This window comes from Pedobacter indicus (assembly GCF_003449035.1).
In the GTDB taxonomy this organism is placed as follows: Bacteria; Bacteroidota; Bacteroidia; order Sphingobacteriales; family Sphingobacteriaceae; genus Albibacterium; species Albibacterium indicum.
The window spans coordinates 2,190,672-2,306,014 of the sequence record NZ_QRGB01000001.1 but is presented as its reverse complement, the minus strand read 5'-3'; the positions used below and the strand labels follow the sequence as shown (position 1 = coordinate 2,306,014).

General features: G+C 40.9%; 90 protein-coding genes and 2 tRNA genes (2 of these 92 cut by a window edge). 43 read left to right on the top strand and 49 right to left on the bottom strand.

Annotated elements, in window-relative coordinates; translation table 11 throughout:
- Together D3P12_RS10225 and D3P12_RS10220 are read right to left on the bottom strand one after the other, a co-directional pair.
- A protein-coding gene (locus tag D3P12_RS10225; RefSeq protein ID WP_205941093.1) for a Tex family protein crosses the window boundary here: on the bottom strand, nucleotides 1–1,266 show its 5' portion. The gene continues 1,035 nt to the left of window position 1, outside the view; only the first 1,266 of its 2,301 coding nucleotides appear in the window; the start codon lies at nucleotides 1,264–1,266; the stop codon falls past the left edge of the window.
- Entirely contained in the window at nucleotides 1,250–1,720 is a 471-nt protein-coding gene (locus D3P12_RS10220) for a Sec-independent protein translocase subunit TatA/TatB (RefSeq protein ID WP_118195185.1), read from the bottom strand. Before D3P12_RS10220 ends, D3P12_RS10225 begins: the two co-directional genes overlap by 17 nt.
- 184 nt (nucleotides 1,721–1,904) lie before the next feature.
- On the opposite strand from D3P12_RS10220, the gene D3P12_RS10215 reads away from it, so the two are divergent.
- The 4 genes from D3P12_RS10215 to ku are packed head-to-tail and all read left to right on the top strand — an operon-like array spanning nucleotide 1,905 to nucleotide 6,301.
- Nucleotides 1,905–3,206 carry an MATE family efflux transporter gene (locus D3P12_RS10215; protein WP_118195183.1) on the top strand — a complete coding sequence of 434 codons (1,302 nt, stop codon included), beginning with the start codon at nucleotides 1,905–1,907 and terminating at the stop codon, nucleotides 3,204–3,206.
- Complete coding sequence (locus D3P12_RS10210; RefSeq protein ID WP_118195181.1) at nucleotides 3,203–4,669, top strand: ATP-binding cassette domain-containing protein; 1,467 nt, start codon at nucleotides 3,203–3,205, stop codon at nucleotides 4,667–4,669. The genes D3P12_RS10215 and D3P12_RS10210 overlap by 4 nt, the downstream gene beginning before the upstream one ends.
- Nucleotides 4,670–4,692: 23 nt before the next feature.
- Complete coding sequence (locus tag D3P12_RS10205; RefSeq protein ID WP_118195180.1) at nucleotides 4,693–5,472, top strand: enoyl-CoA hydratase/isomerase family protein; 780 nt, start codon at nucleotides 4,693–4,695, stop codon at nucleotides 5,470–5,472.
- A 58-nt stretch (nucleotides 5,473–5,530) separates the two neighbouring features.
- On the top strand, nucleotides 5,531–6,301 hold the full coding sequence (ku, locus tag D3P12_RS10200) for a non-homologous end joining protein Ku (RefSeq protein ID WP_118197071.1): 771 nt from the start codon (nucleotides 5,531–5,533) through the stop codon (nucleotides 6,299–6,301).
- Here the strand turns inward: ku and ligD are convergent.
- Complete coding sequence (gene ligD / locus D3P12_RS10195; RefSeq protein WP_118195178.1) at nucleotides 6,298–8,958, bottom strand: DNA ligase D; 2,661 nt, start codon at nucleotides 8,956–8,958, stop codon at nucleotides 6,298–6,300. The two genes, ku and ligD, sit on opposite strands and share 4 nt — an antisense overlap.
- Nucleotides 8,959–9,090: 132 nt before the next feature.
- Here ligD and D3P12_RS10190 point away from each other — a divergent pair.
- A tRNA-Arg gene (locus D3P12_RS10190) sits at nucleotides 9,091–9,164 on the top strand.
- 147 nt (nucleotides 9,165–9,311) lie between these two features.
- On the opposite strand, the gene D3P12_RS10185 is transcribed toward D3P12_RS10190, so the two are convergent.
- Together D3P12_RS10185 and D3P12_RS10180 are read right to left on the bottom strand one after the other, a co-directional pair.
- The gene (locus tag D3P12_RS10185; RefSeq protein ID WP_118195176.1) at nucleotides 9,312–9,794 is read right to left on the bottom strand and encodes a thermonuclease family protein; all 483 of its coding nucleotides are present in this window, start codon (nucleotides 9,792–9,794) and stop codon (nucleotides 9,312–9,314) included.
- A gap of 109 nt (nucleotides 9,795–9,903) precedes the next feature.
- Nucleotides 9,904–10,611: a class I SAM-dependent methyltransferase gene (locus tag D3P12_RS10180; RefSeq protein ID WP_118195174.1), complete on the bottom strand. Its 708-nt coding sequence runs from the start codon at nucleotides 10,609–10,611 to the stop codon at nucleotides 9,904–9,906.
- A gap of 307 nt (nucleotides 10,612–10,918) precedes the next feature.
- Here D3P12_RS10180 and D3P12_RS10175 point away from each other — a divergent pair, with 307 nt between their 5' ends.
- Nucleotides 10,919–11,335: an HYC_CC_PP family protein gene (locus tag D3P12_RS10175; protein WP_118195172.1), complete on the top strand. Its 417-nt coding sequence runs from the start codon at nucleotides 10,919–10,921 to the stop codon at nucleotides 11,333–11,335.
- Nucleotides 11,336–11,387: 52 nt separating this feature from the next.
- Nucleotides 11,388–11,834, top strand: a complete 447-nt coding sequence (locus tag D3P12_RS10170) for a hypothetical protein (protein WP_118195170.1) — start codon at nucleotides 11,388–11,390, stop codon at nucleotides 11,832–11,834.
- Nucleotides 11,835–11,918: 84 nt separating this feature from the next.
- Here D3P12_RS10170 and D3P12_RS10165 read toward each other — a convergent pair whose 3' ends face one another.
- From D3P12_RS10165 to D3P12_RS10115, 10 genes are all read right to left on the bottom strand, one after another.
- On the bottom strand, nucleotides 11,919–12,794 hold the full coding sequence (locus D3P12_RS10165) for a carbohydrate kinase family protein (RefSeq protein ID WP_118195168.1): 876 nt from the start codon (nucleotides 12,792–12,794) through the stop codon (nucleotides 11,919–11,921).
- A 187-nt stretch (nucleotides 12,795–12,981) separates the two neighbouring features.
- Nucleotides 12,982–13,980, bottom strand: a complete 999-nt coding sequence (locus D3P12_RS10160; RefSeq protein WP_118195166.1) for a GntR family transcriptional regulator — start codon at nucleotides 13,978–13,980, stop codon at nucleotides 12,982–12,984.
- Between the two features lie 62 nt (nucleotides 13,981–14,042).
- Nucleotides 14,043–14,849, bottom strand: coding sequence for an alpha/beta hydrolase family protein (locus D3P12_RS10155; protein WP_118195164.1), 807 nt, complete (start codon nucleotides 14,847–14,849; stop codon nucleotides 14,043–14,045).
- Nucleotides 14,850–14,855: 6 nt separating this feature from the next.
- Nucleotides 14,856–17,282 (bottom strand): sodium:solute symporter, encoded by a 2,427-nt coding sequence (locus tag D3P12_RS10150; protein ID WP_118195162.1) that lies wholly within the window; start codon nucleotides 17,280–17,282, stop codon nucleotides 14,856–14,858.
- A gap of 17 nt (nucleotides 17,283–17,299) precedes the next feature.
- Nucleotides 17,300–18,208 (bottom strand): dihydrodipicolinate synthase family protein, encoded by a 909-nt coding sequence (locus D3P12_RS10145; RefSeq protein WP_118195160.1) that lies wholly within the window; start codon nucleotides 18,206–18,208, stop codon nucleotides 17,300–17,302.
- A gap of 34 nt (nucleotides 18,209–18,242) precedes the next feature.
- Entirely contained in the window at nucleotides 18,243–20,012 is a 1,770-nt protein-coding gene (locus D3P12_RS10140) for an FAD-dependent oxidoreductase (RefSeq protein WP_118195159.1), read from the bottom strand.
- 22 nt (nucleotides 20,013–20,034) lie between these two features.
- Entirely contained in the window at nucleotides 20,035–21,090 is a 1,056-nt protein-coding gene (locus D3P12_RS10135; protein WP_118195157.1) for a hypothetical protein, read from the bottom strand.
- Nucleotides 21,091–21,102: 12 nt separating this feature from the next.
- On the bottom strand, nucleotides 21,103–22,596 hold the full coding sequence (locus tag D3P12_RS10130; RefSeq protein ID WP_118195156.1) for a RagB/SusD family nutrient uptake outer membrane protein: 1,494 nt from the start codon (nucleotides 22,594–22,596) through the stop codon (nucleotides 21,103–21,105).
- An 18-nt stretch (nucleotides 22,597–22,614) separates the two neighbouring features.
- Nucleotides 22,615–25,671 carry a SusC/RagA family TonB-linked outer membrane protein gene (locus D3P12_RS10125; RefSeq protein WP_118195154.1) on the bottom strand — a complete coding sequence of 1,019 codons (3,057 nt, stop codon included), beginning with the start codon at nucleotides 25,669–25,671 and terminating at the stop codon, nucleotides 22,615–22,617.
- An 881-nt stretch (nucleotides 25,672–26,552) separates the two neighbouring features.
- Nucleotides 26,553–26,999 (bottom strand): ASCH domain-containing protein, encoded by a 447-nt coding sequence (locus D3P12_RS10115; protein ID WP_118195149.1) that lies wholly within the window; start codon nucleotides 26,997–26,999, stop codon nucleotides 26,553–26,555.
- Between the two features lie 311 nt (nucleotides 27,000–27,310).
- On the opposite strand from D3P12_RS10115, the gene D3P12_RS10110 reads away from it, so the two are divergent.
- A complete protein-coding gene (locus D3P12_RS10110) occupies nucleotides 27,311–27,562 on the top strand; it encodes a hypothetical protein (RefSeq protein ID WP_118195147.1) in 252 nt (83 codons plus the stop codon).
- Between the two features lie 8 nt (nucleotides 27,563–27,570).
- On the opposite strand, the gene D3P12_RS10105 is transcribed toward D3P12_RS10110, so the two are convergent.
- The gene (locus D3P12_RS10105; RefSeq protein ID WP_205941092.1) at nucleotides 27,571–28,833 is read right to left on the bottom strand and encodes a DEAD/DEAH box helicase; all 1,263 of its coding nucleotides are present in this window, start codon (nucleotides 28,831–28,833) and stop codon (nucleotides 27,571–27,573) included.
- 171 nt (nucleotides 28,834–29,004) lie between these two features.
- Here D3P12_RS10105 and D3P12_RS10100 point away from each other — a divergent pair, with 171 nt between their 5' ends.
- Genes D3P12_RS10100 through D3P12_RS10090 form a run of 3 tightly spaced genes read left to right on the top strand, consistent with a single transcriptional unit; the run spans nucleotide 29,005 to nucleotide 32,991 of the window.
- Complete coding sequence (locus tag D3P12_RS10100) at nucleotides 29,005–30,645, top strand: CTP synthase (protein WP_118195145.1); 1,641 nt, start codon at nucleotides 29,005–29,007, stop codon at nucleotides 30,643–30,645.
- Nucleotides 30,646–30,666: 21 nt separating this feature from the next.
- A complete protein-coding gene (yidC, locus tag D3P12_RS10095; protein ID WP_118195143.1) occupies nucleotides 30,667–32,532 on the top strand; it encodes a membrane protein insertase YidC in 1,866 nt (621 codons plus the stop codon).
- A gap of 6 nt (nucleotides 32,533–32,538) precedes the next feature.
- Nucleotides 32,539–32,991: a Fur family transcriptional regulator gene (locus D3P12_RS10090; RefSeq protein WP_118195141.1), complete on the top strand. Its 453-nt coding sequence runs from the start codon at nucleotides 32,539–32,541 to the stop codon at nucleotides 32,989–32,991.
- A 75-nt stretch (nucleotides 32,992–33,066) separates the two neighbouring features.
- On the opposite strand, the gene D3P12_RS10085 is transcribed toward D3P12_RS10090, so the two are convergent.
- The 8 genes from D3P12_RS10085 to D3P12_RS10050 all read right to left on the bottom strand — a co-directional run bounded on the left by D3P12_RS10085 (nucleotide 33,067) and on the right by D3P12_RS10050 (nucleotide 40,790).
- Nucleotides 33,067–33,288, bottom strand: coding sequence for a DUF2795 domain-containing protein (locus tag D3P12_RS10085; RefSeq protein WP_017258669.1), 222 nt, complete (start codon nucleotides 33,286–33,288; stop codon nucleotides 33,067–33,069).
- A gap of 80 nt (nucleotides 33,289–33,368) precedes the next feature.
- Nucleotides 33,369–33,917 carry a cob(I)yrinic acid a,c-diamide adenosyltransferase gene (locus D3P12_RS10080; RefSeq protein WP_118195139.1) on the bottom strand — a complete coding sequence of 183 codons (549 nt, stop codon included), beginning with the start codon at nucleotides 33,915–33,917 and terminating at the stop codon, nucleotides 33,369–33,371.
- 9 nt (nucleotides 33,918–33,926) lie between these two features.
- Nucleotides 33,927–35,306 carry a putative oxidoreductase C-terminal domain-containing protein gene (locus D3P12_RS10075; protein ID WP_118195136.1) on the bottom strand — a complete coding sequence of 460 codons (1,380 nt, stop codon included), beginning with the start codon at nucleotides 35,304–35,306 and terminating at the stop codon, nucleotides 33,927–33,929.
- Between the two features lie 89 nt (nucleotides 35,307–35,395).
- A complete protein-coding gene (locus D3P12_RS10070) occupies nucleotides 35,396–36,808 on the bottom strand; it encodes a Gfo/Idh/MocA family protein (protein ID WP_118195134.1) in 1,413 nt (470 codons plus the stop codon).
- Nucleotides 36,809–36,842: 34 nt separating this feature from the next.
- Nucleotides 36,843–37,697: a ThuA domain-containing protein gene (locus D3P12_RS10065; protein ID WP_245977429.1), complete on the bottom strand. Its 855-nt coding sequence runs from the start codon at nucleotides 37,695–37,697 to the stop codon at nucleotides 36,843–36,845.
- Nucleotides 37,698–37,744: 47 nt separating this feature from the next.
- Nucleotides 37,745–38,989 (bottom strand): DUF6807 domain-containing protein, encoded by a 1,245-nt coding sequence (locus D3P12_RS10060; protein ID WP_118195132.1) that lies wholly within the window; start codon nucleotides 38,987–38,989, stop codon nucleotides 37,745–37,747.
- Between the two features lie 138 nt (nucleotides 38,990–39,127).
- Nucleotides 39,128–40,222 carry a S1 family peptidase gene (locus D3P12_RS10055; protein WP_118195130.1) on the bottom strand — a complete coding sequence of 365 codons (1,095 nt, stop codon included), beginning with the start codon at nucleotides 40,220–40,222 and terminating at the stop codon, nucleotides 39,128–39,130.
- A gap of 7 nt (nucleotides 40,223–40,229) precedes the next feature.
- A complete protein-coding gene (locus D3P12_RS10050; protein ID WP_245977428.1) occupies nucleotides 40,230–40,790 on the bottom strand; it encodes an RNA polymerase sigma factor in 561 nt (186 codons plus the stop codon).
- Nucleotides 40,791–40,989: 199 nt separating this feature from the next.
- On the opposite strand from D3P12_RS10050, the gene D3P12_RS10045 reads away from it, so the two are divergent.
- Nucleotides 40,990–41,184, top strand: coding sequence for a hypothetical protein (locus D3P12_RS10045; RefSeq protein WP_118195128.1), 195 nt, complete (start codon nucleotides 40,990–40,992; stop codon nucleotides 41,182–41,184).
- 99 nt (nucleotides 41,185–41,283) lie between these two features.
- Nucleotides 41,284–42,627 (top strand): adenylosuccinate lyase, encoded by a 1,344-nt coding sequence (gene purB / locus D3P12_RS10040; RefSeq protein ID WP_118197067.1) that lies wholly within the window; start codon nucleotides 41,284–41,286, stop codon nucleotides 42,625–42,627.
- 16 nt (nucleotides 42,628–42,643) lie between these two features.
- On the opposite strand, the gene D3P12_RS10035 is transcribed toward purB, so the two are convergent.
- Nucleotides 42,644–44,038: a nucleotide sugar dehydrogenase gene (locus tag D3P12_RS10035; protein ID WP_118195126.1), complete on the bottom strand. Its 1,395-nt coding sequence runs from the start codon at nucleotides 44,036–44,038 to the stop codon at nucleotides 42,644–42,646.
- A 90-nt stretch (nucleotides 44,039–44,128) separates the two neighbouring features.
- On the opposite strand from D3P12_RS10035, the gene D3P12_RS10030 reads away from it, so the two are divergent.
- Nucleotides 44,129–44,211 (top strand) — tRNA-Leu (locus D3P12_RS10030).
- 391 nt (nucleotides 44,212–44,602) lie between these two features.
- Here D3P12_RS10030 and D3P12_RS10025 read toward each other — a convergent pair.
- From D3P12_RS10025 to D3P12_RS10015, 3 genes are read right to left on the bottom strand one after another with little or no spacing between them, the layout of a single operon-like run.
- Nucleotides 44,603–46,156, bottom strand: a complete 1,554-nt coding sequence (locus tag D3P12_RS10025) for a sulfatase family protein (protein WP_118195124.1) — start codon at nucleotides 46,154–46,156, stop codon at nucleotides 44,603–44,605.
- Between the two features lie 33 nt (nucleotides 46,157–46,189).
- Nucleotides 46,190–47,467, bottom strand: a complete 1,278-nt coding sequence (locus tag D3P12_RS10020) for a M16 family metallopeptidase (RefSeq protein WP_118195122.1) — start codon at nucleotides 47,465–47,467, stop codon at nucleotides 46,190–46,192.
- Nucleotides 47,460–48,704 (bottom strand): M16 family metallopeptidase, encoded by a 1,245-nt coding sequence (locus tag D3P12_RS10015; RefSeq protein WP_118195120.1) that lies wholly within the window; start codon nucleotides 48,702–48,704, stop codon nucleotides 47,460–47,462. Before D3P12_RS10015 ends, D3P12_RS10020 begins: the two co-directional genes overlap by 8 nt.
- Nucleotides 48,705–48,804: 100 nt before the next feature.
- Between D3P12_RS10015 and D3P12_RS10010 the strand changes: the two genes are divergently transcribed.
- Nucleotides 48,805–50,787 (top strand): alpha-ketoacid dehydrogenase subunit alpha/beta, encoded by a 1,983-nt coding sequence (locus D3P12_RS10010; RefSeq protein ID WP_245977427.1) that lies wholly within the window; start codon nucleotides 48,805–48,807, stop codon nucleotides 50,785–50,787.
- A gap of 13 nt (nucleotides 50,788–50,800) precedes the next feature.
- Here the strand turns inward: D3P12_RS10010 and D3P12_RS10005 are convergent, their stop codons facing one another.
- On the bottom strand, nucleotides 50,801–52,222 hold the full coding sequence (locus D3P12_RS10005; protein WP_118197065.1) for an ATP-dependent DNA helicase: 1,422 nt from the start codon (nucleotides 52,220–52,222) through the stop codon (nucleotides 50,801–50,803).
- A 56-nt stretch (nucleotides 52,223–52,278) separates the two neighbouring features.
- Here D3P12_RS10005 and D3P12_RS10000 point away from each other — a divergent pair, with 56 nt between their 5' ends.
- The 3 genes from D3P12_RS10000 to coaD are packed head-to-tail and all read left to right on the top strand — an operon-like array spanning nucleotide 52,279 to nucleotide 54,088.
- Entirely contained in the window at nucleotides 52,279–53,091 is an 813-nt protein-coding gene (locus D3P12_RS10000) for a DUF3822 family protein (RefSeq protein WP_118195118.1), read from the top strand.
- Entirely contained in the window at nucleotides 53,067–53,603 is a 537-nt protein-coding gene (gene rsmD / locus D3P12_RS09995) for a 16S rRNA (guanine(966)-N(2))-methyltransferase RsmD (protein ID WP_118195116.1), read from the top strand. Before D3P12_RS10000 ends, rsmD begins: the two co-directional genes overlap by 25 nt.
- Before the next feature lie 14 nt (nucleotides 53,604–53,617).
- On the top strand, nucleotides 53,618–54,088 hold the full coding sequence (gene coaD, locus D3P12_RS09990) for a pantetheine-phosphate adenylyltransferase (RefSeq protein WP_118195114.1): 471 nt from the start codon (nucleotides 53,618–53,620) through the stop codon (nucleotides 54,086–54,088).
- Here the strand turns inward: coaD and D3P12_RS09985 are convergent.
- Nucleotides 54,069–54,677, bottom strand: a complete 609-nt coding sequence (locus tag D3P12_RS09985; protein ID WP_245977426.1) for an NUDIX hydrolase — start codon at nucleotides 54,675–54,677, stop codon at nucleotides 54,069–54,071. The two genes, coaD and D3P12_RS09985, sit on opposite strands and share 20 nt — an antisense overlap.
- 22 nt (nucleotides 54,678–54,699) lie before the next feature.
- On the opposite strand from D3P12_RS09985, the gene pyrE reads away from it, so the two are divergent.
- Together pyrE and D3P12_RS09975 are read left to right on the top strand one after the other, a co-directional pair.
- On the top strand, nucleotides 54,700–55,362 hold the full coding sequence (pyrE, locus tag D3P12_RS09980; protein ID WP_118195110.1) for an orotate phosphoribosyltransferase: 663 nt from the start codon (nucleotides 54,700–54,702) through the stop codon (nucleotides 55,360–55,362).
- Nucleotides 55,363–55,389: 27 nt separating this feature from the next.
- Nucleotides 55,390–55,782 (top strand): SRPBCC family protein, encoded by a 393-nt coding sequence (locus D3P12_RS09975; protein ID WP_118195109.1) that lies wholly within the window; start codon nucleotides 55,390–55,392, stop codon nucleotides 55,780–55,782.
- On the opposite strand, the gene D3P12_RS09970 is transcribed toward D3P12_RS09975, so the two are convergent.
- The 6 genes from D3P12_RS09970 to arfB form a co-directional block, all read right to left on the bottom strand.
- On the bottom strand, nucleotides 55,765–56,361 hold the full coding sequence (locus D3P12_RS09970) for a Maf family protein (protein ID WP_118195107.1): 597 nt from the start codon (nucleotides 56,359–56,361) through the stop codon (nucleotides 55,765–55,767). The genes D3P12_RS09975 and D3P12_RS09970 overlap by 18 nt on opposite strands.
- A gap of 3 nt (nucleotides 56,362–56,364) precedes the next feature.
- Nucleotides 56,365–56,886 carry a KdsC family phosphatase gene (locus D3P12_RS09965; RefSeq protein WP_118195105.1) on the bottom strand — a complete coding sequence of 174 codons (522 nt, stop codon included), beginning with the start codon at nucleotides 56,884–56,886 and terminating at the stop codon, nucleotides 56,365–56,367.
- 1 nt (nucleotide 56,887) lies between these two features.
- Nucleotides 56,888–57,670: a Rossmann-like and DUF2520 domain-containing protein gene (locus tag D3P12_RS09960; protein ID WP_118195103.1), complete on the bottom strand. Its 783-nt coding sequence runs from the start codon at nucleotides 57,668–57,670 to the stop codon at nucleotides 56,888–56,890.
- 9 nt (nucleotides 57,671–57,679) lie between these two features.
- Nucleotides 57,680–60,130 carry a heme lyase CcmF/NrfE family subunit gene (locus D3P12_RS09955; protein ID WP_118195101.1) on the bottom strand — a complete coding sequence of 817 codons (2,451 nt, stop codon included), beginning with the start codon at nucleotides 60,128–60,130 and terminating at the stop codon, nucleotides 57,680–57,682.
- A gap of 50 nt (nucleotides 60,131–60,180) precedes the next feature.
- On the bottom strand, nucleotides 60,181–60,582 hold the full coding sequence (locus D3P12_RS09950; protein WP_118195099.1) for a cytochrome c maturation protein CcmE domain-containing protein: 402 nt from the start codon (nucleotides 60,580–60,582) through the stop codon (nucleotides 60,181–60,183).
- A gap of 104 nt (nucleotides 60,583–60,686) precedes the next feature.
- The gene (arfB, locus tag D3P12_RS09945; RefSeq protein ID WP_118195097.1) at nucleotides 60,687–61,094 is read right to left on the bottom strand and encodes an alternative ribosome rescue aminoacyl-tRNA hydrolase ArfB; all 408 of its coding nucleotides are present in this window, start codon (nucleotides 61,092–61,094) and stop codon (nucleotides 60,687–60,689) included.
- A 324-nt stretch (nucleotides 61,095–61,418) separates the two neighbouring features.
- Between arfB and cmk the strand changes: the two genes are divergently transcribed.
- Together cmk and rpsA are read left to right on the top strand one after the other, a co-directional pair.
- Complete coding sequence (cmk, locus tag D3P12_RS09940; RefSeq protein ID WP_118195095.1) at nucleotides 61,419–62,105, top strand: (d)CMP kinase; 687 nt, start codon at nucleotides 61,419–61,421, stop codon at nucleotides 62,103–62,105.
- Between the two features lie 123 nt (nucleotides 62,106–62,228).
- Complete coding sequence (gene rpsA, locus D3P12_RS09935) at nucleotides 62,229–64,163, top strand: 30S ribosomal protein S1 (protein WP_118195093.1); 1,935 nt, start codon at nucleotides 62,229–62,231, stop codon at nucleotides 64,161–64,163.
- A 117-nt stretch (nucleotides 64,164–64,280) separates the two neighbouring features.
- Here rpsA and D3P12_RS09930 read toward each other — a convergent pair whose 3' ends face one another.
- Nucleotides 64,281–64,580 carry a YgaP family membrane protein gene (locus D3P12_RS09930; RefSeq protein WP_157970314.1) on the bottom strand — a complete coding sequence of 100 codons (300 nt, stop codon included), beginning with the start codon at nucleotides 64,578–64,580 and terminating at the stop codon, nucleotides 64,281–64,283.
- A gap of 150 nt (nucleotides 64,581–64,730) precedes the next feature.
- Here D3P12_RS09930 and D3P12_RS09925 point away from each other — a divergent pair, with 150 nt between their 5' ends.
- Nucleotides 64,731–65,225, top strand: a complete 495-nt coding sequence (locus D3P12_RS09925; protein ID WP_157970313.1) for a hypothetical protein — start codon at nucleotides 64,731–64,733, stop codon at nucleotides 65,223–65,225.
- Between the two features lie 4 nt (nucleotides 65,226–65,229).
- Here the strand turns inward: D3P12_RS09925 and D3P12_RS09920 are convergent, their stop codons facing one another.
- Nucleotides 65,230–65,901 carry an MgtC/SapB family protein gene (locus D3P12_RS09920; protein ID WP_118195088.1) on the bottom strand — a complete coding sequence of 224 codons (672 nt, stop codon included), beginning with the start codon at nucleotides 65,899–65,901 and terminating at the stop codon, nucleotides 65,230–65,232.
- An 85-nt stretch (nucleotides 65,902–65,986) separates the two neighbouring features.
- On the opposite strand from D3P12_RS09920, the gene pnuC reads away from it, so the two are divergent.
- Nucleotides 65,987–66,592 carry a nicotinamide riboside transporter PnuC gene (pnuC, locus tag D3P12_RS09915; RefSeq protein ID WP_118195086.1) on the top strand — a complete coding sequence of 202 codons (606 nt, stop codon included), beginning with the start codon at nucleotides 65,987–65,989 and terminating at the stop codon, nucleotides 66,590–66,592.
- Between the two features lie 125 nt (nucleotides 66,593–66,717).
- Nucleotides 66,718–68,397 carry an arylsulfatase gene (locus tag D3P12_RS09910; RefSeq protein ID WP_118195084.1) on the top strand — a complete coding sequence of 560 codons (1,680 nt, stop codon included), beginning with the start codon at nucleotides 66,718–66,720 and terminating at the stop codon, nucleotides 68,395–68,397.
- Nucleotides 68,398–68,447: 50 nt separating this feature from the next.
- Here the strand turns inward: D3P12_RS09910 and D3P12_RS09905 are convergent, their stop codons facing one another.
- Nucleotides 68,448–69,047: a CpsB/CapC family capsule biosynthesis tyrosine phosphatase gene (locus tag D3P12_RS09905; RefSeq protein ID WP_165438733.1), complete on the bottom strand. Its 600-nt coding sequence runs from the start codon at nucleotides 69,045–69,047 to the stop codon at nucleotides 68,448–68,450.
- A gap of 321 nt (nucleotides 69,048–69,368) precedes the next feature.
- Here D3P12_RS09905 and D3P12_RS09900 point away from each other — a divergent pair, with 321 nt between their 5' ends.
- From D3P12_RS09900 to D3P12_RS09860, 9 genes are all read left to right on the top strand, one after another.
- Nucleotides 69,369–70,301, top strand: coding sequence for a ring-cleaving dioxygenase (locus D3P12_RS09900; RefSeq protein WP_118195080.1), 933 nt, complete (start codon nucleotides 69,369–69,371; stop codon nucleotides 70,299–70,301).
- Between the two features lie 2 nt (nucleotides 70,302–70,303).
- Entirely contained in the window at nucleotides 70,304–70,924 is a 621-nt protein-coding gene (locus D3P12_RS09895; protein WP_118195078.1) for an alpha/beta hydrolase, read from the top strand.
- Between the two features lie 81 nt (nucleotides 70,925–71,005).
- Nucleotides 71,006–73,504, top strand: a complete 2,499-nt coding sequence (locus D3P12_RS09890; RefSeq protein WP_118195076.1) for a family 20 glycosylhydrolase — start codon at nucleotides 71,006–71,008, stop codon at nucleotides 73,502–73,504.
- A 17-nt stretch (nucleotides 73,505–73,521) separates the two neighbouring features.
- Entirely contained in the window at nucleotides 73,522–74,418 is an 897-nt protein-coding gene (locus D3P12_RS09885) for a phosphatase PAP2 family protein (RefSeq protein WP_118195074.1), read from the top strand.
- Nucleotides 74,419–74,432: 14 nt separating this feature from the next.
- Nucleotides 74,433–75,599, top strand: coding sequence for a Pycsar system effector family protein (locus D3P12_RS09880; protein ID WP_118195072.1), 1,167 nt, complete (start codon nucleotides 74,433–74,435; stop codon nucleotides 75,597–75,599).
- A gap of 6 nt (nucleotides 75,600–75,605) precedes the next feature.
- A complete protein-coding gene (ppk1, locus tag D3P12_RS09875) occupies nucleotides 75,606–77,675 on the top strand; it encodes a polyphosphate kinase 1 (protein ID WP_118195070.1) in 2,070 nt (689 codons plus the stop codon).
- Nucleotides 77,668–78,528 carry an SdiA-regulated domain-containing protein gene (locus tag D3P12_RS09870; RefSeq protein ID WP_118195068.1) on the top strand — a complete coding sequence of 287 codons (861 nt, stop codon included), beginning with the start codon at nucleotides 77,668–77,670 and terminating at the stop codon, nucleotides 78,526–78,528. Before ppk1 ends, D3P12_RS09870 begins: the two co-directional genes overlap by 8 nt.
- A complete protein-coding gene (locus D3P12_RS09865; protein ID WP_118195067.1) occupies nucleotides 78,525–82,136 on the top strand; it encodes a BamA/TamA family outer membrane protein in 3,612 nt (1,203 codons plus the stop codon). Before D3P12_RS09870 ends, D3P12_RS09865 begins: the two co-directional genes overlap by 4 nt.
- A 23-nt stretch (nucleotides 82,137–82,159) precedes the next feature.
- A complete protein-coding gene (locus tag D3P12_RS09860) occupies nucleotides 82,160–84,532 on the top strand; it encodes a GAF domain-containing protein (protein WP_118195065.1) in 2,373 nt (790 codons plus the stop codon).
- A 13-nt stretch (nucleotides 84,533–84,545) separates the two neighbouring features.
- On the opposite strand, the gene D3P12_RS09855 is transcribed toward D3P12_RS09860, so the two are convergent.
- Nucleotides 84,546–85,208 carry a hypothetical protein gene (locus tag D3P12_RS09855; RefSeq protein WP_118195063.1) on the bottom strand — a complete coding sequence of 221 codons (663 nt, stop codon included), beginning with the start codon at nucleotides 85,206–85,208 and terminating at the stop codon, nucleotides 84,546–84,548.
- A 226-nt stretch (nucleotides 85,209–85,434) separates the two neighbouring features.
- Here D3P12_RS09855 and D3P12_RS09850 point away from each other — a divergent pair, with 226 nt between their 5' ends.
- Complete coding sequence (locus D3P12_RS09850; protein ID WP_118195061.1) at nucleotides 85,435–86,595, top strand: serine hydrolase domain-containing protein; 1,161 nt, start codon at nucleotides 85,435–85,437, stop codon at nucleotides 86,593–86,595.
- Here D3P12_RS09850 and D3P12_RS09845 read toward each other — a convergent pair.
- Together D3P12_RS09845 and D3P12_RS09840 are read right to left on the bottom strand one after the other, a co-directional pair.
- Complete coding sequence (locus D3P12_RS09845; RefSeq protein WP_118195059.1) at nucleotides 86,579–87,469, bottom strand: glycerophosphodiester phosphodiesterase family protein; 891 nt, start codon at nucleotides 87,467–87,469, stop codon at nucleotides 86,579–86,581. The genes D3P12_RS09850 and D3P12_RS09845 overlap by 17 nt on opposite strands.
- Nucleotides 87,470–87,491: 22 nt before the next feature.
- On the bottom strand, nucleotides 87,492–89,459 hold the full coding sequence (locus tag D3P12_RS09840) for a polysaccharide biosynthesis protein (protein ID WP_205941091.1): 1,968 nt from the start codon (nucleotides 89,457–89,459) through the stop codon (nucleotides 87,492–87,494).
- A 226-nt stretch (nucleotides 89,460–89,685) separates the two neighbouring features.
- Between D3P12_RS09840 and D3P12_RS15680 the strand changes: the two genes are divergently transcribed.
- The 3 genes from D3P12_RS15680 to D3P12_RS09825 all read left to right on the top strand — a co-directional run bounded on the left by D3P12_RS15680 (nucleotide 89,686) and on the right by D3P12_RS09825 (nucleotide 95,009).
- Complete coding sequence (locus D3P12_RS15680; protein ID WP_118195057.1) at nucleotides 89,686–90,021, top strand: four-helix bundle copper-binding protein; 336 nt, start codon at nucleotides 89,686–89,688, stop codon at nucleotides 90,019–90,021.
- A gap of 332 nt (nucleotides 90,022–90,353) precedes the next feature.
- Complete coding sequence (locus tag D3P12_RS09830) at nucleotides 90,354–93,503, top strand: SusC/RagA family TonB-linked outer membrane protein (RefSeq protein ID WP_205941090.1); 3,150 nt, start codon at nucleotides 90,354–90,356, stop codon at nucleotides 93,501–93,503.
- A 21-nt stretch (nucleotides 93,504–93,524) separates the two neighbouring features.
- On the top strand, nucleotides 93,525–95,009 hold the full coding sequence (locus D3P12_RS09825) for a RagB/SusD family nutrient uptake outer membrane protein (RefSeq protein ID WP_118195055.1): 1,485 nt from the start codon (nucleotides 93,525–93,527) through the stop codon (nucleotides 95,007–95,009).
- 82 nt (nucleotides 95,010–95,091) lie between these two features.
- Here D3P12_RS09825 and D3P12_RS09820 read toward each other — a convergent pair whose 3' ends face one another.
- Both D3P12_RS09820 and D3P12_RS09815 read right to left on the bottom strand, forming a co-directional pair.
- On the bottom strand, nucleotides 95,092–95,781 hold the full coding sequence (locus D3P12_RS09820) for a DUF421 domain-containing protein (RefSeq protein WP_118195053.1): 690 nt from the start codon (nucleotides 95,779–95,781) through the stop codon (nucleotides 95,092–95,094).
- A 10-nt stretch (nucleotides 95,782–95,791) separates the two neighbouring features.
- The gene (locus D3P12_RS09815; protein ID WP_118195051.1) at nucleotides 95,792–96,778 is read right to left on the bottom strand and encodes an aldo/keto reductase; all 987 of its coding nucleotides are present in this window, start codon (nucleotides 96,776–96,778) and stop codon (nucleotides 95,792–95,794) included.
- A 417-nt stretch (nucleotides 96,779–97,195) separates the two neighbouring features.
- Between D3P12_RS09815 and D3P12_RS09810 the strand changes: the two genes are divergently transcribed.
- From D3P12_RS09810 to D3P12_RS09790, 5 genes are all read left to right on the top strand, one after another.
- On the top strand, nucleotides 97,196–98,404 hold the full coding sequence (locus D3P12_RS09810; RefSeq protein ID WP_118195049.1) for a PepSY-associated TM helix domain-containing protein: 1,209 nt from the start codon (nucleotides 97,196–97,198) through the stop codon (nucleotides 98,402–98,404).
- Between the two features lie 31 nt (nucleotides 98,405–98,435).
- Nucleotides 98,436–98,579, top strand: coding sequence for a hypothetical protein (locus tag D3P12_RS09805; RefSeq protein ID WP_205941146.1), 144 nt, complete (start codon nucleotides 98,436–98,438; stop codon nucleotides 98,577–98,579).
- A 117-nt stretch (nucleotides 98,580–98,696) separates the two neighbouring features.
- Entirely contained in the window at nucleotides 98,697–101,216 is a 2,520-nt protein-coding gene (locus tag D3P12_RS09800; protein WP_118195045.1) for a TonB-dependent receptor, read from the top strand.
- 377 nt (nucleotides 101,217–101,593) lie between these two features.
- Nucleotides 101,594–104,728 (top strand): SusC/RagA family TonB-linked outer membrane protein, encoded by a 3,135-nt coding sequence (locus D3P12_RS09795; RefSeq protein WP_118195043.1) that lies wholly within the window; start codon nucleotides 101,594–101,596, stop codon nucleotides 104,726–104,728.
- 11 nt (nucleotides 104,729–104,739) lie between these two features.
- Nucleotides 104,740–106,497, top strand: a complete 1,758-nt coding sequence (locus D3P12_RS09790; RefSeq protein WP_118195041.1) for a RagB/SusD family nutrient uptake outer membrane protein — start codon at nucleotides 104,740–104,742, stop codon at nucleotides 106,495–106,497.
- A 138-nt stretch (nucleotides 106,498–106,635) separates the two neighbouring features.
- On the opposite strand, the gene D3P12_RS09785 is transcribed toward D3P12_RS09790, so the two are convergent.
- The 5 genes from D3P12_RS09785 to D3P12_RS09765 all read right to left on the bottom strand — a co-directional run.
- Nucleotides 106,636–108,603, bottom strand: a complete 1,968-nt coding sequence (locus D3P12_RS09785) for a c-type cytochrome (RefSeq protein ID WP_205941089.1) — start codon at nucleotides 108,601–108,603, stop codon at nucleotides 106,636–106,638.
- 25 nt (nucleotides 108,604–108,628) lie between these two features.
- A complete protein-coding gene (locus D3P12_RS09780) occupies nucleotides 108,629–110,023 on the bottom strand; it encodes a 3-keto-disaccharide hydrolase (RefSeq protein WP_118195039.1) in 1,395 nt (464 codons plus the stop codon).
- Between the two features lie 113 nt (nucleotides 110,024–110,136).
- Nucleotides 110,137–112,872 carry a TonB-dependent receptor plug domain-containing protein gene (locus D3P12_RS09775; RefSeq protein ID WP_118195037.1) on the bottom strand — a complete coding sequence of 912 codons (2,736 nt, stop codon included), beginning with the start codon at nucleotides 112,870–112,872 and terminating at the stop codon, nucleotides 110,137–110,139.
- A gap of 45 nt (nucleotides 112,873–112,917) precedes the next feature.
- A complete protein-coding gene (locus tag D3P12_RS09770) occupies nucleotides 112,918–113,958 on the bottom strand; it encodes a PKD domain-containing protein (protein ID WP_157970311.1) in 1,041 nt (346 codons plus the stop codon).
- 26 nt (nucleotides 113,959–113,984) lie between these two features.
- Nucleotides 113,985–115,343, bottom strand: partial view of a PA14 domain-containing protein gene (locus D3P12_RS09765; RefSeq protein ID WP_118195033.1) — the 3' portion only. It continues 72 nt past the right edge of the window; the window shows 1,359 of its 1,431 coding nt (coding positions 73–1,431); its start codon lies off the right edge, out of view; its stop codon occupies nucleotides 113,985–113,987.

Here is a 115,343-nt window from a genome sequence, read left to right as displayed (position 1 = left end):
ATCATAATCGGGGAACTCTTCTCTTGCAACAGCTGATGCAGAATAAATTGATGCGCCATTTTCATTCACCATAACCACCGTCACGGTTGATGGCGCCAAATTACGGATAAACAGTTCCGTTTCACGTCCAGCCGTTCCGTTTCCGATAGCAATTGCCTCTATATTATATTGTTCAATAACATTTTGAACAATCCGACTGGAATCTTTTAATTTATCTTCTCCGTTATGTGGATATATCGTGCTATTATAAAGCAACTTACCTTGCTCATCTAAACAAACCATTTTACATCCTGTCCGAAAGCCCGGATCAATTGCCAACAACCGCTTTTGACCAAGGGGGGCAGCTAATAATAGCTGACGAGCGTTCTCAGCAAAAACAGCAATCGCCTCCTCATCTGCTTTTTGCCTTGAAAGAACGCGAACCTCTGTTTCAATCGATGGCTTAATCAGGCGTTTATAACTATCCTGAATCGCCATATCCACTTGTTCCGAAGCTTCATTTTTCGCCTTTACAAACTCCTTCCTCAGAACACCCAATGCATCCACCTCTTCAACCGACAAGTCCAAACGCAAAAATTCCTCACGCTCGCCCCGGCGCATAGCCAAGAGTCGATGCGAAGCAATGGTTTTAACCGGCTCCTGCCAATCGAAGTAGTCTTTATATTTTTGAGCCTGCTCCTCCTTGCCTTCAACAAGCGTAGACTTATAAGCCCCATTATTTAAGAATAAATTACGGATCGCTGCGCGTACAACCGCACTTTCTGAAAATAGTTCCGCCAATATATCCCGGGCACCTGCCAGTGCCTCTTCGGTATCGGTCACCGCTAACTCCGTATTAATATATCCTTCGGCTAGCTCCTTAACCGATCCTGCCTTCTGCTCGAGCAGCCGATCAGCCAAACCTTGTAGCTTTTTCTCGCGAGCAATCGTAGCCCGAGTTCTCCGTTTAGGTTTATAGGGCAAATAAACATCTTCTAATATTGAAAGAGAATCAGCATTGTTCAAACGCTCTAACAAATCAGGCGTCATCTTTTGCTGCTCCTCGATTGATTTGATAATGGCATCCCGCCTTTTATCTATATCTTGAAGTCGTTTTTGAAGATCACGTATTGCAGTGATTTGAACTTCATCAAGTCCTTTGGTTAGTTCTTTCCGATAGCGTGCAATAAAAGGAATTGTGGCACTATCCTCCAATAAACCGATGGTGTTTTTAACCTGTGAAAGAGCTAACCCTAGCTCTTTCGAGATCCTAACTTCGTACGTCATCCTTATCAGCAGCAGTTCCTGAGGAAGAATCTACATATTCTCCTGATTCGTTATAATCGTAGTTGTGTTTATAAAAGCTGTCTGAATGCGAGACGTCATCTGGGTTCTCTCCAGGATTTTCAAATTCGCCCGCATAATCGTCCGGTCGCTCAGGGATGTCAACGGCTTGATCCAACTTAGGTACCTCAGTTGCAGCACTTTCAGGGGTCTCCGTTTCAGTCGTTGTGTTTTTCTTTGAAGGTTGCCGGTCTATATCCTTCTCAAAATCATTGATCTGATCGTTTATATCACGTTTGATATTTTCTGAAGCATCTTTAAACTCCCTAATACCCTTACCTAATCCACGTGCCAATTCAGGAAGCTTCTTCCCTCCGAAAAACAAAAGCGCAATCACGAAAATGAAAATCATTTCCTGACTACCTATGTTCAAAAACAGAAAAACAGTACTAAACATTTATTATAATTAATGATTAACAAACCAAAGATATTACTTTTTGAATAGAACAAGGAATCTCTGGTTAAAAATGCTGTATTTTTTTGCTGTATCTTTGCCAACTTAATATTTCTCATGAGTGAAAAATTTCTTTCAAAAATACAAACCGTACTATTGCTCAAATTTTCACTTGGCTGGCCCTATTATGATCTCTCAGCTCGGGCACACCCTTGTACATACGGCCGATAGCATAATCGTTGGTCATTTTGCCGGGACCATACCCCTAGCGGCTGTATCTTTAGTAAACAGCGTTTTTATGATTGTCATGGTAATTGGTCTTGGTATTGCTTTTGGTCTCACTCCACTTATTGCGCAGGAAAACGGGCGCCGGAACTACGCGCGGTGCGCTCACCTATTTTCAAATAGCATTTTCCTCAATATTCTAACAGGAGTCGTTCTCTTCATCGCCGTCTATTTTGGTTCGATGGCCTTGGTTGATCACCTTGATCAAGATCCCGCAGTAGTAGAAACGGCCAAACCTTATCTATTCATCCTCAGCCTCTCCATCATACCAATTATGATATTCAGTGCATTTAAACAGTTTGCTGAGGGTCTAGGCTTTACCAAGCAGGCTATGCGGATCACTATTTGGGGGAATGTAGTGAATATAATTTTAGCAATTATCTTCGTTAAAGGGATGTTCGGTATCGAGCCCATGGGCGTCAGAGGCGTAGGCTACGCAACGTTGATCGATCGCTGCGCTATGGCGGCAGTAATGGGGATCTATATATTCCGTTCAAAAGACTTCAAACGTTATATCGAACACTTTTCACTCAATCGGATTGATCTTCCAAGCTCTTTCGCAATCCTTAAAATCGGTTCACCGGTCGCCATGCAATATGTTTTTGAGATTGGTGCTTTTGCTGCTGCCGCCATCCTTGCTGGTGTTTTGGGAGCCACTGAGCAAGCTTCACATCAAGTAGCTATTAACCTAGCCTCTATCACCTTCATGATGGCCAGTGGGATAGCATCTGCAGCAACTATTCAAGTCGGAAACGCCTTCGGTAAAAAGAACTTCCCCCGGATGCTGAAATTTGCTAATGCAAGCTATCATGTCATTTTAATATTCATGTCGTTTGCAGCACTGATTTTCGCCGTTTTTAATCAATACCTCCCATGGATCTTCACGAGCGATGGCGTTGTTATTTCCATGGCCGCACAGCTCTTAATTATCGCCGGTTTATTTCAATTGTTCGATGGAACACAGGTTGTCGGTCTTGGTATTCTTCGGGGCATGACGGACGTTAACAAACCAACTTTTATTGTGTTCATCGCATACTGGATCGTCGGGTTACCAATCAGTTATCTATTAGGCATCCACTTGAATATGGGCTTGGAAGGAATATGGTATGGACTAACATTCGGACTCATGACATCTTCCTTACTCCTTTTTATACGTTATAAATACAAAAGCAAATCAATCACACTTTCGTTAACAAAACAATGAATACTCTAATCGAACTCAATACAACATTTAATTTTACATGGAAAGAAGGACAGACATGGGTTGTTTTGGGTGATGACGAACCGGCAAAAAAAGACTTTTTTGATACATTATCGGGTAAAAAAATTATTCACAGCGGAACCATCAAGTATCCTTTTGCAGAATCCTATCTTAATAATACCCCTATCGGCGAATATCGAAGGGTGTCTGATCTAATTTCCTATATCTCTTTCAGACATCATTTTCGCAATAAATCGAATACTAATCAATTCTATTACCAGCAACGTTTTAATAGTTTTGAAATAGAAGACTCTATTAAAGTATTAGATTATATGAAGTCAATAACTGGTAAACTATCAGGACAATGGACTATAGATCGGGTTATCGACCGACTCTTCTTGACAGATCTGGTGGACAAACCCATGATCTCCTTGTCGAATGGTGAAACACGCCGACTTATGTTTGCAGCAGCACTTCTTAAAAACCCAAAAATTGCACTGATTGAACATCCATTCGTTGGCTTGGATCAATCTACCCGCAAAGCATTTGACCTACTTTTCACAGAGATAGTTGATTCGGGGATTCATTTGATTGTATCAAGCGATCGCAGAGAAATACCATCAGTCGTCAACAATGCTATCGTTTTTGATAAAGACTCCATGCCGATTCAGACTAGCATTGATAAACTGAACTTAAATAAAATAAAATCAGAACACACTGATAAAAAGAAAATTAATAACGATAATATCAACCTTCTATTAAAGGATAAGGAAGCAATAAACTACAACACGATTGTTGTCATGAACAATGTCAATATCCGTTATGGTTCGAAGCAAATATTAGAAGGCATCAATTGGGAAATTAAACCAGGTGAACGATGGAATTTACGTGGTTCTAATGGAGCTGGTAAGTCCACCCTCCTCAGTCTCATCAATGGAGACAACCCCCAAGCTTACGCAAACGACATTGTGCTTTTCGACCGTAAACGAGGTAGTGGAGAGAGTATATGGGATATCAAAAAGAAAATCGGCTATGTTTCTCCAGAGTTCTTCCAATTCTTTCCTACACAGCAAAGCTGTCTCGATATCGTCTGTTCCGGATTTTTTGACACACTGGGATTATTCAGAAAATGCAATAAAAAACAAACAGAAACTGCCATGCGATGGCTAGAGGCAACCGGACTCGCTGCAGAAGTTAACACGAAATTCAACAAATTGACCGTCAGCCAACAACGCATTTGTCTAATCACCCGGGCGCTCGTTAAGAACCCACCCTTGCTCATATTGGACGAACCTTGCCAAGGACTCAGTACAGACCAAAAAGACAATCTCAAGCAATTGGTCAATCAGATATGCGCATCAGGTGATATCACGTTGATCTATGTTAGTCATTATCCGGACGATATACCCGATTGTGTCAATAAAAGCTTATCTTTAGAAAATGGCAAAGTGGTAGCCAGTGATTAAAAAAACCTAAATTAAAATAGTCTATGTACACTTCAACGGAAAACGAAGGTTATATAAAAAAAGAAGTGGATTCCTACGGGGTTGCCAGAATTGAGTTTGGGCACCCTTCTCACAATGCTTTCCCAGCCATATTATTAAAGAACCTAGCGGCCACGATTACTGAAGCAGGTAAAGACTCCGAGGTAAAAGTGTTGTTGTTAAAGAGCGATGGCGACCGTAGTTTTTGTGCCGGAGCCAGTTTTGACGAACTCATTGACATCAAAAGTGAAAGCGCCGGTAAAACATTCTTTTCCGGATTTGCTTACGTTTTTAATGCAATACGTTTATGCAAAAAAATGGTTATCGTACAAGTTCAAGGCAAAGCCATTGGCGGAGGAGTCGGATTAGTTGCCGCATGTGACTATGTTTTCGCTACTCAAAAAGCCCAGATCAGGTTAAGTGAATTAGGCATCAATATTGGTCCATTCGTTATCGCCCCGGTGGTAAAACGCAAAATTGGTCTGGTTCCATTTGTAGAACTTACACTCAATCCCGATCAGTGGAGAGACGCAACGTGGGCACAACAACATGGACTCTTTCAAGAAGTGTATGACAGTATAGAAGAAATGGAAGAAGCAAGCCAAGCCTTTAGCAAGCGTCTTGCATCCTACAACATCGATGCGCTACGGGCATTGAAAAAAGTATTTTGGGAAGGAACCGAAGGCTGGGACACCCTTCTTTACGAGAACGCAGCCATCAGCGGCAAGCTTGTTCTGAGCGAAGATGCCAAGGAAAGCCTTAAAAAGATCAAAAGGCGTAAATAAAAGAATCAAACAATCCCCTTCCATTGCTTGTTGGCTAAATAAGCAAAAAAAGAATACTATGAGAGCTATTTGGAACGGGTCGATCGGCTTTGGTCTCGTCAACATCCCTATCAAACTTTATTCAGGCGTGCAGAACAGTAACTTAGATCTTGATATGCTGGATGAGCGTGATCACGCCAATATTAAATACCAACGCATAAACGAAAATACTCGTAAGGAAGTGCCTTATGACAAGATCGTTAAAGGGTATTTCCTAAAGGATCGCTATATCATTCTTGACGATCACGATTTCGAAGAAGCAGCACCCGAAAAAAGCAAAACCATCGAACTTGAAAACTTTGTAGATATTCACGAAATCAATCCCATTTACTACGAAACATCCTATTACGCTAGCCCTGAAAAACAAGGGGTAAAAGCCTATGCCCTTTTGCTCAAGGCACTCATCAAATCAAAAAAGGCGGCTATTGGCCGCTTTGTACTACGCACTACGGAAAATCTATGTGTAATACATCCATTGGATGACCTCATTGTAATATCCAAGATTCGGTTTCAGGAGGAGATACGTAAACGGGATGATCTAAAAAAAGCTGACGACGTTAAAGTTAGTAAGAAAGAACTCGATATGGGCTTGGCGCTGATTAAACAATATAGTTCTGATTTTGATATCACCGGTTTCAAAGATGAATACAGCAAAGAACTTCTCCGTATTATCAAAGCAAAAGCAAAAGGCAAACAAGCCACTGTTAAAAAACTCAAACCCAAGAAGGCAAAGAGCGATGACCTCTACGATCAATTAATGGAAAGTCTTAATTCAAAAAAAGGAGCTTAAGTCTTACTTTTATAGCCTGTTATCACTTTCTTTATATCAATACCTTTTTTTAGAACAGGCTTAAAAATATCCCCTTTATCCTTAAGTCGTTCCAGCGCATTAAAGATCGTAAAATCTTGCATTTTCAGACCTTTTTCTACTTCGTTCCATTCCAAAGGCATGGACACGGTTGCACCTGGTTTCGGTCGCGCCGAATAAGGGGCGGCAACCGTAGCTTGTGATCTGTTTTGTAGAAAGTCCAAATAAATCTTACCCTTCCGGTCTTTTAATGTTCTTTCGATGCTCGTCGTTTTCGGCAATTCCCGAGTTGCCAGCGTCACAATAATCCTGGCAAACTCTTTTGACTGCTCGTAAGTATATTTTGCCCCTAACGGAATATAAATATGCAAACCGGTTGAACCGCTCGTCTTACAGTAAGCCGGGACGTCCATATCATCCAGAATTTGCTTAATCACCTGCGCCGCTTCAATCACCTCATCAAAAGAATTTCCCTTATCGGGGTCCAGGTCAAGTATGCACCACGTCGGATGATCCGGTTTTTTCGTCGTACTGCTCCAAGGATTGATCTCAATACATCCCAAATTCGCCATATATAGCAAAGTCGCTTTGTTATTCCCAACCATAAAATGCTTATCCTCGTCGCTATCGTCGGTATGATACTGATATTTATCGATCCAATCAGGCACCTTATCGGTCACATCCTTTTGATAAAAACTTTCCCCATCAATCCCATTCGGAAATCGGTTTAGCGACAGCGGACGGTCCTTTAAATAGGGCAGTATAAAAGACGAAATCTGTTCATAGTACACAATCAACTCCCCTTTTGTTATTTTTTCCTTTGGCCAATACACTTTATCCAGATTCGTGAACGTCAAAAGTTGTCCATTTACCTTCAATTCGGACTTTATTTCTTTTGCCCCTTTCTTTGCCCCTTGTTTATTTGAAGTTTTTTCCTCATCCACGACTTTCTCAATCGTCTTTTCCTTTTCCATAACCACCTCTTTTGCGTTTTTATCCTCTCGCATCCCTTTAAAGGAAGGGTGCCTCATCAGTCCCTCCTCTGTAAATTCCGTAAAATTAACTTCACACACCAGTTCTGGTTTTAACCAGGTGATTGCCGCCTTCACCGGACCGCGGTACCGTGTAGGCTTGTTTACATCTGGTATATCGTTGAAAGGTGCATCTTTAATTTCCAACAGATTAAATTCCTTCAACATATCCTTCTGTCTCTGAATGGAAAAGCCCGTACCGATTTTTCCTTTATAAACCAGCTTCCCATTTTCATGCACTCCCGAAAGTAGCGCACTAAAAGGCCTGGACGTACCCTCATTTTTTGTATAGCCGCATATAATCACCTCCTGACGTTTATTTACTTTTATTTTTAGCCAATTAGAAGATCTGCGATTGGTCTCGTAGGTACTATCCTTTCGTTTTGCGACAATCCCTTCTAAGCCCATTTTTTCCGCAGCTGCGAGAAATTCGTTGCCATCCACCATAAAATCTTTGCTGATCTTGATGATGTCATCTTCAACAACCACCTCTTTTAGTAGTTTCCTTCGATCCGTAAGCTCTAAAGCTTTCAAATCGCGCCCATTATACCACAATATATCAAAGATGTAATAAAGCAGCTCTCCATCCTCTTCATCTTTCCAATTTTGCAATGAACCAAATTTGGCAATACCCTTTTCATCAGCTACCACAATCTCGCCATCGATCACTGCATTGATATTCTGATTTTTAAGAGCATTAGTGACTGGGGAATATTTTTCTGTAAAAGACTTGTCGTTGCGCGATTTGATGTCAACCTGATCACCGTTTACAAATCCCAACGCACGATATCCATCCCATTTGATTTCGTAAAGCCAATCATCGCTCTCTACAGGCTTGTCGACTAAGGTAGCAAGCATGGGCTTTAGCTTGGTATAAAACTGCTGTTCTGGTGCATCTTTGAGCACTTTGCTAACAGCTTCCGAGTCTTCATTTGTCTTTTTTGTTGAAGATTTTACTTTTTTTTTAGACGAAGCTGGTTTGGACTTACTTTCCGACGAACCTTCCTGAGCATCCTCTTTCGCTATCTGTTCCATCGATCTCTTGGAGACGACCGACTTGTCCTTAGCTAAAATATCCTTTTCAAAAGCGAACTTGTCTTTGTGCTTAATCAATAGCCACGAGTTTTCTCCCATCCCCTTGGTCTTCACCAAAGCATATTCACCCTTCAGCTTCTGTCCGTGTAAATTCACCTTAAGGGAGCCCTCTTTCAATTGTTTCAAAAGTTCCTTCTCCTGTGTTTTCACATCAAGACCTTTGCTAACATCCAGTCGCTCGCTCTCCGCAAGTTCATAGGTGCCTTCATCCCAGAGCATCACGGTTCCGCCTCCATATTCCCCTTTGGGAATCGTTCCCTCAAAATTACGATAATCATAGGGATGATCCTCCACCATCATGGCCAAGCGCTTTATCGCTGGGTTCGTAGAAGGACCTTTCGGTACTGCCCAACTTTTCAGTACTCCATCCATTTCCAACCTAAAATCGTAATGCAAATTAGTCGCGTCATGTTTGTGGATCACAAACCTCAACTCCTTTCCGGCTGACTTTCCCCCCTTTGGTTCAGGTGTCTTCGAAAATTCACGCTTTTTATTGTATTCAGATAAACCCATGTTAATCAATCGAATGCTGTTACAGTAGAACTAACAACATGACTTAACAAATGTTTCCAAGCACTTTGTTCGAAATTATTGTTTGAATATTAAAGATTTTGTTAATTTTGCAACGCTTTAGCGATGCTAGAGGCCTCCATAGCTCAGCTGGATAGAGCAACGGTTTTCTAAACCGTCGGTCACAGGTTCGAATCCTGTTGGGGGTACTTAAAGCTCTGAAACTCAACGTTTTAGAGCTTTTTTATTTACTTCATTCCCGAATAGCTCCCGAAAAACCGGATCAAGCAAAAAGTTAGGGGGGGGCTGAAGATTAAGTTTTAATTTTGGTATTAAATCTCGAAATCAGGGTGCATCTACTTCCACAATCCTCGTCGCTTACGTTGCGCTTGCTTTTGAAGTTCCACTAAAAAGTCGACATGCTTCACGTTTGGTTGATAAGTTACTACCTTGGCGTAGCCATCCCTAACCAGCTCACCGTTCACAAAGGTACCATCTACAAGGTAAGCGTATGCAAGCACCCGCCGGTATTGATCGTAGCGCTGCACGTCGTATTCAAGCTTGATGAATTGATCCCCTATCAGCTCTTTTAGAAATTCAGAAGCCTCTTCAGCATAAGCGCCTTTCTCTTTGTAGCGGGATGCGCGCAACTCTGGCGCATCGACACATAGCAACCGGATTTTCATACCCTTTTCACTACCGTCATCCACCCAGAATGTATCGCCATCCACAACACGCATCACCTTGTAGGTTTCAAGTTTAGATAAATCCGGTCTTTGCGTGTTTTGGTAGTTGGCACAACCGGTCAGCAATAGCAGGAAGAAGATAAGTGATCTCATAGGCTGGCAAAACTAAGGATAATTTCGCTGCCTCAATTGACTTTTTGAAATCGCTTTGACTTAATGCCTGTGGCAGACCAAACTCGAAGAGGAAAATTACACACCCGTGTCATTTAAACCCAACAAAGGACGCAAAGCACAGGTTTTTATGCAAAACATCAACTCTCCTAAAACCTACTTTCTCCAACAAATTCAACTGGTACATCAGACTTCGAGGAGAGTCCTCTTTTTCGATATAAGCAAAGACATGATCCCGATAGCTTTTATCTTTCAAGCTTGTTAGATAATTCCCATACAAATCATGATAAAAATACGCTTGCAAATCCGGATCGGATTGTTGTACTAGGTCAAATACCCATAAGCTGCCACCCTCGTTCAATAATCCATATAATCTGCTGAAAGCTGCTTCCCAGTCACCATCATCACGTAAGTGATGTAAAACAGCGGTCGCGATAATCACATCAAACTTTCGAGCACCTAAATCCACAGACCTAAAATCACCTTTGTGTACATCTACCCTTCCGTTCGTTTCTGCCCCTACTCTCTGTAATGCTCTGTCCAACATCGGCTTACTCAAATCAACCAAAGTATAACTGGCGTTTGGTCGCTTTTGAGCCAACCTCACCGAATAATTGCCTGCACCACATCCGATATCAAGCACCGATTGCAGCTTGGGATAGCGACGAGCGATGCCTTCTGTAATTAATTCCATGTTAATCGACGCATCGACCGTCGACTGCTGACCGGTTTCTAGATTGGAAAACCGCTCAACATCATGATTAAACCGTTCCTCGATTTCTTTGATAGTAGATTTCATGTCTTCGTTTTTCCTAAATTAAAATTTATTATTTATATGAGAGAATTACGAACTGGTTAACTATAGGCAGACCAATAAGTAATTACGAAGCGGCATTGTTTTAACCTATCAGAGGTAAACCTAAAATTCAAAGCTATATTAGGAGATCTGCACTACCCTCGTAAAGGGTGTCCTCGTGGTGGCCGGTCTGTGGCTGGTCGGTGGACATACTCAAACGGCCATTCCACTATGTCCATACCGAAGCCACCGCTTGGTCAGCTAATAAAGAAACTGGAGAAATTACTATCTTTGTCCCGTCAAGGTTTTTATGAAACAGCTATTTGTTATTTTCCTTTCTTCTCTGTACTTGGTATTAACCACTGGTTTTACCCAGACTGTGCATGTTTGCAAGGAAATGATGACGAAGCCCTTGAGCGTAATGACGGAACAATGGGAAGTCAATAAAGCCTGTCCGTTTTGTTCTTCTGTTGACATAGCTACCAACGGGAAAAAAGATGGTTGTTGTGAAGAAGCATCAAAAACCATCAAAATAGACGAAAGCCTTAAAAAGGAGACCAACTACAGTTTTTCAATAAAGTCTTCCGATCATGCGGCTCCGACGATATTAGGAACCATCTTTGATTTCACTTTTGTCAATGATAAAGAAGACATCACTTTTCTCAGAGTAAAATCTCCCATCGGGGATAATCCCCTCTACATTCTCCACTGTGTTTATCGGATTTGATAGCAAGCCAACTCCGCTATTCACAAATTCACATTTAAAAAATTAATAAAACATGAAAATTCATATAAGATTATTCAGCATAGTTGCCGTGGCAGCTGTGTTATTCAGCGCTTGCAACTCAACGGACAACAAAGAAACCACAACAACTACACAAACAGAACAAAGTACAGCTACAACAATGCCGCAACCCATGGCCGCAACCGGTGCTAACATGCCGGCTTTGGGAGACCAGGTTCCTAACGATTATGTATGCATGGTTAATGACGCATATATGGGAAGGTTACAATTCGAAGTACCATTTGAAGGAAAGACATATTATGGCTGCTGCGATATGTGTAAAGAGCGCATCCCGAAAGACGAAAGCGTTCGTTATGCTATTGACCCGTTCTCTAAAAACAAAGTCGATAAAGCTGAAGCCTACATCGTACTTATCGGAAAAAATGGTGAAGTAGTTTATTTTGAAAATGAAGAAAACTACAAAAAGCTTATTGAGAGCTAGTTATTGAAATATCAAATTATAATCGATCAAAGAATGGCTGGGATAAACATCTAGGATATCCCAGCTATTTTTATTTCGCCTAATTTATTTAAAATTAACATAATCAGGACAAGCCCCCTGCTGTGTAGCGACAAAAGCACTGATTGCAATCGCATGTTCTAATGCTCCCTGAACTTCTGATCCTAGTATTTTCTTAGCTAAAAATGCAGCTAAAAACGAGTCTCCGCTGCCGACTGTATCTTTTACAACTATTTCTTTAGCTGGTAAAATAATTTCTTCAGTTCGGGATCTGTAGAGTGCACCGTTCTCCCCCATTGTCAGTAATATTTCTTGAATCTTTGGGTACCGATCAAATAACAAACCCAACGCCTCATCTCTCGAATCCCCCACTTTACCCAACCACTCAGCAATAATCTCCAGCTCTTCCTCATTAACTTTCAAAGTTTGACATTGACCCATAAGTGTAAGTATCAATTCTTTATCATAAAAAGGAGGTCGAAGGTTCACATCAAAAACCGACCATTTTGCATGTTCTAGATATCTGAATAAAGTGTCTCGGGTTTGCTTATTCCTTGCCGCAAGACTACCAAATATAAAAGCCGTTGCGGTACTTATCTCATAAGCAACCTCGGGATCATATTCCAGACTATCCCAGGCGACGGGTTCTACAATGTCATAGGAAACATGACCACGGTCATCTACATGAACCTCTACCGTTGAAGTGGGGTATTGGCTTGATCTGTCAATATAAGCAATATTTACGCCTAGCTCTTTTATTCGATTCAGCAGTTCTTCGCTCAAATCATCCGTGCCTACCTGACTGACCATCTGGCTGCATATTCCATTCTTATTAAGGTGATAGCAAACATTTAATGGTGCCCCTCCAATCCGTTTTCCATCAGGAAAATTGTCTATTAAAACCTCTCCAAAGCAGATAACGTTTAGGTGGTTACTATTCATGGTATAATATTACAAAAAAACATCACTAATCTACCATTATACCTCAAACAAATCCCAGTCTCACCAAACCGTCATTCCATATTCGTCAATCGGATCGGATGCGTCTCCTTTACCGAGTCCATGTTTGCTGAGTTGCCCAACACACGTTCGAATCATTGGATAGAAACTCGGTTTTAAAATCCGTTTATTACAATGAATTACGAACTTTGATAATACTTCGATTTCTAATCTTTTCAGTTTTATTTTCGATAATTAAATCAGCAGCGTCCTCTCCCATTTTCGCAAAATCCGTACTTATTACTGTTATCCCCCCCTCCAATACTTCTTTTACGTAAAAATCATTGTATGATATAAGACCAATCTCTTTACCAAGTTTATAGCTCTTTTCATGTATCTTTTTGATCAAGTCCACATCATCCGTATCGTAGCGATTCAATGTTATATAGCAGTCACCTTTAACAATTTCACTGTCTTTAATAGTGGAAATAAAGTCATAAGAAACATTAAAGCCTTTACAAAACCTAGTGAAACCTTTTTTTACCAAGGAACTATAAAATGTCTTGTTTGTAGAAACCAAAATTAAACGCTCATATCGTTTTATTTTTGATTTCATCGATTTTAAAGCCTCATATATATCTGCTTCAAAATCCTGATAAATCACGCTGTAATCACCCTTTAAATTTCCATGATCATAATCAAGTATCAATCTCTTTTTTGGGGGTATCTTATTTAGAGTTTTTGCCACATTCCCTTTCAAATTAGGTATGATAACGAAGTGTGTGTAATTATTTAGATTTCCGACAATAAGTTGCTCAAAATGATCTGGTTTATAATTGTGAAAATAAACGTCTACTTCAGCTTTATTATTCAGCTTTTTATAAAAGGCGCTATATAGCTCCTCTTTAAAAATCGTGAGCTGATCCATCAAAAAAAAGATGCGAATATCCTGCTGTAATTTATTCTTTTTGACGTAATATCCTTTTCTATAAACAGACTCAATAATGCCCTTCTCACTCAAATGTACCAACCCAGCCATCACGGTACTTTTACTAATATTAAGCGAATCCGCTAATTGGTTAACAGAGGGAATTTTATCGCCTATTTTAAGTTTATTAACATGAATCTCACTAATAATGAAATTCGCTAACTGCAGGTATTTATGCTTGCTTAAATTTTTATTATCCATTCTTATCGACAAACTTATCTTTTATTGATATCGAAACAAAGTAAAATCAAGATAACAAAAAATTATAAATCCTGTTGTACAAGAAACGCACGAATTAAACTATCATTATAAACATTCCAATTACCGGTACTATGGCCACCGGGAACCTTATATAATTTTATCTTACCACCATGGTGTTCATTGACCACACGTTTTAGTCTTTCTGAATGTTGCTTAATGGGTACTGCAGAATCTTCTAGACCATGAAAAATTAAATAGGGTATATTGATCAACACTTCGGGATAATTGACAGGGTTATACTTTTTTACGACATCCAAACTTTTCCATGCTTCTTTGGCACTCTCCAAACGGGTGAAGGATTCTTCCAGATCATAGACTGGGAAAGTCCCGACAGCACAACTTATCAACTCTGAACTTTCTTTTGCCAACCGGATAAAAAGTACTCCCCCAGCGGATGTCGTCCAAAACATCCACTTTTTTTCTACAGAATATTGATCGCCTACGTAATAATAAGCTTCCAATACCCTTTCTAAACCACGGTTCGTACCCCAAGTATCCGGCCCATTCGACACAGCGACAAACATGAAGCCATTATCTACTGCTAAATCACGTTGATGAATATAAAACTCAGAACTTTTCGCATCGCCAGGTTTATAGCTGCGCGCTTCCCGCCCGCTACCATGAATTGCCATCAAAACCGGGTATACCTTTCTTTTCACCTTTGGCAGGGCAATATAAAGTTCTGTGTCACCAAGCGTGATGATTGTGTCCTTTACAAACTCTTTTTCTCTCGCCTCCTGAGCGTTGACCTGAATCGTCCAAACCAGAATAAAAAGCAGCAATATTACACGACCAACCTGCGAAACCATTGACTTCTAGTTAATTTTTGAAGGTGGATTAAAAACACTTAGAAATAAGCCGATAATTACACCGACAATCATCGACATCGGCAATATCCATAAGACGGTAATTCCTAATAAACCAAAAAAAGCAATAGCCATTCCAGTAGCTATTGAAACCAGACCAGCAATAAACGTGGAATTCGAGTTGGCTCTTTTGACAAAGAACGCCATAAAGAATAACACGAATAAAGGTGCTACAAACAAATTCACAACCTTGTTGATCACATCAATAAGATTCCCTTCGACATTACCTACGAACAAACTTAACACCATTACAATAGCACCAATTACATAAGAAAGAACTTTAATCTTTTGCAATTCATTAAGTCTACTAAAAAAATTAAAGTTAAAGCGCTTGATTATATCTTCCGATACAACTGTTGATACCGAATTTAGACCTGAAGAGAGGCTGGACATCGCCGCTGCAAATAATGCTGCAATCATCAATCCCGACAACCCTTTAGGCAAGCCAACCAAAATAAATCTTGGGAATAATATGTCGGCCTGCTCGTCGACTGTTTTCCCATATTCTTGAAGGTGGACATTTTTCATAAAGAATGCTAATACTGCTAATCCAACCAGCGCTAATAAAATCTTCGCTAATAGGTTTGTATAAAGTGAAACTCGCAATGTCTTTCTCGCGGCTTGTACGTCACGTGTAGACAGGTAACGTTGAATAGCTGTTTGATCACCTCCTGCTGTACAGATATACCAAAGAAATAAGGTCAAAACAGCATTTCCTACCGTTAAACGCTCCGTCAGATCGAAACGAATTTCAGGTGCGCTCCAATGCGTGAGCCAGTGATCCGGTAACCATCCTAATAGCGACTCATACTCAATTGCAGCCACGATAATGCATAGGAAAGCACCGGACAAAAATATAAGCGATTGGATAACATCCGTCACCACAACCGCTTTCAAGCCTCCCATACTCGTATAAATGATCGTCACCGAAAGAAGAAATAAGCCGATAAATGGAGCGAAACTCTTGTCAATCGGCACAACCGATAGCAACGCAACATCAATCGTTACGTACATGATACTTGCCATCCAAAGCAACCGTAAACAAAGGAAAAACACAACGGCTAACATCCGAACTTTCAGGCCAAACCTACGTTCCAAAATTTCGTAGGCACTGGTTACATTCACCTTCATTATTTTAGGAATGATCCACCAGCCCACCGCATAGTACACAAAAGGAAAAGCCAGCATCCCCGTAAAAATTACTGGACCATAATTGATCATCTCGCCCGGATAAGACAGATAGCTCAATGTACTTAACAAGGTAGCAAAAAGCGATATACCTACAGCGACCGGATTCATCTTACGCCCGCCCAATAGATAATCCTCAGCCGTTTTATTTTTACTGGAATAATACCAACCGATCCACAACATTCCACCCAAATAAAAAGCGATGACCAACCAATCAAACAGTGCCAATGAGCGCTCTTGATTTTTTTCAATCTTTAACAAAGCATAACCGACTGCCATCTGCACTCCTAGGTCGCCTTCTGAAGTTTCGAGTTCTGAAAATCGCCTTTGCTGTACCTTCTTCAATTCTCCGTAATATTCAGGGTTTTGTGAATAGGACATTGCCAGAATAACCTCTTTCGTCAAAGGTTCACCTGACATCCTTGCCGACAGACTTTCTTCCAATTTTCGGTAAGTTTCAGTTTCCAATGAGTCGGCTGGCGTATTCACATAAGCAGCACTTAAGCTATAAAGCAATACCTCACGCTCGTCTCTTTGCTCAGAAACACGATTACTTAAGACACTCCATTGCTGAGGTGTTAAATTATTTAAATGACGTAATGCATAAGCTGCTAATTTGCTCGATCTCGTTTGCAAGTCGTTCGATATTGCTATTTCTAAGAGCGCTTCGCTATACCGGGTGTTCTCCGTTGCTAGGCTCCAAAGGGTAAAAACTACTAACCCATTCTTTTCACCAGATAAAACATCGTCGATCGTCTGCTCATCTATGTCCAGTTTTTCTACTGATATACCCAGTTTAGCAAGCGCTTCAGCCGCATGCTCACGATCCTCTGCCATCGGCTCCTCAAAAACAGCTGCTATTTTATCGATCCACTCCTTCCTTTCTTCTTCGGTAGATAACCTAGCAAGCACCCGCCATATGCCTATCCGATATTCAGACAACTGATTATATAACTCGTCTTCTCGTTCAAAGATCTGATAAAGACCATCACGATATCCCAAATCAATCAAGTATTCAGCAGCGTGAACTTTTGTCCATTGAGATTGCTCTCCAACAGCACCTTGCATTTGGCCAACAAGGGCATTCCGTTCAGTTTCTGTCAGTTGATATTTCCTTTCGTCATCAGACCGACATGAACTTAGCACAAATGAACCAACGGCAACTAGTAAAAACAGTATTTTTTTCATTAAGGGGAAGTAGGATATTAATCGTTAAAGAAACCGATTCCGTCAAGTTCTTTTGCTAGTTGATCCATCCTTTTCTCATCTAATGAATGTAAAGGGCTCCGGCACGGGCCACAATCTAGACCACGTAATTTCATGATAGCTTTTCCAGCAACAATACCTCCTCCATAGCGCCCTAAAATATCATTTAGTTTTACCACTTGGTGTTGTAGGCTTCTGGCTTTTTCTAGATCAAGGTTGTCAAATGCAGCTATCAAATTTTTGTATAAACCGCTTGCAAAATTATACGTCGTACCAATTGCTCCCTTTACGCCAAGTGTTAAGCCGCACAGTAACGTCACGTCCGACCCATGAATGATATCAAAATAACCATCATCCAACATCATGCACTGCTGCATCTCCATCAGGTTAGAATGCGTAAATTTAATTCCAGCTAAATTCGGAATACGCTCCTTACCTAATTTCAAAAAGTCAACCATACTGATGTCAAGACCGGTCCTTAACGGAATATGATAATAATAAAAAGGCAGGTCAGGAGTTGCTGAAGCAATCTTAGCACAATAATCAACTAAATCTTCTACTGTTTTCGATTGCAGAAAAACAGGCCCCATACTCGATGTCGCATACGCATTCCAATCCTCCGCATGTATTGCCAACTCCTGTGCTTCCTTATAGCTCGTGTGTCCTACATGGACAATTAACTTAAACTCCTCGCTATCAAAAGGCGACCATTCTTCAACTATAGCTTTTCTTTCTTTGGAAGAAAGCAGCATTCCTTCTCCCGAAGAACCACAAATAAACACCCCGTCCATTTCATTTTCAACAATCAGTTCGCCATAATCTGCAATTCTTTCCAAAGCGACTTCGCCATTATCCCGTAAAGGCGTAAATACTGGTACAATTAGACCCTCAATTTTTTCTCGTAACATGTAATAATATAAATTTCAAGTTTATTTTCAACCCCTATTTCTCTGCTGCTTCTGAATTATCGAACTTGGGCGGCACACCTGCCTCAAGAATTGTTTTCAATTCATTTAAATGATCTTTCACAATTTCTTTTGGCAGAGTTTTCTTTCGCGTACATAAATCAGCAGCCAACCCTACTACTTCTCCCATCATCCCTGTTGTTTTCATCACGCGCACGGTTCCTAAAGCTACATGCGTGACGCTGATATTCCTGCCTGCCATAAACATATTTTCTATATTTCTTGAATACAGCGCCCGAAACGGAATCGTAAAAGGTTCAATTCTCGCCTTCTTCGCTCGTGCTCGGAAAGGTTCTAAATCAAAACCTTCAATATGCTTTGGTTGATGCAGGTCGATCGACCAGCTCGTCGTTACACAGCCGTCTGGGAAAATCCGTTTAGAATCTATATCCTGTTGATGGATAATCACATCACCCATTAACCTTCTCGACTCACGCTTTCCTCCAATATAAGCCACCCATTCCAATCGTCTGTTTTTATACTCATCCTGCAGTGAGCTGTGATTTTTAAGAAAGGACCAATTTCCGTACACGGCCATCAATGCGTAGTCTCGTATATATTCAAAATCATCGATATGATTTCGACCCATACCAGTTTCCCAATCCCAATCGCCTTTTTTTGCTTTTTGACAGGTGTCTTCGGTGAATTGCAACGCCCAAGGTGTTTCTGGAAAACTTTCAGGATAATCTGATTCCTCCGAATACCACATTACTGAAGTGCCCAATGTCATTTGGTCTTCCTCTTCTGGTGCCAAGGACTCACCTGTTTCAGCAGACGATTCACGCCCAATCCTAAAATCAGCCCCTGCCAAGAAGCCCAAGTTAGCATCACCCGAGCAATCCGAAAATAGTGGGGCCCTGATTTTATGCTTCACGCCCGTACGAATCTCCAGACCAATTACCGATTGAATTTTTGCACCTCCCACTTCTACATCGGTGACATGTGTATCCAGGAAAGCCGTAATATTCTTTTCATTTTCGATAATATTTTTCTTCAAATCATCACGGTACTCCTCCGCTGGACGAGCATTTCGGTTTGTCTTATGGTCAATTTCATTCACCACATTCCCAATCGCTTCATAAGGAGGCAAATTAACTTTACCACCCAATTGAACTCTTACCTCAGAACTATTATTTCCTCCCAATATCTGCCGATTGTGAATCAAAGCAACCTTTAATCCTTGTCTAGCTGCAGCCACCGAAGCACATATCCCAGCGACACCGCCACCAACAACAACAAAATCAAAATGATGCTCCTCAAGAGGGGCTTCTCCTTTATATCGATTACGAAACTCCTCGAATTCCGGTTTCGTATCGGGCAGCACTATATCTTGGTTTTTGCTAAACACGATGGAATCGCATCTTCCGTCAAAACCCGTCAGATCGTGTAGGCTCAACTTATGAGCACCTTTCTCGATATGGAGGCTACCACCATATTGCCAATGCCATTTCGCCTTTTCCGTACCAAAAGTAGTATCAATAGCCGTTCCGTCGATAAGCAACTTAAATCTTCCCGGCGTCTCGATATCCGTATCGTTCCAAGTCGCAGTCCAGTTTCTAGTTCTTACCCATACATGATACTCACCCGAATTCAAAACTTCAATCACCGTTGTTGCATCCTCCACGGGGTTTCCAAAACCATGAGCTAATAAAAACGGAGCATGCATCTGATCCATAAATTGATGGTCTATCACCCATCCTCCAATTCTATCAAATTGGGTCGCTTCCACCAAAATTGTTTCTTTCATCTTGTTGTTATATATATACTATTTATTTTAACTCTAAGTAATTAAGAGGTATTTCTGCTAAATAAATATTTGATTTCCCTTCGTGTGACGAATAGTATGATACCCATAGTTTACCATCGTGCTCCACCATTCCCGGATAACTTGTATCGCCACCGCTTGGGAGTGTCAGCAGCAGCTCCATTTTGCCGTTCTCATCAGATAGGTAAAGCGAAGTTTTTGGATTTTCCCTCATGTTGTCAGAAAAACTTCTTGTTCCTACCACAATCTTTCCATTACTTGTCTGAACCATATCTGGCCCACCCAGGCGATAACCCATATCCGTCCATTCCCATCTTGTATATGGCGGGTTACTTTTCCCCCAATAACCGTATTGCCCTTCACCGTCTCTCCGCATTAAAATAACCATCTTATCATTGATGAAATCAACAGTAGATTCACCTGGTAATCCGAATACATCTAAAGCATAGATTAAAGAATAGTTTATCCCATCTTTCGTCGACACTAAATAAGCCATACTCCCACTTTTGTCCATCTTCCGGTATACTACACCGTAACCCGTATCCCCTTCCCAAGTTACCCGCCACAGCCAGTCTCCCGGCGACTTAATTGTTGCATCCATGTTTACAGGTTGCAATTCTGAAAACTCATTTTTTTCGCTGTCGAAAAATGACACATGGTTCAGCCTACTAATAAACTTCCCATGCTCATATACCGACCCGCCCATTAACACCATAAGCCTGCCTTCCGGTGTAACTGATAGTTTCGAGTCACGTAAATCGTACTTATCTTTTTCAAGCAAACCCACCGATTTCCATTTTTTCCCGTCCTTAGATTCTAATACTCGAATTTTTCCATCTTCAGCGTTAGACTTCGGTACGTGTCCAGCAGCCTCTCGGAACGTGCAATAAAAGCGATCGTTGAAGTATACCAAATCTGTAAACGCATTGTGTTCGCCAGCTTCCCAAATCTTGGCAACTTTCACATCTTTCGTTTGCGCGAAAGACGTCTCGGTAGTAAAAAGTGAGAAAACAAACACAATTAAAGCGATATGCGTCACATTATTTCTGTAAAAATTCATAGTTAAGTTTATTTAATTGTAACCTTCGTTTTGTGTTATTTCCGGTGTAATATCCCTGACAGTTTGTGGTATCGGATAAATATACTGGTTCTTACTCTTCAAGTTAGCTGAAAGATTATACTCACCTAAGAATTCTTTCATAACGTTCAATGCTCTGTCCGTTCGCACCAGATCAAACCATCTCAGATTTTCAAAGCAAAACTCCCATCTTCTTTCGTTCTCCATCCAAAGTCGGTAGCTCTCTTGGTTAGGCACTTCTGCTGCAGTTTTAGGATTTAGTCCTGCACGCTCCCGCACCCGATTCAAGATGTTAAAAGCTTCCCCGTTTGGACTATATCCTAACTCGTTAAGTGTTTCAGCATACATCATCAGGACATCGGTGTAAGACAACAAAATCCAGTCAATATCCCAGCTATTGCTACCCGGTTGTACAGGTCCATTCTGATATTTTTGTGAAAAAGGGTCGTTTGTAATCCACGAATTACCATTATTGAGCCACCTTGTCCTGATAGCGACTTCTTTTCTGATATCTCCTTCTTCAAAACTATTAACCAATTCTTTAGAAACGAACAATTGATAAGGTGAACCTACAAAAGGAAAGCCGCCCTGATTAATCGGTAATTTTGAAATTGTGTTCGGCGCATTCCTACCCGGGAACTGATTACCAGCCTGATCATATTTGAATTGGACAGAAAACAACTGCTGTCTTCCACCTTCATTCTCATGATTATAAATGGCAGCATAATTATCGAAAAACTCAAAATTACCGGAGTTGATAATGCTCTCGAATTGTGTTTTAGCTAAGTCCCACTCATTCAACTTCAATGGATAGCCACTGCGAAAAACATATACTTTTCCTAAGAAACCTTTAGCTGCCCAACTCGTCGCCCGCCCACTCTGCGAAGCCTCATAGCTATCAGGTAAATTATTCGCAGCAAAGCTTAAATCTTCTACAATCAGATCATAAATCTCTTTATCTGAAGCTTTAACAGCCTCATAACCCTCTTCAACTGTCAATACAGATGTTACCTTTGGTACTCCGCCAAATAAACGCACGAGATCGAAATAGCACAAAGCCCTAATAAACTTCGCTTCCGCTTCGTATCGATTTCTCTTCGATTCATCCAGTTCTATATTTTCCAAAGATTCAAGAACACGGTTAGCCCGCATAATTTCATTATAGAAGCCGTTCCACGCTGAAGAAAGTAATGAATTCAATGGCGAGACGTTAAACTGAGAAACTTCACCATCCGGATACGCCAAGGTGATTTGCCAAGCATTGTCGCTCCTCGACTCATATAGACCATATGATTGTGAGCTATTTACAAATAGACTTTGAAAACCTGAGTAGGCACCGATCAAAGCCTGGTTGATGTGTGTTTCGTTCTGATAAAACCCATCAACGCTTTTCTCCGAAACAGGGAGAAGGTCTATCTTTGTACAACCACTCACACTGAATGTAGTTATTAAGATAGCCATGTAAAAGTATTTAGAATATTTTTTCATCGTCTTCGTTTTAATTGGTTAAAATCTTGCACTTATATTGAGCGTAAATGTCCTTGCCAATGGATAAGACGCACCATAATCGATACCAGGAACAGCGTTCGAATTTGATTTTACAGCCGTTTGTGGGTTCCCGTTATTATGATCATGCAAGAACACATTATCAGCGTTAGCCGATATGCGAATTGATTTAAATGCATTTGTTCTCTCAACAAATTTCATTGGCACGTTATACCCTAGCGCTACTGTTCTTATTCTAAAATAAGAAGCATCTCTTAACCAAAATGTAGAAGGCGTCGTCATGTTGGGAGTGATAGCAGCTCTTGGAATTTTTCCATTTCCTGGCTGTTCCGGTGAACGCCACCGATCTCTCCAATAGCCTTCATCATTCGCACGCGACTGCCCGTCACTCGAGCCCGATACGGTAAGTAATTTGTTTCCCCATTGTCCATCCATTGACACATACAGATCAAAATTTTTATAAGAGAAATTATTATGAAAACCCCAGAAGAATTTGGGACTGTTGTGACCTGCAAGGGTACGATCATCCTCGTCAATAACCCCATCATTGTTAATATCTTTATATTTGATATCACCAACAGATTGTGTTTTGTAATGAGGAGAATTATCAAATTCCTCCTGAGTTTCAAATATGCCGTCCTGAATAAAAAGGAAATAACTACCAATAGGTTCACCAATTTTCGTTATCGTAATATTCGAAATTACTGAACTGCCATAAATTGGAGCGCCAGATGGCCCTAACTTGACTACCTCATTTTTATTATGTGAAATATTGAAACCAGAACTCCACTTAAATTCTCCAACCAGGTTATTCGTATTCAACTCCAACTCGACTCCCGTGTTTCGTACCTGTCCTATATTTCTAAGCGATGTAGAGAAGCCGACAACCGATGGAATAGGGACATTCAACAATAAGTCCTTTGTATCAGCTTGATACACGTCGAACCCGATGTTCACTCGGTTCCTGATCAAGCCCAAATCCAAGCCGAGGTTAACCGTATAGGTTTTTTCCCAACCTAAAGTTCTATTGCTAAAGCTACTTGGCACATAACCAATCAATGTGTTTTGATTACCTCCTACACCAAGGGTATAATCAGCGTTCGATAATGTACTAATCGATGCGTAGTTGCTGATATTATTACTTCCCGTCACACCATAACTACCCCTGATTTTTAGATTGCTGATCGTAGAAGAACTACGAAGAAATTCCTCTTCACTCAATAACCATCCTAGTGAAACTGCGGGGAACCATCCCCATTGATTATCTGCCCCAAAACGTGAACTACCATCTCGTCTCAAGCTCATTGACAAAAACTGTTTTTCTTTCCTTGCAAAGTTTGCACGGCCGATGAATGACATCAAATTCCATTCAGAGACAGAAGAACCGCCCGAATTCAATACATTACCAGCGTTCAAAGTTGTTATATCATCATCGGGAAATCCCAGTTTACCTAGATTAGAGTTAAAAGCCTTGTCATACTGATAACTAAAGCCCCCAATCGCATCCAAAGTCCAATCATCTTTTGCAAGATTGTACGAAAGAATATGTTCGGTCAGATAATTATCTTGCGAAATTGTTGAAGTGGAGCCTTGAGCGCCACTACCTCGATTGATATTATTCGGTTTAAAAAATTGATTAACACTATTTAAATAATCAACACCAAAAGTAGATCTCAATTTTAAATTATCCAGAAAGCTAATTTCCGTGTACGCATTTGCTCGGATGTTTTTCGAATTCGTCTCATTCGTTAATTCACTCGCTAAAGCTACTGGATTCACAATAAAAGCAGCGTAGTAAGGATTGTATCCAAACTCTTCGGTTTGCGTGTTCAAGTCAAACAATGGCAACATATACTGCGATCGGCTAACAGGACCACCATCTCCATCGCTATCACCATCATTTCTATTTACGGCGTTAGCGGAAAGGTTAACACCGAATGTAAATCTATTTCCGATTTTTGTTTCTGCATTGGTTAAAAAAGAGTACCGTTGATAATCAGATCCAATGATGACCCCTTTTTGATCGTAAAAATTCCCCGAAATATAATATTTCAATTTGTCATTTGCACCAGAAGCAGACAGTTGATAGTTCTGTATCGGAGCAGATTGCTCGATCAGTTTCTGCCAGTCGTTATCCGGTAAAGCTTCCGAATTACTCCATGCCGGATCTATCCAGAAGGCCGCGTTCGACCGTTCTTCATTCGGATCCGAGGCATTCCCTCCCTGCAATTCCCAGGTATTATTTCGTTCTTCAATCGCAAAATCAATATACTCATCCCGGTTAAGCACATCATATTTACTCAATCTTTTTTGAAATCCTACGTACGTATCAAACTGGAAAGTCGGTGTCCCCGATTTACCCGATTTCGTCGTTACCAAAACGACTCCATTGGCGCCTCTTGAACCATAGATGGCAGCTGAAGCAGCATCTTTTAAAACCTCGATCGACTCGATATCATTCGGGTTAATGTTGTCCAACCCACTAGATAAAGGAAAACCATCAACTACATACAAGGGGGTGCTAGCATAGTTAATAGATGAAGAACCCCGAACCTTTACTGTCAGCCCTTTTCCGGGCGCACCACTAATTTCCTGAACCTGAACTCCCGCAAGCTTGCCAGCCATCGCGTTATCTATACGTGTCGCAGGTCTATCATTTAAATCCTCCCCGCCAACCTTAGAAATCGCACTTGTGACACTTGAAGCTTTTTGCGTTCCGTAACCCACAACCACGATCTCGTCTAATGCTTTTGAATCAGCACTCATTGCCGTATTGACCAACTGACTTTCAGCTGTCACAGCTATAACTTCGGCGACATAGCCAATGTATTGAAACGTCAGACTTTTTGCATCTTTTGGCACGGATAGCGTGTAATTTCCATTTTCGTCTGTCACGATTCCAGTCGTAGTTCCCGTTACAGTAACAGATACCCCAATTAAAGGCGCGCCCGTCTCCCTATCGGACACCGTACCTCTGATTGTTCGTGATTGTGCATAGAGATTCAGAACCGAAAAAACTAGTACACAAAGAACACAACATCGTAATAAGTTTTTCATAATTGATAAGTTTATTAAATTGATATTAAACACGGGCAATACAATACAGTACAAACCAGTACAGCTAAGTAACTAACTTTATTTTACAATACCAAAACTTAAATAAAAAAAGAATCGAAAATGCCGAATTATTGTCCGGTTTCCTGAAGCCTCTATTTGCGTCGTAATTAAAGTGCGTTAGTATCACCAAGTCTAGTAAGTTCATTAATCATTGCTGAACAATCTGTGACATTCATATGCGTTAAGTCAGACCCGCGGTTTTTTATCCACCAATTTATGTCAGGTTCGGAATAAATCCGTATAGGAATTTCAATTAATTTCCTTATTGCTGTTTGAGTGGTGTCTGAGTATGAATACTGTGAAGGTTTATAGTAGTTTAGTTAAATGAGTAGCTGGACTTCCTCCTGCTTCTTTTTCAACCCTGCCAACTATATATAAGTTTTCGTGATTTAATTCATTTTCATCCGATAGTCTGACATCTCTCCTCGCAGAATAATAAATCCTTTATGCTTTGAACGAACATCGTTGAGAATTAGCTTGAATGTTTGCTGACGTCGGAATAATCGTCAAAATTCCATTTTGTGCCAATTTCCTCGGCAAATCGGTCTGCCTTAAAACCGCATCTGAAGTCTCTCCTAATCCTGGCACTAAGAATATATACCCCTTCCAAGGGCGTTTTTGGGGATACAATATTGTATATCTGCTTTTGGTCGTATCGGTATTATCGAGAAACACTTTATCAATTTTGATATTCTCTACTTCTTGAGCGATACAATCTATAGTGAAAAATGATAATGTTAAAAATACAATAACAAGTCGGTTCATACTTTTTTGGCCTTTAATTATCCTCAGAACTAGCGAGTGCGAATACCCTGACTACCCTACCCATATAGTTTCAAAATATTCACACACAATTTCCATATCCTCAGTAGGATCATCATCAAATCTTTCATTTCATTCGAATAATAATCCCAGTGTACTTTCTTCCAATAGTCCAAACTTCTATCACCTTCCCCTTCTATAAACGCATATTCGGGAGTTATATCCCGATAGCTTACAATTTCAACTTTCTTGACTTTGGTAATGGCCTTTGGTTCTCCTGCCCAATTCGTAACGATTGCCAGATCGCCAGATTTAGGAAATGATTGATTGTTTTGATCATACCACCACACTGAACTTGAAGTTGCTTGCTTTATCCCTTTCACAACCAATTCCGCACATTCATTTGCATCTTTCTCATTATCGCAAAAGTGATAGGATTGCGGCTTTTCAACGTTGGTATATTCAGGTTTTTCCTTTTGGAACCTCTTCCAAAAATCGTTAATCATATCAGAATAGTGCTTTAGAATTTTTGTATAATGCTTTCGATGTTATTCATTGGAGCAATTTACCATAAAAAATTAAACGCGGTGAAGACTTGTTGCAGAAATTCCCAATGACGGCTGCTGATTAACTCGGTATTAACTCAACAAAAACCTTCGTTTCATTGAGTCAACACTGAGCCAACAAGCTGTTTACACTGGGAGTCTCCCGAACAAGTCCAAACCCGCTTTCTCCAAAAAAATTAAATTTTCATGCTAGATCTTATTGACCTTGCTCAGCACTAAAACAACGAGCCGTCTTTAATTGTATTTATGATATGCATACAGATGAAGAAATAAAAAAGGAAGGTTTCCGACTTTTATCGGAACTGACTCCAGGAGAGCTGGAAACCCTTACTGAAATAGATTTTGAAGTGGTTTTAAAAAATAGCAATGGAGGTTCAGATCGTTATACGATCTTTTTTGAAAGGGGCTTCGCGGACGAAAAGAGTGATTGGACCGTACGAAATATCATACGACCCGACAAATTGCAAGATCCGGAACCTAAGGAAGATGATAAAATAGAGTAAGTTGGCACCTACCCGACTGCATCCGGCTTCTTTTTTGAAAAATGCTTGCGCTGACCGTTTTTCTTAAACGGCTTTTTCTTTTTCCGATTGTTATTATTATGACCAGTTTTGCGATCTGACGGCAACGGGTCTGATGGGCTTTTGCCAAGAAACTCAGGCAGAGGTATGATATCTACCGCACGACCCATAAATTCCTCAATGGCCTGGAATTTCCTAAAATCTTTATTGTTGACCAATGTAATCGCAGTTCCGGTATTTTTAGCACGCGCTGTACGACCGATGCGGTGAATGTAGTCTTCCGGGTCACCGGGAACATCAAAATTCACCACCAAATCGATACCATCGACATCAATTCCTCTTGAAAGCACGTCGGTACCTACTAAAACAGATATATTTCGATTTTTAAAATCTAATAGAATTTCTTGTCGCTCTTCTTGCTTAAGATCAGAGTGGAATGCTTTTACTTTTAAACCTAACTTCCGAAGATCCGTGCCAAGGTGCTTTACCTTTTCTTTTGTCGAAGCAAAAATGATGATGCTATTGAAATCACCCTCTTTAAGGATATTGAGCAATAACTTGTTTTTCTGATCATCAAAGGCACGGTACGCCTGTTGCTTAATGCCTTCAGCGGGCTGAGATGTGGCTATGTTGACTTGCTGTGGGTTTTTTAACAGTTTTTCCGCAAACCTCCTGATTTTAGCCGGCATGGTAGCAGAAAACATCAGAGTTTGCCGTTCTTGGGGTAACTTTCGGACAATATGCAACAAATCATCCTGAAAACCCATATCCAACATCCGGTCTGCCTCGTCGAGTACCAAGTATTTAATCTGATCAACCAGCACGCCTCCAGAGTTTAAATGGGCTATTAGTCGACCGGGAGTGGCAATCACGATATCTACCCCTTCTCTTAACGAACGCCTTTGCTGTTCATAGTCTATTCCATTGCCCCCACCGTAAATGGCGATTGAGGTAAGACCTGTAAAGTAGGCCAAACCTTCAATCTGTTGATCAATCTGGAGGGCTAACTCCCTCGTGGGTGCCAAGATTAGTGCGCTAATGGGCGGGCGTTCTTCCGAACGACAGATACCGTCCATCACCGGAAGTAAATAAGAGGCCGTCTTACCGGTACCGGTTTGTGCACATGCGATAAGATCATGAGCTGATTGTATGATAGGGATTGCTTGGGCTTGTATCGGAGTCGGGGTTTTGAAACCCATGCTGTTTAGACCATCTAATAATTGATCGTCAAAAGCAAAGTCAGTAAAAGTCAATAGTATATAAAATTAATTCGTTACAAAAGTACGAAAAAAACGACCATTTAATCAATTAATAATATTTCGGTCTTGAAAACCAACAATAATTCTTACTTTTGTATCCCGTACGAAAACATTCAGAAATAGGTCTAAAACCTATTTTCTGGAAGGTTTATCCAAAATAATGACATGACAAAATACATCTTCGTTACGGGCGGCGTTACCTCGTCTTTAGGTAAAGGTATTATTTCTGCATCCTTAGCTAAACTTCTTCAGGCACGTGGTTACCGGGTAACCATTCAAAAATTTGACCCTTATATCAATATTGATCCGGGCACCCTTAACCCTTATGAACATGGTGAATGTTACGTTACCGAAGATGGAGCGGAAACAGATCTGGATTTGGGTCACTACGAGCGCTTTTTAAACACACCTACCTCGCAGGCAAATAACATTACTACAGGCAGGATTTATCAACATGTGATACAAAAAGAGCGTGCCGGCGATTATTTAGGTAAAACAGTACAGGTTGTTCCGCACATTACGGACGAAATTAAACGCAACATGCGCCTGCTTGGTGAAAACGAAAACTATGATATCGTGATCACGGAATTGGGTGGTACTGTTGGTGATATTGAGTCTTTACCTTTTATTGAGGCAGTACGGCAGTTACGTTGGGAATTGGGGAATAATGACTCGTTGGTTATTCATCTTACCTTGGTTCCTTTTCTTGCTGCTGCTGGTGAGTTGAAGACTAAACCAACGCAACACTCAGTAAAAATGCTTCTGGAATATGGTATCCAACCCGATATTTTGGTATGCAGAACCGAACATCACTTAACAAGTGAAATCCGTAAAAAGCTGGCTTTATTTTGCAATGTTAACCTGAATGCTGTCGTGGAGTCTATTGATGCGCCATCCATTTATGATGTACCGCTCCTGATGATGAAGGAACAACTGGATAAGACAGTATTGGCAAAGTTAAAGTTACCAACCAAACCTGAACCAGATTTAGACCGTTGGAAAAACTTCTTAGGTAAACTAAAAAATCCAACTTCGGAAATCAATATTGCTCTGATTGGAAAATATGTTGAGTTGCCTGATGCTTATAAATCGATAACCGAAGCATTTATACATGCTGGTGCCACCAATGAGTGTAAAGTACATGTGCATTGTGTGTCTTCGGAAGATATAACTAGCGCCAATGTCGCTGAACGTCTAAAGAACATGAGCGGAGTTTTGGTTGCACCAGGATTTGGTGAGCGAGGATTGGAAGGGAAGATTCAGTCGATCAAATATGCAAGGGAAAATCAAATACCTTTCTTCGGTATCTGTTTAGGGATGCAATGTGCTGTGATTGAATTTGCCAGAAATGTGATCGGATTAAAGGATGCAAACAGCTTTGAGATGAATCCAAAAACAAAAAATCCGGTCATCAACTTGATGGAAGACCAAAGAAAAGTGAAAGATTATGGAGGTACTATGCGTTTAGGCGCCTACCCTTGCGACCTGAAGAAAGGAACCAAAGCGGCATCTATCTATGGTAAAAGTAAAATTTCGGAACGCCATAGACATCGCTACGAATTCAATAATAAATATTTAAAAGATTTTGAAAGCAACGGAATGATTGCATCGGGAATCAACCCGGGCAACAACTTGGTTGAGATTGTAGAACTAAAAAACCACCCTTTCTTTGTGGGTTCGCAATTTCACCCGGAATTAAAATCAACAGTCATAAATCCTCACCCACTTTTTGTTAACTTTGTGGCCGCTTCTTTAATTTATTCTAAAAATCACAGTAGCGCTAAAAAGAAAGCAGAGAAAAACTAAAATATACACACGACAGATACTATGGATAGAAATACCTTTACCGGGCTCTTTTTGATGTTGCTGACCATCGTTGGTTCGGTATACTTACTGAGGCCTTCTGAAGAAGAGATAAAACGAGAGCAACTTCTTCAAGACTCGATCGCCCGAGCGAAATCCGTATCGGCACAAGTTGCAGATACGCAGTCTAACGAGAGTGCTAGTCTTGATACTACACAAACAATTGCTGCACAAGACTCGGTGGCTGCTACTGGTCCTTTTGGTGCTGCTAAAAACGGGACGGAAAGAACGATTACTTTAGAAAACGAACTAATTAAGGTAAATATCACTAATAAGGGTGGACGGATTGAATCGGTTGAGTTGAAAGATGAGGTTGATTATCAAGGCAATCCGCTGGTCATGTTTGAAGGTGACCAAAACACGTTCGGTCTGCAATTCTCTACTGCTGGAGTAAATGTTAATACAAACGATCTTTACTTTGAGGCTCCTAATCAACGGATACAAGTAAACGAGGGTGATTCTTCATCAGTAAGTTTACGACTTAATTACGGTGGAGGAAAATACATCGACTATATCTATTCTTTAAAAGGTAACAGCTACCAGGTGGGACTGAACATTGTGACCAAAGGTATGCAAGATGTAGTGGCTCCAACTCAAACATCGTTGTTGCTTAACTGGTCAGCCTCACTGAGTCAGAAGGAAAAAGATTTAAGCAATGAACAGCGCTATGCGTCTGTTTACTACCGAACTGCTGAAGAAGATGTCGAAAATCTGAGTACAGGCAAAGATGATAAGGAAGAAATTGGGAAAACACAATGGGTGTCATTTAAACAACATTTCTTTTCGAATACGCTGATCGCTGATCAATTTTTTGAGGGCGGAACGGTCGAAGTTAAGATTGTTCCTGATGCTAATGTGGTTAAGAGCTACTCAACAAACCTAAATCTGGCTTTCGCCCGTCAGGATGTCAATAACTATCCGCTGCGCTTTTACTTTGGCCCGAATAAGTATTCAACTTTAAAAAATCAAAATCTTGCTTTGGAGCAGCAGGTTGACCTGGGTTGGGGACCAATGAAATGGATTAACCGCTTTATTACGCTGCCAGTGTTCAACGTATTAGAGGATTTCAACCTTGGTTACGGTCTGATTATACTTGTTCTGACGATCTTATTGAAACTTATCTTATCTCCACTAAGTTACAAATCTTATGTCTCGATGGCGAAGATGCGTGTGCTGAAACCGGAGATGGATGAGATTAAAGCTAAAGTGGGCGACGACAATCCGACATTATTACAGCAGGAATACCTTAAGCTTTATAAACAGGCTGGTGTAAACCCAATGGGCGGTTGTATTCCTATGTTGCTGCAAATGCCCTTTACAATTGCGTTCTTCTTTTTCTTCCCAAATTTATTCGAATTAAGAGGACAGAGTTTTTTATGGATGAACGACTTATCCACCTATGATGCGATTGTGACGTTTAAACCAATTTTTGGTATCGGACACATCAGTCTCATGGTTGTTCTAATGACTTTGGCTACCTTACTTTCGACTTGGTACAATAACTCTGTGTCGGGTGTGACAGGACAAATGAAGTATATCGGTTACTTTATGCCATTGATTTTCTTATTTGTACTGAATAGCTTCCCTTCCGGATTGACATACTATTACTTCTTATCAACTGTATTTACTTTTGGCCAGCAATTTACCATCCGTCAGTTCATCAACGATGAGAAAATTCATGCTAAAATTCAGGAGCATAAGAAGAAACCGGAAACCAAAAAGAAAAAATCAGGTTTTCAAAAGAGAATGGAAGATTACATGCGTCAACAACAAGCAGCCGCTAAACAAGGTGGTAACGCGACGAAAACAGGGGGCGCAAAAAAGAAATAGTTTATCATGCAAAGCAGAAGCCTAGGGAGTAAGAGAGAAAAAGCAGAAAGATTATTACGTAAACATAATCTGAAAGTAACTGTACCACGCCTGAGTGTACTATCGGTTATATCGGAAAAAGAGACTGCTACTTCTCAACCCGATCTGGAGAAGGTCTTAGGAAAGAGCGTTGATCGGGTAACGCTGTATCGGGTATTGAATGTTTTTGAAGAGAAAGGCATTCTACATAAAATTTTTGATTTACATGGAACGGCGACTTACGCGCTTTGCTCAGAAGAATGCCCCGAGCATATCCACAGCGAGGATCATGTACATTTTACCTGTTCTAAGTGCAATAGCGTTTATTGCTTAAATGAAGTAACAATTCCGACCATTGAGACTCCTATAGGGTTTCGGGTAGATGCTGTTGGTATTAACGCTGTTGGTATTTGTGCGCAATGCCAATCAAAAGTCAATTAAGGGACACCGTATTATAAAATAAAAAAGACGCTTAATTAAGCGTCTTTTTTATTTATTCATCTTTTCGTATCACTACTAGTATTCATCTTCGTTAAAGAAGAAATCGTCCTTTGTAGGATAATCTGGCCATATTTCTTCGATATTTTCATAGGGCTCTCCGTCATCCTCCAGTGCCTGTAAGTTTTCAATAACTTCAACAGGGGCACCTGAACGGATTCCGTAGTCTATCAATTCATCTTTCGTTGCCGGCCAAGGTGCATCCTCTAAATGTGATGCTAACTCTAATGTCCAGTACATAATTTTTTTTATTTATCAATTCAATTTTCCGCAAAAATAGAATAATTTATCAAATAAAAAAATTTATGCATCATTATTATTTAAACCCTTGGAACCCAGATATTTTCATTGTTTCCAGAGTCTAAAGCAACTTTTCTTCCAAGAACAAAAAGGTAGTCACTAAGTCTATTTAGGTACATAATAACCCTGTCGTCGACCGAGCTTGTTTCTGATAAATGAACTGCTAAGCGCTCTGCCCGCCGGCACACGCACCTGGCGAGATGACATGCGGAAGAGGCTAAACCACCACCGGGCAGAATAAAATGCTTTAACGGTGGTAATTCCTCAGTCATCACATCAATCTGCTCCTCGAGGTATGTGATGTCTGTATCGTACAGATCTGGTATCCGCTTGGTAGACCGCTCCGGGTCCGATGCTAATGAAGACCCGATAGTAAAGAGACGATCCTGTATTTCCTTTAACACCTGAAGCTGAACAGAATCGATATCATGGCTACCAATTAACCCAATATAGGAATTTAACTCATCCACTGTTCCGTAGCTTTCTATACGCAAGTGATGTTTCGGTACTTTGGTGCCTCCAATTAAGGAGGTCTGTCCCTTATCGCCTTTTTTTGTGTATATCTTCATCGCAACGACCTACTTTCCTTCCTTCGCAAGCTCCAATGCAGCTGTGGTTGTATAATACTTTGCAATCATGTTCGGAACTTCCCAATCTGGCATGCTGCCATCTTTTAAGAATTCAAGATATTTCTCAGTAACACGTGCAAAGTGCGCTTCATGTCCTTCCTTATATTCTTCAGGTATCACTACCTCCCAGCCTTTATCGTTTTCCTTTAACTCGACATTGGGGAACTTACTTTGAATGGTTTGTAAAGCAGTCTTTAAAGCTTCGCTATACGCATCCGTCTTCCCTCCTACTGGTTCGATATACAGCAATGGTTTATAACCCTGATCCGCACCTTGCCGAATAATCAAATTGGTTTTACTACCCCGCATAATGGAATAATGTGTATCGCCAGTTCCTTCTGGTGCCTGGAAATTCCAAATAACTGATATTTTGGCGTGTACGCCTTTCAACGTATAGTTCATCTCACCGTTGGAATATACTTTCAAAGAGTCCCCCTCTACATCTTTTTCAAGATATTCGGGATATTCTGACAGTTTTGTAGCTTCTTCAAACTGTGCTTTACTCATTGTTGTGGGCCAACGCTTTGCTGAAAGCATATTGATGTCTTGCTCATAATTAATTGCTTGATCGGGAAACAGAGTCCACTGAATCATATCTACCAAGTGTGTATTCACATCGACAATCCCCTCCCCTTGTTGTGCAACGTCAAAGAACCATGCCGGACGGGTTAAAGGGTTTCCGGATACATACTTAAAGAAATGATGCACACTCTCTTTTACCACAGCTGGATTATCGGGGCTACCTTTTTCCTGTTCGCCATATAGATCCTTTATCAGAGAGAACTCTTTCTGAAGCATGGTTGTGATTTCATAACGCTCGGTCATGATGTCATATAAAAGAAGATCTTTTTCGCTTGCTTTTTCGAAAGCTGTCTTTAATTTTTCAAAGCCAGCTTTGTCAATTGCCATTGGTTTGTCAGCCAATACATTTAGACCCGCATCTATGGACTTTTCAATGTAGTTGATTTTTTCGCGGTTATTCCCGGCAAGCACGACCACATTTCCTGCTTTATCTTTCAGCATCTTTTCCAGATAATCCGAACCGGTATACACTTCTTCTTTCCAGGCAGTAGGATTGTCCGGATCAGAATTGTATTGTTCAATCAGAGCCATATGTGCATCTAGCTCCGACCCTTCGGGGGCGTACACGTGTACAGTGGAATCAACACCTGGATACATACTCTTTTGCACCAAGGCGGCATGAAAGTGCCCCGGCGCCAGGGTTATTAGCTTAACATTGTCATTTGTGGCTTCAGAAGAGTTATTTTCCGAAGAGCCTGAGCACCCTGCTGCAAACAAAACGCTCAGGACTAAATAAATTTTCTTCATTTAAGATAAGGTTAGTATAAAATTAGATTTCTATTCCATCTATTGGATTTAGCTTCTAATATAGGGTTTTCTATTTTCTTTTCTAAAGTTTAGCCCTTTTTATACTGAACATAATTGGTTCCATAAGGGTATCGCTGAGGTCTTGATAAAAGCTTATTTGCTTCTACATTATCTTTGAATTCCTCTTTTTTTGGATCCCAATAGAGTTTCCCCGGCACCTTCATCGCCGCGTGAAGTACCAGACAAGCACTGCATGACCGATGGGCTACTTCAACCGGACTAATGGTCTCTTTCTTATCAACGATACATTCTACCCAGTTCTGATGTTGCTCCGGACTGGCATATAAATGGATCTCGTTTTGACCGATTTCCGAACCGAGTATTTTAGGGTCGCTCGCCTGAAATGCTTTGTTATCCCCACTGGTTGGGTCACTGGCTGTAACACCAACATTTCCCCTACTTACGAAAATCCATCCATCGCTTCCCTCAAAGCGAACGCCGTTAGGATAATCTCCCATCAGCATTTCAACACCATTTTTATAACGAGCCCGAGCTTCATATTTGCCATGGACGTTCCATAAACCGGTTGTCGGGAATTCTGCTGTGGCTTCCACTTCAATCGGCCCGGTAAGTTCTGTATCCATGCCCCAATGAGCAATATCAATATGATGCACCCCCCATCCTGTAATCATTCCTGCACCGAATTGCTCCAGGCGCAACCATCCACCCCGGTCATGCGGATTTTCAGGATGAACACGATCAATCGTATAAGGAACATATGGAGTCGACCCCAACCACATGTCATAATTAAATCCTTCTGGTATTGGCATTTCTGTAGATACTCCGCCGGCGGGATCAAACGGTAGACCTATTTTTACTGTATGGATTTTGCCTATACGACCGTTGCGCACCAATTCACAAGCCTTTTTAAATTGAGGCCAAGGACTCATGGAACGTTGCTGACTACCAAGCTGGAATACAACACCTGCTTTCTGGACAGCATCACTCATCTGCCTACCTTCTTCAATCGTTAACGATGTTGGTTTCTGGAGGTAAATATGCTTGCCAGCCAGCGCTGCCTCAATAGCGGGTTGCGCGTGCCAATGATCGGGCGTACTAATAATCACCGCATCAATGTCTTTGTTTGCCAACATATCATGGTAATCGTCATACTCTTTAATATCTACCGACCGACTCCCTCCATCTCTTTTGGCATACCACCCCTCAACCAACCTTTTACAGCCTTGTTGACGGCTTCGGTCTACATCGCTAACTCCGACAATACGAACATTCTTATTTTTAAATGTTTCTGGCAAATCATGAGTTTGGGCAATACGCCCACAGCCAATTTGACCGATATTGATTTGATTACTTGGTGCGTTTTTTCCCAAAACAAAAGACGGCACGATGGATGGAAAACCTGAAAATGCCACAGAGCCTGCCGCAGCAGTTTTAACAAAATCTCTTCGGTTAATAAAAGAACTTCTTCCTGAGTTAGTCATGGTAAGTTAAAATTTAGATTGATTAGTTGATTAGTTAATAACGTACAGCATCGTCCCTGTCTGTTGCATAGGCTTTGCTGTAGTCTAATTTCTTTGTTTCACTAGCAACATGGTTAATTCCTTGCAAGATGTGTTTCATGAACTGAGGATCCTCGTAGCTTTCCTTCATATGCCCCAAAGTAGTTACCCAGATATTTCCACCGTCAAACTTTTGATACCAAACGGCTGGGTAAAGCTCACCAAAATGCGCAGAATGTTTTTCAACTAAAGCCTTCTGATCTTTACGTAAGGTCATATCCAATGAGGTTAGATCATGTGCCATCAACACAACGATTCCCGGATACATTTCTTTCGTAAAATAACATTCATCTTTTCGTATCCATTCTTTTGGTACGCCTTCCATCGAAGGGTGTTCTGGTCTGATATTGATGACTTTAAAATCCTGAAGAACAGCATGCCACGAGAAAGTACCACCAATCATCTTCTTGAACCAAGTCCAGTTCCTCTCCGTTCCAGTAACTGAATGTATACCAACAAAGCCCCCTCCTGCTTGTATATATCTGCGAAAGGCCACACGCTGTTCGTCGGTATCAAAAACATCGTTGTTTGTACTCGCAAACACCAGTAATTTATATTGTTTTAGATTATCTTCCGTGAAAACGGACGGATCGTCTGACACGACAACTTGAAAGCGATTTTCCTCGCCAAGTTTTTTAATGGCCTCAACCGCACTCGCAATATTATCGTGAACAAAACCTTTCCCATTCTTAGTGTAAAGTAATATTTTACTGTTCTTTAGCGCTTTAGCTGGCGGATGAGCAAAGGCAGTGGGAGTTCCTATGAAAAAGAAAAACAACAGTACCTGCATCAGAAATTTAGTTTTGGGCATTGATTTAAACTTTTAAGTAAAAGATTGAATATTTAATATGTTAAGAGTTAGTTAGCAAGATGGATTGTCACTTTTGGAGGATGAGCATATTGCTGCCAAGCGCTTTCTGCGTGTTGTTTGTCCATTTTTCCGTTATAAACCAAGAAACGGTATTTCAGCACATAATTACTACCCGGATAGAGCGGCCAATCTTTATCCTTTGTTGGCGAAAAATTGGCATATACATCGCCGCGACCATTTATTCCTTCTGGCCAGATACGAAGCGGCTCTGGGTAATTATAATTTGTCGGGTAGGACATCATAACCGCACCACCATAATCTGAACCAAGCTCTCCCTGTACGATAACCCAACGAGCTTTACTCCCGTCTGCATCTTTTCTGGTTTTACCTTCCGATGTTAAGATTTCACTGTTATCGTCATTCCATGCCTCAGTCGCGCGCCAACCTAACCCACCATAGCGATATTCTTGAAGGATCACCGGACTAGCTGAAGCGCAATTCATCTGTATCGTAATATCCATAACATAATAATCCTGCTCAGCATCTGGCTTGTAGATACGGACGGTCTGCAGCTCATTGAGTGCTACTTTTTCTTTTCCGTCTTTTTTAAATGCTATATGCTCATGAACGGTTTGGTAATCACCATACACAGCGCCTTGATTTGTCGAAACAAGATTGGCAAAACGCACTGTCCCTTTACGATCTTTCAAATTCCAGAAGTCAACAACATCTCCCTCGAACAACACCTTGGTCCATGGATTCCACAAACCATAGTGATGGTAGTGATCTGGCGGGTCTATTCTTGTAAGCTCTTGCCCCTTTGGTGTCCAAAAAGGATGGATAAAGCCACTGCGCTTAAAAGCTGTATCAACGCCTTCGGGCGGGTAACGTGTTTTATAAACGTAGCGCAATAAATTATTCCCGGCTGACTTAATCAAGAGAGCCCCATCTTCATCTTGGACCTCTACTGCATCATCAGCCAATTGGGGTTTAGCCTCTACGAGCTCGAAAACACGTTGCCCTTTTTTACCAGGACTAATCAACCAATACATGGTACGCTCCTGCCCATTGTCAATCTGATAAGCTACTGGCCTCCGATCACCATCAGTTATTTCAAAAAGTGAAATCATCGAATCAGGAAGTAGTGTGATTTTGTCCAGCGACACACTGGCCGGAACGCTTGATGAAACTGAAGAGTTGGTTAACGTAACAGTTAGGGATGCGATTTTCTGCGCGGATACAATCGAAACTGTCAGAAATAGCACGGCCGTAACAAGTGTATTTTTAAGCATAAGAGAGCATATATTTAGGTTCGAATAATTAAAGTTAATGATTTTGCAATCGGTTGCAAAATTTTATTTCAATTTATTTTATAAAAAGAAAGCGTATTACCTTGAGAGTAACACGCTTTACAAAACACATTAAACGGATTAATATACTTTGACCATGTAGATATAATCTTTTATTTTCTTTATTTGTGCTGTACGTGGTAATCCTTTCAATAGATTTGTTTTATTGTAAACAAGATTCTTATCCAACGAATCACGCGAAACACTTTCGAGTGACTTTAACAGATATTCTGTTTTTACGGCGAAGGCCGCGCCATCAGCTTCTTTTTGTTTACCATTGATTACGCCGATCACATTACCAGAGTCGTCCAGAACAGGTCCGCCGCTATTACCTGGGTTCACAGGAATAGATACCTGGTATGCTACGGTATCTCCACCATAACCGGTATTCGAACTTAAATATCCTCTCCCATACACGGGCTCTTCACGCGGGAAACCAATAGTGAATATATTCTGACCTAGTTCAGATTCTTCAGTTTTGAAAGTGTATGGCAACGGACCTAATTCTTGGAATGTTGGATCAACAATTTCTAGCAAAGCGATGTCATAAGTTGGATCAATATAAACGACGTTCGTTTTAAACGAAGCTCCCTCTTCATTCTGCACATAAACAGAATCAGCGCCGCTAATAACATGATAATTGGTCGCAATATACCCGTTCGATGTTAAAGCGAACCCTGTCCCTCCGAAACTACTAGGTTCTGTTTTTTGCACATTTGAACTTATATTATTGATTACACGGTTTTGCGCGTTCATGTTACTCTGAATACGATTCATATCACGCTTTAGAGCACTATACATACTGGTATTGTCTTTTACATTGCTGTAAAAACCAGACATCCACAGTGTGGAAAAAACAATAAGCAAAGCTACCGACGCTGCGACCAACATATCAACACCGTGGCTTTTCCAGAAACGAATAATCTTATTGCTATCATTCTTATCCAACACATCGTTCAGCTTGACATTTGCACTCACACGTTCTAGTTTCGCCCGAAAGTCAATCCTATTCTGATATTCATTAAGTTTCTGTACCAAAAGTCGATGCTCTTCATATCGCACGGCTTCCGTTGGATTCTCTTTGCAGTAGTCTTCAAACTCCTTCCGCTCATTTGGACTCATTTCACCTCTGATATAAGAATCAGCTTGTGTAATAAAATCTAAATCCTTCTTCATTATATCTTTATTTAAAAAATAGTTTCTTTAATCGTTGTAAGCATTTATATTTCTGGTTCTTCGCATTGTCTGCGTTCGTATAACCAAATTTTTCACATATCTCCTGCATCGATAAATTATGCAGATAAAAATCACTTATAATGGTCTGACAAGGTTCACCCAATAACTGCAATGATTCCTCCATCAGTAAAAATTGATCTTCTTTCTGATAGTACTCTGCCAAATCATCTTCAACTCCGACCAGCTCTTCTTGCTCCTGAGTATTGAGTATTAATCGATCTGATTTATTTAACCTCTTTAACCACAGTCGCCTACTAACAGAATAAAGAAAAGTTCCTAATTTACTACTAAGAACGAAGTCTCCCGACTGCACCTTATCATACAGAACGATAACTGCTTCTTGAAAAATATCCTTTGCATCGTCTTCATCTCCGTTGTTCTTCACAATCAGTTGATAGACCATCGGATAGTAGCTTGCATATAGATATTCTAGTTCTGCTGTTGAACCCTCAGCTATACCTTTTAGTACCTCCTGATCATCTCTGTATTCTTCTTGTACTCTGTTCACCTTTTAATACTTAAAACGAATAAAAGTAACCCATTTTTTCATAAATATATAAATATAAACGAAGGTGGTTCTAGAAAGTGTTATGGATTAGGAACTAAAAATATTTTTATTTTTTCTCAGCATAGGGGTTACCTTTTCCCAAATAGGGTATTAAGGATAAAATAAACTAGTTATTTTAACAACAAAAAAACAATTAAAAATGAAAAATCTATTCAAATTTGGTTTCTTAGGATTAGCTTTAACTTTTGCTGCAGCAGCTTGTAACTCTCAGCCAACTGAGACTCAAGACGCAGAAGAAGTGGATGTACTTATTGAAGAAGATACTATGGTTGTTAACGATGTTGATACTGCTGTAATTGATTCAGCTGACATCGATACAAACGTTATCGACTAAATACCAGACATTTTTTAACAAAAAAGCCCGTACATGATTGTGCGGGCTTTTTTGTTAGGTCTAGATTATTTACATTTGCGTTCTCAAAATATCGATTCCATGAAACTCTCTCCCCTATCTGCGATCTCCCCAATTGATGGTCGTTATCATAATGTGACGGCAAAATTGGCAAGTTATTTCTCTGAATATGCGTTAATTCGTTTTCGTGTTTATGTAGAAATAGAATACTATATCGCACTGAGCGAAAGTGGAATCCCCCAATTGCCAGCGCTAGATGACTCAATAAAGACCAAATTACGTGATATCATCAAAAACTTTTCAGAAAGCGATGCTGAACGTATTAAAGAAATAGAAAAAACAACAAACCACGATGTAAAAGCCGTCGAATACTTTATTAAAGAAAGGTTTGTCGAATTACAGATTAAGGAAACGAAAGAATTTATCCATTTTGGTTTAACATCTCAAGATGTGAACAATACGGCAATTCCGCTGGCATGGAAAAAGGCTATTGAAGATGTCTACTATCCTGAAATCAAATCGATCTCTGATAAGTTAATCGATTTATCTGATACATGGGACAAAATATCGATGCTAGCGAGAACACACGGCCAACCAGCGTCTCCCACTCGGCTGGGCAAGGAGATCAAAGTATTTTGTGAGCGATTGGAGAATCAGGTTAAGCTTATGAAACAGATTCCTTTTTCAGCAAAGTTTGGTGGTGCTACGGGCAATTTCAATGCCCATCACTTGGCCTATCCAGAGATAGATTGGGTGACTTTTGCAAATCACTTCGTCAATGAAACCTTAGAACTATCCAGATCTCAATTCACTACACAAATTGAACATTACGATAACTTTGCAGCCCATTGTGACGCTCTAAAACGAATCAATAACATATTAAACGATCTTTGCCGGGACATCTGGACATATATTTCGATGGATTACTTTAAGCAAGAGATCGTTGCCGGACAAATCGGTTCATCCGCCATGCCACATAAGGTAAATCCGATCGATTTTGAAAATGCAGAAGGGAATCTGGGTATCGCTAACGCAATGCTGGAACATCTGGCCGCAAAACTTCCGATCTCCAGATTGCAAAGAGACTTAACCGACTCCACTGTCTTAAGAAATATCGGTGTCCCATTTGCTCATACGCTCATTGCCCTTAAGTCACTCATGCGTGGTCTAAACAAATTAATCATTAATGAATCAGCTATCCGCGCCGACTTGAAAAACAATTGGGCTGTAGTTGCAGAGGGCATACAGACCATTCTCCGTAGAGAAGGTTATCCTAAACCCTACGAAGCCCTGAAAGACCTGACAAGAACAAATGAGCGGGTTAATGAAGAAACGATCGCTAAGTTTGTGGATGGTCTAAATGTTTCTCATAAAATCAAAGCAGAAATCAAAGCGATCACGCCCTGGAACTATACCGGCGTTTAGGACGACAGTCATGAGTCTATCGAACACCGATAGACTCATATACAAAACCAATTTCTTTTAGCTTCGCTGCATCCAAAAGATTGCGGCCATCAAATACAAAAGCGGGCTTTTTCATGCTGTCAAATATTCGCTTCCAATCATAGGTATTAAATTCATCCCATTCAGTTAAAATAGCAATAGCATGTGCATCGCGACAAACTTCATAAGGATCAGATCCAACCTGTACCAGACTTCTGTTTTCTTCGGGAGAGCGTGTTTTCAAATAATCTAAATCTGCATAAACCGTATCTGAACTGACTTTCGGATCCAATACGGCTAACTCAGCCTGTTCATGTAGTAAAATATCGGCTACGTAAATAGCTGCAGATTCACGCGTATCATTCGTATCTTTCTTAAACGCCCAACCTAAAAAAGCAATTTTCTTACCCGACACCGTATTATAAAGTGTCCGGATAATATTATGTGCAAATCGGGTCTTTTGATGATCATTCATTATGATAACTTGTTCCCAATAGTCAGCAACTTCATTCAGCCCATATGACTTGGCTATGTAAACTAGGTTTAAAATGTCCTTCTGAAAACACGACCCGCCAAAACCAACCGATGCCTGTAAAAACTTATTGCCGATCCGACTGTCCATCCCGATGGACCGCGCAACTTCGGTTACATCAGCTCCGGTAACTTCGCATAATTCTGATATTGCATTGATCGAAGAAACACGTTGTGCTAAAAACGCATTAGCAGTTAGTTTTGATAATTCAGACGACCAGACATTTGTAGTCAGAATTTTCTCTCGCGGAATCCATGCAGCGTAAATATCGACCAACGCATCGATCGCCTTCTGTCCTTCTTCATCATGGTCTCCACCAATCAGCACACGATCAGGATTCTCCAGATCACGAATAGCTGTTCCTTCGGCCAAGAATTCCGGGTTAGATAATATTTGATATTGGACACCGTTTCCAGTATGATCCAGGATGCTCTTGATTGTCTGAGCTGTACGTACGGGCAAGGTTGATTTTTCAATCACAATTTTATCGGTCTTAGCGACCTTTGCGATTTGACGCGCGCACAGTTCAATATATTTTAGGTCAGAAGCCATCCCTTTGCCCTTACCATAGGTTTTTGTGGGCGTGTTAACAGATATAAAGATCATCTCTGCATCAAGTATAGCCTGATCCACATTTGTAGAGAAGAATAGATTCTTGTCTCTCGCCTCTGCAACGATATCACTTAGTCCTGGTTCATAAATTGGTATGTTGTTAACATCCGGGTCATTCCACGCAGCGATGCGTTCCGCATTCATATCAACAACCGTTATTTTAATATGCGGATTGTGTTTAGCGATAACTGCCATTGTTGGGCCACCAACGTAGCCGGCTCCGATGCAACAAATATTGGTAATCTTCATTCTTTCGTTTAAGCTTTATTTAAATTCAAAATAGTGACAAATAAGTATAATAATTCTATATGAAATGATATATTTGCAGTCCTATTACCTACCCGGGTGGCGAAATTGGTAGACGCACCATCTTGAGGGGGTGGCGCCCTAAGGGCGTGGCAGTTCGAATCTGCTCCCGGGTACTCTTCATTCCTATTTTTGTCTTATTACCAGTCATTTACAAAATTTTTCATTGTTTTTAATCACAGTATAACACCCACTAGATTGATAATCGACTTTAAATATTCTTTCCATTTAATGCCAAAGATATTATTTTCTGTCATGTTCAAGCAATACCGATTAATAGGTAAATTACCTCAAAGTGCAAGACACTACCAGAAAAACACAAGTGATTTAAAATAAATATAGCCTCGGATAGAGGCCATATTTATGTTTCAAATTAAGTATAGCTTAAAGCACCAGTAAAAAATGGGTTAAAAATTTTGATTTGGTTCAATAAACTAATATCAAAAGTACGCGCTTTTCACTAACCTTCCATACCTATTAATAGTTATTTTGAAAGTTTTCTCTTTTTTAGTCAATTTTTTGAGCCATAACCTGTGCTGCTTCGGTATCTTCATACTGCTCAATAAGCTTCCCTAATTCTTTCTTTAGTTTAGCAGTAATTTTTTCATAACCAGGCTTGCCATAGAGATTCTCCATTTCATTAGCATCTTTAGTCAAGTCAAATAGCTCCCAGCTTTCTACTCGTTTATAAAAGCGGATCAGCTTATAACGCTTCGTACGGATACCAAAATGAGGAGAGACCGAATGCTCTCCATTTTCATAGTAATGATAGAACATCGCATCTCTTCCTGTTGCCGACTTTTTACTTAAAACGGGTAAGAACGACTCACCTTGAACGTCGTCTGGAATCTCTACGTTCGCAACATCTAGCAAGGTCGGTGCAATGTCCAGGTTCATGATAAAATCGTCCGACACCGTTCCGGGTTTAATTACTCCCGGATAACGAACAAACATCGGTGTTCTAAACGATTCTTCATACATGAAGCGTTTATCAAACCATCCGTGCTCCCCTAAGTAGAAACCCTGATCGGACAGGTAGATTACCACGGTATTGTCCGTTAAATCATTTTCATCCAGATAATCCAATACCCGTCCCACATTTCGGTCTAACGAAGCTGCGGTGGCTAGATAGTCTTTCATGTAACGTTGGTATTTCCATTCAACCAGCTCCCTACCCTGTAGATTCCGCTGCTTCAGATCAGCCTCTATCGGTCCGTAGAACTCCTGATACTTCTTTCGTTGCTCAGGAGTCATCCGATTAACCGTTCCCTCATTCTCTACCCCTGTCAGCATTTTCAAATCATAACCCATGATCATAGTTTTAGCTATCGTCATGTCTTGCACTTTGGCCGCTTCTCTCCCTTCATAACCATCGTAGAAGTTGTGAGGAAGAGGAAAGGTAACATTTTCGAACATGTCTAGATCACCGGTATCCGGCATCCATGTTCGATGCGTCGCTTTATGACCCACCACCAAACAGAATGGCTTAGACGCGTCCCTTTCATTCAGCCAACCTTCGGTCAGATCAGAGATAATATCCGATACGTATCCTTCATAATGCGCGCGAGTTCCATCCATCTTCAAAAAATCAGGGTTAAAGTAGCTCCCTTGTCCGGGAAGGATTTCCCAGTAATCAAAGCCTTGCGGCTTGTTACCTAAATGTTGCTTACCAATCCATGCAGTCTCATATCCGACTTCTTGCAACCTTTTTACAAACAGATCCTGCCCATGATCAAAAACCGAAGTCTCATTATCTTTGAAGCCGTTCTTATGGCTGTATTTACCCGTTAACAACACCGCCCGGCTAGGATCACAAATAGAATTGGTAACATAGGCTCTGTTCAGCAACGCACCCCCTTTGGCTAAGCGGTCCATATTGGGTGTTTGCATCAGCTGACTTCCATAAGCACTTATCGCCTGGAACGCATGATCATCCGATATAATAATTACAATATTTGGTCGGTCGCTATTGTTTTTCTGCTGTGCCAATACTGGTAAAAATAGCAACAACAGGATAGCCAGGCTCAGACTTTTTACTACGCTGGTAAAAAATTTATTCATATCATTCACGGTTAGTCTATTTCTATATTAAAATTATACTCTTCCAACAAGAACCTGGGTCATTTTATCAAAATCCAGATAAGTATTTGCAAGCGATAGAACATCTTCTGGAGTCATCCCATTGACTTGTTCTGTATAATAATCGTAATAGTCTAGCGAAAGACCTGAGAAATATACTTGTCTAAATTTATCTGCATGTGAAAATACATCATTTACGCTACCCAGCAAAGATCCCAATAAGTAGTTTTTTACAAGGCTCAGCTCTTCGGTAGAAACTGCCTCTTGTTGTAACCGACCCATTTCATATTCAATCTCTTTCAATGTCGGAGAGGTAAACTCTGCCCCCACCTCTGTCGCTATTATCCAGTAAGCCGCCTTCTGCAAAGATACCAAATGAGAACCGATCCCATAGGTATAGCCCTTATCTTCACGGATATTAGCCATAAGCCTTGAGCCGAAAAACCCACCTAGAAGAGCATTTACAACTTGCAAAGAAGGAAAGTCAGGGTGGTCTCTTCCTATACTTAGCTTACCAAGTCGAATTGCCGTCTGTAATGCCTTTTCCCGTTGTACGACGATCTTATCAGTCGTTTCCCGTACTTCGATTACAGAGTCATTCACTTTAGATAATTCCTTCGCATGCCATTGCTTTTCAAGACTTTGAATCAGGTAATCTGCAACCGGGCCCGCTACCTTGCCAGAAAGAAAGATAGTGCAATCGGACGGATGGATCTGATCCTCAAAAAGCGAGACTAGGTCTGTCCGTTGCAAAGCATCATAGTCTTCTTCCTCAGCCTTAACTCCGTAAATACTTTTTCCAAATAGTGCATGGTTCAGCTCCCGTCTTGCTACGACATCATTTTTTTTCAACGAAATCTTAAGTCCCTGCTTCGCATTTCTACAGTAAGTATTGAGTTCCTGTTGAGGAAAAGCTGCGTTATTCAGAATATCAATAACGATAGGCAATACCTTGTCCAGATGTTTACTAATTGTGATCAGGTTAAGGCTAATATGATCATAACTAAACTCAGGGTAAAGAAAAGCACCGTAATAATCAATTGATTCAGCGATTACCGCACTCGAATGTTTTGCTGTGCCCTCCATCAAATTTGCACTTAATGCTGCATGAAGAACTGGTTTATCTTTTTGGAAACTTCGATTATTGAATACCCATTGTATTCTCACCAGATCTTGCTCTCCTGCTGAAAAGACGAAAAGTTTAGCACCGTTGCTTAGCTTAAAAGATTCTGGAGAAAGAATATTTATATTCTCTATTGGGTGAAAAACGGGAGGATTTATTCTATTAAGCATGCTCTTGTGATAAATAGATTAATGTAGATGAATTTTCTTTTCTAAACAGTTCGGAACTGACACGTTTTATGTCATCCAGACTGACTGATAAATAGCGATCCAACTCTGTATTGATCATCTCTGCATCTCCCAACAGCTCATAATAAGCTAAATTCATCGCTTTATTCAAAATGGACATTTCTGAAAATGCCATGGTCGATTCAATTTTGTTCTTAACCTTCTCCAGTTCATAATCCAGTACATCTTCATCCGCCATAATCTTCAGTTCCTTCCAAATGGCAGTCTCGGCGGTATCAATATCAATACCGGGCAAGGGTTTTCCTTCAACAATAAACAAGCCTCTGTCTATGCTTCCTAAAATATACGCGTTAATCTCGCTAAACAATTCTTGCTCTTTTAGCAATCGCCGATACAATCGGGATGATGAACCCCGCGACAGGAGATCTGATATAAGGTCAGCAACGTAGTAATCAGGGTCATGATGATCACACATTTGAAAAGCAATATAAAGACTATCGCTTGGCACTTCCGCCATTACAACCTCTCTTCTTGGTTCTGTCTGCTCCGGTTCTGCAGGAAGATTTCTGATGTATTTGTTGCCAGGGTCAATTGGTTCAAACCATTTTTCAGCTAAAGTTCGAACCTCTGTTGTAGTTACATTGCCGGCAACAACTAAGATCGCATTTTGCGGTGTATAATGTTTGGCAAAGAAAGCTTTTACATCTTCAATTTTAGCATTTTCGATATGAGATAATTCTTTGCCTATTGTGGCCCATTGGTAGGGATGAACGTGGTAGGCTAACGGACGTAACTTTAACCAGACATCGCCGTAGGGTTGGTTAAGGTACCGTTGCTTAAACTCTTCACAAACAACATTTTTCTGAACCTCTAAACTCTTCTCACCAAATGCCAAACTCAGCATCCGGTCGCTCTCCAGCCAAAAAGCGGTTTCCAGGTTTAAAGCCGGAAGCGTAAGGTAGTAGTTCGTAATGTCATTGCTGGTGAACGCGTTATTTTCTCCACCTACCATTTGCAAAGGACGATCGTATTCAGGGATATTAATTGATCCGCCAAACATCAAGTGTTCAAAAAGATGAGCAAAACCAGTTTGATCCGGGTCTTCATCTCGCGCTCCGACATCATACAATATATTGACAACAGCCATGGGGGTAGAAGGGTCTTCGTGAACCAATACCCGTAGTCCATTTTTTAGTTCGAAACGCTCGTATTTTACCATATTTCTTATCTTTTGTTCAAAGGAATAGCGACAAATTTAATTAAATAAAGAAAACAATAGGAGATTTCGTAAATTAACCAAAACTATTTATACCTAAACTATGATGGACTTTGACAGTTACGCTTTGAGTCAAGAAGAACAAATAGCACTATATCAAGCGCTTGTGTTTCCTCGCTTATTTGAAGAGCGTATGCTGACTTTGTTAAAACAGGGAAAACTCGGGAAATGGTTTTCTGGTATCGGTCAAGAAGCTGTCGCTGTTGGAGCAACACTGGCAATGCAGGACGATGAATACATCTTGCCAATGCACAGAAATTTAGGAGTTTTTACCGGCAGAAATATCAATCTCGTACAACTACTCGATCAGTTTCAGGGTAAGTATTCAGGATTTACGAAAGGGCGTGACAGATCCTTTCACTTCGGGTCACAGCAATTGAAAATCGTGGGGATGATCTCGCACCTTGGTCCACAGTTAGCAGTAGCTGACGGTATCGCCCTAGGTCATAAACTCGACAGAGAAGCAAAATGTGTGTTGGTTTTCACAGGTGAGGGCGGTACCAGTGAAGGGGACTTCCATGAAGCATTAAATGTTGCTGCTGTGTGGGACTTACCTGTAATCTTCCTGATCGAAAACAATGGCTATGCCCTATCTACACCTACACATGAACAATACAGGTGTAAGAATCTAGTAGACAAAGGAGTAGGCTACGGCATTGAAGCAATAAAAATTGATGGAAACAATATCCTTGAAGTGTATTCAACGATAAGTGAGAAGGCTAGGGAAATTAGAAACCATGCCCGCCCAATTATTATTGAATGCAAAACATTCCGCATGAGGGGTCATGAAGAAGCATCCGGAACGAAGTACATTGCAGAAGAAGAGTTTAAACAATGGGCCGAGAAGGATCCGGTCACCAATTTCGAAAACTATCTCTTGCAGCGGAAAATAATTACACAAGAAGATGTCGACCAGACTCGCGAACGATTCAAACAGGAAATCGAAACTGCGATCCATCAAAGTTTCTCGCATTCTGTTGAGCCTATCGACCCTTCAATGGAACTACAGGATATGTACGCTCCATTTCAGCCTAGCGCGACAACTCCTCCATCTGATAAAATGTCTGATCTTCGCTATATTGATGCAATTTCAGATGCATTGCGATCAGCAATGAGACGATACGACAAGTTGGTCATGATGGGGCAAGATATAGCGCGTTATGGGGGCGCGTTTAAAGTAAGTGAGCATTTTGTTGATGAGTTCGGACAAGAACGCATTCGAAATACCCCACTTTGTGAATCTGCAATAATTGGCTCAGCATTAGGATTATCTATTAAAGAATATAAATCAATAATTGAAATGCAGTTTGCTGATTTCGTAAGCATGGGTTTTAATCAGATCGTTAACAATCTGGCCAAGTCCCATTACCGCTGGGGACAAAATGCCGATGTTGTGATCCGAATGCCTACGGGTGCGGGCACAGGTGCCGGACCGTTTCATTCTCAATCGACTGAAGCCTGGTTTATGAAGACACCCGGACTTAAGGTGGTTTACCCTGCTTTTCCATATGATGCGAAAGGGCTGCTGTTATCGGCAATCGAAGACCCGAACCCTGTAATTTACTTTGAACATAAATACCTGTATCGTAAAATTCATCAACAGATACCGGACGATTATTATATCATATCGATCGGAAAAGCATCATGTCTTCAGGAAGGGCAAGACGTATGCATCATCACCTATGGACTCGGTGTACATTGGGCTTTGGATTATCTAGATGATCACCAAGAGATATCGGCCACTTTGATCGATTTAAGGAGTATTTTACCATGGGATAAGCAATTGGTTGAAGAAGCGGTTAAGAAAACCGGTCGCGTATTAATTTTACATGAAGACACGCTGGTTGCTGGAATTGGAGCAGAAATAGCAGCCTACATCTCAGAGAATTGCTTTGAATATTTAGATGCACCCATCATGCGCTGTGCGAGTCTGGATACCGCCGTGCCGATGAACAAGACTCTGGAAGAACATTTTTTAGCGAAAAGCAAATTGGCTGAAGTAATGAAAAAGCTACTTGCGTATTAAGCGCATAATCCGGCTATTTTTCAAAAAATTGGTCCGAAAAGTTAAGTAGAAACAGTTCATGCGTAGCGCGCGTACAGGCTGTATAAAGCCAACGCAAAAATTCCGTATCGATCATTTCTTCGGTCAGGAAACCTTGATCCACAAATACCGCAGCCCATTGCCCACCTTGCGCCTTATGACAAGTTACCGCCATAGCAAACTTAATTTGCAATGCATTGTAATATGGGTCTTCTTTCAATGCCTGTATCCGTTCTTTTTTGCTTGATAAGTGTTCGTAATCATGCATTACGGCTTCAAAAAGTTTATTCAGGTCGTCACGACCTAGATTGGGACTATCTGAATACAAGGTATCCAATAGTACCCGGCAGCTCAAGGGTTCATGATGAGTCGAATCGATAAATTCCAGCGTCACATCAGCAAAGCGAAATCCATGCTGTTCATGAATATTCCCAACACGTCGCACCTTTGCCATATCTCCATTGGCTATAAAGCTTTGATTCTCTTCACCATCCGTCCAAAAGTAATTGTTTCGGACAATCATAATATAATCACCACCCGTTAACTCTTCTTCCCTGTAAAGAACCCTGTTGCGGATATTCTGATTGTATAGGTTCGCATTTTTATTGGAACGGCAGATAACAAGTGTCTCCTCCATACCATATTTATTATAGGCATACTCCAGACCCTCGATCAGCTTCTCCCCCGTCATCCTATAAATATCCTTAAAGCCTTTCACATCTAACTGCGGAAAACCAATCGTAGATTCTTGATCTGTCGCATGCAGTATCTGATCACGTACGGTCGTAGCATTATGGAGAATACCAGATTCCTTTTGCTGTCGGACCACTTCACGGAGTTCAACCCCGAATACTTCTAGGTTAAATAAAGTGGCCAGTACCTTAAAGGACAATGCCGGACTTTCGACTAATTTAACTGGTGGAAGCTGAGCCGTATCGCCCACCAGCATCAACCGGCAGTTTTCGCCACTATAGACATATTCAATAAGATCTTCCAGTAAACTCTGTCGGGAAAAAGCCATACGCTCATTGGAGATCATTGACGCCTCGTCAACGATGAAAACAGTATTTGTATGCTTATTTTCTGCTAAATCAAAATCCATATCAGGCGTTCCGGCAACCCGTTTTCTATAAATCTTCTTATGGATCGTAAAAGCAGCTTTTCGTGAATAAGATGTGATAACCTTAGCCGCTCTCCCCGTTGGGGCCAGCAATACCGTGCGCATTTTCAGTTGTGGCAAAGCTCGGACAAGTGTACTGATTATGGTCGTCTTCCCAGTACCGGCATAGCCTTTTAAAACATAAGCAGAAAATGTCTCGCTCGAACTTAAAAATTCTGCAAACCGCCTAAAAGCCTTCTTTTGGTCTTCAGTCGGATTCCCCGGGAAATATTGATCAAAAAATTCAGCCTTAACCACGTCCAAAGTTATGAAAAGGTTTGTCAAATCGAATTGAAAAGCTATTTTTGTTCAGAATGGAAAGACAAATTGGAATACAGGAAACCGAAAAATTTGTTACGGAAAACAGCTTGGCGTGCAAGCTGTTTATCCACCAAGCAAGTCAAATTTGCCAAATTGCGGTCGTTGATACAGAAAATAAGATACGCTTATTACGAGAGTCTCCTACAGAACAGGCCTTTAAAGAGAATACGGAAATCTTGAGTCTCCGCTTTCATAGCACCTTTCTCCTTGTATTCCCTAAAAAGATCTTTCTCTTGCCCAGGGAACTTCAAGAGGGAGATCACTATCCGACGGTTGCGGATATGAACGATATCGACCCTGACCAAGTTTACACATCGGTCGTATCAAGCCAACAATGTGTAGCTAACTTTATCCCGCGTGATGAATATCAGTTTTGGATATCCACGTTGAAGGACATCGATCTGATCCCTACCACTACAATAATCATCAATGAGTTAAGCAACTTAAAAGTCAAGTACAAAGCACTCGTGGGTATCAATTTCTTTCAAGATGCCTTTGAGATTATTTTATTAGAAGATAATACCCTTCGTTTTCACAATGTGTTTAAGGCCACAACGCCTGATGAGTTTAATTTCTTCTTACTGACTACATTTAGTAAATTAAATATTATCCCGTCTATTACTCAATTCTATTTATGGGGTATTGAAGACGAAAACAGTGTGTATTATAGAAAATTAGAAAAGTATACAAGGAATATTTCATTACTCAAGGCCACATCAGAAATGTCGGATATCGACCTTTGTAATTTTTCCGATGTAAACTTATTAACGGGAGCCATTGAATGCGAATCATATCAGGTTACTTAAGAGGCAGAAAAATAAATCCACCCAAAGGATTGCCGGTCAGACCCACTACTGATATGGCTAAGGAAGCTCTTTTTAATGTTTTAACAAATAGATTTCACTTCGAAAAGATTCGGGTTCTTGATCTGTTTACTGGGACAGGAAGTATTGCGTTGGAGTTTATATCAAGAGGTGTAGACAATTTGGTGGCGGTTGACCAAAACAATCGCTGCATCGGTTTCTTAAATGAAATGGCTGACAAATTTAAACTCACCAACCTACGTGTTGTCCGAGATAATGTTTTTAAATTTATAGGAAGAAAACACGAAGCTTTTGACATCATCTTTGCAGACCCTCCATACGACATGGCTAAACTTGAAGAAATGCCAAAGATGATTTTAGAAAGCGGCCTTTTAAAAGAGCATGGATATTTTATTTTAGAACATCCGTCATATATGGATTTTGAAAATGAGGCTTATTTTATGGAAAAACGAAAATATGGACAAACAGCCTTTTCATTTTTCCAGGCACCCTAAAAATTTTTATAGCTATGAGTAAGATTGCCATCTTCCCTGGTTCGTTCGATCCTATCACCAATGCACATGTCGATATCATCGAGCGAGCCCTTCCCTTGTTTGATAAAATCTATATAGCCATTGGGGTGAACAGCTCGAAAAAGGCTTATATCGATTTAGAAATAAGAAAGGAAATCATCCAAAATATCTTTCAAGATGAAGGTGACAAAATTGCTATTGATAGCTATAAGGGATTAACGGTTGACTACTGCAAAAAAGTCGGCGCTCATTTTATATTAAGAGGTATGCGCAGTGTGCGAGATTTCGAATTTGAACAGCCAATATCGCAAAACAACCAGCTATTAAATGATCAAATACAAACGATATTTTTAATCAGCAGTCCGGGTTATTCACATATCAGCTCTACAATCGTCCGTGACATCCATTCCAATGGTGGCGACTTGCGCAAGCTTGTTCCCTCTCAAGTTATTGATCAGTTAAAGTAACGTGCGGAAATAAATCCAAGACCATCTCTTTGATTAAGGGATAGGTGTTTGATAATAATGAAGCAAAGTCTTCCGGTTTAACCCAAAGAGCCTGTTGTATATCTTCTTCCTTTTGTGGAATTAAATCTGGAACTCCAGCTACTGACATGTGGTACCAATTCGTTTTTTTGATAATAAAGTCACCCCGAAGGATGTATACATGGTAGGTAGACCTAATTTTCTCACCCAGTTTATCTACCGTAACACCACATTCCTCCTCCACTTCCCTTACCGCTGTTTCAGCCATTTTTTCATCCGGTTCAACCTTACCTTTTGGCAAATCCCATTTCCCCAATCGCTCTATAAAAAGGTATTCAGCGTTGGCATTCTTTACCAAGCCACCAGCCGCTCCAATAACTTTAACGGACGCTTTAATTTGCTTAAAACAGGCCTCAGGATGCTTCACACGCAGTAAAAACGCACTATTAATCCCATTTTCAACAATATCTTGAAAAAGCTTTCGTATGTCAAAATATTGACTATCAATCGCTTGCAAGGTACCGGGTATTTTTTCGTTAAAATCAGTGACAAACAACACCGATTCGTTCATATAAATTTTATAGATTTGTGCCATGAATCACATGAGTGAGATTGAACAAAAAATCGCTGAATTTCTATTGCAAATAAAAGCAATAAAACTGGAACCAACGAATCCTTTTACTTGGGCGTCTGGCCTTAAATCACCTATTTATTGCGACAACAGAATTACTTTGTCTTATCCAACCATCAGAACCTATATCCGTCAGAAGTTCTCCGAGGTTATTCACGAAGAGATCGGCTCGATTGACATGATCTCAGGTGTAGCAACAGCCGGAATACCACAAGGTGTACTGGTTGCTCAAGACCTTGGTCTGCCCTTCACTTATGTTCGTTCAAATGCAAAAGGACATGGAAGACAAAATCTGATTGAAGGTGAAGTTGTCGACGGCCAACGTGTAGTAGTTATCGAAGATTTGGTTTCAACTGGCAAAAGTAGTCTAGCGGCTGTCCAGGCATTGCGTGATGCAGGGTGCAATGTCGTTGCTCTTTTATCAATCTTTTCATACAATTTACCAGTAGCGGAGGAGAATTTTAAAAATGCAAAGTGCCGTTTCATCAGTTTATCCAATTACGATGCATTAGTTCGATACGCAGCACAAAACCAATTCATCAATGAAAATGAAAAATCCCTATTGGATAGTTGGCGATTGGATCCTGAAAAATGGAGTGAGGAACAAAGCGAAAAGTCCGAATAGCATAAACTAGAAGGTTGGTACCAACGAATGACATCCTTTATAAGTAATATAAAAATTGACAAATCTGTAGAAGATGTCTACAGGTTTTTGGAAGATTGTAATAATCACGAACAATTACAGCCTGAAAATATCTATAATTGGACATCTACCCGAGATGAAGCTCATTTTACCATTCAAAACATGGCCAAGCTTTCATTAAAGATAAAAGAAAGAGTAGTCAATCAATCCGTTGAATTTATACCTTCAGACAAAGCTCCATTTGATTTGTTTTTAAAATGGACAATTCGTGATGAAGGAGGAACCAGCGACGTAAAACTTGAGTTAGGTGCAGACCTGAATATGATGATGAAAATGATGGCATCCGGCCCTCTTCAAAAATTGGTAGACTTTCAGACAAAAAAATTAGCCGAAGTTCTGTAAAAAGGATTTAATTTCATGATAAACCCGAGCGGTAGGTAAGCCAACCACATTGGTATAGGATCCTTCTATCTTATCAACCCCAATCATCCCAATCCATTCTTGGATACCATAGGCACCAGCTTTATCAAAAGGTTGATAGTTCGCTATATAATATTCAATTTCTGAATCGGTCAACTCCTTAAAATGCACAATGGTTTTTTCAAAAAAGGAGAAGATTTTTGTTCGATGTAAAAGCGCCACGCCTGTAATCACCTCATGATGTCGAGCAGACAACCTTTCTAGCATCTTTTTAGCATCCTGATGATCTTTCGGCTTACCAAAAATATCATCATCAATCGCTACAACCGTATCAGCCGCTATTAACAGCTCTGAGCTGACCTGATCAATAAATGCGTTTGCCTTCTTTTCTGCTATATAAACGGCAACAGCTTCCGGTCGGAAACTATTAGGGTAAGACTCATCAATATCTTTCGACTTCACATCGAAATCTATTCCCAACTGACCGAGCAACTCTTTTCGTCGCGGAGAATTTGATGCTAATATTACTTTAACTGTTGAAAGATATTGATTCAGTTCCATAGGTTATTTACTTTTTACCGTAGTATCCTCACCCCAGTTGTCTTGCAGTTTTAACACTTTTTCGATCACATCCCGCACAGCGCCCCGCCCGCCAGAGAAGCTCGATATATAATGGGAAACAGCCTTAATTTCTTCGACGGCATCCGCTGGAGAACATGCAAGCATCACCTCTTCCATGACCTTTAGATCCGGGATATCATCTCCCATAAATAGCAAGTCGTCAATTTTCAACCCCTGTGCATCGATCCATCGATGAAGCACTTCAACTTTATCTTGTACATCCAAAAAGACATCTTGTACACCCAACCCTTTCAACCGCAACTCGACACCCCTTGACTTTCCGCCCGTAATAACAGCTACCGGATAACCTCTTTTCACAGCCAACTGTAATGCATATCCATCTTTGATATAGAAACTACGCAATTGTTCACCCTGATCGGTGACAAGGACTTCCCCATTCGTTAGTACGCCATCAACATCAAAAACAAAAGCCTTTACTTTCTTAAATTGATCGAATAGTTCCATATTATTTTGAGGTTGATAAAGCCAATAATCGGTCACTAAATAATTTATAAACTTCTTGCCATTCGTTTCGATCTTCTAGAAACGTCAGGTGTTCTTTTATAATAGATACATCTCCGCGTATAGCGGGGCCTGTCTGCACTTCTTTCGGATTGTGTGCCTGAATCTTATCTGCAGTCTCCTTGATGAGTGGCCGGATTAAATCAAAATCTAATTGATGATCCTCCAACAGTTCTTGAGCTATAGCGTAGAGGTAGTTCGTATAATTGCAGGCGAATACTGCTGCGATATGCAGAGATTTGCGCTGATCAGATGTAGCCTCTTCCACCCGATCAGATAACTTGGAGGCTATTTTCTTTAGAAACTCTAATACTTCGTTGTTAGAGGCTTCCACTAGCAAAGGGATCGCTTTAAAATCGATAGGTTTGCTTTTAGAAAATGTCTGTAAGGGATAAAACACTCCATGATTCTCAAGAAAACCCTCAAAAACATGGATTGATGTTGTTCCTGATGTATGAACCCAAAGCCCTTTTGACGCATCAACCAGTTTGCTCATGTCTTTTACAAGCGTTGGTATGGCATCATCAACTACCGAGATAATATAGAGATCCGCTCCACGGTCTAAATCGTTCAAGCTATCCGTATAATCTGCTTGAAAACGATCAGCCAGCAATTTGGCGTTCGACCTACTTCTGCTCCAAACCTGAGATATATTGTACCCGGCATGGTCTAGTGCTGCACTCAAATGAGTAGCCACATTACCACTGCCTAGTAGGACAATATTCATATCTCAATATTATTTGATCTCCCTATTCCTTCTAAAGATAGACATAATGAAACCAATTGTCATAATGATCGTTCCTGCCCAAAAGAAATTAATATAGGGGAACTCGATAGCCTTCATAACAATCCATTTACGTTCTTCGGGTGGACGCTGATAAACCATGAGCTCCAGTTTATTTTCATCCGGTTTTATATTTGTAAAACGGAATTTAAGGCCTTGCTCATTAACATCTTTAGCAAAATCATAAACCCGGCCATCTTTTATCAGATAAATCGGCTCTGCAGTATATTGTTGATCGTTATTCCCGTAAACTTCCAATGTCATACCTACAGCGATATCTTCATCTGCTACAGGGATATTTTGAATCGTCGCATTCCGATTCACCTCTTTAACGACGATATAACCACTACGGTAGCGCAAGGTATCCCCAATATTCACCTCATAAGTTGCAGGCTCTTCATATCCCTCATAAGGTGAATGCCCTTCATGGTCTTCATGAGAGCCTTCATTTAACAAAGCCTCGATCTTCGGCGCTGCGGTAACAATCGTATAAATATCCTTTGTCAAATAGTGTCGCGTACTCGGTGTACCCACCAGTCCCATATCAGGGTTTTGCTGAGCTCGAGGGGTTAGCTGGAACCTTTCTTTCACATTTCCATCCTCATCTTTCCGAACATAGTTTACTTTATAATATACATCTACGCCTTTCACGCTATCACCCACGTAGGTTATCGTGTAATCGCCCATCTGAATAGGCTCATCGATATACATAAATAAGTTGTCACCCGGAGTTTCCACCTCATCAAACCCTTCAACTGCGATTACTCCTGAACTGTTTTTTGATATAACTCGTTCGGTAGCAGCGGCAACTAAAGCACCAATAAGCAATAAAGCAAAACCTATATGCGCAACGGCTGACCCTGCTAATCTCCATTTACCCTTGAATGCATCACCTAAAACTTTCGCATTTGTGACAATTGAGAATACCGCTGCGAAAGTCAACAAGATATACATAAAATTCGTGTGAACTCCTGTTACGTATAGTACGATGGCGGTAACGATAATCGCAACGATCGCGGAACTCAAAAGACTTCTATAAAAAGCTTTTACATTCGTTTTTTTGAACTTCATGAACTGCGCAATGGCTGAGAGAATCGCAATCACCACTGCAAATGGTACTTGCCATTTATTATAATGTGCTATTGGATCAGCAGGAGGTGCTACCTTTGTCCCGAATACAGCATTGAACACCGGGATCGAAGTACTTGCAATAATTTGCACACAAGCTACCAGAAGAACCATTGAACCGATAAATAACCAAAACTCGCGCGAGTAAGTCTCTTCATCTTTTTTCGTAATCGGCAACTCTTTCCAACGTGCAATCAGCACCCATACCATCAATCCAAAAAAGATCAGATTGAACAGAACCAGCTGCCAGAACATTCCCAAATCCGTAAACGAGTGTACGGACGTTTCGCCAAGTATACCACTTCGTGTTAGGAACGAAGCGTAGATTACCAGCACAAAACTAATCATCACAAGCAAGGACGCAGTAAAATAAGAATGTCCTGAACTCTTATATGCAATAAGCACGTGTACCGCAGCAATCAACGTAAACCAAGGTATAATCGATGCATTTTCTACAGGGTCCCATGCCCAGAAACCTCCGAAGTTTAAGGCTTCGTAAGCCCAAAAAGATCCCATAATAATACCCGCTCCCAGAATCATCACTGCAAAAAGTGACCAAGGTAAAGCCGGCTTAATCCATTCATTATACCGGCGCTGCCATAAACCAGCAAAGCCATAAGCGAATGGAACAATCATCGAAGCAAAGCCCAAGAACAGTGTTGGCGGGTGGATAGTCATCCAGTAATTCTGCAAGAGAGGGTTCAAGCCTCTGCCATCAACCACCATCTTTAAGTAATCAGGACGTGAAAATACGGGTCCGTCTATTGCATCCCTTAATAAAATGAAAGGAGAACTTCCTACACGTTCGCCAAATACTTCAATTCCAAGAAGCATAGAGGCCAAAATAACCTGACACAACATCACAGTGGTCATAACCGAGGTTTCCCAACTCTTGGCCTTAAAAACCAAAATGGCGCCTAGCAAAGCCTGCCAAAACATCCAAAGCCAGAAACTACCTTCCTGCCCTTCCCAGAAACTCGAAATGATATAATGAACGGGAAGCTTGGTCGACGAATGTGCCCAAGCGTAATGATATTCAAATAGATGGTTGTAGATAATGTAATAAAGACATGAGCCGATGCCCAGGACCGAAACTAAATTGACCCAAAAAGAGATTCTTCCTATTTTCTTCCAAGCTGCCGAAGATTCATCTTTATTTATCGTAGCACATAGATAACTAATGAATGATAGCAGAGCTGCTCCAAATGATAAAACGATAAAGAACTGACCCAATTTTCCGGGCAATAGGCTCTCACCTATGTAATTTATATCCATTAATAAAATAATAAATGTTTTAGTATTTGCTAAAATTTACTGCTGAGGTACTATGAAGTTGCAACTGCCTCCGAAACTTCGATTTCCTGCTCATTGTACTTCGAAGGACACTTCATCAGAATCTTGGAAGCATGGAACTCCTCGCCAACCATTCGGCCGGTAAGAACAATTTGCTCCGAACGCTCAAAGTCTTGCGGTTTTGACCCATAAAATACAACTTTACGTTCTGCTCCTTCCTCATCTAACATGTAAAATGCGAAATAATTAGCATTTTTTATTGGATCATACACCAATTCCTTATCTTTATTCAATTGCCCCACAACATGCAGCTCAGCTTCAGTCTTCTGCGCTTCATTAAAAGAAGCGTATGTGCTTGAGTCTCCGTAAATGCTGATGACTATCGCGATTAAAACGGCGATAAGAACTATTCCTAAAATCGAACTTTTTTTCATTGTCTATCCGATGATTAAATAATGAACTGCAAAAATACGAAACCCAAGTTAAATGCGCGAATAATCCAATAGGCTCACTTTATATAGAACTATTCTAAATAACATCAATCCCAATCAGTCCGACGATTGATTTTTTTCAATGCTTGTTTTCTTTTTTCTTCCAATCTCGCCTCTTTGGATTTCCGTGTGGGCTTTGTTTTTCTACGAACTTTCTGAACTGTAACTGCACGAGTCAACAACTGCATCAGTTGCTCTACAGCTTGTTCTTTATTTTGGAGTTGTGACCGACTTCCCTGTGAAATTACCTGGATCAGACCATCAGATTGAAACCTGGTAGTCAATCTATTAGCTATCCTCTGCTTTTCATCTTCACTAAAAACTGTTGATCGCCAAAGATCGAATCGGAGTTCAACTTTTGTAGCCACTTTATTAACATGTTGCCCACCTTTTCCACCACTTCGCGAAGTATGAAATGTAATGAATGGCAGCAGGTCTTCTTTTGAAAATTTCATTGTCCAAGTATAGTAAGTTAAAAATCAATTTCTATGAGTTCAACGAATAACTTTTAGCTTCCGTTTTGGAAAACGACAAAAATGTTACTAATCAAAGACTAGCTGGGGTCAACTATGGGCTTGTTTAAGTATGCTATAAGGTACCCCAATCCTGCCCTTCGGGTGGCCGGTCGGTGGACTCGCTCGAATGGGCGTTTGACTATGTCCACCCACCGGCCGTACACCGGCCACCACGAGAACATGTAATACAAGTTTACCTCCAAATACTGTGTTAAACTCATTGCGATTTGTATTTAAAAATCCATTTATCTAAGTTTGCGTTAAATGGATAAACAGAACATCGTAATCGCTATCGATGGATATTCCTCTTGTGGAAAAAGCACGGTAGCCAAGGCACTCGCAAAATGCTTAAATTACGTGTATATTGATAGTGGCGCTATGTACAGGGCGGTCACACTCTACTTTATTCAAAACGATGTTAACTACACACAGACAGACCAAGTAGAGCAAGCATTAGAAAATATCCACATCGAGATAATCAGCGAAGACGGTACCAATAACTATTTATTAAATGGAAAAGATGTCACCGCTGAAATTCGGGAAATGAAAGTTTCTGAACTAGTAAGCGAAATAAGCACCATCAGAGCGGTACGGGAGTCTATGGTTTCACAGCAACGGAGGATGAGCGCGGACAAAAATATCGTGATGGACGGACGGGATATCGGGACGGCAGTTTTCCCGGATGCAGATGTTAAAATTTTCATGACGGCTGATCTTAATGTACGAGCCGAACGACGGCTTAAAGAGCTTCAAAACGCCGGAGCTGTCATTAGTATTGAAGAGGTTATTAAAAATTTGACCCACCGAGACCATCAAGATACTACCCGCCAAGAGAGTCCGTTAACCAAAGCAAAGGATGCGATCATGTTAGATACAAGTTCAATGAACGAACAAGAACAGCTTGATTTTGTCGTAAATGAGACTAAAAAGGCTACTAAATCCTCTTGCTAAACCCTAAATACCTCAAAAACGGGAAAAACTCCTTATAAAATAGCTTTTTTTTATTAATTAAAATATTATTTACATACCTTTGCAGTCCTGATCAAAGATCGGGAAAAGGAGAAAAATTAATTAATGGCAAAAAAACAAGAAGCAGCAAAAGAACTAGAGGCTAAAAAAGCCGAACTTCAAGACACTGATTTAAATTCAGTTAAGGAAAAAGAGAACATCGAATCAGAAGCTGATTCAACGTTCATCGACGAAATCAAATCGACCACGTGGAGCACTCCTGAGGGAGATTTCGACTGGGATCAAGATGATAAAGGTTTCGGAAACTACAATGACGCAGAGCGTAAAGAATTGGAAGAACTTTATTCTGGTACGTTTAACTCCATCAACCAAGGAGAAATCGTAGAAGGAACGGTTGTTTCCATTAACAACAAAGATGTGGTACTTAACGTCGGTTATAAATCAGATGGTTTTGTATCTTTTACTGAATTCCGTGACCTTCCTGACTTAAAAGTTGGAGATAAGGTTGACGTATTCGTTGAGACTCAAGAGGATGAAAACGGACAATTGATCTTGTCTCGTAAACGTGCGAAAACACAAAGATCTTGGGAAGCAATCAACGAGGCTTTGGAGCAAGATCTTATTATTAAAGGTTTTGTGAAAAGCCGTACTAAAGGTGGTTTGATCGTGGACATCCAAGGTGTAGAAGCATTCTTACCTGGTTCACAAATCGATATTAAACCAATCCGCGATTATGATATTTATGTAGGTAAGACAATGGAATTCAAAGTGGTTAAAATCAACCATGAATTCAAAAACGTTGTTGTATCTCATAAAGTTCTTATTGAAGACGATTTGGAAAACCAAAAATCTGAAATCGTTGCTAAGCTTGAAAAAGGTCAGGTTCTGGAAGGAACAGTTAAAAACATTACCGACTTCGGTGTGTTCATCGACTTGGGTGGTGTTGACGGCTTACTTCACATTACTGATATTTCTTGGGGACGTATTGAACATCCGAAAGAAGTATTATCACTTGACGAGAAAATCAATGTCGTAGTATTAGACTTTGATGATGAGAAAAAACGTATCGCTTTAGGTTTAAAACAACTGACACCTCACCCATGGGAATCTTTAGATCCTGCGCTTGAAGTAGGTTCGAGAGTAAAAGGTAAGATTGTTACTGTAGCTGATTACGGTGCTTTCCTTGAAATCACTCCAGGTGTTGAAGGATTAATCCACGTTTCAGAAATGTCATGGTCACAAAACCTACGCAGCCCTCAGGACTTTATTAAGACTGGAGACGAGGTAGAAGCTGAGATCTTGACCCTTGATCGTGAAGAAAGAAAAATGAGCTTGGGTATCAAACAACTAACGCCAGATCCATGGAAAGACATTGCTGAGCGCTACCCTGTGGGAAGCAAGCACAAAGCAATTGTTAAGAACATGACGAACTTTGGTGTGTTTGTTGAAATCGAAGAAGGAATTGATGGATTGATCCATATCTCAGACTTATCATGGTCTAAGAAAATCAACCACCCGAACGAATTCACCAAACCAAATGAAGAGATCGAAGTAGTTGTTTTAGAGCTTGACGAAGAAAATCGTAAACTTAGCTTAGGTCACAAACAATTAGAAGAAAACCCTTGGGATACATTTGAAACAATCTTTACGCTTGATTCAATCCACGAAGGTACTGTCTTAAAAGTTGGTGACAAAGGCGCTATCGTTGCTTTAGCATATGGTGTTGAAGGCTTCTGCCCTAGCAAACATAGTATTAAAGAAGACGGTACTGCATTAAAGACTGACGAAACTTCGCAGTTTAAAATCATTGAATTCAACAAGGATGCTAAGCGCATTGTTATCTCCCACTCACGTATTTGGGAGGACGAACGAGCAGAAGCTCGCGTAGAAGAGTTCAATGCTCGTAAGAAAGAAGCAAAAGCGACTTCTGGTGCGGTGAAGAAGGTTAAAGATTCAGTAGAGAAATCTACACTTGGAGATTTAGACGTTCTAGCTAAGCTGAAGAAGCAAATGGAAGGTGACGAAGGTAAAGGAGAATAATCCTGCACTTTAATACATTTCCTAAATAATAAAAAGGAAGCTAATTTTCATTAGCTTCCTTTTTTTATCCACTCCTTTTCACAATGAAGTTTATTAAGCATCTGTTGATCATTCAAATTACATTGCTTCAACTAGATACCCTTTAGGTGCGTCTTTATTTTTTCTTTCCAGGTTGTTTAGTCGGTTCTTTACGCTACAATATCCCGTTACTCCTCTGTATAGCAATGCGCCTCCTAACACGAGTTCCCATACAGCGTTCGAAGGTTTAGAGAATGTATCCGTGAGTCCTTTCCAAATCATGAACGTGCCCGTTGCCGCAGATATTACTCGTTCAGAAGTCCCTATATTTACGTTCTCGGTCGACTGTAAAACCACATCAACTACCGAATCCATTAGCTTATTCATATTGCTCTTCATAATTACAACTTTTTGTTTTTTTCTGATATTATAGCAATAACAGTTATGAGCCATGGTTGTTTTGATAATTTTTCTGAAGATAAAATGTGTAATATTGGACTGGTTTTTGATTTATTACCTACTGAATATGATTTACTAAACCCAATGATTATGAAACGTCAAAATATTAATCTTGCCCTGATCGCTTTCCTAACCTTTTTTATCATAGGTTGTTTAGGAGAACGGTCTCTGAAAGACAATGATACAGATTCTACCGAAACGCTAACCGAAGGAGATGTTACAACAACAATACCCGATGAGGCAATGTGCTTTTTACGTACTGATGGTACAAAGCACCAAGATTCAACGTATGTATATATACGTCTGAAAGGTGATTCTGTAAGCGGAATTCATCACTGGGTTCCAGACCTAAAGGATGCTAGACGCGGTGTTATAACAGGTATTAAAAAAGGTGACACGATTGATGTGGTATGGAATTATACTCAAGAAGGAATGACGGACACGTTACATACGGTTTTTTTACTTGAAGACGGTTTATTAAAGCAGCAGGCTTATGCTGTTCAAGAGGATGGCCGACAAGTTTTAGACCCGAACGCTCCTTTTGATATCATCTATAACCCAACTGATTGTCCTAAATTTGAGTAAGGGTTTATTGATAATCAATCCCTTTTACACGGCTATCTTCATTTAGTTGAGCGGCAAGCTCTTTTAACGCTTTTTTATCACGAGAGATGATTTTGATCTCAGACTCACCTTCATCTGTGCGGTCGATGGAAAAATGATCAATTGTTAGCGTGTCATTGGTCAACAAATCCCTTAACACCTCTTTTGATTCTTCGATTTTCTTAAGGCGTGCTACCAATAGCGGACCTTCTTTCTTCTTAGAGAAAAACAACCTTTCAATTTTTTGAACGACCAAAAGAATAATCAGCGCGATAACCGTTGTTGCCACGGCTGCCCAATACATCCCCGCCCCTACTGCTAAGCCGATTGCAGCGACAGTCCAGAGGCCAGAGGCTGTTGTTAGTCCGCGGATAATTCCCCTATGCAAAAAAATAATCGTACCCGCACCCAAGAAGCCGATACCACTAACCACCTGAGCTGCAATACGTGTTGGATCAAACTCAACTCCATCGCGACCAATAAACTCATCAAAACCATAGGCTGATAAGATCATATAAAGTGCCGAGCCGACCGCCACCATCATATGAGTTCTCATACCCGCTGTCCACTCTTTACGCTCCCTTTCAATGCCGATCAGAGCACCACACAGTGCAGCGGCACCTAGCCTAATTATAATCTCATAGGTATCAATACTCATAGGTGTTTTATTTAGCTAGGTGAATTTAATATTAATTTAGGAAAACAAATGCCAATTTAAGGAAATTTGGCTTACTTTGTAGCCGATGGAATTAAATACTTTACTCGAAATCATCTCCGTGATCTTTGGTATACTGTACTTGGTATTGATGGTTCGGGAAAATATTTGGTGCTGGATCTTCGGTATTCTTTCATCGGCCATTACGGTTTACCTCTATACGCATGTAACGCTCTACTTGGAAGCTGGCCTCAACGTATACTACATAATCGCTGGTTTCTATGGTTGGCATTATTGGCTGAATCATAAAATAGAGGATTCAAGCATTACCCCCGTTGTCAATTGGAAAATTAACTATCATGTTATCACGCTGATTAGCTGTGGGCTACTTAGCATCGTGCTCGGTTATATCATGGACAATTACACAGATTCAGAACGGCCGTATATCGATTCTCACCTTACCGTTTTTAGCTTCGTAGCAACCTATATGGAAGCAAAAAAAGTACTCTCTACCTGGTACTATTGGTTTGTGTTAAACGCCGTTTCCATTGGACTTCAATTCGACCGAGGTTTGTACTTTTTCTCGGCTTTATCGATATTTTATACAGTAATGTGTATTTATGGATACAGACGGTGGAAGAAAACTATGGTCACCCAATCGCAAATAGGCGAGCTTCCAGAACCTGTAAGGTAACTTGATCCGCAAGGTAACTTGGTCGACAAATTATTAAATTTGTTTGGATTCAATTTTTTATTCACTTTTGTTGAATTACGATCTGTTTTTTCTCAGAAGTTAACCTTGAATACTTTACCTATATTATGAAGAATACCTTCTGCATTATCATCCTTTCTTTATGTTGTTTAGCCTTTAGCTATTCGCAGAATAACTCGCGGCCGCAAACTAGCAGACCCAATATCATTATTATTATGGCAGATGATCTTGGCTATTCGGACTTAGGATGTTATGGTGGCGAGGTTGAAACACCCAATATCGATTTTCTCGCAAGAGAAGGGGTTCGCTTTAAACAGTTTTATAATACTTCAAGATGTTGTCCTAGTCGCGCAGCCTTGTTGACGGGACAGTACAATCATATGGCAGGGATCGGTGAAATGACCACCGCGACTGATCAACCTGGTTATCAAGGTCATCTTACCGACAATAGTGTAACGTTAGCAGAAGTTTTAAAAGACGCAGGATACCAGACGGCTATGGTGGGCAAATGGCATGTTTCGAATACAATTGTTCAAAACGACCCCAAAGAGCAACTCAAATGGCTTAATCATCAGACAACTTACCCGCTTTTTTCTCCGATCGATCAATACCCTACACGACGTGGATTTGAAAAGTATTTTGGCACCATTTGGGGGGTGGTCGATTTTTTCGATCCTTTCAGTTTGGTCAACGGTGAACAAGCAGTAGAAAATGTACCGGAAGATTATTATCATACTGACGCATTAAATGATACAGCAGTAGCTTATATAGAGAGTTTTTCAAACGAAGAGCCCTTTTTTATGTATCTGGCGCACAATGCACCTCACTGGCCACTACAAGCAGTCCCAGAAGATATCGCTAAATATGAGGATACATACAAAGTGGGCTGGCAAGCTATTCGAGAGCAACGCTATCAACGAATGGTTAAACTTGGTCTTATCGACCCTGAGACGGAACCTTTGTCTGATCGGATGCTTCCGGAAGAGAAATGGGACGAAAATCCGAATAAAGAATGGGATGCCCATGCAATGGCGGTGCATGCTGCTATGATCGACCGCATGGATCAAGGTATAGGCAGAATAATCAACAAATTAAAAGAGCGTGGGATTCTTGATAATACCGTGATCTTTTTTCTGAGTGACAATGGAGCCAGCCCGGAAAATGCAATGCGCTACGGACCCGGTTTTGACAGACCTAGTGAAACCAGAACCGGTGAAACGATCCACTACCCTGTCGACAAAGCTATTCTTCCTGGCCCTCAGACGACGTTCACCTCCATTGGTCCCAATTGGGCAAATGTGGCCAATACACCTTGGAGAGAGGCTAAAGAACAGTCTTTTGAAGGTGGAGTACGTACGCCCATGATTGCATTTTTACCGAAATCAATGATGGCAGACCGAGGTAGCATAAATCAACAGCACGTAGGTCATATTATGGATTTTATGAATACCCTTGTGGAAGTTGCCGGTGCATCCTATCCAAAAACTCACAATGGTCATCAAATCAGTCCAAGTACAGGATTGAGCATGGTCGATGCCTTAAATGGAAAAGAAACAAAAGGTCATGAAGACTTATTCAACGAACATTTTAATGCAAAATATGCCAGAATAGGTAATTGGAAACTAGTAATGAGACCCAAAGCCGACAGCAAATGGGAGCTTTACAATCTGGACACCGATGCAACGGAAACAAAAAATCTAGCCCTAGTTTATCCTGAAAAAGTAAAGGAATTGAGTAAGCGCTGGAAAGTATGGGCGGAAGAGCATCAGGTCTTTCCAAAGCCCTAAACTTTAAAATAACAGTTGGGGCGTGATGATAATCGTCGGGGTCGATGAACTTACACAAATAATTGCTCGCCCAGCAAATCAGCGCAGCGTTTTGGTATTTTAATACCATTCTTACTCATAAGCTGCACCAGATTTTCATTTTCGAAACCGATAAATTTTACTGCTTTCCGTTCGAGGAGGTAGCGCGCAGTATATTGTGCGTCTTTTCCATGAAAACCCGTTAGTGACAACCAGTTAACTTGAAACATCACACCTCTAGCATGCAACCTTCCCAGGCGACTCCGGTGACTGTTCCAAAACGAATTAAATTCTGGGAAAACGATAATTGGCTGAAGGCTCTTCATCTGTAAATCAAAAATAATATCCTTCAAGTCATCTGCTTTTAAGGCAGCTTTGCTATCAAAAAAGAGGTATCTGTTGTTTAACGAATTGAGTTCTTCAATATCGGTCTTAATGGTAGTAAGATCCTCTTCGTTCAATCGATATGTCAGCGAATAGGAAATTGCAGCATGGATTCCTTGACTGTATAAAAATTGTTCTAATTTAATTTTTAGTTTCGACAGCAAGTGAATGCTGGATTCTCTATCTTCTCCATTTTCTCTTAAGGATATACTCAGTTTTGATGTACTTTCAGCGAACAGTTCAGTCACAAATATAAGTTTATGACCATTAGTTAATCTCAAAAGAGACTTGAAGGCCAGGTCTTCAAACCGAAAACCGAAAAGTTGATGAACAGGGTAATCAATCTTATTTTGCAATATACCAAACATTGTAACGTCCTTTAAACCAACAACATTCAAATATAAATAAAATAGAACAAGCGTGTGTTAACTTATCAACAAGCTTTCAATTATTTCATAATTCTCTTTAGCGGTCGCCTTAACCGACTTGAAAGATACCTTTGTTAACCTAGGTGAATCGGATCGAAACATGGTTTCCATAAATTTGTTGGACAATCAAATATTAGAACAATGGAAAACAGAATTTTAGGTTTACACCATGTAACCGCGATTGCCAACATGGCTAAAAGGAATTTAGATTTTTACACGAAGGTTCTAGGTCTCCGTCTGGTTAAAAAGACAGTTAACTTTGATGATCCGGGAACCTATCATTTCTATTTTGGTAATGAAACGGGTGCTGCTGGCACGATCCTCACTTTTTTTCCTTGGGAAGGGATCGGTAGAGGAAAGAATGGTGCGGGTATGGCTACAGACATAGGCTATGCTGTACCTCAGGGTGCACTTAAATTTTGGAAAGAACGACTTAAATCTTTTGATATATCTTATACAGAAAGTGAAATATTTGGTGAGAACCTAATTTCTTTTACAGACCCAGATGGACTTCAACTACAATTTATAGAACCACTAGTGGAAAATGACCGAAAGGTATGGACAACGGATGACGTAACTGAGGGGGTATCCGTAAAAGGATTTCATAATGTAACACTAACCCTTCAGCGGGCTAATGCCACATCACAAGTGCTTACCGACATATTAGGATACAAACTTGATAAGCAAGAAAACAACCGGTATCGTTTTACAACCGATGCTATAAACACTGCAAACGTTTTAGACATTATCGAAAATCCATCAGCATCCAGAGGACATAATGCAGCGGGAACGAACCATCACATCGCGTTCAGAGTAAAAGATGATGAAGTATTAATGAAATTTAGAGAGAAAATTGTAGCTGCCGGTTTCAACATCACGCCAAAGATTGACCGCGATTATTTCTTTTCTTTGTATTTTAGAGAACCAGGGGGTGTACTTTTTGAGATAGCAACAGACAATCCGGGCTTTACGGTTGATGAACCGTTGGCAGAATTGGGCACCAGTCTAAAACTTCCTAAACAATATGAAGGCATGCGTGATGAAATCGAAAAAGTATTACCAGAATTATCGTAAAAATGAAGCATCATCTAAATATTGGAACAGCGGGAGTTGAGTTAAACAAGGCTCAAAAAACATTGATCATGATCCATGGTCGTGGAGGAAGTGCAGAAGATATATTAAGTTTGTCTCAGCATCTGAATGTCGAGGACTACACACTACTGGCGCCGCAAGCAACAAATCACACATGGTACCCACATTCATTCATTGCGCCAGCTGAGCAGAACGAGCCATGGCTATCATCAGCGATTGAGACGATTGATCTAACGGTTGATACGGCTATTCGAGCAGGCATCGAAGCAAAGAATATTTTCTTTTTTGGCTTCTCACAGGGAGCGTGTCTTACGCTGGAATACATGGCCCGAAATGCACAACAGTATGGTGGTGCAGTGGCCATTATCGGCGGGGTAATCGGTGAGGAAATTAACCGTAAGAACTATCGCGGTGATTTTCAACAGACACCAATTTTTATCGGCACGAGCCATCCTGATTTCCACGTTCCTGTTGAACGGGTATACGAAACTGAAGATATATTAAAAGAAATGAATGCAGAAGTTAGCCTAAAAGTATATGAAAACTTTGGTCATTCTATTAATGAGGATGAGATAAATTTAGCTAACAATATTATATTCAAATAGTTAATAGCAAAGAAAGCACTATTACGACAGAAACCCTGTCAGATTAACGGAAACAAGTCTTAACTTAGTGAAAAAAATGTCATGCTCAATTCATATTACGCCAGTGCGCTAAGATTTTTAATTATTTTTCTATTTATTGGCTGTAGTTCACCTGAACTGCCGGCGCAGCCCACAATGGATATCAGCGCAACATGGAAGGTTATGGGAGAAGATAAAGCCGGCAAACGATCTGTTTCTGAGTTCGTTATTCACAACCCGTCTCAAGACTCTATTCTCGGCAACGAATGGTCTCTTTGGTTTAATTCAATGCGCTCAATCGATGTTTCCAAAACCCAGGGCTATACGTTGACCCATGAAAACGGCGATCTGTACCGACTTCGCTTTTTAGATGCTTTTCAAGGAATAGCACCGGGAGATTCGATTAAGATACCTATTGAGTTTAAGAGCAAAGTCATCAATTTTACTTTTGCACCGTCCGGACTCTATGTAGCTTCGGACAATCAGGAGATCCAGCCCGTTGACATAACGAACTACCAGGTACTCCCCTATCACGGGTATCAGGACATTCAGTTACAAACACTTGCCAAGCAATTTAAACTGAATGAAAGTCTAGCTGATTTAGATTCGGTTGACAGGCTAATGATACCTCGTCCGGCTGAATTGACAAAACAAGAAGGCAGTTTTTTAATTAGCCCAACTACGTCAATTTCGACAGATGCACGCTTTGAAAAAGAAGCTGACAACCTTAACCTCGCTTTTCAAAAATTATTTGGAAAGGCTTTGCCAACCAGTTCTAATGCAAACCCATCCTCAAGCATCCGCATTGATTATGCTGAAGGATTTAAAAAAGAAGGTTATAGTCTGGAGAGTTCCAAAAATCAGCTAGTCATCAAAGCATCCGATCCAGCCGGTGCTTTTTATGGTATTCAGACCCTAAAAGCACTTTTCCCTGCCTCTACATGGTCCCAGCAAGAAGGAAGAACAAGTTCAATACAGATACCAGCCGTGCGTATTAAAGACGAGCCCAGATTCGCTTATCGTGGTTTCATGTTGGACATAGCACGTAACTTCCACTCAAAGGAAGAGATTTTGAAAATCTTAGACCTCATGGCCACCTATAAGCTAAATAAGTTTCACTTACATTTTAGTGACGATGAAGGCTGGCGACTTGAAATCAAAACCCTCCCGGAACTAACCGATATCGGGAGTAAGCGGTCAGCAAAATTTGTAAACGGGCAATCTATTCAGCCATCATACGGTTCAGGAGCTGAAGCCCTTGAAAGCCAATATCTAACTCAGGCCGATTTTATGGAAATTTTGAAATTCGCGGCGGAGCGACACATCAGTGTAATTCCTGAGATAGAAACTCCCGGTCATGCTCGCGCAGCCATCAAGGCAATGGATGCGCGCTACGACGCTTTTATCAAACAGGGTAAAGAACAAGAGGCAAAAGAGTTCTTGCTAAGAGATTTCGGTGACAAATCTGAATATAGTTCAGCACAGTACTGGAATGATAACGTGATGAATGTCGCCCTCCCTTCAACTTTTCATTTCATAGAGACTGTGATTGACGAGATTGTCAGCATGTATGAAAAAGCAGGCTTAAAACTAACAACAATTTCTTTGGGTGGAGATGAGGTGCCGCGTGGCGTCTGGGAAAAGTCACCGTTGATCAAAGAACTTATGGCTAAGGAATCTATTAGATCCGTCAACGGGGTTTGGGGCTATTATATCAAAAATCTCATCCCTATTCTGAAAGAAAGAAACCTTCAACTGGCCGGTTGGGAAGAAATTGGTATGATCAACAACGGCAAAGGAATGCAACCCAACCCCGAGTTTGCCAACGAAAACATCTTACTCGACGTTTGGAATAATGTAGCCGGCGCGGGCGCGGAAGATCTTGCCTATCGGCTGGCAAACTTAGGCTATTCTGTTGTCTTTATCCCAGCGAATAACTTCTATCTGGATCAGGCATGGAATAATAGCTATGAGGAGACGGGGCACAATTGGGCGACCTATACGGACTTAGAAAGATCATTTAGTTTTATGCCGTTAAACTTCTTCAAAAACATCAAAACAACGAACAGGTCGCTCGAAGATCTGACCGAAAAAGGTAAAAGCAATATTATCGGAATGAAAGGCGGACTTTGGTCAGAAAAGATTGACCATGATGAACGACTCGAATATATGCTTCTACCTCGTTTGCTCGCATTAGCTGAACGAGCATGGGCACCTGAAGCTCAATGGGAAAAAAGAGGAGTAAATAACTGGCAGAGTTCTTATCAAAACGACTGGCTTGAATTTGCTTTTCAGGTAAACCGTAAGGAACTTTTAAGGCTTGATCAACTTCACAATGGTTTTGATTATCGAATACCAGACCCTGGTGTACAGATAGCAGGAAATAAACTTATTTGTAATACGGTGTCACCTAACTTCAGCATTCATTATACATTGGATGGATCTGAACCAACCTTAAACAGCAAGTCCTATACAGAAGCTTTGCCAGCAAAGGGAACCGTTAAACTAAAGGTATTTAATAAACAGGGGCGCAGTGGTAAAACGATAACAATTAACAATTAACTTTTTCTATTTTTCAAATGAAAGAACTGGTTCTTTTTATAATATTGCTTATTTGGGGTCAGACGCAGTTATTTGGAGCAGGCGTCATTAAACATAGCAACGAATTACGAGACACGATCAGGTTAAGAGACGATTCGATTCGTGCAAGAATGCTGGCGAAAGAAAACAGTAGACCAAATATCAAGGATGCTATTCGCTTTGTAGACGCAACCGCCTATACAGTTACTGCCCCCCTGCGATGGGATGGTGACGACTGGTTAAAAACCGGTGGAGTAATAGCTGGCACAGCGCTGACGAGTCTATTGGATAAGCCGGTTCGATCATTTTGGCAGAACAGAAATTCAGGTGCTTGGGACGGTATAGAACGTGCTGGTTTTCATTTAGGGAAGCCTTACGCAGCTTTTATTCTTACTGGTGGATTTTACTTGACTGGTGTTGCCTTGAATAATGAATGGGCTAAAGAAACCGGACTTATCCTTGGCGCGGCTTATCTAACCAGTGGTGCGATACAAACGCTGATGAAGACAGCTGTCGGCAGGGCGCGACCCGCAACGAATGAAGGCCCATGGGCTTTTGACCCCATGTCACCAGAAGCTGGCTATCACTCCTTCCCTTCTGGTCATATACAAATTGCTATGGTCAGCGCATTGGTCCTGGCGAGCCGAACAGATAACCCTTGGCTTAAATCAGCTTTCTACGCTACGGGAGGGCTAACTTTAATATCTCGAATGTACTCTGATTCGCATTGGCTTTCTGACATGGCATTTGGTACTGCCATTTCATGGTTCTGTACGCAAGCCATTCTGAAGCGAATGGATAATACACACTACAGTAACCCCTTTAATAAATTGAAAGGTATTCAGTGGTCATTAGCTCCCACAACTAGCGGGCTTGGCCTTGTAGGTATTTTTTAAAAACAAAATATAGCATGGACTACGACAAACTAATCGAAGATGCAGCCGCTTATGCTCAGACATATATTGATAAGCGTGAAGATGCTACCTTAAGTTTTCACAACAGCATTCACATGCGTGAAGTAGTTGAAGCTGTAAGAAAGATTTCCAATCACTATCAATTGGAAAAGAGAGAATCCGCAATCGTTAAAATTGCTGCTTATTTTCATGATATTGGATATTATGAACATGGGTGCACCGGTCACGAGCTTAGAGGGGCCGACCTTGCAGAAGCTTTTCTTTTAGAGAACAAGGCTGACCAGGAAATGATCACTCAGGTAAAAAATTGTATTTTAGCTACTAAACCGCCGCAAAGCCCAAAGAACTTGCTAGAGGAAATTGTGTGTGATGCCGATTTATATCATTTGGGAAGTGACTGGTTTACTGTCCGAAATAAACTTATGCGCCGGGAAGCAGAAGCTTCAGGTGTGGAAGTAGATAAAAATGAGTGGCGACGTGAAACGATTAAATTACTAGAGAACCATCGCTACCATACCAGCTATTGTCGAGAACTACTCGGTAAAAAAAAGCAAGAGAATCTGGATGCGTTAAAACAGAAGGAACTAGACGAGTTGGTAAACACGGAAGTCTCGAATAAACAGAAGAAAAGACCTGATCGTGGAATAGAGACCATGTTTCGGATCACATCAACCAACAATCAGCGATTAAGCGATATGGCTGATAACAAAGCCAATATCTTGATCACCGTTAATTCGATCATCCTTTCGGTAGTTATCGCGTTATTGCTTAGAAAGCTAGACAATAATGCCCATCTGATTATCCCTACCGCCATACTTTTAACAGCTAGTCTGGGCACCATGGTTCTTGCTATCTTAGCGACGCGACCGTCGATTCCTAATGTAACCCATACAGTTGACGAAGTAAAAGAGAAAAAAGTCAACCTCCTCTTCTTTGGTAATTTTTATAAAATGAAACTACCGGATTATGATAGCGGGATGCGCGCGGTTATGGAGGATCGAGACTATCTGTACGGAACGCTGATCAAAGACGTATACTCACAGGGAGTGGTTCTCGGCAGAAAATTTAAGCTTTTAAGACAGGCTTACAGTATTTTTATGTATGGACTTATCATATCGGTCATTGCCTTTATTATCGTGGTTATGACCAATGTAAATGTATAGAATACAATGCAAAAAGAGTCTCAGATTTTCTTCAACCGCGATCTTAGCTGGCTTTCATTCAATGAGCGTATACTCGATGAAGCAGCTAAAGAGGATGTGCCACTTCTTGAAAGAATCAATTTCTTGGCAATATATTCTTCGAATCTGGATGAATTTTATCGTGTTCGCATGCCTGTACTATCCGCACTCAGAAAGATCAAAAAACAAGCAAAACAACAACATGCTACTGTTCCGGAAAGTAAGGTTCACAAGAAAGCCAAGAAGATCATTTTACAAAACCAACAACGCTACGGAGAGATATTAACCGGACAGGTAATCCCCGAAATGAAAAAGAGCCAGGTCTATCTAGCATACAACGAGGGTATTCCATCAGAGGTTTTGAAAGAAACAGAAAATTATTTCTATTCGAGGATTGTTTCGTCGTTAGAAATTGTTCGGTCAGAGCAGTTAACCAACTTTTTCCCGGAGAATAATCAACTTTATTTTCTAGTCGCGCTTAACAAAGTGCAGGACAGGAAACTGGTAATCGTGAAAATACCTTCGGGTGAAATCGGGCGCTTCTTTCAAGTGCAATATGAATCAACAACCTACATTATTTTTATTGACGATATTATTCGCCATCACCTTCCTGATATTTTCAGAGGCCATGAACATATCAATGCTTTTTCATTTAAAGTGACTCGAGAAGCAGAACTTGACTTAGAAAATGAATACGAAGGCGATATTGCGAAAAAAATTGAAGAGCAACTAGAAAAACGCGATTATGGACTTGCGACTCGTATCCTATACCAGTCCGATATGCCGAAAAAGTTGTTGACCGAACTGGCTGAACTATTTTCCATTCCGAAGATTAGCACCATGCCTGGCGGACGTTACCATAACTTAAAAGATTTTTTCTCATTTCCGGTTGACCGCCCAGCATGGAAAAACATACCACAACCTCCTCTTGCCATAACGCTGCCGGGTAGTCCTACCCTCTTCGAGTCCATTCAAAAGCAAGATATGCTAATCAGTACGCCCTACCAATCGTACGATACCGTGCTGCGATTTTTCAATGAAGCCGTCATCAATGAAGATGTAGAAAAAATCTATACAACGATTTACCGCGTCGCAGAGTCTTCGAGGATTCTGCAAGCACTTATAAGCGCTGCAAAAAATGGTAAAAAGGTAACCGTTTTCGTAGAATTAAAGGCTCGTTTCGATGAGGGGAACAACCTCAAATGGGCTAGAGAGATGCAAAAAGCAGGCATTAAAGTACTTTACACCATCCCGAAGCTTAAAGTGCATGCAAAAGTAGCGCTGATAAAACAGAAATCTGAAAAACATCCTTATTTAACTCTATTTTCCACGGGCAACCTGAACGAAAATACAGCTACAGTATATGCAGACCATATCCTATTAACAGCCCATAGGGAAATGGGGCGTGAATTAGAACAAGTCTTCTTCTTTCTGTCCAGGCGCCGTCGTGTCAGTAAAACTACAAAACTAAAATTCGAACATTTATTAGTTGCACAATTTAATCTTACTGATGTGTTTATAGCCTCTATTGACCAGGAAATAGAAAATGCTAAAGCAGGCTTGTTTGCTGAAATAACGATTAAACTCAATAATCTGGAAGAAAAGAACCTGATCAACAAGCTTTACGAAGCGAACAACGCTGGTGTAAAGATTAATCTTATTATCCGTAGTATCTGTCGTTTAATACCGGGTGTTCATGGTATGAGTGAACATATTTCAGTTAGAAGAATTGTTGATCGTTACCTAGAACATAGCAGGGTATTCATTTTTAATAATAACGGGGATGAACAGATGTATATGGGTTCGGCCGACTGGATGAACCGTAATATACACAACCGCATTGAGGTGTGTTTTCCTATTTATGACAAAACTATTAAAAAGGAAATAAAAGATGTTCTTACATTTCAACTTAACGACACAGAGTCTGCTGTTTTACTTGATCGGGAGCTACAGAATATTCCGGTGGATACGTTACAAAAGGACGGCAAAAACAAGATTCGTGCGCAAAAGGAAACATATCTTTATTTTAAAAATAAAAAGCAACGAAAATATGCGTAATTCAATACGAACTGTCATTCTGTTATCCATACTTTCGAGTGCGTTAATATCATGTGCACAGGAAAAAACTGTATATACCAGTCCCGCCGGCTATGATTTAACACAGCCGGAAACTTTTTATCTCATTGATGCATTACATGAAATTTCAGGTATAACTTTCCCTTTTCGTGATTCTGACATGTTAGTAGCCATAGAAGACGAAACCGGCACCTTATATCATTTCCAACCGGGTGAAAAAGATATTATACATAGTAAATTTGGTAAGAAGGGAGATTATGAGGGTATTGCGGCAACTTCGCGGGAAATCGTAGTTCTGAAAAGTGATGGTACATTATACACGATGTCACTTGAACATAGTAAAAACGGGACTATTCAAAATGTTATCAAGACGGAAGGTCTAATTCCTGATGACGAATATGAAGGAGTAGCTGTCGACACCACGAATGATTTAATTTATGTGTTATGTAAAGAGTGTAAAGCTGATAAAAAATCGGACACCGTAAGCGGCTATATTATTGAAAGAAAAGGCAACAAACCAGTAGTTATAAGTAATTTCCAGGTTGACTCAGAACAAATTAATTCATTCCACACCCTGAAAGGAAAAGATTTTCGACCTTCAGCTCTGGCGAAAAACACACAAACAGATGAATGGTATATTCTTTCATCGATTAATAAAATGCTTGTTGTTACCGACGCTGACTGGAATGTAAAAACTGTCTACCCATTAAATCCCAAACACTTCAACCAGCCGGAAGGCATCGCGTTCGATCGTTACCATAATCTATACATCAGTAATGAAGGTGGTGACAAAACTAAAAAAGGTACTATTCTTAAATTCCGAATGTCCCAATGAGGTATTTTTATACTATATTAATCGTCTTTTTATTCGCTAGTGAGTACACCCTGGCACAGGAGAACATTGCCAATCGGATTATTTTTATCGGTGACGCTGGCGAGATCAATTTTAAACAGGAAACAATTATCCCACGTGCCGCAGAACTGGTCATTGACGGTAAGACACAAGTTGTTTATTTAGGTGATAATATCTACCCTCGCGGAATCGGTCTGCCAGGGAGTCCCGAAGAAGCGTCGACCAAAGACATTCTAAGATCACAATTTGAACCCATGAGAGCACAGGGCGCTCCGGTATTCTTTATTCCCGGCAATCATGATTGGGATCGAATGGGAAAAGATGGTTTAGCCAAAATTAAGGCTCAAGGTGAATTCCTTAGAGCGCAGGGCGACTCACTATTGAAGTTAATCCCCGAAGATGGTTGCCCGGGACCTGTTGAAGTACCAATTTCAGCAGAAGCTGTTATGATCGCTTATGACAGCGAGTGGTGGCTTTTCCCGTATGACACCAGTAGTCCTGATTCTGATTGTGAATGTACTACAGAAGAAGAGTTTATAGATAGACTTGAAGAGTTATTGTACAAAAACAGGAATAAGACTATCTTACTGTCATCTCATCACCCTTTCCATAGCTACGGTGTACACGGTGGTTATTATTCTTTCAAAGATCATCTATTCCCACTGACCGTACTCGATGAAAACCTCTGGATCCCGATGCCGATAGTCGGGTCGCTTTATCCGCTATTACGTACTTCCGTTTTTTTGAACCCGGAAGACATGCCTCATCCGAAATATCAAAATTTGATTTCAAAAGTCACCGACGTGATTAGCGGGTTTCCTAATGTGATCCTCATAGCCGGTCATGAGCATGGCTTACAGTTCATTCGAAAAGACGGAAACTATCAAATCGTAAGTGGTTCCGGAGCAAAAAGTGCTTATGTTAAAAAAGCGGACAGCCTACTTTACGGCAGTTCTTTACAAGGTTTTGTAACAGTCGACCTCCTCGAAAACAGAAATACTGATGTTAGCTTTTATTTATATAACAATGATTCGGTAAGCCAATCATTTAAATATACGATTCAATACATAGACGAATCACTCATCGACGAACACTCTGCGCTAAATGATATTAAAGGAGATAGCATTGTCATCCAAGCAAACCCTAGATATAACAAACGGAATAATTTTCACAGAAAACTATTTGGTGAAAATTACCGTAAAGAATGGGCCGCAGAAACAAAGGTCCCCATTCTTCGTATCTCAGAAATCGAGGGAGGCCTCACGCCAATCAAGCGAGGTGGCGGTATGCAGACAGTCTCTATTCGTTTACAAGACAGTACAGGTAAACAATGGGTATTGCGCAGTGTAAATAAAAACTCAGAATCTTTACTACCTTCAGAACTCCATCATACATTCGCAAGCGATTTTATAGACGATGCGGTGAGTGCCCAGCATCCCTACTCCGCGTTGATGGTTCCACCAATAGCCAACGCAGCAAAAGTGCCCCATACCAATCCGGTTATCGGATGGGTCGCTCCAGACTCATTATTAGGCGTTTACAATCTAACAATTGCCAACACCTTAAATTTATTAGAGGAACGTGAACCCTTGGGTGATTCTGACAACTCAATAAAAATGGTCGAGAAGGTATTCAATGACAATGACGATACTTTCGGGGCAAAAACCTTTTTCCGATCCAGGTTATTGGATTTATTAATCGGTGACTGGGATCGACATGAAGATCAATACCGTTGGGTAGATGAAAAAGAAGGTAAAGACAAAGACTACCGCGTTGTTCCGAGAGATCGGGATCAGGTTATTCGGCTAATGGAGGGTCTTTTTCCTTCCATTGTATCTAGAAAATGGGCCGTCCCCACTATCCAGGGCTTTGATGATCACGTCCGAAACATGAATTATTCAATGTATAAGTCTGACTTTTTGGATGCACATCCAAAAATGCAATTAAGCTATGATGAATGGATGAGCCTGACAAATGAATTCGTAGCCAATGTAACCGACAGCGTATTATGGGAGAGCGTGCATAGCTTACCAAGCTCTTCCGTTGAACTTAGAGGCAAAGAGCTCTTTAAGACACTCTCAGCAAGGCGCGATGCCATTCCTGAGGCAATGGATGAATATTATCAGTTTGTCAATTCAATAGTTGACATTCGTCTCTCGAATAAAAACGAACGGGTCAAAATCACAGATGAAACAGATGGAGCAATGCGGATTTTGGTAAATAAGATCAATAAGGAAGGTGAAATCAAAAAAGAACTGATGAACAGGGTCTACCATCCTGACACGACCAAACGAATTAACTTGTATTTATCTGACGGGGTCGATAGTGTTGCAATGGATGCACCAAACTCACCGATACGATTACGAATTGTTGGTGGTCAGGAAAATAAAGTCATTGACATTAAACAAGCAAACAAGAAAGTTCATCTCTATGACCTGGCGAAAACGAATTCGACCTACCTCGGAGATAAAAAACAGCTAAAAACCCATATCTCCGCCGATAGCACACACACACGTTTCGAACCTGTGAATCTTTACAATGTGACGATGCCACTTGCGTCAATCGGTTACAACCTTGATGATGGGATTCTTTTAGGTGCAGGATTCAAATATGTTCATCAACGGGGTTTCAGAAAGACTCCCTTCACTCATTCACAAAAGGTTCTTGTCTCCGGTGCGCTAAAAACCGGCTCGTTTAAAGTCGACTACGAAGGTCACTGGAAAAACCTTATTGGCAAGGCAGATCTCGTTGTAAATGCCTATGCATTTGTACCAAACAATACACAGAACTTTTTTGGTTTAGGCAATGATTCTCAATTCGACAAATCATTAAATTCCAGCTATTATCGTGCACGTTTTAATTTATATGAATTGGAGCCAACATTGCAATGGAACCAAGAAGGTCGATCCTTTAAGATCGGTCCGTCATTTCAATATTACAGTTTAGACCCTTCAAAGAATGAAGGTCGATTAATACTTCAAGAAGATATTCTTCACAGTCACGATCGTTACGACATTGAAAAAGACAAATCGTTTGCCGGCTTGACGTCAGCATTTCATCTCGATAACCGCAACCATCATCTACTCCCTACCCAAGGAGGCTTTTTTAGTAGCAAAGCAAAGGCTTATGCAGGACTAAATGACGCGTCCAACTCTTTCGTACAAGTAAGCGCCGATATGGGTTTTTACAAAGGATTTGCCAATAATGCCATCGTTATTGCTGATCGTATCGGCGGAGGTGTTACCTTTGGAGACCCTGCATTTTATCAGTTACATTTCTTAGGAGGACAAGATAATCTTTTGGGAACACGAAAATACCGGTACGCAGGAAACCATATGTTTTATAATAACTTTGAAACACGAATTCGCCTGGCAAAAGTAGGTAGCTTTATCCTTCCAGGACAATTAGGGTTGATTGGATTTTACGATCTAGGCAAGGTATGGAGCGAAGGGTATAACAGCGATACAATCCATCAAACTTATGGGGGTGGCTTATATTACGCTCCTGCAATGATGGCTGTATTTCAACTGGTAGCCGGACATTCACAAGACGGGTGGTATCCGCATTTTAGTATGGGATTCCGCTTTTAGACATTAGGCTTAGCATAATAAAAATGAAATTAAACATATTAGACATTGCTGAAATCGGAGACTATCCATTTTCAAATGCAGACATAAAGATCTCTTTCGACAGTTTTTTAAGATATCTGAAAGAAAGAATAAAAAACAGACAAGCTCTGAATACTTCATTTTTAATGGAAGTTCTCCAAAGGATTGAAAGTGCAATAGAAAAACATGGCGAAATACGAACAGATAACGTATCACTTTTCGAAGAAGAGCTTTCTCTTATATACAAATGCCTCACGTCACCCATTCAAGATGAATCACAAACCTATTGGGCACTCGCCGCTCCTATCGGGCAATGTATATTCTATGGTACCGAACCATTCTATAATCTTTTGCAAGAACAGTATTGCGAGGTGGTCAACAAGTTAAAAGGAATCGACCAAGAAAATGAGGAGGCTGGCAATAAGCAAAGACAAGTGTTTTATTCGTTGATCATCGAAAAACTTTATGGTATCACGTTCAACCAAAAACACGAAGTTATTCGCTCCGTCTCCGATCCGAAAACGGGCTTACTCAGATACTACCGTGTTAACATAAACAATCAATTCATTGATGTACATATCCACGGCAAGATACCTACACTTAATTATCAAGAGATAAGAAGTCTCAGTACAAAAAAATTCGATTGGAGAGATCTACAGAGCCGGTTACCTTTAGATCAGTTCACATTTTCAGGTTTTTCAATTTTGACCGTGGATGACGTAACCATTAGCCAGTCGCTCGAGGACATTAAAAACCTCATTATTCATTCGAAGGGAAGAGACCCGATTGAAGACCGATTAATCCTATCGTTAAAAACCATCGTTGGGAATCCGCATATTGAATTCGGACTTGTCCCCTTCTTAAGGATAAACGATAATATTGTTTTCGACCGCTTCACGCAACAAAATAGCATCATTCTTGATCTGCTCCGTAAAAGTGATATTCCCACAGACCGGATGGATGTTATCATCGACCAATACCTTAAAGAACCGGAAATCTTGTTTTTTAATACTGGTAACCTACCAACTCATGACAATGAAAAGGTGAATCTACTTTTTCAAGGCTTTTTAGTCTCCCCGATAAAATCCTACGCGCTTATTCCCGTTTATCACAACAGCGAACCAGTGGGTGCACTCGAAATCTATACGCACCAAGAGGGCATCTTAAACGAGAGCTTGTTAGTTAAGTTAAGCGACGTGCCTCCACTGTTGGGCCAGATACTCCGGGATAACGCGGTTGACTTTGAAAACAGTATTGACGATATCATTAAAGAAAAATTCACCTCTTTACAGCCAGCTGTTCAATGGAAGTTTAACAAAAAAGCATGGGAATATAAAAAAGCCTTGGTACCTGACCAACCGAAACCTATTATTCAGGACATCAAATTCGAACAAGTATATCCGCTTTATGGTGCGATTGATATAAGGAATTCTACTATTGAAAGGAATGCAGCCGCAGCTGCCGACCTAGAAATCCAACTGAAGCTCTTGCACGATGTCCTTCTTAAATTAGCCGATTATAGTAACCTTGCTTTCCTGGAAGAGCTCACCCATGTCTGCGAAAGCTGGATTGACAAGATAGAGTCTGAAATGCTGAGCAATATTGAATTGTCAGTAAGTGACTTTTTAAATAAAGATGTGCCTGAAACCCTGAAATACTTCAAATCGCACGACAAACAAGCAGGTGAAATTATCAGGGCTTATGAAAATGCCTTGATCCCCGAAACGGGAGAAGCTTTCAAAAACCGTCGTGCTCTCGAATCATCTATCAAGCTTATCAATACAGCCGTCAATTCATATCTCGAGATGTTTAATGATGAAATACAGAACTCCTACCCTTGTTATTTCGAAAAATTCAGATCGGACGGTGTAGAGTATGATATTTACATCGGACAATCAATAGCGCCGAAAAAACCATTTAATATACTATATTTAAAGAATATACGATTGTGGCAACTTACCTCTATGGCAGCCATCGGTAGGGTAACTCACAGTCTGATAGAGCAAATGGAAACTCCCCTCCAGACAACTCAGTTGATCTTTGTCAACTCTTCACCAATCGACATTAGCTTTCGTATCGATGAACGACGTTTCGATGTCGAAGGGGCATATAACATACGATATGAAATGGTCAAAAAGCGAATTGATAAAGTCCGCATCAAGGGGACGAATGAGCGCTTGACACAACCAGGAAAAATAGCGTTAGTGTATTTCAGTCCTAATGAAATCCGCGAATTCAAAAACTCCATAAGCTATCTCCAAAAGAAAGGGATGCTTCTCTATGACTTAGAAGACGTAGAACTTGAAGAGTTGCAGGGAGTTCATGGATTACGTTCACTGCGCGTAGGGATCCAATTGGAAGAAAATACCACAAACTGAGTTTACCAGGTATTTATCCGATTTCTATATCCAGAAAAGTTTCAGGTTCATGACCTGCCGCGTATGCATTCTTAATCATCTCATCCGTCGACACACCATTCAGAGTCTCCTTTACACTTAAATATTGTTTGGAAATATAGTTTAACGATTTTCGCAGAGACTCCTGTTCATTAATGTCCAAGGTTTCTAAAATAAGCATAATAAAGGAAGCAACAGAGAAAAGGAATTGATACTTCACCAATGATATTGGCTCTTTGTAATCAACTTTTAAATCCCCCTCCGCATCAGCATATAGATTAATTCTGATTGATTTTTTCTTAACCTTGCCCAAACTCGCCGATATTTCGAATGCAAACTCGCGCCGAAAATATTTGTTGATCTCGGCCTGACTAAGATTCTCAGCAGTGGTTGACGACAGAAAATTCAGAATATGTTGCTTTTCAGGATGTTTTGTTCGATGAAGTGATGAAAGTACGTGTGCGGTAAGTCCCAATGTCAGCATAATTTTCTCTTTAGGCTCAACAACAGGTTTCTTTTTCCGGGCGTCGATGAGGTAGTAATATCCGTTTTCTGTACCAATATTAAGTTCGACGAGTTTCGTTAAGTTAGATTTTCTATATCTGGTCCAAGCATAAATGCCAAAAACGGACGCTCCAACTGCAGCAGCAATCCACATATTCTGTTAAATTTAAGTAATTGTTTATGTTTAGTTCTAAAACGCTAATATCGGACTTTTTGCTACATTTATCTTAAGAATAAATTAAATATATTTTAACATATATATTATATTACGTAGAACAGACCTCAACCACTTTAATTAAATAAAAATTTCTTGCTCTGATAGGAAAAAGATGTTACATTTAACTCCCTTAAAATAATTCCTTTAAATAAAAACCTAGTTTATGAAAAGACGAACGATCTGTATCCTGCTCACCATTTTCTCAGCTCACGTGTTTGCTCAAAAAAGCAAACCTTCTGATGCAGCGATTAAACAAACGGAAAAAGAAATACATTCCATCATGGAACAATTTGATGCAATAGGCATCGCGGTTGCAGTTGTTAAAGATCAGGACATTATTTATTCAAATAATTTTGGCTACCGTAATTTAGAAACTCAGGAACCATTGGAAACGAGTGATATCTTCCGGATTGCTTCTATATCAAAATCCTTCTCCGCGACAGCGGTTATGCAGCTGGTCGAACAGGGTAAAGCATCCCTCGATGATGATTTGAGTGAGCTGATTGGCTTTAAAGTAAGAAATCCAAGATTCCCTAATACGATTATTACCTTGCGGATGGCACTTTCACATACATCCAGCATTAGCGATTCAGAGGGTTATTTCAACCTTGACATCATTAATCCCAACAAAAACCCTGATTGGGCATCATCTTATAATGACTATGAACCTGGTACAGATTACGAATACTGCAATCTTGGTTTCAATATGATCGGAACCATCATCGAAAGAATTTCAGGCGAACGGTTTGATAAACATATCAAAAAAACAATATTAGACCCTCTGAGACTCTACGGAGGCTACAATGTAAATGCGTTAGATAGCAATCGTTTTGTGACTCTTTATAGCTATGACCCAGACACGAAAAAATTCACCCCTTCACCATCAGCTTATGCGCCAAGGTCTGAAGAAATTGCAAACTATACGATGGGCTATAGCACTCCTGTTTTTTCTCCAACCGGTGGAATGAAAATTTCAGCAATAGACCTCGCAAAGTACATGACTATGCACATGCATTTTGGTTCAGTGGTCGGAACAAAAATTATTTCCGAGGAAAGCGCGAAAATAATGCAGACACCGGTAGCAATTGAAGATGGCTATGGACTGGCTTTACTAAAATCTTCAGACTTAATCGACGGAGTAACGCTCACCGGGCACACCGGTTCGGCTTATGGCCTATACAGTGCCATGTTTTTCAACCCAGATGAAAAATATGGTTTTATCGTCGTCACAAACGGAATAAATATACCTCCTACTGACGATGTTAATACATTTCAGAAGGCTATAATAACCAGTTTATATACGAATCTTATTCACTCGAAATAGCTTCAGCGACTTCGATAGGATAATCAGATTCCAAAACATCTGCTCCATCGGCGACAATGTCTCTATACGCTTCGGCTCTCGCAGTTTTGGTTTCTAATTTATCATAGGTCGATGCCGAAGATATCATGCATTTTACCCCTTTGGCATGCAACAAATCATAAAGCTCCTTATTTTCAGGCTTCACCTCAGGTCCAATATAAGCCATGACCTGCTTCCAAGGGATTCCAGCTTCATCGTATTCATGAAACTGCTCTACGCTCTTGATATGAGCCGAGAACATACTGTGTGGATTCTTTTCAAGATAAAATAATGCTTGTGCTGGTGAGTGAACCGTTAACATCACAAAAGCTTCTGCATTGAGCTCTTTAATCAGGTCAGCCATCATCGTAGGTGGAACGTCCTTAATGTCTAAGTTTAGAATCGTCTTACCTCTTGCCCATTCAATGACTTCTTTCAGGGTTGGTATTGTGTAGGGTGTTACATTACCGTCTCTATCTTTCAGTTGAAACCGACTCAGTTCATCGAAGTTATAGTTTGCTAACCTACCGTTTCCTGTCGTCGTGCGGTCCAATGTTGCATCATGCATCAGAACAATAATGCTGTCCTTCGTTAGGCGTGGGTCAATTTCATAAAATGCCGGTGTATAACGAAGTGTATTTTCGAATGTAGCGATGCTGTTTTCAGGAAAACCTGCTATCATCCCACCCCGATGACCACTGATAACAACCGTCGCATCCGCATCGTAGCGAAAGAATTCATGCAGCTGCTTGGGGTTTTTGAGAGAGATCACGTGTAGTTCCCGCTTTTGGGCAGAAACTGTTGATATAAAAAGTAAAGACACAACGATGGTTGCAAGCGTTAGCTTCAATTTCATATTAAAATTATGTGGGTTTTAATTAAGCTTTTGCAGTATCAATACGTTTCAGATTATTTTCAATCCGCCGGTCTAGCTTCTCAAATTCAGAGTTCTTACTCTTAAATTCGGGAATGATCTGCTTCATTTTGAAAACCGTATTTTCTTTGATCTGTAATTTATTGATTTCCAACAAATCTTCAACTTCCTCTGCTATCTCCTGGTATTTATAACTGCGAACTCGTGCAATGCTAATTTTTTCATGATGTGTCGGGATCGTCTCTTCAGCACTAGCCAGCAATTCCTCGTAAAGTTTCTCTCCCGGACGCAAACCTGTGAATACAATCTTGATATCCTTATCCAATTCCAACCCAGCAAGTTTAATCATCTTTTTAGCCATATTAACAATCTTAACCGGCTCGCCCATATCAAACACATAAATTTCACCTCCTGTACCCATTGTTCCAGCTTCGAGAACTAACTGTACAGCCTCTGGAATGGTCATGAAATAACGAGTAATCTCGGGGTGGGTCACTGTAATTGGGCCTCCTTTCTCAATCTGCGAGCGGAATCGTGGTATAACAGAACCATTCGAGCCTAATACATTGCCAAACCTGGTTGTGATAAAGCTTGTCTCACCATCGAGATAGCTATTGAGAGCCTGAATATATATTTCCGCCAAGCGCTTACTCGCACCCATAATATTAGTTGGATTTACAGCCTTATCGGTCGAAACCATTACAAATTTTTTCACACCGAAACGCACAGACAGATCTGCTAGATTTTTGGAGCCACGTACATTCACATTAATCGCCTCAAAGGGATTATTTTCCATCAACGGAACATGTTTATAGGCCGCAGCATGATAAACAACCTGAGGTCTGTGTTTCTCGAAAATTTCCTCCATACGATGATAATCACGAACATCAGACACAAACAGCAAAACCTTCACATCAGGAAAGTCTTCTTCTACCTCCAACTGTACATTATGCAAAGGAGATTCAGCATTATCACATAAGATTAACGATGACGGTCCATAAGACAAAACCTGGCGGACAATTTCCGAACCGATTGAGCCTGCTGCCCCCGTAATCAAAACTCTCTTTCCCTGAAGATCTTTTCTAACTTCTGTCTGATCGATCATAATAGGGTCGCGTTGCAATAAATCTTCAATACGTAGATTTTTAATCTGCTTTTTATCAAGTTTACCAGAGAGCCATTGATTTGCTGGTGGCACGGTTAGAACCTTCAAACCTAGCCCCACCGCCCTTTCGACTATTTCTTTATTGTTTGGTTTATCTAAACCCTCATTAACCACAACCAACTCATCAATCCGTTTCCGATTCACCAAACGTTCAAGACTGTCGGGTTTATAAACCTTTTTTTGCTCAAGATAACTATTTAATCTTGTCGGATCGGTATCAATAAAACCTTCAACACGATAATTGACATCGCGATTGCTTTCAAGACCATGCTTCAATAGAACGGCATTTTTATCGGAACCGAAGATCAAAACTCTGTGTAGTTTTTTGTTGTATACATTTCTGGTCAAAATAAAAAAGACGCTTTTCGCAAAGACGCGTAACGATGCAAGTAAGCAAGTGCATATAAAAAAGTTTACAATAAGAATTAGCCCAAACTTTTGAACGCTACCGCCAATTACTGACTTGCCGAACAGTAGCATAGCAACATAAAATAAGCCACTGAAAGTAACCGTTGCGGCAAAGATCCGAAACAAATCTTTTGTATTAGAATATCGCAATAAACCTGTGTGTAAACGTCCGAAATAGACTACCGGTAAGGCGACGGCACAATAAACGCCTGTATAGATAATGTATTGACTAAAGTCAATGTTTTGAAAATCGAACAAATTTACTAACCCAAAAGCCAAGGTAAAAGACATGTAGATAATTACCATGTCTGCCAAGAGAACCATCCAATGTGGAAGGTGTTGGTCATTCAAGAGAAAATCTTTTATTATTCTCAGTCGACGAAGTCTAGGTGCAATCATATATTTGTTTTTATACCAATCCTGATATCGCTTTCTAAAAAGCAAATATCTTGCCTAATATTATTTAAATATTAATCATCCGAATAACTTAACATTAAAATAACAAATTGGTTTTCTTCATTGAAAGAAAGGAACTTGAATAAAATCAAAACATTTTACCAGCTTGATATGTTGAACTTGATATATTGAAGTTGAATGTGTTACAAACGACGAGAGGAATATCATTATGAAAAATTACCATTCATTCCAAAGCTGCATTGAGGCATGCTTAAAATGTGCAGCAATCTGTAATCACTGTGCATCTTCTTGTACCAAAGAAGAAGATGTTAACATGATGGCTAATTGTATACAACTCGACATGGAATGTGCCGCCATTTGCTATAGTGCGGCACAACTTATGAGCTTGGGAAGTGAAAAAGCCATCGATATATGCAGGCTTTGTGCCGATATTTGTGAAGCATGTGGCAATGAATGTGCTCAACATACACATCATCGCCATTGTCAGGAATGTGCTGAAATATGTCATTTCTGTGCACAAGAATGCAGAAGTATGGCTGCTTAAAAAGTATTTTAGCTAGCCTGTAAGAGCAAAAGAGCACCCTTCTATTATTAATTCCACATTGAAACCAGATAATCGTTTTCAACCTGTTGCCTTACGACCTAAATTATCGTAAATTTTTATTTCTTTTAATAGAATTGTTTACTATTATTGTATAAGGAAGTCGACCAAGAAAGAAAGATTGGCTCACCCTCAGAAACCAAACAAACTTAATTCAGTAAATGAACAGCTATATCATTAGATAGTCATCATTAGATAGTCAAGCACTACAGTGATTTAGTTGAACACGGTAACGTACACGTTATAATAATATTACAATCTTAAAAAATGATTCTATGGAAAAAAAACCGACAATTAACAGATTGAGGATTCCCGGTTTCCTTCTTCTAATGCTTGCTCTAAACGCAAATGCGAATGAGCCGCACGCCCTGGCATACTTTGAATCCGTGAAAAGCAAAGTGCACACCAAGCTGCAAGAAAATCAAGCGGTGCAACAGTTTACTGTCCGCGGAAAAGTGACTGATAGTGAAGGTACGGCCTTGCCGGGAGTCAATGTAGCCTTGAAGGGTCAAACGACTGGTACTACAACCAATAATGAAGGCTTGTATACACTCGAAGTCCCTAACGGTGAAGGAACGCTTGAGTTCTCGTTTATCGGATTTACCAGCCAGGAGGTGCCGATCAATAACCAAACTGAAGTTTCCGTTGTTTTAGCGGCTGATACAGAAGATTTAGAAGAGGTTGTCGTGATCGGGTACGGTACCAGAAAGCGAACATCGGTTACTTCCTCAATCTCGAAGATTGAGAACGTAAAACTAGATCAGGTTCCTAACGGTCGTATCGAAAATACACTCGCGGGCAGAATAGCAGGTGTAAGTATTAATAATACCCGCAACACACCTGGTAGTGCACCTCAAGTCAGGGTCAGAGGTCTCGGATCTATCAGCGCGGGCAATAACCCACTCGTTGTAATCGACGGGTTTCCGGGTGGAAGCTTAGGACAATTGAACATGAATGATGTCGAATCTATTGAAGTACTGAAAGACGCCTCTTCAACAGCTATTTATGGTTCTCGCGGTGCAGGTGGTGTTATTATGGTTACCACCAAGCGCGGGGCTGAAGGAAAAGCCAAATTGCAACTCAATTCCTACTATGGTGTCGCAAAAGCGATCGTCCATGACGATTGGTTAACCGGACAGGAATGGTATGACTACTTGACTAAATATCAAAATCGCGAGTTCGTATGGAATGGTGGCGACCCCAGTCTTCCTATATTTGGTGATAATCGTCGTCCAATTACCTATCAGGTCAACCCTTTGGCGAAGGATTTACCACAAACGATATGGCAAGATGAAGTGCTGCAAACTGCTCCTATTCAAAATCATAGTCTGTCGATAAGTGGAGGCGGAGAAAAGGCACGCTACTATGTATCCGGAACCTTTTCTGACGAAGATGGCGTTATCAAAACTGCAGGGTATAAACAATATTCAGCTCGTGCAAATGTAGATGTCAAAATCAACGACTTTATAGATTTAGGCGTTGAAATCAACCCCGCTTATAACAAGACTAGAATCGCAGGTTCCAACATGGTTTCATTGGTAAAATATCCCTCTTTTGTAGGTACAGAAAAAGTAGAAGGGAAATATCCGCGTACTTATGACTATATTTCTACTGGGCATTCGGGTCAGGCAAGTCCCTATACGTTTTTATATGGTACAGAGAGCTATAGTCAGTATTTTACAAACATTGGGCGGGCCTTTGTCAACTTCACCCTTCTTGAAGGATTAAGTTTAAAGACTTCATTGGGTACCAATATTACCTATGGTTCAACTGACTATTGGCAAGGTGGAATCGGTGACAAGCAGGTGAATACAAACGGTCGCGCTGGTGATTCAAGAACCTTTGATCTGGTGAATGAGAACGTTTTAAACTACAATAAAACCATTAACGAAGATCACGATATCGGCGGTATCCTCGGAGCTTCCTTCCAGCAGGCAAAGTCTCGCTCGCTTTCGATGGCCGCAATTACAAATTCGTTTAACAACGATATAATTAAAACATTAAACAATGCCATTATTAATCCCGAAGCGACTACACAGACGAAAACTGAATGGGGGTTAATCTCTTATTTCGCACGTGCAAACTATGGATATAAAAACAAGTATTTAGTTGAGGCATCCTTCCGTATGGACGGCAGTTCGCGCTTCGGACAAGAGAACAAATGGGGACACTTCCCTTCTGCTTCTGTTGCGTGGCGTGTTTCTGAAGAAGACTTTATCAAGTCAATACCGAGCATCAGCAATATGAAACTGCGCGCCAGCTATGGGGTAACAGGTAATTTTAATATCGGTAACTTCCAATACTTAGGGGCCGTAGGAATTGTTAACTACTCGCCTGGCAACGAATCCGGAAATGCAATTGCACAAACCTCATTGGAAAATCAGGCCCTTTCTTGGGAGAAAACCAAAGGTTATGATCTGGGATTTGAACTAGGCTTATTCAGCGATCGGGTAAATATTGTGTTCGACTATTATGATAATCGGACAACAGATATGTTGTATAACATGAACATTCCTGCAATTACCGGATTTAATAATACGATCAGTAATATGGGTGAGGTTAGAAACCGAGGTATAGATCTGGAACTGACAACACGCAATACTACCGGCGATTTCAAATGGAGCAGTTCTTTTAACCTGTCACACAACAAAAATGAGGTAACAGACTTAGGTGGTGTCGATGAACGTATTTATGAATATTGGTCTATGGGATTTCTACTAAGAAAAGGCGAACCCATGTTTTCTTTTTTAGGATATAAAATGAACGGCATCTTCCAAAATGAAGAGCAAATCAATTCATTACCGCACCTGGCAGGCACCAAGCCTGGTAACCCAATCTTACAAGATACCGACGGCGATGGTGATATCACTCCGGCAGACCGTGTTGTGTTAGGTAGCTTTCAGCCTTCTATGCTATTAGGGTTTACCAATGATTTTTCTTATAAAAATTTCGATTTAAGTATTTTCATCAATGCTTCACTCGGCGCTGAAATGTTCAACGCGGAAAACCAGTACTATGAAGGAAATACCTTAGGCGCTATGAGAAGATCCTTAGTAGAGAATCAATGGTGGTCTGAAGATGAGCCAGGCGATGGCAAAACTCCTGCTGCTGCATTGTCACAGTTATTCGGCTACAACACAAATACAGATTACTATATAGAAAATGCGTCGTTCTTAAATGTTAGAAATATCAATTTAGGGTATACCTTCCCGAACATTAAAGAAGGTAAAACAGGTATTCAGAGTCTGCGACTATATGCATCCGTTAATAATCTTTTCTACATAACCAGCAGCGAAAATCACTCATATAACCCTGAAGGTGCCACACAGGGAGAGGTAGACGGTATCAACAGTACGCCAGGTGTGAACCTTGGCTCCGAACCTATTAATCGTACGTTCGTTTTCGGTGTAAATCTTGGATTTTAAAATTTATTAAAAACGAAAATCATGAATAAGAATAAATTATATATTATCGGTTTACTTCTTTCTTCATTAAGCTTTACAGCTTGTCATGATGAACTATTAAACCCAGTCCCTGAATCTACTCTGACAACAGCGAATGCGTTTGAAACCGCGGCAGACATCGATCTGGCGACGCTGGGCGTATACCAAAGTTACCAGGCTCGCATTCCAACCGACTATGAATTGATGGAAACGCCTTCTGATAACATGTATGGGTCATATTTTGCAACCGCTCCCGGCATGGCAGAAATCGCTTTGCTGGACGTAAGCTCAGATAATCCCAAACTCAATACATTTTGGAAAAATAGCTACAATGGCATATTCAGAGCTAACTCAGTGTTGACGAACATTGAAAAACCGACAGATTATGCCGAGGGACAAAAGGAGAAATTAATGTCAGAAGCTAAGTTTATGCGGGCTCTATTTTACTTTGATCTTGTGCGAATTTTTGGCGGTGTTCCCGCAGTTACTACAATAATCACAGAAACAGAAGCCAAGGAAATTCCCAGAGCCAGTGAGGAAGAAATTTATAACCTGATTATTGCTGATTTAAATGACGCTAAGAACAACCTTCCAAATCCTGATGCAACACCAGCAGGTCGGGCTTCAAGTGCAGCAGCAGCAGGGCTTTTAGCCAAAGTACATGTATACAGAAAGAATTGGGCTGAAGCAAAAACAAACTTAGAACAGCTCCTTAACAACTATAGCTTCTCTTTGGTTGCCGATTATAAAAATTTGTTTCAAATAGCAACGGAAACCAACAGTGAAGTTATTTTTACCATGCCCTTTGTTAGTGGCACAAATGGTCAGAATCTAACTTATGCCCTGTCTCCTCCGGGTGGGATTTATCAAACCATTAACAACGGTAGCCGCGTTGCCAGACCGACTTGGGATTTACACAAGGCTTACGAAGAAGGTGATACACGCTTTGAAGCTACCATTACCGAAGAGCAGATTCCTTTTGCATGGAAACAAGGGGATCCGCCTATCTGGTATCCTTATTTCAACAAATGGATTATACCAGTGGAGATATCAAACAGCTCCGGTCTAGACATTCCGGTTCTACGTTTGGCCGATATGATTCTTCTTTATGCGGAAGCTTTGTATTATTCGGGTCAAACCGCAGAGGCATTAACCCAACTAAATAAAGTAAGGGCGCGAGCCTTTAAAAACAGTGATCATAATTATACTGCTGCCGATATTGCCAACGAAGAAATGTTTTTGGACAAGTTACTTCTTGAGCGGCGCTTGGAATTAGCTGTTGAAAATAACCGTTGGTTTGACCTGGTCCGCACCGGTCGCTTTACAGAAGTACTGACCAGTATAGAAGGTGAATATAATCCATCGACAGGGAAAGCTGTAATGATCAATGTAAATGCCAAGCCTTTTATGAAATATTTCCCTATTCCTTATGAGCAGATTCAACTTTCATCACCGGGCGTATTGAAGCAAAACGAAGGTTATAAATAATATACATGAAAGAAAAGACGAATGTCTTATTAAAAATAAAGCCATCAGAAGTAGTCTGATGGCTTTATTTTTAATAAGGATCTTATGTAATCCTCCGCCGATTAATGGCCTTTACCCATTCTTCTGTTTTGCAAATATCACATACAACCCTGGCAACGGATTCTAACTGCAGCGTATTTCCACAATGAGCGCAGGCGTAAAGACCTGAATCTTCGATTGTCCGACTTTTTTTACGATATTCATCAGGTAAAATTGGTAAACCGGGCTTTACCTCTTCGTCGGAATAATAAAAAACACTCAACCTACCCGTGTCTTCGAGAATTACGCACCGCAATTGACCAAGGTGTTCCACACTCTGCGCCCTTAGCTGACTAAAGAATTCATCGGAACCCAATTCGTCGTTCGGCATCTCTTTAATACACAGTTTGCCGTCTCGTATTATATAATGTGGTTCTCCTTCAAGGAGTGCTTCAGCCTTATCGCTTCTGGCAATCAACAAGATCATCAATCGATAAGCGGACAGTACAACGACAAAAACAGTCAACGCGTGTAAAACACCAACATCGTCATAGAACATTGGGTCCCCCGCAGCCGAACCCAATGTCACAATCATTACCATCTCGAATATCGACAGTTGCTGCACTTCGCGCTTGCCAGCCAGACGCAACGTGACTACAGCCGCGACGAACATAATCAACGTTCTTATTACAATTTCAATAAAAAAAGAATAAGGCTGATCGCTGAAGAATACCCGAAACCAATCAATTTCCATATCAGTACAATTATCTCAGTTGCTCAACTTCCTTGGTGATGAAATCATAATCTTCATCAGACAATTGGAAACTACCCGCCTTGGCGTTTGCGATACTCTGTTCTGCGTTTCTAGCGCCAGCAAGCGCGATGGTAATTCCAGGATGCTGAACCGTCCACCGAAGTACAACCTGACCCAAGGTAGCCTGATGCTTTTCAGCAATCGGCCTGATCTTTTCTAAAAATGCATTGGTTCTCGTAATGCTTTCATCCGTAAAGAAAGGATTCTCAGCACGATGATCTCCTTCAGGAAACACTTGCCCTGCTTTCATTTTTCCAGTAAGGAGTCCGCGTTCCATCGGACTATAAGCTAGAATGCTTTTATTTTCCTTTATACAAAATGGTAAAAGTTCTTCCTCAATGCCCCTGTTCACCATGGAAAATGGCACCTGATTAGACACAAGGTCACAAACGCTTTGCGCCCGCTTCATTTGTTCGACATTGTAATTGCATACACCAGCATAACGTACTTTTCCCTCTTTTATTAATTGAGCTACAGTTTCGTATGATTCTTCAATGGGTGTAGAGGGGTCATCCCAGTGAATTTGATAGAGATCGATATAATCGGTTCCTAAACGTTTTAGAGATTGCTCACACTCATAAATTATACCGTCCCTACCAGCATAACGGCGAAAATCAAATTCCTTACCCTCATTATCGACACTTTTCTTTATAAAAACCCCTTTTTCAGTATCCCAGCGAGAAGCAAATTTTGTTAAAATCTGGACTTTATCACGGGGGATGTCTTTAATGGCTTCCCCTACTAATTCTTCACTGGTTCCCTGACCATATATTGGCGCCGTATCAATGCTCGTCACTCCTTCCGAGATACCGGCTTGCATAGCCTTAATAGCTTCTCTCCTATCCGTACTTCCCCACATCCATCCGCCAGCAGCCCACGCGCCGAATGTGATAATTGACAGTTCTAAATCTGATTGACCAAGCTTTCTATATTCCATGCTTTCTATTTTTTATTTTGATTCTTTAAATGCAGAACCAAAGTTAAGGGATTTTGTTTTGCGACTGAACCCAGTTTTATACTCTTATAAAAATACAGTATTAGAACTGTCATTAACCAGTGGTCATACGGTCGTTATACAGTCCATTTACCACAGATTGACCACTGTTAGAGGACTGTTTAACCACTGTTTAACCACTGTTTGTCTAGCGGAGATGTTCCAGAAATCCAGACGCATTTCCGGCTATTTCGATATCACCCTGAAAAGAGGGATATCCGACATTATTAGGAATCTTTCTAAATAAAATCCTTCTACTCTTGTTTGGACTAATTATAAATAATACTTTTGTCACGGTATTATGACAGTTTTAAGGTAACTCAAAAAAATTGAACGTTTCCATCAGCTTTAGCTAAACACATGAAAGCAACGACTATAAAAAATTGGTTCCATATCCATAAATGGACGAGTTTGATCAGCACTATTTTCCTTCTCATGCTCTGCATTACGGGTCTTCCCCTCATTTTTACAGAAGAAATTGACCATATGTTGGAAGATGATATCGAGATCGCCGCGCCAGCAAATGGTGAGGAAGCCAGCGTGGATATGGTTATTAAAGCAGGAATGGACCATTTGCCGGGAAACGAAATGAAGTACGCCTTTTGGGATGAAAAACATCATCCGGGTCAGGTATTCCTAACCATGGCCGATTCATCTGAAGCACCGATCGAAGCGGACCATTATTTGACTATGAATGCCAAAACAGCTACCGTTCTTGAAAATCCTCCAAATGAAATGACATTTATGCTGTTGATGTATTATCTCCATGTGGAAATGCTCGCTGGAATTCCGGGCAAGCTGTTTCTTGGTCTGATGGGAACGTTGTTTTTCGTAGCCATTATCTCTGGAGTGGTTCTGTATGGTCCTATTATGAAGAAATATGATTTCGGGATGATCAGAGCCCAGAAATCTAAACGTTTAAAATGGCTTGACCTGCACAACTTACTCGGTATCGTTACGTTGGTATGGGCAAGCGTTGTTGGTCTGACGGGGGTTATCAATACCCTCGCCGACCCGGCAATACAGCTGTGGCGGGCAAATGACCTCGCAGAGATGGTAGCTGACTATAAAGATCAACCCAAAGCGAAAGGTGAGCTGGCCTCTTTAGATGATGCCATAGCGAAAGCAGAAGAGGCTGCCCCCGACATGGAGGTGTCTTTCGTTGCCTTTCCGGGTACACTCTATTCCAGCAGCCATCACTATGCGATTTATTTAATAGGTAATACACCACTTACGTCACGCATTATTAAACCTGCGTTAATTGACGCGAAAACCGGTGAATTTACGGCTATTAGAGATCTTCCCTGGTATTTAAAAACGATTTTGATTTCACAACCCTTTCACTTTGGAGACTACGGGGGTTTGCCCATGAAAATCTTATGGACAATTTTTGATCTTGCTACCATCGTTGTGCTTATATCCGGGTTGTATCTTTGGTTTGCGCGTCGAAAGGCAAAATCAGAACAATTAGCTCGTTTAGTAAAGAACGCGGAATACCTGTCCGCTGCTCAAGAGAAAGAGGATGAATTTGAAAATGAAAAAGAAGCATTAAAACAAGATGGCAACTAGCGCACGTAAACAAATGATTAAACTTTGGGGTATGCCTATAATTCTTGGTGTCCTTACGATGGTTGGGCTAATATCAGCCATACTCGGTGTTGGGTTCTGGCATTATGTTTCCTGGCTGACACTCAGTGTTCCACTTTACTATTCATTTAAGTACGGAGCCAAATTCTTTACGTAGAAACATCGTCTTAGTTTCTCCCGATAACGTCTTAACTTCTCCCGTTAGCGTCCTATTTTATCCATGCTATACTATATTTTTGCATTCAGTTTATAATCATTCTAAATAATATAAATAATGAGATCATCTACTATATTGGGCTGTAGTGCCTTACTTTCTTTGTGTTTGCTGTATAACCCATCGCACGCACAACTCTCTGGTCCGTCGGCTGCGAGCGAAATCGAAGCACAACATGCAGAAGACGAATCGCAACGTCCTGGATCTATATCCGGATTGATACTTTCTGAAAACGACGAACCTCTTGTTGGGATCAGCTTAAATCTGGATGAATTATCCCTGAAGATAACCAGTGATGAACACGGTCGCTTTGAGCTGAAGAATATTCCGCCCGGAAATTATACGATCACCGCTTCTGGTCTGGGCTACGCAGCGTCTAAGCAAAACGTTATAGTCCGGGGTGGTCGCAATACCGAACTGAACCTACAGCTAAATAAGACTACCCAATCGCTTAACGAAGTAGTCATTACCGGTTCTCAGAATCGTTTCGCCAGAAAAGAAAGTGACTTTGTAGCGAAGATGCCCTTGCTGAATATAGAAAACCCGCAAGTGTACAACTCAATTGGCAAAGAACTATTGGCTGATCAATTGGTCTATTCAGTAGACGATGCGATGCGCAATGCTCCCGGAATCCAAAAAATGTGGGAAGCAACGGGTAGAGCCGGCGATGGTGGAAGCTACTATAACACTCGAGGTTTTATCACCCAAGGCTTATTGAGAAATGGTATTGCAGGAAAAGTTACCAGCTCGATCGACGCAGTCAATATTGAGAAAATCGAAGTAATAAAAGGCCCTTCAGCCACCTTATTTGGCAGCTCACTAACTTCCTACGGGGGAGCGATTAACCGGGTAACAAAAAAACCTTTTGAAACTTTCAGTGCGGAACTAACGGCTGCCGGAGGTACGCAAGATTTCCATCGCTTTAGCGCAGATATCAATACACCGGTGACTGCTGATAACTCCTTACTGTTCCGGTTAAACACAGCTTATAATTATCAAGGCACGTTTCAGGAAATAGGGTTTGACAAAAGCATTGCTGTAGCCCCGAGTTTGACTTACAAACCGAACGACCGGCTGACGGTTAATCTGGATGCCGAATTATTCTCGGTTAAGGGTACCGGGAAACAAATGATTTTCTTCTATTTCCCATCAGAAGCCCTTGGTATTCATAACGCAGCCGACATGAATTTGGATTATGAAAAGTCATATATGGGTGAAGGGTTGACACAAAAATCAAGAAATACCAATTTATTTGGTCAAGTGAATTACAAAATTTCTGAATCGATTACATCGTCGACCAACTTGACAGCTACAACCAACTCTTCCGACGGTTTCGGTGCTTATTTCTATCTGATGCCAGACAACTTGGTAACAGGAAATGACGCAGATGCCGGGCAGGCTAACTACCTTGTACGGGCTGACCAGTCGACCATAGATAGCAAAGATCGCAGCTTTGAAATCCAACAGCTATTTACGGGCGACTTCCAATTCGGCAATATGCGCAATCGTGTAGTTCTCGGACTTGATTACTATGCTACAAATATTGATGAAACATTTTACGGAAGCGTTTATGACACCGTCCCGCTAAACGATCCGGATTACGATTATGGGGACTTTAACGGTACAAACCAATCTGCTAAATATGAGAAAGATGAGATTGATTTCACCTGGCCGGTAAAGAAGAAGTCGAAAACTTACAGCGCTTTTATCTCCGATGTTCTCAATATTACGGATAACTTAAGTGTATTAGCTGCTTTACGTTTGGACCGGTTTGAAAATGCGGCCGGTACTGAAGGTGAAGACTTCGCTGGTTACAATCAAAATGCGCTTTCACCAAAGTTTGGTATCGTCTACCAGCCTGTTCTTGACCGCATTTCTCTATTCGCAAATTACCAAAATAGTTTTACCAACAAAGGCTTTTATACGGCATACGATGCCAACGTGCCTGAAAAAGTCACCCAGAAAGCTGCCGACCTGGAACATGCCAACCAGATCGAAGGTGGAGTAAAACTTGATTTGCTTGACGGAAAACTAACAACTTCCTTAAGCTATTACGATATATTGGTAGAGAATGTGCTGAGGCCAGACCCCAACCCTGAAGCGGCAGGACTTTCTACCGAAGTGCAGGATGGATCACAACGAAGTAAGGGTTTTGAAATCGATGTCATTGCCAGTCCGCTTGAAGGGCTCAATATTGTAGCTGGATTTTCATACAATGATTCGGAGTTTGAAAAAGCAGACGCCGATGTTCTGGGACGCCGACCTACAACAGCCTCTTCGCCTTATCTTGGTAATCTGTGGATAAGCTACCGCTTTCCAGCAACTATTGCTAAAGGACTCGGTGTAGGATTTGGTGGAAATTATGCCAGTGAAAACAAAATCATGAACAGTGTGTCCAACGGCATATTCCTCCTCCCCTCTTATACGGTATTCAATGCTTCTGCCTTTTACGATTTTCCAAAAATACGGGTAGGTATCAAAGTAGATAACCTAACCAATGAACATTACTGGATTGGTTACACGACGGCTAACCCACAATCAACCCGCCATATGGTGGCAAGCCTTTCTTATAAATTTTAAAGTCTTCAGCAAAATACAACACAGTACGTCTTTTTTCATTCTTAAGCCCAGACAAAATTCAGTCTGGGCTTTTTTTAAGTTTGGACTTTTCAACACGTGCTACTCCATTACCATATTTTAAAAATTTAATGGAAACGTTTGCACTCAATTATTTTTTTAGCTAGATTCGTTTTTAAAGTCACACTTAATTAACTTAATTGTTCAACAAACTAAAAATTATGAAAAAACATTTTACTTTAACCTAATCGGTCTGACGAAGACACCCAGAGACTAAAAACCTGAATTATAATTCAATAATTCTTTTTCTTCCAGAGCAAACTATACTTCAATTTTATTGAAAAGGAATTCTATTGTCTAATTTCTAAACCATTAACCAAATGATCAAATTACGATTGAAATCAACAATCCTGCATGCAAAATATGTGGGTTTGTGTTTGCTGTTCCTGCAGCAAACAAACGAAGTTTACCCCAAGGTAAAACTTCCAGACAAAGCCTTTAACCCCATTGGCTTACAACAGAAGGCTGTTACTGGGAAAGTGACAACGCCTGACGACCCAGAGGGGTTACCAGGGGTTACCGTCAACATTAAAGGTACAACAGAAGGAGTCAGTACCGATACAGATGGAAATTACCAATTACTGAATGTCCCCGGCGACGCCACCCTCGTATTCAGCATGGTCGGTATGGAACCCCATGAAGAAGCAGTGAATAACCGGGAAACAATTAATGTTGTGCTGACGCCAACCGCTTCAGACCTGGACGAAGTTGTGGTAGTCGGCTACGGTGTGCAGAAAAAAGCAACCAAAACAGGAGCTATCTCACAAGTCAAAGGTGAGGATCTAAAACAAGCGCCTGTGGTGAATATTGAAAACACCTTGGCGGGACGGATTCCCGGTGTGATGGGCTTAAACCAAAGTGGTGAGCCGGGTTATGACGGATCGAATATCCTGATTCGTGGTAGAAATACACTTAACTCTGATAACTCCGGGCCGCTTATCGTTATAGACGGCATACCGGACCGAGGTGGCATGGGGCGGTTAGATCCGAATGAAATTGAGAGCGTTTCTGTTTTAAAGGATGCACAGGCTGCTATTTACGGGTCTCGCTCAGCAAATGGTGTTATTGTGATCACGACAAAGCGAGGCATCACCGGCGAACCAAGAATCAATTATAATTTCAATCAAGGTTTTGTGGCGCCAACCAAATTACCCGAAATGGCCGATGCAGCCTTATACGCGCAACTTGAAAATGAAATTCTCGCTTACGGTGGCGATGCATTAAAGTGGACAGATGAGGATATCGAGCATTTCAGAAATGGGGACGATCCCTGGCGTTATCCAAACACCGATTGGCTAGATGCTGTTGTTGCCAATAATTCGTTGCAAAACAAACATTCTCTATCAATTCGAGGCGGTACGGAAAAGATGCGTTATTTTGCTTCTTTAGGTACACTTTTTCAAGATGGGATTTACAAAAACAGCGCAACCAACTACAAACAGCATAATGCGCGGATTAACCTTGACGCGAATGTCGGCGAGTATCTGGATTTTAAACTGGATCTCGCTGGTCGCTTGGAAGACCGGAATTTCCCTCCGAGAAGTGCCGGTTCTATTTTCCGGGCAGCGATGCGGGGAAGACCCACTGAAGCAGCGGTTTGGCCAAACGGCTTACCGGGACCGGATATTGAATTTGGAGACAACCCTGTTGTTACTGCCACCAATGAAATCGGTTATGACAATCATAAACGCTGGGTACTGAATGGAACCCTAGGCGCAACTTTTAGAATACCAGGCGTTGAAGGACTATCACTTGATGCAAACTTTGGTGTTGATGAGATGCTCAACTTTCAGAAGAGATGGACGAAACCCTGGATGTTGTATACACTTGATGGGTTTGATGAAAATGGAGAACCCATTCTAAGCGGATCTGAGCGCGGTGTATCGCAACCTGAACTGTTCGAACGCTATTATCAAGATCAATACATTACCATCAATGCGCGTGCAATTTTTGAACGCTCTTTCGGCGATCACAACCTGAACACCTTTGTAGCCGTTGAACAGATCGAAAATATTGGTGATGATTTTGAGGGCCAACGTAAATACTTCATCTCATCTGCCATTGATCAAATGTTTGCAGGCGGTGACCTGGAAAGGTCTATTACGGGATCGGGATATGAATATGCTCGTCGGAATATCTTTGGCCGGGTTTCCTATAACTTTGCTGAAAAGTACCTGCTTGATTTTAACTGGCGGGTTGATGGGTCACAGCGCTTTCCGAAAGACAACCGTTTTGGCTTCTTCCCCGGTGTCGGCATAGGTTGGGTAATCTCCTCGGAAGACTTCTGGAAAGATAATATCCCAGCAATCAATCATTTCAAACTAAGAGGTTCTTACGGACGCCTGGGTAGTGACCTGGTACCAAACTTTCAGTATTTGAGCACTTTTGCGTTTATGGATTCGGACGGGAACATGTTACCCGGAATAATTATGGGCGACGAGCTAATCCGCTCAATTATGCAGACGCGAACCCCAAACCCCAACATCGCATGGGAGCTCTCTGACAATTACAATGTGGGGATCGAATTGGAATTAAACGAAGGAAAATGGGCCTTGGAGGCCGACTGGTTTATGAATAACCGTTCGAACATCCTGACCCAGCGTTCTGCTTCGATGCCATTGTATGTCGGGTTTAGCTTACCGGATGAGAATATAGGTGAATCGACCAACCAAGGTATAGAGGGTGTAATTACACACCGTAATACTTTTGGAGATCTTTACCTTAATGTCTCTGCCAATGCTATGTATGCCCGTAATAAACTGACCTATTGGGATGAGACCCCCGGTGCACCGGATTATCAACGATCAACTGGGAAAACATTTGACGCTCCGCTATATTATGAATCGATCGGTATATTCCGTGATCAGGCGCATGTGGACTCCTACCCTCATATTTCGGGAGCACGACCAGGAGATATCATTTTTAAGGATATCAATGAGGATGGTCAGATCGATGACCTAGATCGGATGCGTTATGACTACACACAGTATCCGCGTTGGATATTCGGCTTCAACCTCGCCGCCGTTTATAAGGATTTTGACTTAACACTATTAATGCAAGGTTCAGCCGGAGCAAGACAATACGTAAGAACTGAATCTGGCTTAATCGGTAACTTCCCAGTTGCCTTTGTGGAAGATCGGTGGACAGAAGATAATATTGATGCATCGTGGCCGAGAACCTATGACCGGAACCGGGAATATTGGGTAAACCGTGAAAATACGTTTTGGTGGTGGAAAACAGATTTCTTACGCTTAAAAACGATCGAACTGGGTTATACGCTTCCACAAGATCTAACCCAAAAGGTATCGATCAGCTCACTTCGATTTTTCGCCAGCGGCCAGAATCTGTTGACTTTCTCAAAAGTCGATTTCTTCGACCCTGAGATTCCTAGTGGATCTGGACAATATTATCCACAAACCAAAATTTATAATATTGGTGTAAGTGTAACCTTTTAATTAAACGTACGATGAAAAAAATAGATAATATATTGATCGGCGCTCTGGCTCTTGCTCTATCAGCAAGTTTTAGCGCATGTCAAAAAGACTTTTTAGACCGCAAGCCCTTAACGGAGATATCCGAACTTGATGTATGGACCGATCCGAACCTTACAAAGGCCTTTGTAGCACGTATGTACGAAGAGATGGATCATGGTTTTGCAGAAGTGATGATCTCTTCCCTGACGGATGAGTCCAGGTTTATTCACGACTACAATACTTCCCGTGTACTACAAGGCAACATTAGTCCAGATGAGCACGGCGCTGTGTGGGATTTTGCCAATTGGGGTAAATTCTATGGTGTGATACGCAACACGAACATGTATTTCGAAAATATCGACGAAGTACCGTTTACTGATGAAAATGACAAACAACAGTTAACGGGGGAAGTTCATTTTATGAGAGCTTATAACTATTTTATGCTTCTTCGGATGTATGGAGGGGTTCCGCTGATTACGGAGACCTTTGGTCTGGATGATGAAGAAGCTATCCAGTCGGTAAGTAGAAACTCGTATGAGGAAACAGTGAACTTTATCGTGGCAGAATGTGACAAAGCAATCGAGATGACAAATGATGAAACAACACGAGGTGTTGTTAATAAATCTGCCGCCCGTGCGCTCAAATCACGTGTATTGCTTTATGCTGCTAGTGACCTGTACAACAAACCGGGAAACAGCAATGAATTGGTTGGCTATACAAGCGGTAGCCAAGTAGAACGGTGGCGAGCAGCGAAAGACGCAGCCTATGATATCATCGAAACCAATTTGTATTCGCTGTACAACAAAAGTGAAGATCCGACCGAAAATTACACCAATATCTTCTTAGATAAAACAAGTGAAGAAACCATCTTTGCAAAACTTTTTGACAGAGAATTATTGGGCACGTCGCACGATTTATACAATGGGCCAAATGGGTATAATAACTGGGGCGGTAATGTCCCTCTTCAAAACATGGTTGACGTTTATCAAATGAACGATGGGTCGCCATTTAGCTGGACAAATAACGCGCATAAAATTGCTCCGTATGAGAACCGAGATCCACGTTTCGCTGCGACCATTCTTTATAACGGAGCGCCTTGGAAACAAAGAGGTGACAATGGAATCGGGCTAGACCCTGTTGGGGTAATCCAAACCGCTCAGTATGAATATTGGAATGGTAGCAGCGTACAAACCCGCTGGGGACTAGATACTCGTAACTCACCGATCGAGAGTTGGAACGGAACTTATAGCGGTTATTATCTTCGGAAATTCATGGACATCACACTCAATGCTCAATTTATCCGTGGAGACCAGGACTGGATATTTTTCCGATATGCTGAAGTGTTGCTCAACTATGCAGAAGCTTGTATCGAGTTAGGTGAAGAAGCTGAAGCAAAGAAATATCTGAAAATGGTTCGCGAGCGTGCGGGTATGCCTGGTTCGTCTGTTGATAATGCCTCTGGTCAGGCACTCGAGAATTTATACCGGTACGAGAGACGTGTAGAACTGGCTTATGAAGGGCATCGGTTTTTTGATGCTAGACGCTGGATGACCGCGAAAGAGGATTTCAGCAAACCTGCTCAGGGAATTGTGATCTATGGAAAATTACAACCCGATCGTAAGACACTGGTCTATAGTTACACTGTTGACAATATTCAGGATCGTAGCTTCCCTGAGAAAATGTATTTTATCCCCATTCCAATCGGTGAAATACGGAAAAATGAGAACATAGAACAAAATCCAAACTACTAAGGAATAAAACCCGAACTACGAAGGATCTGTTTCTGTTCTTTCAAAACAAAACCCCGATGCGCGCTGCATCGGGGTTTTGTTTTGATCAGGATCAAGACCTTTTAGTCAAATCCTGATTAAATGTCAGGTTGTATCGTCTTATTTTAATGATACAATCCAAGCAGCGATCTTTTCAATATCTGCTTTTGGAACATGCGACATCGGTGGCATTTCGGTAGCGTATTCAGGCCAGTTCGAGGGTTTTGGTGTGATAATCAATTTCACCAATTCATCAACTGTGTAATTGCGCTTTGCAATCTCTTTATACGCTGGTCCAACCTGTTTTTTATCCGGATTGTGGCAAGCAATACAAGTGTGACGACTTAACAAACCTTTCACCTCATTATAAGTAGGTGCTTTTGCTACTACTTGTTTTGCCGGTGTGCCGGTCGATGCAGTCTTGGCTTTGCTAGGTGTTGTTGCTTTTGGTTCTGCTTTTTTCTCAACTAACGGAGGTATTGACGAGTCTTTAGTCGACAGTTCGCTCATGGCCAGCTTATTTCCTGAAGGGATGTTATGCAGGGTGTAATAAGCGGTCGGATGAACCAACGAATAGAAGCGATCTTTAGAACGAACACCATCTAACCGAAGCGTATGAACGTAATGTTTCTTCAAACCATCTGTTACAACGCGCACACGCATACCATCATCAGATAATTTAACACCTTTAATCTTAGGGGTTTCCTGATTTACTGGTGGGCTACCGTAAACAGAATTATATTTATAAGTATGCGTTTCCAAGGTATACGAAGCAATATCTTCCGCTGATTTAGCATCTACAGGCAATGTAAATTCAATTTCAAACCCATCTGGCATCGCGCGTACAGCTTTCATTTCAAATGGCATCTCTTCAACATCATATACCAAGCGCTGAAGTCCTTCATTGGCATCACCGGCAGATCCCCAACCACGGTTGGTTTCCCCTACAAACAGAGATCCGTCTTCAGCCCAAGCCATGCGGAGGACACCCGAACGGAAACCACTACGGAATGCAATGGCAGCTCCCTGATATTCACCATTCACTTTTTCCAGGAATATACGGTTGATCATACTCATGCCCTGGTCACCGACCAATACCTGTCCTTCGAACGGCCCAAAATGACCTTCAGGAATAACAACAGGTTCAGAGGTAGATATACCCAAAATACCATGTGGCAACCAAACTGCTGGCAATTGTAGCTCAGGAATATGTTCCTTTACATCAGCCATGGTTTTAAAATCAGTTTCATGAATAATGTTCTCCGGTTTAACCGCCCGACCTTCAGCGTTTCTAGTCCTTCTCTCGTCAACCTGGCTGAAAAGATCCTCCTGTTTCACTTTAAGCGGGGAATTCGGAAGATCCGTCCACACCAAACCAGCGGCGTGACCTGTAAACGCTCCTTTTGGCAGATACCATAAACCACCAGAACCTATCCAGTCACCTTGGTTCTCAGTGTAAAACAATTCGTCATATAAGAATCCGGGACCGGCAGGAGAACGCATACCCGTAGCCCAAGGCTTCATGGTACCATCTTCAAAGATCTGCATAGTCCACCCTCTCCATGGAACGCGGCTCTCTCCTCTCCACCATTCTTCATCACCGAAAGCTACATTAGCAGTCACAAAAAATGAGCCATCAGGAGCGATTTTCGGTCCAAAGCTATATTCATGATAGTGTCCTGAAATAGGCCAAGCGTAGATAGTTTCATATACATCTGCTTTGCCATCCAAATCAGTATCGATTAATTTCGTTAATTCACCACGTTGTGCACAATAAAGTGCACCGTCTTTGTAGGCTAGACCAAGAATCTCATGTAATCCGGAAGCAAATTTTCTGAAATAAGGTTTGTTGCTCGTTGGGTTTTCAACGATGTACACATCGCCACGACGAGTAGATACGGCCAAATTACCGTTTGGCATTGTAGTCAGTCCGCCAACCTCAAGCAGAACGCCTTCCGGAGCAGGCACCTTAAGTATCTTATAAAAGTCCTCTTCGGACGGAGTTTCCTGTGCAAAAAGCGGCACATTAGCAATCATCAAGAAAGCTAGTACCGACAATATATAATGTATTGATATTTTTTTAATCATGTCTTTTCTAGTAATCTGCATTCACTTAAAATAAAATAGTATAGCTGATTTCACCTCGAACCGGAACGATCAACTCCTGACCGCCATCAACATTACGAATGAACGGCTTATTTGATTTGGCATTATCCAGGTTCAAATAGTATTCCTTATCGCCAATGATGTAGCTACCACGTGATGTTTCTTCTATTTTCGAAGCTGAAGCGAGACGCAACGATAATCCGTCTGCATCCTTAACCCGGATAGTCCGATTAAAGCCTTTACCATCAGTTCTCGCCTGAACGAAATCCTCTACCTCAGTACCGTAGATAAGATATTTAAACGTAGGTTGATTGTCAGCATTCACCGCATATCCTTTTTGACGAAATTGAGTACCCGCAGTATCAACAGGCCATGTGCTTTGATTATCAGCTAATTTAGCAAGGCTTAATACAGGTTTTCCGAAACGCTGAACAGCGCCACGAGGCGTTGAGGTTCCGTTTCCTCTCCCATCCCACATAGGTGTGGTATCCAGGAAGTCGCCACGCCACACTTGAACCAAGGCACCATAATCCATATCATAGGTATAATGCACACCTTGGGGGCTACCCACAGAAACCGCGTGTACCGACTTTTCGCGGTTATCTAAATTCATAAAGCTTCTTAGGATTGTGGTAACCGGTGCGTCCAATAAAATAGGATCTTTAGCATTTCGGTTATTACTATTGCCATCAGCTTTATTATCCAACTCATTGATGGTAATATTCCTCAATGCAACTGCACCATGATCTCCTTGAATTCTTAACGGCGCTTTGGCAACTTCATCTTTGCTAATCGCTCCCTGTGTGGGGCCTGCCAGCTCAACGTTTTCCTGAACCAATACACCATTTATTAATACGTAAAGCAATCGTGCGTTTTCAGTTTTATTTCCGCTCGCATCAAAACGAGGTGCCTGAAAGCCGATTTTTAAGTTTTGCCAGAGGCCTGGTGCTTTACTTGCATTTACGCGAGGTGGTACAACATTGTATATTCCGCCATTGCTAGCCGAAGTTATTTGATTCTCTTCCCAAGAATCAAACAATTGAACTTCATACCGACCCTGTAAATAGATACCTGAGTTTCCATTGCTAGGTAAAAGATAATCCAGCTCCAGCTCGATATCGCCTAATTCAGCTTTCGTAAATAAATCTTCACCTTTTACCCTTCGAGACGGGTTGTTTACAAGAATTCCCGATCCGCTCGAAACAGTAAGTTCATTTTTTTCTGAAATGTTGCCATACACATTCCCTGCCATTTGCCAGCTTTTTCCCGGTTGGTTAAAAGCTGTTAAATCCTGTAAGGTAACCGGATCACTCGCTGTCTCGTGTATACTAAAGCCCGCACTGAGAGTCCAAAATCCGATACCGACGCCCAAAAGGCCTAAGTAGTTTCTTCTTTTCAACATGAATTGGTTAAATAATGATTTCAAATTTCGATAAAAATATTAAAACGTTTTAGCAAAGCAATAATGAACACATAACTTTTTTGTTACAGAAAAATATATTGCCTTGTAAGTTGCTAATTACCAACATTGTACCTGATGACCTTTCTGGTGATGCCTCCATCAATGGCTACACCTTCGATAACGACACGGTATGAGCCCTCACCAGCGTTATAATACTCTAGTAATGTTTCTCCGGATGCATCCGTCTGCACAATCGGATTCCAATAAATTGTACTCCTTGTATCTGCCTTAGTATCCAGAAGATCGCTAACCCCATATTTCGGCGAATAGAACTCCCTGACATTGCTATAACCCTGAGGGGTATATGTTTTAATATTATAAACCGTACGCTGGCCGGGAGTCCACCCTTTTGTATTGATAATAATAACACCGTTGGATCCTTCTGAACCGTATACAGCTGTTAATGATGGTGATCGTAATACTTCAATATTTAAAATGCTTGCCGGGTCTATCATATTCTGATCAAAGACTCCCGCGATATCCATCAAATCACCCTCACTGTCTTGGCGGAGAAGGCGACCGTCGATGAGCACCTGCATTTTACCATTCCCCCGCGTAGTTACCGGGAAGCTTACCGGTCCGACACTTGTTTGTTCGGTTACAAAACGTACACCACGTAACCGACCTTCTAAACAGGATCGCAACGTAGGGCAAGCCTTCAGTTCGTTAGCAGAAATCGTTTGGTCCGCCCTCCCCGAAGGATTTAAATTACTAGAGCTTCGGATGCTCGACTGTTTGGTAACAGTCACCGTCTCAAGGTGAATAACTCGGCTTTCTAAGCCCAATTTAGAAAGAGCATCATCATTCTTTTTAACCCTTTCAAGATACGTTTTCAACGAATCTTGTGGATCAATCATATAGTCACCTCGGTTTCGTGTTGAAGTAATCGGCATACCCGGTATACCATCTAATAAAATCTCAACATTGTCCTTCCCCTTTGGAGATAAACCTTGAACAGAAAAGCTTAGGCTATCGGTCAACAATAAATTGTCAAAAACAAAATTGCCTTTTTCGTCAGTTATAGTATCTAAAGTCACCTGTGCGGCAAAAGAATTCAGGATAATGTTCCCATTTGCTACTGGTTTGCCCAGTAGAGTCTGCAGTTTACCGTTGATTTTCGTGGTCAATTCCTCTGGTGGAAATTCAATAGGCGCTAATTCATTGGCAAGTAATGTGTCCCAGTTAAACTTCCGATACCCTTGTGTTAACATTAAAATATCCAGATGATCCGTTTTCTTTGTATCAATGTCCGTAAAATAATAATTGGGTTTTTCGATATAGCCCTTAATTTCAGATCGCAATAGTAGCTCAGAAAATATAGAACTTTCGGATTCAGGGTCGACAGCGATATCATTTTCGTTAATAACGGAAGCCGAAAAGCGTCCTCGCACCAAATTGTTATTAGAATCGACAGCCTTTAAGCTCAATTTGACTAATTCACGAGCACCGTAAGATTCTTTATCCAGTTCCGGAACAACAGTAAATTCATCAAACTTTTCAATAAACACCAACCTTTCATTCACAGGCTTCCCATCTGCATTAAACAAAGTAAACTGCGTAATACCTAGAGGAAAATCTTGAATTGGAAGCCGCAAGGTGTTAAGACTTTTATTGATATCGAAGCCTCCGGCAAACAGCACCTCACCATTATTTTGAGCAATTAAACTAACCGAACCAAAGCTTTGATCAGACGATAAGATACGCACAACCAATGTATCGCTTTCCGCTTGCGGAAAGATACTAAGGACGTAACCCTGTGGCAGAACATCGGGCAAGGCGGCAGTCAAACTTGTTCCATCGGGCAATTCTACAACAGCTTCATAGGATTCACCCTCAGATGGTGTGATGTTTAATACACCCATACCAAGATGTTCGCTTTGAAATTCACTAACGACGTTACCTTTCGAGTCTTTTACAACTCCTCTCATATCGACACCTAAGCCTTTAGCGCCTATCGCTTTAAAAGCTACCCGTACAGGCAGCCCTGCCACTAGATGACCGCTCTCCGGAAAGAATTGAACATCGGCCTTCTGATAAGGAATGGGAAAAGTTTGTCTGTCCCATTGGTTTTTTTCTGTCTCAACCTCACTTAAAATATATAGGCTATTGATATCAACCCCTTTTTTTTCAAGTACTGATGTTTTCACTTCGATTTCCAATTGGCCATTTGTGTCAGTCTTTACATTATCTGTAAGGATAACTTCATTTGCAGTCCTAATTTGATAAAAGATCCGCTCATCAGCAATAGGTTTCGAATTACTATCTAAATAACTAATAGTTGCCAACAGACGAGGATCTGAACCGTCCTGATCATACGAAAAGGAAATCTTTGAGTTTGCTTTTTTCGGAGCGATACTGCCTATTATAAATGGATGATCGTAGAAATAGTCGGGATCTCCATTACGCATCCATTGCGTGTATGCCCTTAGTCGATAGTTTCCAGGCTCCAAGTCAACAGGTAAATCAATATTCCCAAAGGCCAAACCAGCCATTACTGGAAGCTTTAATGCAGCAGTTAATGAATCGGTTTCATTGATCAAATCTACATAAACCGCTCCACTAATAGCAGATAGTTGATGCCTGCCTCCTGCCATGATATAAGCTTTCATCCAGATCGTATCACCTGAAGTATAATACGGTCGATCCATATGGATGTAAACCTTTTCTTGTGGAAAACGGTCCGCCCACTGCTCGAGGGGATTAATAATCTGCTCCAACATATTCTGTGAAAAACCTTGAAAAGGTATCATAAACAGAAACAAAAAATACAAGAGAGCAGATCTTTTCATAATTACGGACTATACATACGACATATTTATTTATTGATCTAGCTGCTAAGGTTTACTCAGTAATCTCAACTCCGCAATCTGAATTAACCCGGCTCCCTGATTTGCTTTAAAATTCATCCGATAGTAGCGATATGGAGTAATATTTTCGAAGATGTATATTTTTTCCAAAAACCGGGTTTCAAATATCTGATCCACTTGTGAATCTAACACAATCCATGCGACACCGTCATCCGAAGCTTCTAAAACCCAATCCTTAGGGTCTCGTTCCGGGGCATCATTAGCCGACGTCACCATATAAGCGCTAATCACTACTGGTTTATTGTCATAATCGAACTGGGTCCACAAATCTCCTGTATAGTTAAATTGAAGAAATTTCGATTGGCGGTTATTATCGATTAGTTTTAACGAGCCCTCTCCTGCGGTCTTACCCTGGTCATTATCTCGCGAGACGGAAAAATACGCTTGTTCCGTAACATCATTTACGACTCCTTGAGTACTAACCAAAGCGTCCACTTCAATTTTAGATCCTTTTGGCGTGACAACTCTTACTGAATATTGCTCAAAGACACCTGGATCAACCGATATTTTTGCTGTTTCACCTTCTCCAACTTGTTCGGCAAGTGTACCTTGTCCTTTGAACCATCCAATGGACTGACTATTAAATGGCCTGTTTAATGAAAGTGTTAATAGTCCGTCTCCACCCAAATCTGCTTTAAAACCTAATAAACTATCGGGAAACAATTCGATTACCGTTTCTTTCTGTGCCCAATAGCCCTGTTCATTCGTAACAATCATCCGTACCTTGTATTCACCAGTATTAATATAAGTATGAGTCGGATTCTCATCATACGTAGTGCTATCGTCACCAAATTCCCACCGCACTTCATCAAAATTAGACGACGCATTATCGAATACAATTGTAAACGGATCGTTTTCATCCACTAACTTATAGCTAAAATCAGCTGTGGGTTTTGGCTGATCTACTTCGACAGGAGGAAGAGCTTCTTCTTTGCTGCATGACGAGACGATCACCATCGTCATAAAAATGAGATAAGCAATGTAAAATATATTTTGTCTCTTTACCATCTTTAGATTCATTTAATAATAAATATTTATTCCTCAGTTTGACCAGCCGGATATAAAAGCGATCGAGGTATAATCTGTCTAGCAATGCCCTCGGAAGCAACTTCAAATTCTAATTTCGCTTGTTGTCCTCCAACATTTTCACGATGATGCGCTTCAATAGTATAACGTTGACCTCTTTCGAGGAATATCCTGCCAAACCGAGTCGGTTTATCCCATTCTGTAGTGAAATCGTCAACCAAAACTTTTCCGTCAACAATGAGCCGGGCTCCATCGTCCCACTGTGTTTGATAGAAGGTATATTCGCCACGAACCGGTGCAAAGAATTCCCCTGTCCACCTAACTGACCAATTATCGCCCGCACCCGGAAAAGGTTCCCATCCAACGAAGTCAATACGCTCATCTATCCTAACCAAGTCGGGTTGCCTGCCATCTTCATCAAGGAGTTGAGTGCCTTTGAAATACTCGGCAAGCAACCCACTTCCCGATCCAGGAAGGTAGGAGTTGTTGTCAAGGCTGACAGAGGGATCGACAATAACGACAACAGTTTTTTCTACCGGATGCAGAACATGTCGTGAAGGATCCCGTAAACTAATAACTACAGCCACCGGATTTTCCAAGTTATTATCCATTGTATTCCACGGAATACTAAATTCAAACGGCGCGTCGCTAATGTTGCTCCCAACATTAATGAGGGTATCCAAATTAAATTCGTTTTCTTGAAGTGCTTTAATATTATCGGGAAGTATACCACTGGCAATCAGAGAAGCAATGGTATCTATATTGTATTCGGCTTTGACAGTATAAGAGCGCCCGGGAACGCCGGCGAGACTAATTCCCAAGGGAATAGTAAGCCCAGCTGATGAAACACGGTAATTAACGCCTCGTTCGACATTTAGTATCCCATTCTCCTGATTAGTAACAGACAGATAATGAATTTCACTCTCTTCAAGAAGTTCTCTCGAATCAAGCATCAAGATGGCTGTTTGACTATCGCCATCTGTCTTGTTTCCTTTCGTAGGATCTACTAGGTTAATCGCCAGTGCTAACTTTTTACCATAGTTACGTTCGAACGCCGAAATACTGACTTGAATTTTAAATTTTGCATAATCTACCCCGAATGGAACAACCGCTACATTAGGAATTGTGAATGAACCCAAAGGAACCGGTACTGTATTCTCTAACGTTCCACTTTCGATAAGGGCATTGATGGTGTCATTGTTTAATTCTAGTCCGACTTGGAAAGCTTTATCTGCAGGGGCTGACAAAGAGATACCAACTTCGAACGCGACATTTTCATTATTTTTTTCCACCTCTCCGATAATAGTTCCCGCTGAAACTGTGAGGCCAGTACCTTTAGCCAGCGAGAAATCTTCTAATTCACGCTT

Coding starts and splice junctions, on each gene's coding strand:
- D3P12_RS10220 (WP_118195185.1), bottom strand. CDS start 1,720: ATGTTTAGTACTGTTTTTCTGTTTTTGAACATAGGTAGTCAGGAAATG.
- D3P12_RS10215 (WP_118195183.1), top strand. CDS start 1,905: ATGATCTCTCAGCTCGGGCACACCCTTGTACATACGGCCGATAGCATA.
- D3P12_RS10210 (WP_118195181.1), top strand. CDS start 3,203: ATGAATACTCTAATCGAACTCAATACAACATTTAATTTTACATGGAAA.
- D3P12_RS10205 (WP_118195180.1), top strand. CDS start 4,693: ATGTACACTTCAACGGAAAACGAAGGTTATATAAAAAAAGAAGTGGAT.
- ku (WP_118197071.1), top strand. CDS start 5,531: ATGAGAGCTATTTGGAACGGGTCGATCGGCTTTGGTCTCGTCAACATC.
- ligD (WP_118195178.1), bottom strand. CDS start 8,958: ATGGGTTTATCTGAATACAATAAAAAGCGTGAATTTTCGAAGACACCT.
- D3P12_RS10185 (WP_118195176.1), bottom strand. CDS start 9,794: ATGAGATCACTTATCTTCTTCCTGCTATTGCTGACCGGTTGTGCCAAC.
- D3P12_RS10180 (WP_118195174.1), bottom strand. CDS start 10,611: ATGAAATCTACTATCAAAGAAATCGAGGAACGGTTTAATCATGATGTT.
- D3P12_RS10175 (WP_118195172.1), top strand. CDS start 10,919: ATGAAACAGCTATTTGTTATTTTCCTTTCTTCTCTGTACTTGGTATTA.
- D3P12_RS10170 (WP_118195170.1), top strand. CDS start 11,388: ATGAAAATTCATATAAGATTATTCAGCATAGTTGCCGTGGCAGCTGTG.
- D3P12_RS10165 (WP_118195168.1), bottom strand. CDS start 12,794: ATGAATAGTAACCACCTAAACGTTATCTGCTTTGGAGAGGTTTTAATA.
- D3P12_RS10160 (WP_118195166.1), bottom strand. CDS start 13,980: ATGGATAATAAAAATTTAAGCAAGCATAAATACCTGCAGTTAGCGAAT.
- D3P12_RS10155 (WP_118195164.1), bottom strand. CDS start 14,849: ATGGTTTCGCAGGTTGGTCGTGTAATATTGCTGCTTTTTATTCTGGTT.
- D3P12_RS10150 (WP_118195162.1), bottom strand. CDS start 17,282: ATGAAAAAAATACTGTTTTTACTAGTTGCCGTTGGTTCATTTGTGCTA.
- D3P12_RS10145 (WP_118195160.1), bottom strand. CDS start 18,208: ATGTTACGAGAAAAAATTGAGGGTCTAATTGTACCAGTATTTACGCCT.
- D3P12_RS10140 (WP_118195159.1), bottom strand. CDS start 20,012: ATGAAAGAAACAATTTTGGTGGAAGCGACCCAATTTGATAGAATTGGA.
- D3P12_RS10135 (WP_118195157.1), bottom strand. CDS start 21,090: ATGAATTTTTACAGAAATAATGTGACGCATATCGCTTTAATTGTGTTT.
- D3P12_RS10130 (WP_118195156.1), bottom strand. CDS start 22,596: ATGAAAAAATATTCTAAATACTTTTACATGGCTATCTTAATAACTACA.
- D3P12_RS10125 (WP_118195154.1), bottom strand. CDS start 25,671: ATGAAAAACTTATTACGATGTTGTGTTCTTTGTGTACTAGTTTTTTCG.
- D3P12_RS10115 (WP_118195149.1), bottom strand. CDS start 26,999: ATGATTAACGATTTTTGGAAGAGGTTCCAAAAGGAAAAACCTGAATAT.
- D3P12_RS10110 (WP_118195147.1), top strand. CDS start 27,311: ATGCATACAGATGAAGAAATAAAAAAGGAAGGTTTCCGACTTTTATCG.
- D3P12_RS10100 (WP_118195145.1), top strand. CDS start 29,005: ATGACAAAATACATCTTCGTTACGGGCGGCGTTACCTCGTCTTTAGGT.
- yidC (WP_118195143.1), top strand. CDS start 30,667: ATGGATAGAAATACCTTTACCGGGCTCTTTTTGATGTTGCTGACCATC.
- D3P12_RS10090 (WP_118195141.1), top strand. CDS start 32,539: ATGCAAAGCAGAAGCCTAGGGAGTAAGAGAGAAAAAGCAGAAAGATTA.
- D3P12_RS10085 (WP_017258669.1), bottom strand. CDS start 33,288: ATGTACTGGACATTAGAGTTAGCATCACATTTAGAGGATGCACCTTGG.
- D3P12_RS10080 (WP_118195139.1), bottom strand. CDS start 33,917: ATGAAGATATACACAAAAAAAGGCGATAAGGGACAGACCTCCTTAATT.
- D3P12_RS10075 (WP_118195136.1), bottom strand. CDS start 35,306: ATGAAGAAAATTTATTTAGTCCTGAGCGTTTTGTTTGCAGCAGGGTGC.
- D3P12_RS10070 (WP_118195134.1), bottom strand. CDS start 36,808: ATGACTAACTCAGGAAGAAGTTCTTTTATTAACCGAAGAGATTTTGTT.
- D3P12_RS10065 (WP_245977429.1), bottom strand. CDS start 37,697: ATGCCCAAAACTAAATTTCTGATGCAGGTACTGTTGTTTTTCTTTTTC.
- D3P12_RS10060 (WP_118195132.1), bottom strand. CDS start 38,989: ATGCTTAAAAATACACTTGTTACGGCCGTGCTATTTCTGACAGTTTCG.
- D3P12_RS10055 (WP_118195130.1), bottom strand. CDS start 40,222: ATGAAGAAGGATTTAGATTTTATTACACAAGCTGATTCTTATATCAGA.
- D3P12_RS10045 (WP_118195128.1), top strand. CDS start 40,990: ATGAAAAATCTATTCAAATTTGGTTTCTTAGGATTAGCTTTAACTTTT.
- purB (WP_118197067.1), top strand. CDS start 41,284: ATGAAACTCTCTCCCCTATCTGCGATCTCCCCAATTGATGGTCGTTAT.
- D3P12_RS10035 (WP_118195126.1), bottom strand. CDS start 44,038: ATGAAGATTACCAATATTTGTTGCATCGGAGCCGGCTACGTTGGTGGC.
- D3P12_RS10025 (WP_118195124.1), bottom strand. CDS start 46,156: ATGAATAAATTTTTTACCAGCGTAGTAAAAAGTCTGAGCCTGGCTATC.
- D3P12_RS10020 (WP_118195122.1), bottom strand. CDS start 47,467: ATGCTTAATAGAATAAATCCTCCCGTTTTTCACCCAATAGAGAATATA.
- D3P12_RS10015 (WP_118195120.1), bottom strand. CDS start 48,704: ATGGTAAAATACGAGCGTTTCGAACTAAAAAATGGACTACGGGTATTG.
- D3P12_RS10010 (WP_245977427.1), top strand. CDS start 48,805: ATGATGGACTTTGACAGTTACGCTTTGAGTCAAGAAGAACAAATAGCA.
- D3P12_RS10000 (WP_118195118.1), top strand. CDS start 52,279: ATGGAAAGACAAATTGGAATACAGGAAACCGAAAAATTTGTTACGGAA.
- rsmD (WP_118195116.1), top strand. CDS start 53,067: ATGCGAATCATATCAGGTTACTTAAGAGGCAGAAAAATAAATCCACCC.
- coaD (WP_118195114.1), top strand. CDS start 53,618: ATGAGTAAGATTGCCATCTTCCCTGGTTCGTTCGATCCTATCACCAAT.
- D3P12_RS09985 (WP_245977426.1), bottom strand. CDS start 54,677: ATGAACGAATCGGTGTTGTTTGTCACTGATTTTAACGAAAAAATACCC.
- pyrE (WP_118195110.1), top strand. CDS start 54,700: ATGAATCACATGAGTGAGATTGAACAAAAAATCGCTGAATTTCTATTG.
- D3P12_RS09975 (WP_118195109.1), top strand. CDS start 55,390: ATGACATCCTTTATAAGTAATATAAAAATTGACAAATCTGTAGAAGAT.
- D3P12_RS09970 (WP_118195107.1), bottom strand. CDS start 56,361: ATGGAACTGAATCAATATCTTTCAACAGTTAAAGTAATATTAGCATCA.
- D3P12_RS09965 (WP_118195105.1), bottom strand. CDS start 56,886: ATGGAACTATTCGATCAATTTAAGAAAGTAAAGGCTTTTGTTTTTGAT.
- D3P12_RS09960 (WP_118195103.1), bottom strand. CDS start 57,670: ATGAATATTGTCCTACTAGGCAGTGGTAATGTGGCTACTCATTTGAGT.
- D3P12_RS09955 (WP_118195101.1), bottom strand. CDS start 60,130: ATGGATATAAATTACATAGGTGAGAGCCTATTGCCCGGAAAATTGGGT.
- D3P12_RS09950 (WP_118195099.1), bottom strand. CDS start 60,582: ATGAAAAAAAGTTCGATTTTAGGAATAGTTCTTATCGCCGTTTTAATC.
- arfB (WP_118195097.1), bottom strand. CDS start 61,094: ATGAAATTTTCAAAAGAAGACCTGCTGCCATTCATTACATTTCATACT.
- cmk (WP_118195095.1), top strand. CDS start 61,419: ATGGATAAACAGAACATCGTAATCGCTATCGATGGATATTCCTCTTGT.
- rpsA (WP_118195093.1), top strand. CDS start 62,229: ATGGCAAAAAAACAAGAAGCAGCAAAAGAACTAGAGGCTAAAAAAGCC.
- D3P12_RS09930 (WP_157970314.1), bottom strand. CDS start 64,580: ATGAAGAGCAATATGAATAAGCTAATGGATTCGGTAGTTGATGTGGTT.
- D3P12_RS09925 (WP_157970313.1), top strand. CDS start 64,731: ATGAAACGTCAAAATATTAATCTTGCCCTGATCGCTTTCCTAACCTTT.
- D3P12_RS09920 (WP_118195088.1), bottom strand. CDS start 65,901: ATGAGTATTGATACCTATGAGATTATAATTAGGCTAGGTGCCGCTGCA.
- pnuC (WP_118195086.1), top strand. CDS start 65,987: ATGGAATTAAATACTTTACTCGAAATCATCTCCGTGATCTTTGGTATA.
- D3P12_RS09910 (WP_118195084.1), top strand. CDS start 66,718: ATGAAGAATACCTTCTGCATTATCATCCTTTCTTTATGTTGTTTAGCC.
- D3P12_RS09900 (WP_118195080.1), top strand. CDS start 69,369: ATGGAAAACAGAATTTTAGGTTTACACCATGTAACCGCGATTGCCAAC.
- D3P12_RS09895 (WP_118195078.1), top strand. CDS start 70,304: ATGAAGCATCATCTAAATATTGGAACAGCGGGAGTTGAGTTAAACAAG.
- D3P12_RS09890 (WP_118195076.1), top strand. CDS start 71,006: ATGCTCAATTCATATTACGCCAGTGCGCTAAGATTTTTAATTATTTTT.
- D3P12_RS09885 (WP_118195074.1), top strand. CDS start 73,522: ATGAAAGAACTGGTTCTTTTTATAATATTGCTTATTTGGGGTCAGACG.
- D3P12_RS09880 (WP_118195072.1), top strand. CDS start 74,433: ATGGACTACGACAAACTAATCGAAGATGCAGCCGCTTATGCTCAGACA.
- ppk1 (WP_118195070.1), top strand. CDS start 75,606: ATGCAAAAAGAGTCTCAGATTTTCTTCAACCGCGATCTTAGCTGGCTT.
- D3P12_RS09870 (WP_118195068.1), top strand. CDS start 77,668: ATGCGTAATTCAATACGAACTGTCATTCTGTTATCCATACTTTCGAGT.
- D3P12_RS09865 (WP_118195067.1), top strand. CDS start 78,525: ATGAGGTATTTTTATACTATATTAATCGTCTTTTTATTCGCTAGTGAG.
- D3P12_RS09860 (WP_118195065.1), top strand. CDS start 82,160: ATGAAATTAAACATATTAGACATTGCTGAAATCGGAGACTATCCATTT.
- D3P12_RS09855 (WP_118195063.1), bottom strand. CDS start 85,208: ATGTGGATTGCTGCTGCAGTTGGAGCGTCCGTTTTTGGCATTTATGCT.
- D3P12_RS09850 (WP_118195061.1), top strand. CDS start 85,435: ATGAAAAGACGAACGATCTGTATCCTGCTCACCATTTTCTCAGCTCAC.
- D3P12_RS09845 (WP_118195059.1), bottom strand. CDS start 87,469: ATGAAATTGAAGCTAACGCTTGCAACCATCGTTGTGTCTTTACTTTTT.
- D3P12_RS09840 (WP_205941091.1), bottom strand. CDS start 89,459: ATGATTGCACCTAGACTTCGTCGACTGAGAATAATAAAAGATTTTCTC.
- D3P12_RS15680 (WP_118195057.1), top strand. CDS start 89,686: ATGAAAAATTACCATTCATTCCAAAGCTGCATTGAGGCATGCTTAAAA.
- D3P12_RS09830 (WP_205941090.1), top strand. CDS start 90,354: ATGGAAAAAAAACCGACAATTAACAGATTGAGGATTCCCGGTTTCCTT.
- D3P12_RS09825 (WP_118195055.1), top strand. CDS start 93,525: ATGAATAAGAATAAATTATATATTATCGGTTTACTTCTTTCTTCATTA.
- D3P12_RS09820 (WP_118195053.1), bottom strand. CDS start 95,781: ATGGAAATTGATTGGTTTCGGGTATTCTTCAGCGATCAGCCTTATTCT.
- D3P12_RS09815 (WP_118195051.1), bottom strand. CDS start 96,778: ATGGAATATAGAAAGCTTGGTCAATCAGATTTAGAACTGTCAATTATC.
- D3P12_RS09810 (WP_118195049.1), top strand. CDS start 97,196: ATGAAAGCAACGACTATAAAAAATTGGTTCCATATCCATAAATGGACG.
- D3P12_RS09805 (WP_205941146.1), top strand. CDS start 98,436: ATGCCTATAATTCTTGGTGTCCTTACGATGGTTGGGCTAATATCAGCC.
- D3P12_RS09800 (WP_118195045.1), top strand. CDS start 98,697: ATGAGATCATCTACTATATTGGGCTGTAGTGCCTTACTTTCTTTGTGT.
- D3P12_RS09795 (WP_118195043.1), top strand. CDS start 101,594: ATGATCAAATTACGATTGAAATCAACAATCCTGCATGCAAAATATGTG.
- D3P12_RS09790 (WP_118195041.1), top strand. CDS start 104,740: ATGAAAAAAATAGATAATATATTGATCGGCGCTCTGGCTCTTGCTCTA.
- D3P12_RS09785 (WP_205941089.1), bottom strand. CDS start 108,603: ATGATTAAAAAAATATCAATACATTATATATTGTCGGTACTAGCTTTC.
- D3P12_RS09780 (WP_118195039.1), bottom strand. CDS start 110,023: ATGTTGAAAAGAAGAAACTACTTAGGCCTTTTGGGCGTCGGTATCGGA.
- D3P12_RS09775 (WP_118195037.1), bottom strand. CDS start 112,872: ATGAAAAGATCTGCTCTCTTGTATTTTTTGTTTCTGTTTATGATACCT.
- D3P12_RS09770 (WP_157970311.1), bottom strand. CDS start 113,958: ATGGTAAAGAGACAAAATATATTTTACATTGCTTATCTCATTTTTATG.